The following is a 115,343-nucleotide window of genomic DNA, read 5'->3' on the forward strand; positions in this document are numbered from 1 at the left end:
ATAGAGCGAATTTAAAAATATTTTGGGTCACAACCCATAATTATTCAAATTATAAAAAAAAGAAAAGTATGAGTACAAAATCAGTTCCTTACGTAGCCTACAAAGTTAAAGATATTTCTTTAGCAGCATGGGGAAGAAAAGAGATCGAATTGGCCGAAGCTGAGATGCCAGGATTAATGAGTCTTCGTGAAGAGTATAAAGACGAACAACCATTAAAAGGAGCAAGAATTGCAGGATGTTTACATATGACGATTCAGACTGCTGTTTTGATTGAAACATTAAAAGCGCTTGGAGCAGAAGTTACTTGGAGTTCTTGTAATATTTTCTCAACTCAAGATCAGGCTGCTGCTGCGATTGCTGAAGCTGGATTTCCAGTGTACGCATGGAAAGGAATGAACGAAGAAGAATTTGAATGGTGTATAGAGCAAACATTATTTTTTGGAGAAGATAGAAAGCCATTGAACATGATTTTAGATGATGGTGGCGATTTAACAAATATGGTTTTAGATAATTATCCTGAGTTGGTTGATGGAATCAATGGATTGTCTGAAGAAACTACAACTGGAGTACATAGATTGTACGAAAGAGTAAAGAATGGTACGTTACCAATGCCAGCAATAAACATTAACGATTCTGTTACGAAGTCTAAGTTTGATAATAAATACGGATGTAGAGAAAGTGCTGTTGATGCAGTAAGAAGAGCTACAGATATTATGCTTGCTGGAAAGCGTGTTGTTGTTTGTGGATACGGAGATGTTGGAAAAGGAACTGCTGCTTCTTTTAAAGGTGCAGGAAGTATTGTAACAGTTACTGAGATTGACCCAATTTGTGCTTTACAAGCTGCAATGGACGGTTTTGAAGTAAAGAAATTTAAGAATGTTGTTGCAAATGCAGATATCGTAATTACTACAACTGGAAATAAAGATATCGTTGTTGCTGAGCATTTTGAAGCAATGAAAGATAAAACGATTGTGTGTAATATTGGACACTTTGATAACGAAATTGATGTTACTTGGTTAAACGAGAAGCATGGTGCATCTAAAGTTGAGATTAAGCCACAGGTTGATAAGTATACAATAAACGGAAAAGATATTATCTTATTAGCTGAAGGACGTTTGGTAAACTTAGGTTGCGCAACTGGTCATCCAAGTTTTGTAATGAGTAATTCATTTACAAACCAAACGTTGGCACAAATTGAGCTTTGGAAAAACATTGATCAGTACGAGAATGACGTATATATGTTACCAAAACATTTAGATGAGAAAGTAGCACGTTTACACTTAGCTAAGATTGGTGTTGAATTGGAAGAACTTTCTACAGATCAAGCTGAATATATCGGCGTTACTGTTGAAGGACCATTCAAACCAGAATACTACAGATACTAAGAAATTAAATTTTCTATATATGAAATCCCGAGCAGCAATGTTCGGGATTTTTTTGTTTATGATTTGAGTATTCATACACTATACTTTAACGTGAGTTCGACATGAGTTTACTCAAATAAAATTTTGGACATATTTTTAAAATAAGTACTAAGTATTTGATTTTCATTTTGTTATTTTCGTTTTCTTTGCTCGCACAAAGAATACTGAATCAAGTTCAGCACAGGCGTCAACAAAAGAAAGTGCGCTTTTAGTTCGTATGATTTCTATTTTATATTTTAGAACTCATGAATTTTTCTAAATTTTCTCCAAGGATTCGAAAATTCTTAACGAAAAATCCCTGCTATACTGCGGAAAAGACAAAAAAAAACACTCTGAAATTTTATATCGAACTCACGTTACTTTATACATGTAGAATTCGTTATGTAGTAATTTGCTTTCTTTTTTTGTTATATTAGGGAAATACCAAATAAACTTCAAAATGATTGATATAACAAAAACAACTAATAGCATCCTGTTTATTTATATGTTTGTCTAATTTCCTTCTTTATGAATCCTCGTACTCGTATTATACTCATTAGTTTTTTTATTTATTGTGGAATTGTTTTTTCTCAGGAGAAAGATTCGTTGTTGCTATCTTCTTATCAAAGTTTAAAAGAAAAATATAGCCAATTTCAATATGCAGCTCCAAAAACTGCAAAGGTATATTCGGATGCGTTGGTTGCGAAAGCTATTCAAGAAAACAATACAAAAGAGAAGTTTAGTGCTTATATAAAACAGGCATATATTGAAGGTTATTTTGGTAATTTATCTGAAGCCATTTCACTTTTAGACGAAAGTATTACATATGCTATTGCTGAAAAGAACGAAAAGTTACTTCTGAGTGCTATTAGCAGAAAAGGAACTGTTTATTATGATTTTGGAAAGTACGACAACGCTATTATATATTATTTAAAAATAGATTCGTTAGCGCGTATTAGAAAAAATATAGATTATCAGGTATACTCTAATCAAAATATTGGATCTGTTAAAACTGTTTTGGGAGATCATGAAGAAGCTGCAAAATTATTTTCAGAGAATGAAGCGATATTGCTTCCATTAATTGATCAAAAAAAATATGCTTTTAAATATTTGAATACGCTTATCGGACTTTGTTCAGCATATACTTATTTTGATATGGATGCTGCTGAAAAATACGCTACAAAAATAAAAGAGATTGGTGAAGCTAACAATGACCAAGATGCGTTGAGTTATTATTATGTGCTTAAAGGAATTATATTATATCAACAAAAAGAATATGTGGAAGCATTAGAGGTATTGCAAAAAGCTGAAAATTTTATTATTTCCTTGGGTAAAAAGAGCAGCCTATTCACGGTATATCGATTTCAAGGAAAAACATATTTTGACACAAAAAAATATCAAAAAGCTATTGCTATTTTTGAAAAAATAAAAATCTTACAGCACGAAATTAAACTCGATCTTTTTGAATATCAAGAAGTCATTAATAAACTAGCATTAAGTTATAGTGAAATAGGAAATGAGAAAAAGGCTATTGAAAACTTTACGCTTTCCATACAATTAAACAATACAAATGATACATTAAAACGCACGATTACTACTAAAATTAAAGACTTATACGATACTAAAACAATTCAAGAAAAAATTGAAGCACTCAAAAAGAAAGCCAATAAAAAAGAACAGCAACGCAAAGTATTAGTATATGTAAGTATTGGTTTGTTTCTCATCATTATTATTTTAGGTATTCTTTACAGAAGATATAAAATAAGGAACAAGCAAAAGTTTGATATTATTCTTAATAAGCTCCAACAAGTAGAAACTGAAAAAAATATAAAACCAATTGTAAAAGTAACCGAAGAAAGGCAAATTCCAGATGCTGAAATCACGAAAATTCTAACTGCTTTACAAAAATTTGAAAATAAAAAATTATTCTTAAACAAAACTACAAGCTTAGCTTCCGTAGCAAAAAAATTAAATACTAATACTTCGTATCTATCCAAAATTATAAACACGCACAAAGGACAAACATTTATAAATTACATTACACAACTCCGCATTGAGTATGCATTACACCAATTAAAAAATGATAAAGTATTACGCTCATACAGTATCAAAGCAATCGCTGAAGAAGTAGGTTTTAAAAGCGAAGGCGCATTCTCTAGAGCATTTAAAAAGCAAACTGGAATTTATCCTTCCTTTTTTATCAAAAATTTAACCGCTGGTTTATAAACTGAATGTGCTTTTTTTAGTGTCAATACATTGTGTTTTCTATCTTCAACCTATTATTAATTTTAAAATTGAATTGTATGAAAAACAAAAAATCATTTTCCTTAAGCTTAAAAAAAGTACGTGTTGCCAATTTGAATCTGTTAAAAGCAGGTGCAACAGCATTTACACATAAAGATTGTATGACAGATCCTAAAGTCTGCCCAACTACCTTAACGCCTAGGACAGATAGTTTAGACGACACAGGTGATTAAGCAAGTAGTATAAAGTAAATAGTAAGCCTCTAATTCATAAACTGAAGGCACACACAATTGTTTTAGGGGAAAATCCATTCTAATTTCATGCCAATATTAATTCAAAAATATATATCATGAAATACACAAAATGGATTTTCCCCTTATTTTTTATTGCCCTTTTTATGACTTCTTGTTCGCATGAAGAAAACGAAGGCTTAGATGAATCCAATTCAATCACCGAACAGCTTTTAAAAAATTACCCAAAAGAAATTACAATTGATAATTGGGAACTATTTGTTGAAGCGCCCAAGGAAGTTATTGATCATTTCGTTGCGCAAGAAGCAAAAGAAATGGCACGTAATGAAATTGTAGAAAAAAGGTCTTTGAATACAAGTATAATACCCGGATTGGAGTTTGGACAAATACAAGTTCAAACAAAAGGCGTAGATCCAAATACTGCTTGGTTGGGAAATACTTTTGTTACCATTACTAGATTTGGAGAATCTTTACCAGCTGCGACTGGGACTTCTGTAAATTACAATATTCTAAATAATAATAATTACGTAATTGGTGATGAAGAAGGTACTATGTGCTTTTATTACGAAAGTGTAACTGATGGCGAATTCACAAATACTCATTGGAGAAATGGAATAAGCACGCTTGATATTGTATTTATTTCAAGACACCTTATTGGTCTTGAATGTTTTACAGAAATATGGCAATACTTAGCTGCAGATGTCAATGGAGATGGCACTATTTCTACTTTAGACATGATTGAACTTCAAAATTTAATCTTATACATAACGAACGAACTTCCTTTAATAGCAAACAATACATATAACCAACCTGTGATTTACTTCCCACAAAACGATTATAAAGGAATGCAAGAAATTCGTGATATGGACGGTTGCAATGGTTTTCAAGAATCTACTTTATTTGGCTTTTACAGTGGTATTACTTGTCAAAGTAATGCAAATGGTGAAATAGACCGATTTGCCATTAAAAGAGGTGACGTAAGCGGAAATTGGGTATTCAATTAATATTCAGTCAAGTACTAAAACCATTTCTATTAAAAATAATAACTCATCAAAAAATATACTAATGAAAAAATCAAATGTAAAATTAAGTTTAAACAAAAAACGTATTTCAACTTTGAAAACAACAGAAATTCATGGAGGACTTTCAGGAGTAACATGCTATTTCACAAATCAACATTATAAGACATGTAACGAATGTCGTGATAGCGTACCATCTTTCATAATAAGCTGTCAACTAACAGGATTTGGATGTTAATTTAAAAAACTCAGGTTATTAACTATTTTTAAACCCTTTATCGAGAGCTAAAGGGTTTTCTTTTTTTCAGTATATTTAGATCAATTATTATTCGGTATAATGAAACTCCTAACATCTATTTTTATTTTCTTCTGTGTAAGCGCGATGTATTCTCAAAAGTACGATTCACTCACTCAAAAATCTTATGAATCATTAAAAGATCAATACAAAAATTTAGAATATACAAATCCTAAATCTGCCAAAATTTATGCGGAAGCGTTACTCTTAAAAGCCAAAAAAGAAAGTAATACACTTGAAGAACATGTAGCTTTTTTGTTGAAAGCTTCTTCTGAAAATTACTTTGGAAATATGAATGCTTCCTTAAAATATATTGATTCTAGTATTTCATATGCTACTGCGCAAAAAAATGATTCGTTACTCATTAAAGCATTGAGTCAAAAAGGAAAAACCTATTTTACGTATGGAAAGTATTCTGATGCAATTACATATTATCTTCAATTAGATTCTCTGGCAAAAGTCAAAAAAAATATTCGCTATCAAATTTATTCCAATCATAGCATTGCTTCTATTAAAAACCTTATGGGAAATCATAAAGAAGCAACCGAATTATATCTGAAAAATAAAGACATCATTACTCCTTTAATTCACGAAAAAAAATACCACACTGTGTATCTAAACACCTTGATTGGATTGTGTTCTGCATATACATATTATGACTTAGATACTGCTTCCGACTATTTACCAAAACTTAAAAAATTTAGCATTGAAGCCAATGATACCGATGCTTTGAGTTATTATTTTACATTGAAAGGAATTGTTGATTATAAAAGAAAAAAGTATGATGATGCGTTAGCTGTTTTAAATCAGGCAGACAGTCTTATTACTTTATTGGGAACAAAAAGAAATTTATTTCCTGTGTATCGCTTTCGCGGGAAAGTATATTATGAGAAGAAAATGTACGCTGAAGCAATTGTTGCTTTTGAAGCTATAAAATCATTAAAAAAAGAAATTAAGTTTGACCATTTTGAGTTCAAGGAAATTCTCTCGTTGTTAGCTATTAGTTACGAACAGCTTGAAAATAATGAAAAAGCTTTGGAAAATTATCGTTTAGCGTACAACTTATCATATATAGATACGCTTCAGGAAACGATTAGATATACAATTTTAAAAAAGTATGATAAAAAAACACTTGAAGATAAAATTTCATCATTAACTTCCAAATCCGAGCAAAAAGAAAAGCAAAACTCTTCATTATTATTTTTATGTATTAGTTTATTCATTGCACTTGCCATCATACTTTTACTATATAAAAAGCAACAGCGACATAATAAAAGAACATTTGATCAATTAGTAAAACAACTTGCGGCAAATCAAACCGATGCTACAACGACAGCACTAACAACTAAATTTCAGATTTCAGATGAAAAAATTTCTAAAATTCTTATGAGTCTTGAAAAATTTGAAAAGGCTAATTTATTCTTGAACCAAAGTACAAGTTTAGCTTCCGTAGCAAAAAAACTGAACACAAATACTTCGTATGTATCAGAAATAATTAATACACACAAAGGAGTTACATTCAAAAATTATATCACACAATTAAGAATCAATTACGTATTAAATACATTAAAAAATGATAAAGTTTTACGTTCCTATAGCGTGAAAGCAATTGCAAAAGAAGTAGGTTTTAAAAGTGAAGGTGCATTTTCCAGAGCTTTTAAAAAACAAACAGGCATATATCCTTCGTTTTTCATCAAAAACTTAGCCGCTATTTCATAAAATGAATGCATCTATTTTTCATTTAAACCTACGTATTATCTATTTTAGAGAAAAAATTATCAAAAATATTTTTATTATGAAAAAACAAAAATTAAATTCAATTCCCTTAAAAATTAACAAAACGAATATCGCCAACTTACATTATGTAAAAGGAGGAGCCGAAGATTTGAGTGCTGAATCAAATTGTTGTTCAAAGCCTAATATCTGTCATACAATAACGACGAGACCTGACAGCTTACAAATGTAGATAAGTGACAAATGAATTTACTTGAATAAATTGAACCTCTATTTTATAAAACGAATCCTGCTTTAATTGTGTACGCTTAAAATTGATTCTAATTTCACTTCATTAATTAATTTAAAAACTATTCAATTATGAAAAAAAAGAATCTTAAGTCGTTAAAAATTAGTAAAGTTTTAATTTCTAATTTTACTGAAAACACAAGTACAATTAAAGGTGGCGCTAGTGGAGTTAAACATACTTGCGGAAATGGTCACACTTGTGGTCCTGGTGGCTGTGAACCTCCACTAAGTGCCGTAAATGATTGTGACGACATATAAGGTTTTAGTATTAAAACTTTAGCGTAAAGCAAACTTAAGTTCAGTCATGTTAAAAGATATTATCTTCTACTCATGGCTGAACTTTTTTATTCTTTAAATTTTCTGTGGAATTTTTAGAAGTATGGTGAAGCTACAGAAAGCTAATATCCTGTAACCAACAAACGCCTTGCGCCACGCATGCCACATTTTTGATACTTGTGATACGCTTTTGCAGCGCGTTCTCTGATTTCTGCATCCGATTCGTTCAAAATCCAACCATCTAGTGCCCATTTTAAAGTATACGCTTCTGGTGCCATCAAACCAGTTGTCCAAACCAACGGATTTGCACCAGTTTTCTTTAAATACGGTTTAAAATAATCCTTACTAATACACGCCAATATAATTGCGTCACGTTTCTTAGTGTTTGCTGGTTTTAGTTTGACATTTAAGTTAAATTCCATCAAACCATCATGACCAACATACGCTAGTAAATCTGCATCACCGCCAAAACTAAGTTTCTGATCGCTCACAGTAATTTCTTCTGAATTTGCGCCACTACTCGCTTTTAAGAAGTCAATCGTGGTTTGTTTGATAAATTTTCCATCATACGCATCTGCCAATAAATATGTATTCGTTTTTTTATGTTTGAATAAAACACGCTCCAATATTTTCGAATTGCTTGATGGAATCGTTTTAATAAATGTCCAATCTTTACTTCGTTTAAAATGTGTTTTCACGCCATACAATGCGCCCCAATATAAATTTGTTCGCGGACTTTGTCCATTTCCCAATGATTTTGGCACAGGCACAATTCCTTGATTCACATTATCGCACAACGCTACGAATACGTGAATTTTTTTTTGACTGAAGCCAGAAAAAGTTATACAGAATAGAATAATTGTTAGGAGTTGTTTCATAATGAATCTATTAAACTAAAACGGAAAGAATATACAATTCGTATTTAGCCGTTGAATTTACGGAAAACCGTAAGTTTTATCTTTATTTGGTTAGTAGTAAATTATTTGTTTATATTTGAACAAAGGATAACTAATTATTATATTGTTTTGAGCATTGATCCAAATCGAATTTCAGATTTCTACAATAATATTACTGAAATATGGTCAAAAGAAGACCAATGGCATTACAAAACCTACCTTGAAATTAAGGACTTTATAAATAACAATAAATGTTTCAATAATGATAGTAAAATATTAAACGCTGGATCTGGAGGAACTAACTACGACATAGATGATACTATTATGACTCATTTAGATATTGCTTCTGAGTTGATTAATAATAAAAAAAATAAGATAGTTGGTTCTATAGAATCAATTCCTACAGAAGACAATAGTTTTACAAATATTATATGTGTTGGAAGTGTAATTAATTATTGCGACCCTGTTAAAGTGCTAAAAGAGTTTAGTAGAGTGTTATCTGATAAAGGTAATATGATATTAGAATATGAAAGTAGCAAAACACTAGAATTAATTTTCAAAAAAGATTTAAATAAGAAAGTTGTTTTGAGAGAAACGTTTTATGATGGGCAAAAAATAATCTTATGGTATTTTTCAGAAGCGTATATTAGTAAATTACTAGAAATCAATGGTTTTGAGATTTTAACAATTAAACGATTTCATATTATATCAGCTTTAGTATATAGAATAACAAAAAGCATCAATTTCTCTTCAAAATTTCTTAGGTTAGATTCTTTTTTTAGAAATATTCCCATAATAAATAAATATTCCTCAAATACTATTTTAGACGTTAGGTTAAGAAAAAACTAATCAATATTAAATAACTTACTTAAGAGTTTGGCTATTTTATTATTCTTATTTTCAGAAAAAATAGCCACAATAGTAACGATTAAAATTAAAGGAAATAAAATTATATAATACTGTGCATCAGTTTCTATTTTGAATTTATCTTTAGCAATAATGTGTAGGACTGCAAAAAATAATACTAAAATGATAAATATAATTATCATTGCTAACCACTGTAGAATAGATTTTATATTATGATTTCGGTTAATATTAGGTTTGAAATTTAAAACTTCACTATAACCATTAATGTCAACTTGTTTTTTACTTTTTAAATCTAATTTTGTCTTTTCAAAAATATCGTTTATACCAAGTGTATAGTCAGATAAATCCTTATCTATTAAAAAACGACTATACCATCTTAAATAATGTTTGAAGTATATCACTTCAATAATTTTCAAGTAAGCTTCCTTTGAAATTGATTTCATTGAGGAACCTGTATGAACCATTAAAACAGATTTAAAGCTTTGATTTGATATTTTCGACGCTAAACTTGGATGATAATATTTAGCTTTTATAACTTTAAATCCACTCAATTTTAGTAACCTAACTATATTTCTAGATTTATTAGAAAGCTGCGTTTCATTAAAAAAACTTCCCACTTCAGCAAAGATATAATCATATGTAATTACATATCTGCTAAGAAAATACCTTATTTGTTCTAAAAATTCATAAAACGTATTATTTCTTCTGTAAAGAGGATCTAAAACAATATAATCTACAAAAATAATTTTTTCATCTACGAAATGTGTCAATTGAGAATATCCTATTATTTTATTATTTAAATAAAAGTTTAAAACGTAAAATGAATCATCAAAATTTTTAGAATAATTATCTAGCCAGTACAATATTTGATTGCTGTCAGTCCTTAATTGAGGTTCTATATTATCTGAATAAATAATTAGTGATTCTATAATAGAATCGTCTGAAGATTTTTTTATTCGCTTTAATTGATATGACGATTTCAAAACAATATAATAATTAGTTATCCTCCATTCAGACAACCAATCACCTCAAAAACTCACCAAATTTCTTGGATTCTTAATAGTCAACAATGCTGTTTTCTTCTTCTCATTCACATGTGCATACATTTGCGTTACATTAATAGAACTATGTCCCAAAAAATGCTGAATATATCTAATATCAACATCTTCTTCGAGTAGCAAAGTCGCAAACGAATGACGGAATACATGTGGCGTAATATTTCTGTGAATCTTAGCTTTTAGCGCATATTTCTTTACCAACATACGAACCGATTGTGTAGATAACGTATTCCCAAATCGATTGATAAAAAAAGAAGAAGTCAAATCAATTGGTTTCTGAAAAAAGGCATAATTTTCTTTCAGAGCGGACTTTGTTGCGTCATTCGTAATCGGAATATTTCGCTCCTTATTTCCTTTTCCTAAAATCCGAATGGTTTCAAAATTTGCGCCAATATTTTCTTTCTGTAAACTACACAATTCGGAAACTCTAATTCCGGTAGCCAATAACAATTCTAATACGGCAATATCTCTGATAACTTCTTTATATTGATATGATTTTTTTTGTAGAATGTTTTCTTTTTCTAAATACGCATTCTCTAAAATAGCGTTGATTTCCGCAATCGATAAAATTTTTGGCAACAACTTATCTAGCTTTATCTTAATGCGAACTTTATGAAACGGATTTGCATCAATTGACTCTTCAAACTCTAAAAAAGAGAAAAATGTTTTCAATGTTGCCACTTTCCGTTTCATCGTACGCGACGCAAATTTAGACAACACACTCAAATACAATTTCAAATCTTCTTTTGTAATCTTTGTAATATCATCCGTATTCAAAAACTCATCAAACTGACGTAAATCGGCTTCATACGCTTTCAATGTTTTAGGGCTTAATTTTTTTTCTATTTCACAATGAAACAGGAAAAAGGAAATCTCTTTTTTCATGAACAATTAGGTTTTAGGGGAATTATGTTGACTCTAAAAGCTAAAGATGATATAATTTCGCAAACCATCACGAACTTTCATCCTGTTAAGATTTTCAATAACAGATTTATTTAATTCAAAAAACAGTATCTTGTTATTCTAATTTTTCACATCATGAAATGAGCATATCTAAAAATTTCAACACCAACTGAAATGATTTGTATGCGAATTCCATCTGACCTAATTAATAAAATAAAAAAAACAGATGAAACGTATCTCAATAGCCATTACGTGTAGCATATTACTCTTTGCTTCCTGTAAAGACGCTACACCCGAAAAAAAATCAGAAACATCTATGACCGACAATCCATTATTGACCGAATGGAACACACCTTTTGGAGTACCACCATTTGATAAAATAAAAAGCAACGATTACTTGCCTGCTTTCAAAGTTGCACTTGAAGAAAATCAAAAAGAAATCAAGGAAATTATTAAAAATACGGAAGCGGCAACATTTCAAAATACGATTGAAGCGTTGGAATTTAGCGGAAAAAATCTGAAAAGATTGCAACGTGTTTTTTATGCCGTAAACGGTGCAAATACAGATGACACCTTAAAAGCTTCCGCTAAAGAAATTACGCCTGCGCTTGCTACGCATAGTGACTTTATCAACTTAAACGCAAAATTATATGAACGTATAAAAGCTGTGTACGATCAAAAAGACGAACTCAAGCTGTCTGAAGAAGAAATGCGTTTACTAGAAGAAACTCACAAGCGTTTTGTGCGTTCTGGAATCAATTTAAAAGGTGAAAAACAAGATCGCTTGCGCGAAATCAACACACGATTGGCAAAATTAGGTGGCGATTTTGGTGAAAACTTATTGGATGAAACCAACGCTTTTGAATATCACACGAAAGACAAAAAAGACTTAGGAAACTTACCAGAAAGTTTAGTTTCTTTGGCTGCAGAAGAAGCAAAAAATAGAGGTCACGAAAGTGGCTGGTCGTTTACATTGCAACGTCCAAGTATCAATCCGTTCCTACAATCGTCTCCAAACAGAGAAGCGCGTAAAATATTATTTGACGGGTATGCAATGCGCGCCAACAATGACAATGAAAGCGACAACAAAGCTATTTTAAGTGAAATGGCTGCATTGCGTTTAGAAAAGGCAAATCTCTTAGGATATGATTCGTTTGCAAGTTACATTCTTTCAGATAATATGGCAGAAACACCAGAAGCTGTAATCGGTTTTATGAATAAATTATGGCCTTCTGCATTGGCGATGGCAAAAACAGAACGCGAAGCGTTGGCTAAAAAGATGAAAAGCGAAGGTGTTTCTGGAACATTTGCAGGAAGCGATTGGAGACATTATGTTGAAAAAGTTCGGAAAGAAAGGTACAACTTTGATGAAGATGAAACACGTCCATACTTTGAAGTAAATGCGGTAAGAGATGGCGTTTTTGCGTTGGCGAAAGAATTATTTAGCTTGTCGTTTAAAGAAATGAATAACGTTCCAAAATGGCACAAAGATCAGCAAGTATTTGAAGTTTTAGAAAAAGACGGAACACACTTAGGAATCATTTACATGGATTTCTTTGCGCGCGAAAGCAAACGTGGCGGTGCTTGGATGAATGCTTTGCGTAGCCAAATGAATGTTGACGGAATGGTGACACCAATTGTGACAAATAATTTTAATTATCCTGCTCCTTCCGGAGATTCGCCATCGTTATTATCATTTACGGAAGCAGAAACCTTATTCCATGAATTTGGACATGCGCTACACGGATTATTCTCAAATGTAAAATATGAATCATTATCTGGCACAAATGTTCCGAGAGATTTTGTAGAATTTCCATCGCAAGTCATGGAAAACTGGATGAGCGAACCAAGAGTTTTACGCTTATTCGCGAAACACTATAAAACAGGCGAAGTAATTCCTGATAGCATGATTAAAAAGATGAAAGACGCCAATTCATTTAATGGTGGTTTTTCTACGGTAGAATATATGGCAGCAGCATATTTAGATATGGCTTGGCATACGAAAACAGAAAACATTCCAACAGATGCGAATGCTTTTGAAAAAGAAGCAATGGACAAGTTAGGTTTAATTGACGAAATTATTCCACGGTATAGAAATACATACTTTGGACATATCTTTTCAGATGCCACAGGATATTCTTCTGGATATTACAGTTATTTATGGTCAGAAGTATTAGATGCAGATGCTTTTCAGGCATTTAAAGACACAGGAAATATCTTTGATCCAGAAACGGCAAAACGCTACCGTAAAATGTTAAGTATGGGCGGTTCGCAACCAGGAATGGAATTGTACAAAGGATTTCGCGGTTCGGAACCAGAAATTGGGCCTTTATTAAAGAAAAAAGGATTTGTTGAATAACGTAAGTTTATATAATAAATGGTGTTTTTTACTCAATCTGTTCTTTTTCCGCAGTGTAGCAGGCATTTTTCGTAAAGAATTTTTGAAGCCTTGGAAAAAATTTAGAAAAATGAATGCGATTTTAGTTTTTCAGAGAAAAAACTAAAAACACCTCTGGAAAAACGCACTTTCTTTTGTTTCTTTTCTTTGTGCGAACAAAGAAAAAGAAAATGAAGTAAATATTTAGTTAAAAAAAGTCTCATTGAATTTATAACAAATTCATTCCACAAAAAAAGCCTGAACAACTAAATGTTCAGGCTTTTTTTATACTATTAAATCTTAATTATGCTTCGAAAGGTTCGATTGATATATAAGATCTATTGTTAGCTTTCTTTGTGAATTTCACAAGACCGTCTACTTTTGCATGTAATGTATGGTCTTTTCCCATGTATACATTTTCTCCTGGATTGTGAGTAGTACCTCTTTGTCTAACGATGATATTACCAGCAATTGCTGCTTGTCCACCAAAAATCTTAACACCTAAGCGTTTCGATTCTGATTCTCTACCGTTTTTCGAACTACCAACTCCTTTTTTGTGAGCCATTTTAGTAAGGTTTTATTTTGTTATACTTAAGTAATAATGCAATTATGCTTTACCACCATCTAATTCATCTTGCCATTTCTTTAATTCATCCCACTTACCATCAGCAGCTAATTGCGCTTGTGCTGGCCAAGTATCAGTAACGTGATTTCCACGAACACCTGAAATGATTTCAGAAATTTTTGCTGGTTCCGCTTTTGCTAATTCAGCATACGTTGAAATTCCAGCTTCAGTTAAAGTTGATGCGATTTTAGGACCAATTCCTTCAATCTTTTTTAAATCATCTCCTTTTGCTGTTGATGTTTTTTTAGCTACAGGTTTTGCAACTTCTTTTTTAGCTTCTTCTTTCTTTGGAGCTGCTTTTTTAGCTCCTGAAGCTCCGATGCTTTCAATAACAATTTCTGTTAAAGACTGACGGTGACCGTTTTTAACACGGTATCCTTTACGTCTTTTTTTCTTGAAAACGATTACTTTGTCACCTTTAAGGTGTCTTAAAACTTTGGCTTCTACTGAAGCTCCAGTTATAGCTGGGGCGCCAATCGTAACTTGTCCGTTGTCATCTAAAAGAAGAACGTTGTCAAAAACAACTTTCTCTCCTTCTTCTGAAGCCAAACGATGAACAAATACTTTTTGGTCTTTCGCAACTTTAAATTGCTGCCCTGCCATCTCTACAATTGCATACATAGCGTACTGTTTAATTAATTAATTTTTATCTAAAAAATGGTTGCAAATATACATCTAATTAATTAATCTACAAACACTTCTATTACAGTTTCTCGGTAATATTCCAACTTGGCTTAAATTTCTGCATAAATAGTAGACTCAAAATGACTGTGGAAGAAAATCCTTCAATCAATATAATGAAGAGTAAAAGTCCTGGTTCTGAGGCAACACTACCCAAACTCATTGCCATTATTTTTTCAGCAAATTCTGTATCTATATGGAAGATATAAATACCCATAAAAAAGGTAAAGATTAAAGTTGCAACGAATCCTGAAATAATTCCTGCTTTAAATCCGTCAAAATAATTGAAACTTGCACCACTTTCAGCTTTGATATCTTTGATAACTTTGTAAATACCAAAAGCCACAATAACTCCATTAAGCAAACGCAACCAAGGATTCTCATGTAATCCTAATAATCGTACGAGTAAAAAGTACGCTATTAGCCCTAATGCGATGAAGCCTCCATATTTTATTGATTTCTTTTCCATAATTAATAGCTGCGTTTTTGATTAGTAATCAATTGATTTTCTTTAATATACAAAAAACCAATGAGCTATTAAAATATTCATAAATTTAATAGTTCTCTTGTGAGATGTAACAATTTTATAGAACTTGCGTCATATCAAGATAACTAAAAAGTAAAAAAAGTTTAACGCAATGAGAAAAAGATTATTTTCAATAGCTTCTTTACTGCTTGTCGGATTCGCTTCCCAAGCACAAGAAGTTAAGTTTGAAGAATATGATTTAGACAATGGTCTGCATGTCATTCTTCACCAAGACAATTCTGCTCCTATAATTACTACAGCTGTTATGTACCATGTAGGCGCCAAAGATGAAAACCCAGAACGTACTGGATTTGCACATTTTTTTGAACATCTTCTTTTTGAAGGAACAAAAAATATTGAACGCGGACAATGGTTTAAAATTGTATCTTCTAATGGTGGTAGCAATAACGCAAACACTACCGATGACAGAACGTACTATTATGAAGTTTTCCCTTCAAACAATTTACAATTAGGATTATGGATGGAATCAGAGCGAATGTTACATCCTGTAATCAATCAAATTGGAGTTGATACTCAAAATGAAGTTGTTAAAGAAGAAAAAAGACTCCGTGTAGACAATCAGCCTTATGGACATCTTCTTGAGGAAATCAAGAAAAACATGTTCAAAAAACATCCTTATAAAGGTACTACTATTGGAAAAATGGAACATTTAGATGCTGCTACTTTAGATGAGTTTATGGCATTTAACAAAAAATTCTACGTTCCTAACAATGCTACATTAGTTGTTGCTGGAGATTTCAAAACTGCAGAAACGAAGAAAATGATCAAAGATTATTTTGCAACAATTCCAAGAGGAAAAGAAATTGAAAGAAACTTCCCAAAAGAAGATCCTATTATGGAGCAATTTCGTGCAAAAGCATACGATCAAAATATTCAAATTCCTATGGTAATCGCTTCATACAGAACTCCTTCTTTTAAAACAAGAGATGCTAGAGTTTTAGATATGATTTCTTCCTACTTAAGTAGTGGAAAAAGTTCGAAGCTTTACAAGCGTTTGGTTGATGATAAAAAAATGGCATTGGCTGCACAAGCGGTAAATATTAGCCAAGAAGATTACGGAACGTATGCTGTATTAGCACTTCCATTAGGTGAAGTTACATTGGATGCTTTGATTGCTGAAATGGACGATGAGATCAAAAAAATACAAACAGAATTAATTTCTGAGAAAGATTACCAAAAACTTCAAAACAAATTTGAGAACAACTTTGTAAACTCAAATGCAAGTGTGCAAGGAATTGCAAACTCTTTAGCTAGATACAATGTTTTGTACGGAGATACAAACTTAATCAATAATGAAATTGATATTTACAGATCTATCACAAGAGAAGAAATCAAAAAAGTTGCAAACAAGTATTTACAATCAAACCAACGTTTGATTTTAGAATATTTACCAGCTGAAAAAACACAAGAAAAAAAATAAAGATATCATGAAAACAAGAATATTTTCACTCCTTGTATTGTTTTTAGCTTCGCTAACAATGCAAGCCCAAATAGATAGATCCGTACAACCAAAACCTGGTCCAGCTCCAAAAATTAATATTGGAAAGCCTACTACGTTTACGTTGAAAAACGGATTAACAGTAATGATTGTAGAAAACCACAAATTACCTCGTGTTTCTGCAACATTGACAATTGACAATCCATTAGTTGTAGAAGGAAAAAAAGCAGGTCTTACGAGTTTAGTAAGCACCTTACTAGGAAGTGGTTCTACTTCTATTTCTAAAGACGATTTTAATGAAGAAATTGATTACTTAGGAGCTTCTTTAAATTTTGGTTCGCAAAGTGCTTTTGCAGGTTCACTTTCAAAATATTTTCCAAGAATTATGGAATTAATGGCAGATGCTGCTTTAAATCCTAATTTTACACAAGAAGATTTAGACGCTGAAAGAGCTAAAGTTTTAGAAAGCTTAAAATCTGAAAAGAAAAGTGTTACTGCTATTGCAGGAAGAGTTCAATCTGTATTAGCATATGGCATAGATCATCCTTACGGAGAATTTATCACGGAAAAAACCATCAATACTGTTACGCTTGATGATGTAAAAGCTTTTCACAAAACATACTTCAAACCAAACAATGCATATTTAATTATCATTGGAGACGTAAAAACGAAAGACGTTAAGAAATTAGCGAAGAAGCTTTTCAAAAATTGGGAAGCAGGAAACATTGTTGCTGATACTTTTAGTACTGCTAACAATCCTATGAATACAGAAGTAAACTTCATTGATATGGAAAATGCTGTGCAATCTGAATTAAGCGTTCAGAACACAGTAACTTTAACGATGAAAGATGATGATTACTTCCCTGTTTTAGTCGCTAACAACATCTTAGGTGGCGGTGGAGAAGCGCGTTTATTCAACAACTTACGTGAAGATAAAAAATACACGTATGGTTCATACTCTAACATTGGAAACAGCAAAAGAACAATTTCTACATTCAAAGCTACGGCAAGTGTTCGAAACGCGGTGACTGATAGTGCTGTTGTTGAAATATTAAAAGAAATCAAGAACATTTCTACGGAATTGGTTTCTGCTGAAGAATTAAAAAATGTAAAAGCTAAATATGTTGGAAGATTCGTAACAGGAATTGAGCGTCCTTCTACGATTGCAAATTATGCATTACGTATTAAAACTGAAGATTTACCAAGCAATTTCTACGAGACATATCTTGAAAGAATTGAAGCTGTTTCAAGAGAAGACGTATTAAGAGCTGCAAAAAAATATTTTCAAGGAGCTAACTTACGAATTGTAGTTACTGGAAAAGGTAGTGAAGTAATTGATGCTTTGGAAAACTTAACATTTGACGGAAAAAAGATTCCTGTAAAATACTTTGACCAATCTGGAGAAGTAACGAAAAAGCCTGTATTCAAAAAGGAAATTCCTGCTGGAGTTACTGCACAAACCGTAGTTGACAACTACATCAAAGTTGTTGGAGGAAAAGATAAACTAATGAATGTATCAACACTTGTTCAAGAAATGGGAGCATCTTTCCAAGGAATGGATATGACAATGGTGATGAAACAGAAAAATCCAAATTTATTATTTGTCGATGTAAGCATGGCTGGAATGGGAAGTGTAAACAAACAAGTTTTTAATGGCGAAAAAGGATATGTGTCGCAGATGGGTAATAAGCAAGACATGCCTGCTGAAACGCTTGCTGAAATGAAATCTAGAAAAGCTATTTTTGAAGAACTTATGTATGGTTCTGATAGTAAAATGCTATTGAAAGGTATTGAAGTAGTAGATGGAAAAGATGCATATGCCGTTGTTATTGAAAAAGCAGATGGTAAAAAAAGTACTAATTTCTACGATGTTAAAACTGGATTCAAAGTAAAAGAAAGTACAACTCAAAAAGGTCCTGGAGGACAAGAAACTACTCAAAATAGAGTATTAGGAGACTACAAAGAAGTAAGTGGTATTATGATGCCCCATTTAATGATTATTGATGCTGGTCCTCAAAAAATTGAAATGATAGCGATTTCTATAAAAATAAATACACCTTTAACAAATAAAGATTTCGAATAAATTCTTATTAGTTATAAAATTACAAAAGCCGAAAGTCAGTATTGATTTTCGGCTTTTACTTTTCAAGAAACTAAACTTTACGCTTCTGATTTCTTACTTCGCTTATTCACCAAATAAACTCCTGCTAAAATAATTATACCGCCAAGCAGTTGATAAACGCTCAATTGTTCTCCAAAAAATACTCCCCAAAAAATTGCCACTACAGGCATTGTATACGTTACAGAAGAAGCAAAAATTGGACTTGAAATTTGCACCAATCTGCTATAAATGACTTTCGCAATGGCAGTTCCAAATAATGACAAAACTGCTACGTAACACATAGCTGTTTGCATAGCTTCGTTCTGTAATATATCACTAAAAAAACCTGTAAAAGCCAATATGGTTAGTGCGGGAATTACAATAATCACAAAGTTCCCTGTCACAATAGCAAGCGCGTTTAAATCGTTCAAATATTTTTTGATGATATTTACATTCAAACCATATCCAATGGTTGCAAACAAAACGAAAGCGCCAAACCAATAGTTATGACTCGGATTAAATTCTGCGCCAGCAAAAACCAATACCAATGCGCCAATTAACCCAATTACCACACCTAAAACTTGTCGTTTTGTAACCATAACTCCAAAAAACAACATCCCAAAAACAAGTGTGTTTAAAGGCGTGAGCGAATTTAACATGCTTGCTACCGAACTATCCAATTGTTCTTGTGCAATAGCGAATAAAAATACAGGAAACAATGATCCGGCCATTGCTGTCCAAAAAATCCATTTCCATTGTGAACGTTTAATCAATTTGACCTTTTTCAAACCTACCGAAAATAAAAATATAGCTGTAATTACAATTCGCAAAGCACCTACTTGTGTTGCTGTTAATCCTACAAGAGCATGTTTAATCAGAATAAAGGAACTTCCCCAAATCACTGATAAAATAACGAGATAAACCCACTTTAATTTTGCATTGTCCATAACCGTATTTCGTAAGATCACGCAAAAGTCTAACAAATATTTCTAATTGTTCACGCATATTTCCTTAATTTTGTGATATTGGTATAAACCAAAATTATATCAGCGTTTTAATAAATTGATACCTAAAAAAGATGAAAAAAATACTATTCGTTTGTGCATTAGCGATCGCTATTGTAAGTTGTAAAAACAACACAACACCAGAAACTGTAATTGTTGATACAAAAACAGAAACCGTAAATAAAGAAACTAGCAAAGACGATGTTGCGGCAAACTACAACAAAGCGGAATTCAAAATTGACGGAATGACGTGTGCTATTGGTTGTGCAAAACGCATTGAAAGCAAATTAGCGTCTATGGAAGGTGTAAAATCTGCAAAGGTAGACTTCGATCAAAAATTAGCAATGGTAGAATATAACGAAGAAAAAGTTGATTTTGATGCGTTAACAAGTACTGTTGCAACAGTTCCTGGCGATTACATAATATCTGACATGAAAAATGTGGAAGCTTTTGCAAAAACATGTGCAGCTGATTGTAAAATGGAATGCTGTGCTAAGAAAAGTGAAACTAAAAAAGCATGTGCAGCCGATTGTAAAATGGCGTGTTGTGCTAAAAAAGAAGACAAGAAAACCGCTTGCGCTGAAGATTGCAAAAAAGAATGTTGTGCTAAAAAAGTATAATTACTATTCTTAGTAAAAAAATAGAAACTTATTATTTTGTCAGTCATCATCAGAAGAAATTCTGACCATGACTGACATTTATTAATTTAAAAGATTAATAACAGTAAATTCCAGGAGGACAAATTGAATGAGACGGACAGTAACAACTATGGTCTGGATCGCCACCTCCCGTTGTTCTCAAAGAATTAAAATCTGAAATAGTTTTTTTAGTAAAAGCAAGATTTTTGATTCGTGATTTTTTCATCATCATATAGTTTTGGTTAATAATGATTAGAAGTTATGGAAACAAATTATGAACTCGCTACGGGAACACCGTAATTAACATTTTTAAAATTTAAATAAAGTGATCGGAAAACACTGGAATACAACTAAGTAAAAGTTTATTTTGATGTACTAACAAGCACTTCTCGATACAAAATTCTTCCAGAATTTTACTCGAAGTGACGAATTAGTAATTAATACCAAAAGCGCCTGCACTGAGCGGAGTCGATGTGAAGCGATCTACTCTTTATACTTAGCTTCAGGAAGCGTCATAGCTTGCGGATACTCTTTAGCTCTACTCTTGCGGTAATCCTCTTTTGCTTTTTCTAATTGTCCAAGTTGTTCGTGGCAATATCCGCGACTGTACTCAGCTTTTCCATCTCCAAAAGCATTTGCGTTAATAACTTTGGTTAGGTTTAGAATGGAAGCTTCATAGTTTTTTTGTATCAAATCAATAATTCCAATATTTTGGATTGATAAATAATCTACTGGATTCGTCTTTAAAATTTCTTCAAAAACCGTCCGCGCTTGTTCGTATTGTCCTTTTACAAAGAAATCATACGCGACTTGGTGTTTTGCTTTCACTTCATCATTACTGAGATACGATTTGAATTTTAACTTTCCTAATACTTCTTGTTTCGCACTGATGAGTTTTTTACTGTATGAATTAAACGCAAGTCCAGTGTCTAACACTTTCAGCATTCGATCGCTGTCTTTTGTCAAGTCATAAATCATATTCGCTTTACTTACCCATTCGCCAACATCTCTATAATTATATTTTGTATACCGATTCATCACACGAAACAAATTCACAGTATCATTTTTTGCGCGATATACTCTCTTAAGAATATTATAATTTGTTTTAAATGCAGGGTAACCGTCAAAAATATTTTCAGAATAATACTTTACACTATCTAAATTATCGTACACATTCAAATAGATTTCTGACTTAAACGCTTTTACCAAATATGCATCTTTCGTATAATTTTTAGCATTGTTTAATAGTGCCAGAGCTTCTTCATATTTTTTTGATTTAATGGCATAATTCGCCAAATACACATCATTTACCGTTCCTACATAACTCAACTGCGGATAACTGACCCATTGTTGTTTGATGCTTTCATAATTGTTACGCAATTTATCGTCGCCAAACAATGTTTTTCCCATCAAATCAGTTCGCATGGTACGTTGTAATTGATACGATTGCAATACCACATAGTTTGAAGCAATACTGGCAAAACTAAAAAAGACGAATATTCCAAATACCGCTAAATGCCACTTTTTTCTACCTGAAACGGTTTCGTCTGCCGTTTGCTTTCTGGCGAAAGCCAATATAAAAACAACCGCAATCATAAAGTATAAATGTATCGGCGCGCGTTCTAACGGAAAGTTCAACAACGCATCCAATGTATACGCAACTGCTACCGAGAAAACGGTAATATACAGAAATTGCTTTTCAAATGCTGTTTCACGTTTCAGCAAGCCTAAAAACCATATAAACGGCATCGCAAACAGCGAAACATAGAATAGAAAACCTACCAAACCTGTTTCAGCTAGTTTCTCCAAAAAGTCACTGTGCGCACGTCTCGGATTGGCAAAAGAACCTTCACTATTCGTATATCCTAAGTAATGTTCTTTTTTAGCAATGGCTTTAAAATTTCCGTAGCCAACGCCAAGTACAGGATTTTCTTTAAATGTATTAAATGCTAAATTCCACAAAGATAAACGTCCCGAACTTTCTCGCACAGGAATTTTAATGCTTGTGTCAGTTGGCATCACATCTTTGGCATTGGAAATATTTCTAATGATCGTATTTTGACCATCATAAAAATCCGCATTTTTAGTTTGCAATACATTGCTAATAGTGTTCATAGCGTTTCTATCAACTCTATTCACATTCAATACTAAAATTCCTATTAAAATAGGCGCTACAAACAACAATGCAACTTCTTTTTTAAAAGCTACTTTATGTCTTACAACACCATATACCAAAGAAACAATTGTGATAAACAATAATACAATTAAAGACAACAAAGCAGTTCGAGAACCTGCAAATAACAACGCTAACATTGCCATTACAATCGCTAAACCTGCAACATATTTCCAAATCTTTTTAAAATATAAAAAACCATAAATTAATAATGGTACTTGTATTACAATGTATGCTGTGTAAATGTTAACGTTAGAAAAACCATGTTGAAATGCTAACATAAATTCATATGTTCTTGGCGCGCTTGAGTTGCCTAAGAAATAAGTAATCGCTTTCCACGAATAATACGCAACAATAACGATAGAAGCTTTACAAATAAAGTGAAAGAAGGCTTTTGGATCTTTTCGAATAAAAATATACAGACAATAAAAACCGACAATAATATTGACAAATCGTGCTAAATGCACCAAACTTTCGCTGACGTTAATTGCCGTAATCATTGACAAACAACCAATTGCAAAAAAGCCAATTAAAAGACTCATGTAAATTTTAGCTTTTTTCTGAAGTGCGAATACCTGGAAAAAGTCTTTATGTTTATATAAAAAAACTAACGAAGCCACGTTTAACAACGAAATATACAACCATTCAGGCGCGTCATAATCCATAGCATTAAACAATGGAACAAAACTCACTAGCAGATATAACAAACAAAAAACTTGTGCAATTATAAGCTGATTGGCTACTTGAGGCTTTGTTGAAGCAGCTTTCTTTTCGGGTTTATTTTTTGGCATTTATTTAATTTTATATAAAGAAAAATAACAGTTTTAAAATTGTAGTCAAGTAAATACGAATGACTATTTTTAGCTGTATTAGCTGAACAAATTACGAGAAAAATATGGAATTTCATTGCATTGTTTTTTGAAAGAATTTTACAATCTCGATCAAACGCAAAAAAACAGCGTTCATTTATGTTACAATTACAACGTATTAACCTCAAAAAGTGACAACCGATTCTAAGAATAGTTAGTACCTTTGTTAGACAGAAAAAGAGACCATGTTAGACATCCAAAAGATCCGAAAAGACTTTCCAATTCTCAGCCGAGAAGTAAACGGAAAACCCTTAATATATTTCGATAATGCGGCAACTTCGCAAACACCTCAACAAGTAATTGACTGTATTGTAGACTATTATTCGCGCTACAATGCAAACATTCATCGCGGTGTGCATACGCTGAGTCAGGAAGCCACAGATGCGTATGAAGAAGCACGTATAAAAATTCAGCAGCATTTTAACGCTGCAAAACCGTATGAAATTATCCTAACTTCAGGAACTACGGAAAGTATCAATTTGGTGGCAAATGGTTTTGCTTCACTATTAAAAAAAGGCGACGAAATTATTGTTTCTGCGTTAGAACATCATTCAAATATTGTTCCTTGGCAAATGTTGTGCGAGCATGTTGGAGCTACCATGAAAGTAATTCCGATGTTTGAAAATGGGCAACTAGACATGGAAACGTATGTTTCCTTATTGAATAAAAACACAAAATTGGTCTTCTGTAATCATGTTTCCAATGCCTTGGGAATTATCAATCCGGTAAAATTCATCATTGACAAAGCACATGAAGTTGGTGCCGCCGTTTTGATTGATGGCGCACAATCGTCACCACATATCAAAGCAGATGTACAAGCGTTAGATGTTGATTTCTATGTAGCTTCGGCACATAAAATTTGTGGACCAACTGGTGTTGGATTGTTATACGGAAAAGAAGATTGGCTCAATAAATTACCTCCATACAAAGGCGGCGGCGAAATGATAGACCAAGTTACGTTTGAAAAAACTACGTTTGCAGGTTTGCCACACAAGTTTGAAGCTGGAACACCAAATATATGTGGTGTTATTGCTTTTGGAGTTGCGCTCGATTATATGAATGACATTGGCTTTGAAGAAATTGGAGCATATGAACATGAATTATTAGTCCATGCTACTGAAAAATTACTCGCTATTGGCGATGTTACTATTTACGGAACTGGCGATAAAACAGCCGTAATTTCGTTTAATATTGAAAACATTCATCCGTACGATATCGGAACTATTATAGATAAACTCGGAATTGCCGTTCGTACAGGACATCATTGTGCGCAACCAATCATGGATTTCTATAAAATTCCTGGAACGGTTCGCGCTTCGTTTTCTTTTTACAATACAAAAGAAGAAATTGACACATTTATTGAAGCTATTAAGAGAGCAAAAAAGATGCTTTCGTAACTTCTACATAAAAACACTTTATCTAAAGAATCGATCCATTGGTCGATTCTTTTTTTTGTGCGAAACTGAAAAAAATGATGCATTTTATCGATATTCGTACTAATCTCCACTTGTAAGCGCAATCTATAAAACTGTTTTATTTATAACAAAATTGTTAAATAAATGTATTTCATCTAAAAAACTAACAAAAATGTTAAATTATTCACAAAATCACATACATTTGATGCATTAACCCGAAAACTTAAAATAAGAAAATTATGAGAAAAATTTTTCTAAGTCTGATTGCTGTTGCAGCAATTACTGTATCCTGTAGTGATGACCAAACTGCTGATACAAACAATGACGAACAAGTGGCAGTTGACATGAGCGACTTCTACTTACACACAGACAATAGTGAAAAAGCAGCTGGCGGTTGTTTTACAATGCAAAAGTTGAATGCCCAACTTGAAAAAGATCCAAAATTATACGATAGAATGTATGATTTAGAGAAAAAATACAGACAAACTACACTTGCTAAAAAGAAACCAGCGAAGCCAGGCGGCGGAAACGGCGGCGGCGGCGGAACTCCACCTCCAACTGATGATTTAGGTGTTGTAACAATTCCTGTATATGTACACGTTGTATATAGTAATAGCAATGAAAATATTAGCAGTACACAAGTAAACTCTCAAATCTCAGTTTTAAACGACGATTTTAGAAGAGCTAACAATGATGCAAATCAAACACCTTCTTTGTTTTCTGGAGTAGCGGCTGATACTGAAATTCAATTCAGTTTAGCAGGAACATTCAGGCATTCAAACTCAAGAACTTCTTGGGGAACGAATAACTTAGTAAAATCAACATATCCACCAGTAACACCTTCAACTCACATGAATATTTGGGTTTGTAATATTGGTGGCGGAATCTTAGGATATGCACAATTTCCAGGAGGAAGTCCTTCAACTGACGGTATTGTAGTTGGACCACAATATTTTGGGACATCAGGTTATGTTGCTTCTCCTTTTGATGGTGGAAGAACAACAACGCACGAAGTAGGTCACTACTTAAACTTACGCCATATTTGGGGAGACGGAAGATGTAACAGAGATGATTTTGTTGCTGATACACCAACTTCTGATGCGCCAAACTACGGTTGTCCTTCATTCCCAACAACGAACTGTCGTTCAACGGATATGACAATGAACTATATGGATTACACGGATGATGCGTGTATGAATATGTTTAGTGCTGGACAAAAAACTAGAATGAGAGGTATTTTACTTGCAGGTGGATCTAGAGAAAGTCTAGTAAACTAATTCTAAAATACAATGCTAAATTAATATAAAAAAGACGCCAATATTGGCGTCTTTTTTGTATTATTATAGGATTAAACTTATAAAAAACTTACCATGAAATATTTACTGTATTTATTTTCTATTGTTTTATTTGCAAAAGGTTGCGGCGAAACTTCTGCTGAAACTGAAACTACTAAAAGTGCGCAAGACGATATCTCTATTATATATGAAGCGTCTTCGCGCGGATTTTACCAAAAGATACAGCTTTCAAAAGAAGAAATTAGTATTCCTAAAGATAGAAACGCAAATCTTGTGCTTAGAAAAACATGTAGTAAAGCCGATTGGAACGAAGTTGTGCAATTACTAGACAAAATTGATGGTGAAAAACTTGGTGAAACAAGTGCAAATGAAGAAGATTTTGCCCGCGATGCTGCAATTCCAGCGACACTTACTATAAAATATAAAGATAAAACGGTGACTTCCAAAACGTTTTCGCACGAAAATCCGCCAACAACGTTAGCGCCATTAGTTGCAAAATTACAAGCAATGGCAAAAGCAGTTGAAAATCAGTAATAGTTGTTGTATTTTTGCGTCTAAGATTTTAATCGTGTAAACGAATAAAAAAATGACAATACAGGAAATACAAGCTGAAATAGTAGACGAGTTTGCCATGTTTGACGATTGGATGCAACGCTACGAATATATGATTGACCTTGGAAAATCGCTTCCGCTGATTGATAAAAGCTTAAAAAAAGACGAAAACCTCATCAAAGGTTGTCAAAGTAAAGTTTGGGTTCACGGCGAAATGAATGCTGATACATTGGTGTTTACCGCAGATAGTGACGCTATTATTACCAAAGGAATCATTGCAATTTTAATTCGTGCTTTTTCAAACCAAAGTCCAGCAGCAATTATTGAAGCAAATACTGATTTTATTGACGAAATTGGCCTGAAAGAACATTTATCGCCAACTCGTGCCAACGGATTGGTCAGTATGATTAAGCGACTAAAGTTATACGCAGTAGCGTATCAATCACAATTAAATTAAATTAAATTAAAAAAATGTCAGAAATCACCATAGATACAAACGCTTTAGGCGAGAAAATCGTAAAAGTATTAAAGACTATTTACGATCCAGAAATTCCAGTAGATATTTACGAATTGGGTTTAATTTATGATGTTTTTGTAAATGAAAGCTCCGATGTGAAAATTTTAATGACATTAACGTCTCCAAATTGTCCTGTGGCAGAAACGCTTCCGCTGGAAATTGAAGAAAAAGTAAAATCGTTAAAAGAAGTCAACAGCGCTATTGTTGAAATTACCTTTGAGCCGCCTTGGGACAAAGATTTAATGAGCGAAGAAGCAAAGTTAGAATTAGGCTTACTATAAAAAACTACATGGCAGACGAAATTATCAACAGAATTGCGCAAAGCAAATTGGTCACTATTAACTTAGAGGATTATTATCCTGTGGGCGAACGTGTGCTTTTTGACATCTCCGATTGGTTGTTAGAAGGATTGATATTGCGTGAAAAAGATTTTCGAAAATATGTTGCCGAGTATGATTGGTCAAAACATCAAGGACACTATGTTTCCTTAGTTTGTGCTACGGACGCTATTATTCCTGCTTGGGCATATATGTTGGTAAGCGTACATTTAACACCTTTTGTCGAAAAAGTAATTATTGGTACGTTGGAGAATTTAGAAACGTCCATTTACCAAGATATTATTTCAAAATTAGACGTTTCAAGCTATCAAGATACGCCAATTATTATAAAAGGCTGTGCAAACAAACCTATACCAGACAACGCGTACACGATGATAATTTCAAAATTACATGGAGTTGCTAAAAGTATCATGTATGGCGAGGCTTGTTCTTCCGTCCCACTTTACAAAAGAAAATAATTCTTCCAAAAAACACTTAATCTACTGATTTTTAAAATATTAAATGTTTTAAAATATTTTTGTGAAATGATTTTCAACTATTATATTTGCCGTCGCAAAAACTTAAAATTAATAGACATGAAAAAAATCATATTTGCAATTGCGTTATGTATCGGAATTACTTCCGTGAATGCGCAATCAGTAGAAGAATTAAAAGCTCAAAAATCTGAAAAGCAAGCTGCGGCTGATGCTTTACAAGGAGAAGCAAATGCTATACAAGCACAAATTGATGCTTTGCCAGGATGGAAAAAAGGAGCTTTTGGAACTATTGGAGGAAGCCTTTCTCAATTTAATGATTGGTATTCACAAGGAACACCAAACATTTCATCTGGAAATATCGGATTTACAGTAAATGCTTTTGCTAACTTGAATCAAGAAAAGTTTTTCTGGAATAATAGTGCAAATGTAAACTTATCATGGGTTAAGATTGATGACAAAGACGATCCTACGGATAATGACAAATTTAGAGAAGCTACGGATGTATTCAATGTAAGTTCTTTGTACGGTTATAAATTATCTGAAAAATTTGCGATCTCAGCTTTGGGAGAATATAGGACGACAATTTTGGACAATTTTAATGATCCTGGCTATTTAGATCTTGGTGTCGGTGGAACTTGGACGCCAATAAAAAATTTAATTGTTGTTGTTCATCCATTAAACTACAACTTTGTATTTAGTGACAATGATTCTGTTTTTGAATCTTCATTAGGTGCAAAAATCGTAGCAGATTATACAAGACGTATTGGTGCAATAAACTTTAAGACAAACTTATCCATGTTTCAAAGCTATAAAAACAGTGATTATTCAAACTGGACATGGTCAAACTCATTTAGTTATACATTATGGAAAAAGATTGGTGTAGGTTTCGATTTTGCTTTAAGACAAAATAAACAAGAAGCGGTAAGTTTCAATCTTGCAAATGGAAATTTAGGAACTACGTTTGATAATGTAGATAACAAATTACAATCATACTGGACAGTTGGTTTAAGTTATAACTTATAGAAAGCCAATTATAGAATATTTTAAAAAAGCGTTCCTATTGGAGCGCTTTTTTTATGCGTATTGTTTAACTTTAAGATGTTTTATTTGTCAAGTTGAACTTGATTCAGCTTCACATAACAGTTAGTACACAGGCTAGAATATTCGTGAATTCGAGGCGAAAGACAGTTATAAAATCTGTTTTCAAAGTACTTCTCGATACAAATTTGTTTTGAGTTCACCACAAGAAACTCATTTTCAAATTAATACACTTTAAAATTGACGCATTAATTTTTTATTATCTTCTTTAAAATAGATTGATTATCTGATAATTGAATGTTTACATAGTACATTCCTTCTGCTAAAGAAGACACATCAATATGTGTGAAGTTAGTGTTGTAGTTTTTAATAATACGACCAGAAACATCCGCAATAGAAAGCGAAATAGGCATCCTGTTTTTTGTGATAAGTATTAAAAAGTTTCGTGTCGGATTGGGAATTAATTGAATTTCATCAATAGTATTTGTAGCAATACCAAGCGCACAATTAGTCGTAGGCGTTGTTCCTGCTTCCATATGATATTCTATGGCGGCATATTCTTCTGGAGTATCATCAATACAGGCAAAATCTATATTTTCGGTGTAGAATAGTGAAAAAGTTCCGCTAGGAAAATTATTGTTCTGCATATTCAGATATTCAAGTGTGGTAATATCTTCTATACTTTGATTTACAAGGTTGGGCAAATCAGAAATATCTATTCTTTTTAATGTTGCACATGTTCCGATATACAAATCTGTTAAATTGGTTAGTCCGAGTAATTCAAAATTTTCCATGTTTCCAAAATAGAGAATTCTCAGTTTTTCCAAATTGCTAAAATGATGCAAATCCTCCACAGATGCAACAAAATACGTATCTGGAAAGTTTCCCAAAAACAAACTCGTTATATTTAATGCTTCAGTCAGTTGTATTTCAGTATCATTATTTACGTCTGCATCACTATCTGGAACTCCATCATTATTTGTGTCCACACAATTTTCAGTTAGTAAATAAGACTTTAAGTTAGCATCTTCAAAATTGATAGTTTGTCCAAAACTTGCGGTTCCAACTGCTAAAGTTATAATTAGCGAGATTGCTGTTTTCATACTGCATCATTTCAAAACAAGTTACGACAAAAAATGTACTTGCAGTTTTCTGAGTTTATTAAAGTAAACCTATCTCTTTACTTTTTTGTGTATTTGTAAACTAATTTGTTTACTTTTTTACATCTAACACAAACAGAATATTTAACGATTAAAACGCGCTGAAGTATTCCCATCTAATAGTCCTGTTACTTCGCCAAAAGTGATAATCTGATTCATACTGAAACTCTAAATTATAAACGTAAACTTAAGGGTAAATAACAGATAATGTGTAAATTTTACTAGTAAATTTTTATTTGACTTCTTCAATTAAAAAGTCGAACTTCGGTATCAACCGAAAAAATTAATACTAAAACAGTAAAAGATTGACATGAAACTTTCATCAAAAGCAAAAAATATATATTCCCAAATTACCCAAAAAAAATACTAAACTTGGCGATTTTCGAAAAATTGCAAAAGAGATTAAAAAAGATCATGAATTGGCAATGGAATTATGGTCTACCAATGAATTTATTCCGCGTCAATTGGCAATTCTAATCATGGACAAAAAGTGTATCACTGAAGAGTTCATTAACCAAATTGATACAGATATTCAAAAACATGAGTTGGAGGAAAGAAATCAATTAACGGATTGGTTTATGGCAAATCAACTCACAAAAGACAAACGTATCATTGCTTTTATTGAATCTTGGAGAAAAAGCACTTCTGTCATAAAAAGACGAGTTTTTTGGTATTATCAGGCAAGATTAAGATGGATGGGAAATACCAATCACGCAAACACAGAAGATTTATTAACTATGATAGAAACAGACATCATGACTGAACAACCTGAAGTTCAATGGGCAAATGGGAAGAAAAATATAGAGCTAGCTGCATTTCCATTGGAGAAAAAACTGGACTTTATAAAGATGAAATAGTTCCAAGAGGATGCACACCAAGTTATCTTCCGCAATTTATTTCGATTGAAGTTTCCAAATTGAAAAAGTAGCGAGGTTTTCCTCATTCGTTAATACAAATTTAGTAAAATTAATGGGCATAAATATACAAGGAATAGCAGTTGATCTAAAAGACATTAATGAGATTTCTAAAAGACTATTATTTAATCCACTATCAGAATTTGGAAAGTCTACATTTGGAGAAATATCAGTGAACAGAATTGAAAATGATGAGCTTTATAGTATTAAAACTGAAAAAGGCTACATACTACTTGTTGGTGACAATATTCCTTTATGGGAAATAGAAAAGAGAGAAAAAAGCAACTCTCATTATTGGAAAATTTCTTTAAAACTACTTTCCAAAAAAGGTAAAGCACTAAAATTTATGATTGGAGAAACCTCAGGGATTTTTGCATATAAATATTATGTACACGGAAACCAAATAAGATACTTTAGCTTTAGTGAAGGAGAAATCATCGTTGATAATGGAAACAAAATGAATGTAGAGTTTCAAGGTTTATTCCCGGATCAGGTTATATATCAATTAATTTCTGAAATAACAGGAGACGATATTTCTACAATATCTCCCATGAAAGAAGTTTATATTTATAAATATGCTGGAATGAATTTGATGAGTGAAATTATTGCTAACCCAGATACTCAATATCGTAAATGGTACATTTATTATAGAAAGTTGAAAAAAATTATCAAATCACTTTACACCAAAACCTAACAAAGAATTACTCTAAAAACATTCAGAGATTAGTGTTGAAAATAAAATACCGGATTTTTAGACTTTTCCTCATTCGCTAGCGTCAAATTCCTGCCTACGCAGGAATCAAACCTACAACTTCCTTATCGTATTATAATCCAAAAAATACGTCATTTTCAAAGAAACAGTATTGCTATTATCTTGTTTTACAGTGTTTTTTAAATTAGTTCCGTAACCCGAATTAATTTGATTATTGAATAAGTTTGCGCCCAATTTATAGTTAAAACTTAATTCGCTCGCTGGCGCGAATTGCCATCTTGCAGTATAATCAACAGTAAAAGAATTGAAATTATCATCAAAATCATTTGGATCAATAGTGTAATTATTTCGGTCTAAATTTCCTTGCGCATTCAATGTAAATTGATCTTTATAATCCACCTGAATCCAGTAATGACGTACGCGTAAATTCATACTCAGTTTTGAAAATACTGCATAACTCGCTTCAAATGTATTGGTCAATTCTTGTACGCTTCGTCTTCCAAAAATTAGGTCCTCATTTTCATGTGTTACAAAACCTGCATTGCTTGGAATGTTTGTTATATCTTGACTGAAATTTAACGAAACATGTTGTCCCAATTGCGCTTTAACTCCGTAACCTGCAATAAATTCATCCGAAAAAACCTCCGAATTCAACGTTTTTACATGCACCAAATATCCTGCAAACCATACATTTTTATTGCGATTGGTTTGGTATTCCAAAAACGATTCTAACTGTGCAGGTTTATTAAAATTTCGATCTTTTGTACGTGGTTCAAAAAAATCTTGGCGTTTTTCTATAAATGCAAACGAACCGAAAAATTGACTATTATTCTTAAAAGTTGCGCTCCCTAAAAGTTTGTAATACGCCAATTCTTTTTCAAACAAACTATAATAATAGCGTTGCGAATGATCAATTCCAACGGAATATTGATTGAACCATTTTTTAGGGTTATTATTCTGATAATTTACAGTAGCACGAACGGAAAATTCATTATTTCGTGGCAAAAATCCAAAGTCATTAGTATCAAATGTTTCATCCAATAGCTTTGCCGAAATTCCGCCTGTCCAATTTCCACTTACTTTAGATAAATACGCATAATATTCATGTCCAAATTCAGCTTTTTTATCTGAAAAATATTTCTGTGAAATTGCTTTTTTTACATACAAAGAATAGGTTCTGTTTTTAGTATAACCACGAAATAAAAGTGCTGATAAATTACTGTCATAATCGTTTCCGCTTCGCCAAACTGAATTGTTTAAAAACGTGATAGAAGAATTGTTTTTTAAAGTTTGATCGAACACTAAAGCATTATAATTTGTAAACGGATTTGTCTGTTCGTTTCGAAATTCGTTAGTTGCTGTATTTTGAATGGAAGCTTCACTTTTAGCCGTAATTCCGTTTAAAACTCCGATTGAAAAACCTTTGGATGATTTCCCTGTAATTTTCACCAAATTCAAAATATTAGACGCAATCGGATTTTTGGTGATTTCTTCGTTTTCAGCCAATGAAATACGATTTTTATTAATCGGAACGCCACCAATTCTACGTGTATACAAATAACCGCCTTTGTCAAAAATCTCGGTTCCTTCCACAAAAAATTGTCTATTTTCATTGAAACGAACTTCAAACGGTGACAAATTAAATATTTGCTTGTCAGATAATGCCTGGCTAAAATCTGGAATTAGCGAAACGTCTAATGTATACGAATTGTCGTGTACATATTTTACGTCCAAACCGCCATTTAATGTGGTTTTGCTGCTTCCGTCAGGACTTTTTTCATTGACAACCGACACAAAAGGATAAAATGATAAATTTAATGGCGGCGTAATTTTTGGCAAACCTTCAAGCTTTCCAAATTGATTCAAAAAACCATCAACATTTGGTTTTATCGGACTCCAATACGATTCTTCATTTAACTTTGTAGAAACGCGTTGAAAGTTTACCTTAAAATTGTCCATTGCATCTTTTGGAAACCGAATGCTATTGAACGGAATTTTAAATTCTACAATCCATTTATCATCATACAATTTTACGGCACTTTCCCAAACAACATTGAAGTTTGCGTAACTGTTATTTTGACTCAATTTTATATCCGATTGCACATTCGCAGCAGTCACCGTAAAATCATAACCTTCACGTGTTTCGCCAAAAGGATCAATTTGTATGGCAAAAAAATCGGCGTTTCCAGTATCATCTCGTGCGGTTAATTGTTTGCTTATTTCTTCTTTAGTTGCTACATGTAAAATTCCCAAAACATATATATAACTTTCATCATATAAGACTGCAATTTCGGTATTTCTGATAGATTTTTCTCCGTTATTTGGGCGTGTTTGTGTAAAGTTTCCAGCTTGTGCAAATTGTTTCCAATCGGCTTCATCTGCAATTCCGTCAATAGAAATTGGAGCTGTTATTTTGTGAATTTGAATCGAATTTTGTGCTAATAAAGACATGCTAAAAAGTATACATGTGTAAAAAATTATAAAATGTTTCATGATATTGGCTCGTTATTTAATTGATGTGCAAATGTGAAGAAGTCGCACCGATAAACAGGTTAAGCAAGAGTTAATGAGGAGTTAACGTGTGTTTTGAATATCCGAGAGCTTCATTAACCTAAATCCAAAAACACCGAAAACAAAGACGTTTCAAGCGTTTTTTAGGTTAATGATGGGTTAACGATCTATTTTTTTATGGCTACATGTACGCTTATTGCTACTTTTGAATCGTTGAAACTGCAAAACAGTACAGCAACCAAAAAGAACAACCATTAATGAAAAACAAAATCACCATATTAATTATTGCATCGATTGCTACGCTAATTGCCTTATCGGGAATTCAGGCATATTTAATTGAAAACGCCTATCAATTAAAAAAGAAGTCCTTTATACAGGAAACGGATAATGCGATTTCTGATATTGATAATCATCCTGAATTGGATTCGTTAGTGGATATTTTGGGCGATGATTTACGCACCAATTTAGGCGATTACGAAAATAAACGTATTACGAAAGCGGAAGTAATTGGCAGGCTTAAAATGAAAGGCGACAGTATTAATGCTGCGTATATGGAACGCTATAACAAAGAATTAAGGGCGATTGATTTAGGTTATAAAATTCGATATAAGCGCCAATTGACAAGTATTATTGTGTTTAATAGAAAGGAAAACGACACTATTTTTTCTTCCTCAAAACGGAAAGGTTTGGTTATTTTGGGGGAAGATTTTCAGAATGAAGATTCGCATGTAATTAAAAGTGCGCGCACGTTTACAGAGTTTGATTTTATAATTCAAGAAAACGACAGCGTGTTTACAAATACGTTTGATGTGGAACTGAAAACGAAAGATGTAATTTTAATTACTGACTGGAAAAGTATTGTTTTTCGCCGAATGGCAAGCTTGATGATTTTTTCTGTATTGCTGTTTCTGTTTGTGGTTGGATTGTTTTATTATTCGATTAAAACGCTAATCAATCAGAAGAAAATTACGGAGATTAAAACCGATTTCATTAATAATATTACGCACGAATTAAAAACGCCACTTGCCACATTAAGCGTAGCTTCAAAAAGCTTGAAGAATGCCGAAATTAGAAATTCTGCGGAAGCATTTGACAATACTTTAAATATTGTAGACAGACAGAATACACGTTTGCAGAAGTTGATAGATCAAGTATTGACCAATAGTTTAAGTGCGAAAGAGATTGTATTGTCCAAAGATGTTGTTACTGACAATGAATACTTTAATGATTTAATTTCCGATTTTAAACTCTCCACACAACAACCAGCATTGAGCATTATAAATAAAGTGTGTTCACAAGAAGTGTTGCTTCGCATAGATACGTTTCATTTTACAACCGCATTGTTTAATATTTTGGAAAATGCTGTAAAATACGGAACTGATGAAACAGAAATTACGATTGAAACTTCGCTGAAAAGCAACGAATATTGCATTAAAATTAGTGACAATGGAGAAGGAATTTCTATAAAAGATCAGTCACAAATATTTGATAAATTTTATAGAGTAAGTCACGGAAATGTACACAATGTAAAAGGACTTGGTTTAGGATTGTATTATACAAGTCAGATTGTAAATGCGCATCAAGGAAAAATTACGGTGCAAAGCGAATTACAACAAGGAACGACGTTTACTATAACAATACCAATTAACTAATGAAAAAAACCAAAGTTTTACTCGCAGAAGACGATTATGATTTCGGAAGTATTTTGAAACAATACTTACTAATTCACAATTTTGAAGTCACTTGGGCAAAAGACGGAAAGGAAGCGTTGGATTTTTTTACAGCAGACGAACATCAGCATGAAAACGCATTTGCTATTTGTGTGTTTGATGTAATGATGCCAAAATTGGATGGTTTTTCGTTAGCCGAAAAAGTGATTCAACACAACCCAGAAATTCCGTTTATCTTTTTGACAGCCAAGAAGATGAAAGAAGATAAAATTCGAGGATTAAAACTCGGAGCCGACGATTATATTGTCAAACCATTTGAAGCCGATATTTTAGTTTTACGCTTACAAAACATACTGAAACGAACGCAAAAAACAATCATTTCATCAAAAAACGAACACGAATACGCGATTGGACAGTATGTTTTTGACACCGTAAATTATCAATTGAAATTCAATGGAGAAACTCAGCGAATTACTGAAAAAGAAGCGCAACTGATTCAGTTTTTCTATGACAATAAAAACCAACTAATAAAACGAGAAGACGTTCTCGAAAATGTTTGGGGAACTGACGATTTCTTTTCTGGAAGAAGCATGGATGTTTTTATCAGCCGACTTCGGAAATATTTTAAGAAAGATGCTAACATTGCCATAGAAAGCACTCGTGGTGTTGGACTGACTTTTAAGATCATCAACAATTAATATTTAAAAAACGAACAAATGAAAAATATATTTATAACAACCGCACTTATACTCGCATTTTTCCAAGTGAGCAATGCGCAGACAAATACAACATCATCTTCTTCAACCTCATCTACAACAACTGTAAATGATGATAATGAAAGTACGTCCGTTTCGGTAAGTCACACTGATGACGATTACAAATTGCGAGCGCGTTTTCCAAAAAATAGAGAAGCAAAATTGAAGCAATTGATTCAGAATACACTTGGCGATAAGAATTTAGATATCCAAAAAGGCTATTCTAAATGGAGCAATGGTGAGAAAGTATACGAGATAAAATTAACGGAAAAAACCTTGCGAATTTGGTTAGATTTGAATGTTGCGTCTCCTGATTTGATTGAGAAGTTTGAAACGCTAGGAAGTGATGCAAAAACGATTATTTCTGGAAGTTCAGCTTCTGCTGAAAAAGATCGTATGCAACGTGAAGCAGACAGAATGCGACGAGAAGCTGATAGAATGCAGCAAGAAGCAAAACGTTTGGAACAACAAGTTGAACGCGAAGTAAAGCGTGAAACCGCTCGTATTGAACGTGACGCAAAACGCATTGAAAGAGAAGCGAAACGATTGGATATAGAGGCGAAAATAATTGAAGAAAAAGCGCGTCACAAAGGTGGAATAAGTTCCCATATTAAGCGATTGCTAGACGATTCTAAAACAACATACACAGAACCTTCTGGTTCAGATTTGAACTGGATTTGGCCAGAAGTTCAAGAAAATTTATTGAAATTTCTTTTGAGAGATAAATTGATTGAATCTACAAAAGAAGTAACGTTTACCACAGAAAAAGATCGCATGTATGTCAACGGGAAAGAATTGTCGGCAACACAATATAGTACATATAATAAAATGTTACGTACTGCTGGAATTCAGAGAAATGCAGATTTTTCATTTTACAAAAAAGATGATCATATTGTGGTGATTGGCTTAAACGCCAGAATTAAGAAAGTGTTTGCTGATTTGCACAAAAAAGGATTTATTGCATCAACCGATGAACCTGTAAAGTTATTGATTGATGGAAACTCAATCACGCAAAACGGAACACGTTTGTCTTCTGTTAAAGTAGCCGCTTATAATGCTATTCTTCGTGACAACGGAGTTATTCCAGCACCTGGAAAGTATATTGAAATGAAAAAAGCAGGAAGTTACCGATTGGGTTATAGCTTTGGAAAAAAAGGAATTATTGGTACTTGGATTGAGGAAGATTGATTGTTTTATAAATTGAACACTTATTGTTTTTGCGCCTACAAAACAGTATTTATTTTAACTGAAGTTACTGATATGATCAGATTTGAACGCGATTTGCATTGTTTCTGTTTTATAAATTGGCAATTGCTTTCCTTGTAACACACCTGATATTGATTTTGTTTTGTATGATATAATTAACAATCAAAATTTTATATTATGAAAAAACAGCACCTTAAAAACTTATCTTTAAGAAAAAGAGAAATTTCCAACTTAAATTTTACAACGATACAAGGAGGAAAAAGAAGCGTTAAAAGTCCTTGCGCTACACAAACTGAATATCCAACATGTAATGGTGTAAGCATTAAGATTGCTTGTGTTACACAAACAGAATTTCCAACGTGTAGAGATTGTGTATAATTGTAAGGTTATTACATTCATTGTAAATAGGCTGTCTGAAAAGTATACTTTTCGGACAGCCTATTTTTTTGTTTGTTTTTATTATTCTATTTCTTCGTAATCAGGATACAAGAAATTGTTATATGGAAAGCGTGTGATGTGAATTTCACGCACTACATTATATACTTTACGCTTAAAATCGTTTAGGTTTTCTTTGTTAATGGCTGAAATGAATAATACATCTTCTGCGGAAGAATTCATCCATGTTCGTTTCCAGTCATCCAAGGTATTATGTGCGTTTGTTCTTTCCGTAACTAAATCGTCCGAATCAATCGTTTCATGTGTAAACGCATCAATTTTATTGAAAACCATAATCGTTGGTTTGTCAGCACTTTTAATTTCGCCTAAAATCTGATTGACAGATTCAATATGATCTTCAAAATTAGGATGAGAAATATCTACAACGTGTAATAATAAATCTGCTTCGCGCACTTCATCCAAGGTGCTTTTGAAAGAATCTACTAATTGTGTTGGCAATTTTCTGATGAATCCTACCGTATCACTTAACAAAAACGGAAGATTTCCAATCACCACTTTACGAACTGTTGTATCTAACGTTGCAAATAGTTTATTTTCGGCAAATACATCACTTTTACTAACCACATTCATTAAGGTAGATTTTCCAACATTGGTATATCCAACCAAAGCAACCCGAATTAATGCGCCTCTGTTTCCACGTTGTACCGCCATTTGCTTGTCAATAGTTTTCATTTTATTTTTCAATAAAACAATCTTATCGCGTACAATACGTCTATCTGTCTCAATTTCTGTTTCTCCAGGTCCACGCATTCCAATTCCACCTCGTTGACGTTCCAAGTGTGTCCATAAACCTGTTAATCGTGGTAATAAGTATTGATATTGTGCCAATTCTACTTGCGTGCGTGCATAACTTGTTTGCGCGCGTTGTGCAAAAATGTCTAGAATCAATCCAGTTCTATCTATAATTTTACATTTTAGTAAACGTTCAATATTTCGCTGTTGTCCTGGTGATAATTCATCATCAAAAATAACAGAACCAATATCATTTGCATTTACAAATTGCTGTACTTCTTCTATTTTTCCTGTTCCAATAAATGTTTTTGGATTCGGAACTTCCATTTTTTGCGTAAATCGCTTTATAACTTCCCCACCAGCAGTATATGTCAAAAACTCAAGTTCGTCCAAATACTCTTCAGACTTGGTTTCATCTTGCTCTTTTGTAATCACTCCTATTAATATAGTACGCTCGTATGCAATGGTTTTCTTTTCTATCATAAATCAAATTAAAAAGCAAAGTTACACAATTCCTTTTTTGATTTTAGTACTTTTATCTTTTATAAACAGACTTTTATAGCGTTCATGGAGAAAAAAGACACCCTAAATAAGTATCACACAATTGCATTTTACAATCTTGAAAACTTGTTTGATACTATTGATGATAAGCATAAACTTGACGATGATTTTCTGCCAGAAGCAGCTCGTAATTGGACTCCAAAACGCTACGACAAGAAAATTTACAAACTAGGTTCTGCCATTACAAGTTTTGGTTCAGAAGACACAACTAATGTACCTGTATTAATAGGTGTTGCTGAGGTTGAAAATAAAAAAGTGATGAACGATCTTGTGAGTTCAAAGCCACTTGCTGAATTTAAGTATGATTTTGTGCATTACAATTCGCCTGACGAACGTGGAATTGATGTTGGATTACTATATCAAAAAGAACACTTTGAGGTAATTTATTCAGAATCGATCCCTATCCTATTATATACTGAAGATGGCGTACGCGATTTTACACGAGATACATTATATGTAAAAGGGTTATTAAATGGGGAAGCTATTCACGTTTTTGTCAATCATTGGTCTTCCAGAAGACAAGGTGCTAATGAAACTTCACACAAACGTATCAAAGCGGCACAAACCGTTAAAAGTAAAATCAATGAAATAAAGGCAGCAGAAAATGATCCTCATATAATTATCATGGGCGATTTTAATGACGATCCGACAAGTGAAAGTATTCAAAACCACTTAATGGACACGGAGTTGTACAATCCGATGCTAAAACTATTGACTATATATAAAGGTAGCGCAAGTTATAGAGGCGAATGGAATTTATTTGATCAAATCATATTCTCTACAAATTTCTTCGATTATAAAAAAGGGACACATAGTTTTGCTTCCGCAGACATTTTTGATGAAGATTTCTTAACAATATGGAAAGGAAAATACAAAGGCAATCCTTTCCGAACGTATGCAGGTAAAAAATACCTTGGAGGTTACAGTGACCACTTTCCTGTCTATATAAAGTTAAAATTTAACGTGTAACCCTTATTTTTAGCAAGTAAAGTGTTAAAGTAAAGTTAAGCTTGCTTTTTTTTACTATTTTTATGGCTACTAACTATTAACCAACTTTTTTTATGAAAAAAATTACCTTGCTATGTATGGCAGCGTTATTTTATACGTTTTCATATGCACAAGTATTAAATCAACCAGCAGCCTGGCCAAATACAAATTGGTCTGTTACTGGAACATATAATACAGATCCGACCGCTTTCGAAGCCGATCCGACACTAACAGCAAATTTTGCTTTTGATGATGATGATGCAGGTTCTACAAGTGACGATACTATCGCAGCAGAATCTCCAATCATTGATGTTTCCGCTGCATTTGCAGCCTCAGAAACTTGGCTAACTGCCACTGTTGACTACACCTACAATGATTTAGGTGACACACTAACATTAGAATATTGGGATGCCGATGCTAGCGCATGGGTAGCTTGGCAACAATTTGTTGCTAGTGGAGATCAGCCTACTGCCGATTTTTGTAGTGGAACCAGAGATTCTTTTACAAGTGATCCGTTAAATATTGGTGGATTCACGGCAACTCAACAAGCAGGATTCCGCTACCGATTATCATTTGATGATAATGCAGGTTGGCAATGGGGATTTTGCTTTGACTCACCAACAATAACCTCTGCAGCACCTCCAACATGCCCAGACATATCCAATTTAGCTTCCGCAAATATAACAGCTACTACAGCTGATATTAGCTGGTTGCCTGGAAATACTGAAACTACATGGGAAATTGCAATACAAACTGCAGGAACAGGAATACCAGCAGGCTCAGGAACTTCTACTACAACAAATGCACCTTATGCTGCTACTGGACTAAGCGCTAGTACAGATTACGAAGTATACGTAAGAGCTGATTGTGGAGTTGATGGTTTTAGCAACTGGATTGGTCCTATTACTTTTAGAACTTTAAACTTACCACCTCCACCACCAGTTGGTGTAACATGTGCAAGTGGAACTTCCTCTTTTATATTTTCGGAAGACTTTGAAACTGATCCTCCTTCAGGATGGACAGGTACAGGTTTTGATGGAAGTAATGGAAATTGGGATATTACTGCAGGTGGAGCTAATTCAGGTGGAACAGGTCCTTCTGCTTCCTTTAGTGGAGGAATGCACTTAGAATACGAAGCTTCTGGAAATTCAAGTACAATAGCTTCTGCAATTAGTCCTGCCGTTGATTTAACTTCAGCCGTAGACGGTGCAGAATTGTCATTCAATATGCATGCATTTGGTGACGATATAGGAACATTGAATGTAAACGTTGGAACCTCAGCAACAGGTCCTTTTACGAATGTATTTACTTGGACTGGAGACTTACAACTTACTGATGCTGAAGCTTGGGTTCCAGTAGGAGCCAACTTAGATGCTTACTTAGGTCAGGTTATATTTATCGAATTCAGTTACGGCGGTACCGGAGCAGGATTTGAAGGAGATATATCAATAGATTTAGTGCGTGTTGAAGCGTGTGGTACTTTTTGTATAGCTCCAAGTGCATTAACAGCATCGAATATTGATGCTACAACGGCAGATATATCGTGGACACCAAATAGTGGTGAAACTGCTTGGGAAATTGTAATCCAACCTGCAGGAACAGGAGTACCAGCAGGTTCAGGAACTGCTACAACAACAAACGCACCTTATGATGCTACTGGACTAAATCCTACTACACAATATGAAGTATATGTACGATCAGATTGTGGTGTTAATGGATTCAGTACTTGGACAGGCCCTATTAATTTTACTACATTAAATTCACCACCTCCACCACCAGTTGGTGTAACATGTACAAGTGGAACTTCATCTTTTTTATTTTCGGAAGACTTTGAAACTGATCCTCCTTCTGGATGGACAGGTACTGGTTTTGCTGGAAGTAATGGAAACTGGGATATTACCGCAGGTGGAGCTAACTCTGGTGGAACAGGTCCTTCTGCTTCTTTTAGTGGAGGAATGCACTTAGAATACGAAGCTTCTGGAAATTCAAGCACAATAGCTTCTGCAATCAGTCCCGCAGTTGATTTAACTTCAGCAGTAGATGGTGCAGAATTGTCATTCAATATGCATGCATTTGGTGACGACATAGGAACCTTGAATGTAAACGTGGGAACCTCAGCAACAGGTCCTTTTACGAATGTATTTACTTGGATTGGAGACTTACAACTTACCGATACTGAAGCTTGGGTTCCAATAGGAATCAACTTAGACGCTTACTTAGGTCAGGTTATATTTATTGAATTTAGTTACGGCGGTGCCGGAACAGGATTTGAAGGAGATATGTCAATAGATTTAGTGCGTGTTGAAGCGTGTGGTTCTTTTTGTATAGCTCCAAGTGCATTAACGGTTTCTAATGTTGGTGGTACAACTGCTGATATAACATGGACTGCTAACAACGGAGAAACACAGTGGGAATATGTAATAATTCCAGCAGGAACTGGCCCTCCATCAGGTGCAGGAACTTCTGTAACTACAACTACAGTAAACGCTACAGGATTAACCACAGAAACAGCTTATGACATATATGTTAGAGCAATTTGTGGTCCAGGCGACGAAAGTGTTTGGTCAGGACCTGTGAGCTTTACGACTACAATTCAAACAGATTTCACAGTAGATTGTGCTGTTGGTCCAACCAACACTACGTACTGCTATGGTAATTTTGACAATACCGCATTTACTTATACAAGTTCTGATGGTGTTTCTACACTAGCTGTAATATTCAACGCAGGACAAGTAGAAAACAATTGGGATCTACTTACCATTTTTGATTCTGACGGTGTAACCGTATTATATAGTGGATATGGTAATGCTGGAGACTTAGCTGGAATACTTTTTGAATCTTCAGGACCTAGTATTACAGTTCAAATAACTTCTGACAATATTATAAACTGTCAAGGTAACGGATATACTCCGTGGGATTTTGATGTTGCTTGTGTTGATCCAACTGCGCCACCAACTTGTGTGTCGTTACTATCTCCAATGGATGGCGCTACCGATATTGAAATTAACCAAGATATTACTTGGAGTCCTGCAATTGGTTCTCCAGCTGGTTATATTTTAACTGTTGGAACTACGCCAGGCGGTAATGATGTTGTAAATGGTGTAGATGTTGGAAACGTAACTACATATGCATTAGCTACTAATTATGCTACTACTTATTATATTACAATTTTAGGATATAACGGAAACGGATTAGCATCAGGCTGTACCGAAGAAAGCTTTACCACACGACCTGATCCAAACCAAGTATTCAACTTAGTTTGTGCTAACGGAGCTATCAACGTGAATCACTGTTATACAAATAACGACGATAACACGTTCTTATTTACATCCGATTCAGGATTTCCAATAATACTAACGTTTACTTCAGGAACGATTGTAGATGATGATGATATTATCAATTTCTATAGTGGTTCTGATAATACAGGCGACTTACTATTTACAGGTAACAATGCAGGAGACTTAAGTGGTTTAACCATTACATCTTCTGGTGGAAACCTATTTATGGAAATTATCACTGATGGATTCCAAAGTTGTGCCAATGGAAACGGAACACAATGGGAATGGACAGCAGAATGTTCAACATGTTTTAAACCAACGGCTTCTTATACCGTAGTTGAAGATTGTGCAACAGGAGATCAATTCTTAGTAGATGTAGAAATTTTAACTACAGGTGATGCCGTGACAATCACAATTTCAGATGATTTCGGAAGTGCTGCACAAGTAGTAACCGCAGCAGGTGTGTATACATTTGGACCGTATCCAAATGCAACACCAGTAATATTTACAGTAGCTGATACTGATGATACAAACTGTGTACTCACAAGTGATTCGCAAACTCAGGCATTCTGTCCAGATCAAGCTTGTTCAATTATTAATGCTGGATATGATCAATTACAAACATGTGATGTTACATCAACAGATTTATCGGCTACCTTTATGGCTAGTTCAATTACATCTAATACAAGTACATACACAATTAGTGATTTACAATGTCCACCAGATAACTTAACTGGTTTACCAACTTCTATTACATTAGATGATAGATGGTCTTCTGTAATTCCATTAGACTTTAACTTTCAATACTTTGGAAATGACTATACAGACGTAGTCATTGGTGCAAATGGATTGATTGGATTTAATACAGGTTTAGCTGGAACTTTCAATGCTTGGAATATAAACGCGGTAGATTTAATACCATCGCCAAACCTTCCTTTGAATGCAATTCATGGTGCATACCACGATATTGACCCAAGTGTCGCTGGAAATCATTATATTGAATATACAACCGTTGGAACTGCACCATCAAGACAATTTAAAGTGACTTTCTTTGAAGTCCCTCAATTCTCTGGAGCTTGTAACAATTTATTAACCACACAGCAGATGATTTTATATGAATCTTCTAACGTTATTGATGTTATAATTTTAGAAAAGCCTGTTTGTCCAACATGGAATGGAGGTTTAGCTACTTTAGGTATTCAGAATGAGTTTGGAACAGTAGGATATGCTCCTCCTGGAAGAAACACTGGTGTTTGGGCAGTTACGCAACAAGAATTATGGAGATTTGTACCAGACGGTAATCCAAACTATACATTTGAGTGGTTTGATGAAAATGGAACTTCTTTAGGGAATAATACAGACATTACAGTATCTCCAACAGAAGATACCACATATACAGCCTCTATTTCATATGCTTTGGCAAATGGTACATTGGTAACCTTAACGGATGATGTAACAGTTACCGTACAAAGAAATCCTGAAGTTGTAGCAACGGAAACACTAGAAGCTTGTGATGAAGATTTTACCAACGTTGGCGATTTCGACCTTACAGTGCAAGATGTAAATGTTATTGGTACACAAACCGATGTTACAGTTTCGTACTATGAAACAATGGCAGATGCAGAAGCTGGTACAAACATGCTTGCGGATCCTACATCATATGTTAGTGGAGACACTACGGTGTATGTTCGTATTCAGGATAACATTACAGGATGTTATGCAACAGGAGATTTCTTAATTGAAGTGCTTGCGCAGGTTGATCCTGCCAATATTGGTTTAGAAGGTGAATGTATTGCTGATCAGTATACAATTACTGTAACTCCATTGAATAATGGATACGATCCTGCAACTGTTACCTACGAATGGTCAGGTGGTGCATCAACAAACACAACTGGAAATCAGTTTATTGCAACAGAAGACGGAGAATATACCGTAACAATTACAACTGCTGATGGTTGTGCTAGTATGCAAACATTTACTGTAATCAACGCTATGTGTTCATTCCCGCAAGGAATTTCGCCAAACGGAGATGGATTGAATGATTCATGGGATTTACGAGCATTCAGAGTAGATGAGTTGGAAATATTTAATTCTCACGGTCGCTCTATATACAAGAAATTTAAGTATACGAACGAATGGATAGGACAAACAAATGATAATGATAATTTACCAGTAGGAACTTATTTTTATGTACTAAGACTCGAAAATGGAGAAGCTAAAAACGGATGGATTTATTTAAATAAATAATATTCGTTGCATAAAAATTAAAAAACCATATTATTAAAATAATATCACATCATATCATGAAGAACATATATATCGCACTCTTTATATTACTTTTTACGCTACCATCTTTTGCACAGCAAGATCCGCAGTACACTCAGTACATGTACAATATGGCAGTTATTAATCCTGCATACGCTGGATCTACAGAAGGAATATCTATAGGAGCATTATACAGAAATCAATGGACCGGATTTGACGGTGCCCCAAGAACGTTTACGTTCTTTGGGCATTCGCCTGTCGGTAAAAATGTAGGGCTTGGATTATCATTTATCACAGATCAAATTGGACCTGTGAAAGAAACCAATGTCTACACTGACTTTTCATATACATTACAATTAGGAGGCGCTCACAAATTAGCGTTTGGTGTAAAAGGAGGATTAACATTTCATGACATCGGATTGTTTTCTCAAGTAAACCCAACATTAATAGATCAAGGTGATGAAGCATTCTCAAGTGACGTAAATGAAACAACTTTTAACTTAGGAGCCGGACTTTTTTACTACACAGACAATTACTACTTAGCATTATCTGTCCCTAACTTTTTAAAAGGAAAACATTTAGATGTAAATGGTAGAACTTATGGTTCGGAAATATCGCATTACTTCCTTACAGGTGGTTATGTGTTTCAAGCAACTCCAAACACTAAAATTAAGCCTTCATTCTTAGTAAAATCTGCATTTGATGCACCAACATCTTTTGACTTGAACTTGAATGCTCTATTTTATGAAAAATTTGAAATTGGAGCTTCTTACCGTTTAGATGATTCTTTTAGTGGAATGGTCAACTTTGCGATCAACCCGAGATTACGTATAGGCTATGCCTATGATGCTGTAACTTCTGAAATTTCATCAGTAGCAAGCTCATCTCACGAAGTATTCATATTATTTGATTTATACTTCCCACGTAAAGTTTCTCGTTCGCCAAGATATTTCTAAAACCTAATACGCCAAAAACAATGAAAAAACTATATATATTATTTCTAGTTCTAGCAACTACAAACGTTTTTGCTCAGAATGATAAAACAAAGAAAGCTGACAAGCTTTACGACAGGCTTGAATATGTAAAAGCGGCTAAGGAATATGAAGAAATAGCTCTTGAAAATGCTGACGCTTATGTATATGAACGCTTAGCAAACTGCTATTACAATGTATTTCAAACAGAAGATGCTGAACGTTGGTACAGACAAAGTATTGCGGAAGGTAATACCAAAGCAGATACGTACTTCAAGTTTTCTCAAATGCTAAAAGCAAATGGGAAATACGAAGAACACAACCAATGGATGGCAAAATTTGCCGCAGCAAAACCAGGTGATCAAAGAGCAATTGCTTTTAAGAAAAATCCAAACTACATTCCGCAAATTCTTGCAAAAGTGACAAAATTTAAAGTGAAGAATTCTGAAATTAATACACAGAATTCTGACTTTGGAGCAATCTCATCTGGAAACATTGTATACTTCACGTCTACGCGTGACGGTGGAAGAAAATACGGATGGAACGGACAACCATACTTAGACATTTACATGGCTTCGTATGATGGAGACGGAAAATTATCTAGCGCGCAAGCACTATCAAATGATATCAATACAAAATATCATGAAGGAACGGTAAGTTTCTCTCCTGATAAGAAAACCATGTACTTTACACGTGAAAGCTATTTTGATGGTAAATTCAAAAAAGATGAAGAAGGTAAAGGAACATTAAACTTGTACAAAGCAACAATGTCAAGCGGAGAATGGTCAAATGTAGAGCCACTTCCATTTAACAATGACGAGTATTCTGTTGGACATCCATCAGTAAGTGCAGACGGGAAAATGTTATACTTTGCTTCTGACATGCCTGGAGGTTTTGGACAATCTGATTTATACAAAGTTGCCATTAATGACGACGGTTCTTTTGGAGTACCAAAAAACTTAGGCGCTGACATAAACACAGAAGGAAGAGAATTTTTCCCTTTCATCAGTAGTAACAACACACTTTATTTCTCGTCTGATGGAAACTTAGGAATTGGAGGATTAGACGTATTTGCTTCTAAAGTAAATGGAAGTTCGTACGGAGCAGTTCGTAACTTAGGAACGCCTTTAAACAGTAACTCTGATGATTTTTCTTTTACATTTGATGAAGAAACTAAAAAAGGATTTGTTGCTTCTAACCGTGAAGGTGGAAAAGGAAGTGACGACATTTACGAAACAACATTATTAAATCCTATTTGTGATGTAGATTATGTAATTACAGTTACTGATAAAGAAACTGGTGCTGCATTAAGCGGAGCAAAAGTTGTCTTAGCGGACGATCAAGGAAACAGTGTTGGATCAAAAATGACAGATTCAGACGGAAAAGTAGCATTCAAAGTTGAATGTGACAAATCTTCCATTTTAGAAGCGTCTATTCAAGGATATGTTCCTCAAAAAGTAAATGTAAATAGTGGAGATGATACTGAAAAAATTATAGACATCTCATTAGCTCCAATTGAAGAAATAATTGAAGATGTAATTGTGTTAGATCCTATCTATTTTGATTTTGACAAACACAACATCCGACAAGATGCTGCTTTTGAATTAGACAAAGTAGTCAATGTGATGACTAAATATCCTAATATGGTTATCAAAGTTGAAACGCATACCGACATTAGAGGTTCAGCTCCATACAATCAGAAATTATCTGAAAGAAGAGCAAAATCTACAGTACAATACATCATTTCTAAAGGAATTGATGCTTCACGTTTAAACAGTGAAGGAAAAGGAGAAAGCTCTCCATTAATTGACTGTGGTAATAAGTGTACTGATGAAGAACACCAACAAAATCGTCGTTCAGACTTTATCATTGTAAGTAAAGAATAATTACAATCATAACACCTATCAAAAACCTGTAACTCCTGTAGTTGCAGGTTTTTTTATGCGATAAATTTTCTTGCTAAACTCAAAATTCTTAAATTCAAGAAAAAATCATTGTTATGACAATTACCATTACAGATGAATCTCTTACAGGAGACATTCTCAATCAAATACAAATTGCAGTAGCAAACGAAATTAGTACCGTAAAAGACATTATTACTGCACGAGTTTCTGCCGAAGTTGAATTATACAACAACAAACTTCCAGAATATTTCAAAGGATTAATTCGTCCGACTGCATCGGAAAAAACACTGAATGGTTTCAAACTAAAAAATAGAAAGAAAAAAATAGATATTGAACAGCAAACATTCATCGCTTTTGATGCTTTTCAGAAAAATGGATACTTACTTCTCATTGACGATCAGCAAGCAGAAACCTTAGAACAAGAAGTATTAATAACTAATACAACTAAGATAAGCTTTGTAAAACTTACGCCATTAGTTGGTGGATAATTGAGAACTATGGGATTTAAAGAAAGTCTAAAAAATTTATTTGGCGTAAAAAAAGAAGCAGTTTTAGAACATCCAGTATTTGATGAACAATTGAATAAAATTGTACATGAAATCATTTCAGTAGGACACACCTATTCAATACCATTTTCAAAATTGGAGTCGTACAAAGCACTCAAAGTAAAAGATGCAACCACTAAAAAAGAATTTGCACACTATCTAGCTGAGAAAAAAATAGAATTACTTAAAAAAAGTGAAAGGAAAACGCTATCAAATATTGAGAATCGCAAACTACATATCAGCGGTGAATTATTAACCGCATTACTGCGTAGTAATCTGGAATATGAACCTGTTGAGTTTGCTAACTTGATGAGTTTCTTTGCAAGTGCGTCTGCTACTAAACAAAATCTGATACATTTTTCACATTGGCCAATTGGTTATGCAATACAACAAATAGAAAAAAGTGTTAAGAAAAATGGATTGTCGCCTGAATGGAAAATCTATATAGAAAAATTTCTAGCATCTCCAGAAATGGAATCCAAAAATGATTATTACGGATCTGACTTAGATAAAATAGAAACTAAACTAAAAAAAATACTATTTAACGATCAAAATACGGAAGGAAAAACTCCTCCATACTCACATACTGACGATCGGTTTGGAACTATGCTAAATGCCGAAGTGGCTACTTTTGATGAAGCTTTACGCGATCATTTTTATCAACTATTTCATCTATTTACAAAAGCATCAAGCGGAAAACCATCACAGCGTTTTCTAAAAACTACCAGTGAAATTATTGATGCGATCGGAATTTCAAAATACAAAACCAGTATTCATCCGTGGTTAGAATTTGTCACAAAACTCAAAGAAATAGAGACTAAAAAGCAACATGACTTCGGTGGTGGTGAAGTATATGATTATAGTAATTATGACTTTTTACACGAAAAAAGCACCACTTTCATCAAAGGATTGGTATGGAGTTTGGCAAAATTTCACGATTCTACCACATTAAATCTAGTCGCAAAACTAGCGGAACGTTGTTATAAAAAAATTCCTGGTGTTGGCCCAGCTTCCGCTGGAATTGGAAATGCATGTATGTATGTTTTAGGAAATACCAAAGGACTTGAAGGAATAAGCCACTTATCACGATTAAAATTAAAAATCAAGCAAAATAATACTCGAAAACTCATTGAAAAATACTTGGATGAAGCTTCTACCAAACTAGGAATTTCTTCGTCTGAAATAGAAGAACTATCCATTCCGCACTTCGGATTGGAAAACGGTGCCAAAACATACACTTTTGATGATTATGTATTAGAATTAAAAATACAGGAATTAGGAAAAGTAAACTTAAGTTGGCTAAAACCCGATGGAAAATTGCAAAAAACAACGCCTGCTTTTGTCAAAAATTCTACTAAACATACGCAAACGCTTAAAAAAGCAAAAAGTGATGTCGCGCAAATAAAAAAATACCTCACCGCACAACGCGACAGAATTGATCGTTTATATTTAGAAGATCGCGTGTGGACATATGAAGATTTCTCAAAGCATTATGTACATCACGGATTGGTAAATTTTGTCACAAAACGATTGTTATGGCAATTTAAAAAAGAAGACACATTTGTCACAGCAATCTATCAAAATGAACAATGGACAACACAAAATAATACAACACTAGACTGGATTTCGGAAGAAACAGAAGTTCGTTTGTGGCATCCAATTTATGAAAAAGTAGATAACGTATTATTTTGGCGAAAAAAGTTAGAAGAACTCGAAATAAAACAACCATTAAAGCAAGCATATCGCGAAGTATATATTTTAACGGATGCAGAAGTCAACACGAAAACGTATAGTAATCGAATGGCGGCGCACATTTTGAAGCAACATCAATTTAATGCGTTGACAAGCGTTCGCGGCTGGAAATACACATTAATGGGTTCTTTTGATAACGGCGTCGATGACGAAATTGCTTCTATACACATGAAAGCGCATGGAATAGAAGCGCAATTTTGGATCAATGAATTGAATGCGGAAGATGAATTTAACGACTCAGGAATTTGGAATTATATTGCTACGGATCAAGTCCGATTTGTCAAAAATAATGAAATCATGGATTTGATTGACGTTCCTAAATTAGTGCTTTCGGAAGTACTTCGTGATGTCGATTTATTTGTGGGAGTTTGTAGTGTTGGAAACGATCCTGAATGGAGAGATAATGGCGGTTTGCCACAATACCGCGATTATTGGACAAATTATTCTTTTGGAGATTTAACCGAAGTTGCAAAAACTCGAAAACAAATCTTAGAAAAACTCTTACCACGATTAAAGATCAACAAAGTTTCCACGATTGATGGTAAATTTTTAAAAGTAAAAGGCACGAAACGCACGTACAAAATTCACATTGGAAGCACGAATATTTTAATGGAACCCAACGATCAATATTTATGTATTGTTCCCGCAAGAGGAAAAGATAAAAACACAGACAGTATCTTTTTACCGTTTGAAGGCGATCGTGGATTATCGTTGGTATTAAGCAAAGCTTTTTTATTAGCCGCTGATGATAAAATTACGGATACAACTATTCTTAGTCAAATAAACTAATGTCGGAAGCGAAATCACATATTTCTTTTGAGCAAACGCTAAAAAACACACACGTTATTGCGGTTGGTTGCGGCGGTTTGGGTTGTGCTACACTACTTTCGCTCGCGTTATTAGGTATTGGAAAACTAACTATTATTGATGATGATATTATAGAAATTGACAATCTACAACGTCAAATTTTATTTGATTTGAATGCTGTTGGAAAGTATAAATGTGATGTTGCAAAAACACAATTAGAAGCTCGCACAACTACTGTTGAAATTACCGTTTTTAAAGAACGTTTGACTTCCAAAAACAGTGAACAATTACTCCAACAAGCCACCATTATTGTTGATTGTACAGATAACTACGCAACTCGCTTGGTGATTGATGCTTTTTGCGCAAAACACAACATTCCGATGATATATACTGGCGTAAAAGGTGCGGAAGGGCACATTTCGGTATTCAATTACAAAGGCGGAAAATCATTGGCGGAAACCTTTGAGAACGATCAGGCGATATTTCAAAATGAAGATTGTAATGATTCTCATGTAATGCCACAAATTGTAACGATGGCTTCAAGTTTTCAAGTAAACGAAGTCGTCAAAATTCTGCAAGATACTTCAAACGTATTACAAGGAAAATTACAAGTGTTTAATTTGTTGAAAAATGTGTTTCGAGCGTTTACCCTAAAATAACAACCTCCAAAAAAAAATAGTAGTTAAAAGCTACACATAAAATTTGATTCTTTTCTACTATATTTGTTTTTAACATATAAAGAAAACAACTTTTTAATCCAGACTTTAAAAAACCAATCACACTATGAAAATCAACCTTGTTCAGAAAGTATTCATCCTATCGCTAACACTTTTTAGCTTTTTATATTCAACTCAGTCAAATGCGCAATGTACATTACAAGTATTTGCCAACGTAATTAATAATGATTGTCAAGGCGGAAGTAATGGTGCTGTAAGTGCCGTTGGTATTTTTGGTACGCCACCTTACACAGCGGTTTGGAGAAATTCTATGGGAACTATAGTAGAAACTGATACGAATTTGCTCCAAGGACAAGCTTCGAATGCTTCAGGCTTACCTGCGGAGGCATATACTGTAACTTTTACAGATGCTACAGTAACTTGTCAAAGAGCTGCGAATATAAGTGTTGCAAATACAACAATTGACACTTCTACGACAACAAACAGCGGTACTATCACTTCCAATGCTACTGGAGTAACTTACCAATGGGTAGATTGCAATAATGGTATGAGTGCTATTTCTGGTGAGACGAATAGCAGTTATACACCAACTTCCGTTGGAGATTACGCAGTACGATTAGATAAAAATGGCTGTATTGACACTTCTGCCTGTGTTGCCATAACAACTTTAGGAATCAGTGAAAATTCTTTTTCAAATACATTTAAAGTATATCCAAATCCAACCAGCGGAGATTTTTCAATTGATTTTGAGAATACACATAAAAACCTAACTGTAGTTTTATACTCTTTAACTGGTCAAATAGTACAAAAACAGCATGCAGAAAACACTTCGCTAATTCAATTAAACATAGACAAACCCGCAGGAATATACATTCTTAAAATTATCGGAGCTAACGGAGAAAACTCATATCTAAAAGTAATTAAACAGTAAAATTTAGTCAATAAAAAACTGTATTTCCAATGCCAAATATTGACTTCACAACAACACTATTTGGCAATTGGAAGACAAGAACTTACAAAAAAACAAAAACTAATGATGCGTTAATTGCGTATTCCCGTACTTTCCGCAAACACAAATCACGTAGTAACACGCTATTATAAAACAACTTAACGTTCTATCTTTGGAGTAACCAACCATTCCATAGTATGAAAGTCAAAGATATTTATCCAATAACGCAAGTTGGCGTTAACGCAAACGAAAATTTTATAGATGGTCGTCCATGTTTCAGTCGTGACGGCAATACCGTTCTTTTTGAACGTTCCGGAAACGGAATTTCAAAAGCACAATTCTGGACTGTAGAACTCCCTACAAAAATAGCAAGCCTATATTATAAAAGTGACGGTTATGACTGCTTAAGAGCTTCTTGGTCGTGGAATCTCGCGCAAAAGTCAAAGCAAATAGCCTTTACGGGAATGTTTCCTGTTCCTGGTAAAGTTGAACTAGTTTCAAAAATTATGCTTTTAGATGAAAACGGTGCAAATAATAGTGCTACGCATCTATCAGTTTCTGGGTATGAACAATCGCAATTGTCATATCCTGCTTGGTATCCTAATGAACTTTCACTGTTAATGACAAATTACTCACAATTACAACTTTTAAAAGTAGATATCACTACGTTAGAATCAAGCGTATTAACCAGTAGTGAATATTGGTCAGGCATGGGAACTGTAAATCAAAACGATTCTAGTATGATCGCTTTCGCGGGACAACCCAAAGGTTCAGGAAAATACAATCAACAAATAAACAGAGTATTACTTCAAGTTGGTAATAATACACCTGTTGTATTTTCAGATCCAGCACAAGGGAAAATTGGGCGTGCGCCGTGGTTTAGTAATGACGGAAACATTATGGCTTTTGAGGCAATTTCACCGAAAGGAAAATTGCAAATTTTTATACGAAAAGTTGATCAAGAAAATCCACAATCAACACCTATAATTTCTGTGAGTAATTCTAATTTTGCTGCGCAACATGCCAAGTTCTCCCGTGATGGTTCTCAAATAGTTTGGGCGCAAAATAATGAAAAAGGAGGAGCACAAATCTATATGGGAACTGTTGTAAGTTAACATATTCTAATTCAGCAATTATAACATTAAAACGTCAAAAAACAGGTAGTTCTACCGTACGCTGTTAAAACTTTTAGCACTAATTTTGAAACATTCCGCTGATATGATTCCCCAAAAACACACTATAACATTTTTTTAAGTAAATATAGTACAGTGATGACTACACATGAAAATATACTTATCGGAAGTGATACTTCTGCGTCACTTGCAGCTATTATAAAGAGCTTGCAAGACGTGAATCAGTATAGTTTTATCACAGCAACACGTGTGTCAGATATTGTTCAAATTGCAAAATCAATTCAGCCAATTTTAATCATTCTTAGCTTTCGAGACAATCAACATATTATAAAATCACTGTTGACATATAACAAAGATTTTTCGATTCCTATTTTGTGTTTGCTCCAAAAAAATGAACGTCATCATTTACAAATGTGTGATACTATTGTAGTTTTTACGCAAATGTTTGAGTATGGAATTCAGTATAATAATTTAAGCACCAATGTTCAAGGAATTTTAAAATTAGTTCAAAAAACTAAGCCATCGCAAGCACCAAAAACATTTGTGCAAAGTGCAATGCAAACGAAAAACTTAACTCGTTTTACCTTAGAACTCGATCAAAAAAAAGCCGTTTTAGATAAAATAAAAGAACGCATCAAGCAATTATATGACGGCGTAGATGCTGCTACCAAAACAAAATTGATGTCTATTGTAAATACGATCAAAATGACGCGAAATGATCGAAAACATTGGGACGATTTCAAACATTACTTCGAAAATGTAAATCCGAGTTTCTTAAAAGAATTAAGCACAAAATTTCCATGTCTTACAGCAAAGGACTTAAAATATTGCTGTTACTTAAAAATGAATATGTCTAATGAAGACATTCGTTTAATCTTAGGAATCAATCAAGAAAGTGTCCGCACACACAAATACCGTCTAAAGAAAAAAATGGTGCTACAAAAACATCAAGATCTTCGCAATTATCTTCAAACCTTTGCGAATTAATTCACATCAAACATTAAAATAAAAAACAATCAAAACTTCCGTATCTTCAACTCGAAGTATTGCTGTCTTCAAAAACCCAAAAAATTAGTAGTGTAATTGTATCCATAAAAAAGTGTGTATTGTTATTTATATACACATTTCACTCTTGTCTACGTTTTGTCTACGGAAAACTTCATACAACTCAAAAATGTACATAAATGGTATACGCTTACAATGCTTTATTCTGTAATTGTATCATTAATTTTAACATCCAATAAAGTTAACTAACCAAAACCATTTGCCTATCATGATTGAAAAAGCACTTCAATTTACAGGAAAAGCACTTAACCAATTTGTCAAAAAGAAATTTGGCTTAGATGAAGATGTGGTCACAATCAATCCTATTATTGATCAAAATGGTGTTGTCCCGAAGGAAAATCAAAACAAAATTGTCATTTCGTTAATTCACATAGAACAAGATACAACGAAACAATTCTACAATAGAAATCAACAACTACAAAACGGAAATTATATAAAAGCGCCGCTCTCCTATCGCTACAATCTATTTGTATTAATCACGCCAAACTTTACCAATTATAGTGAAGCGTTAAAATTTTTAGATGCGTCCATTCAGTTTTTTCAAATCAATGCAATGATTGATGCGACACGAAATGCAGAAATTCCTGCCGATTTAGGAAAACTTGAATACGAATTTCAAAAAGGTGAAAACTATATGCAAATGCAAAACTTGTGGACAGCACTTGGCGCAAAATACCAACCATCTGTTATATACAAAATACGTCTAGTAACAATCGCTTCTGACGAAATTGAAGGATTTGATACTGGAATAATAGAAATAAACACAAACGCCAACGAAAAATAATGACTACATCGTATACATCTTTATTTCGAGTAACTGTCGCGCATTCATACTATGCGTCAGGCAATTGCGAATGCTTACACTACAAAGCAAGTTCAGAAACGCAACTATTAATAGACAAATACGGATTCATTATGAAAGCAACCGCAACGGGTTTTGAAATGTATGCAACGAGCAATCAATCTATTGAAAACTACGTAAACTATATCTCGCAAGTATCTGGAAATACGGCTTTCGCTTTCGCTGGAATTACCTCAGATCAAAACTTTTACAACTTTACTGATGTGCCAATAAACGAACTTGGCGTGCTTTCATTTGCGAGCAATAACACAGAAAATGTAGTAACGAATGAAACGATTCAACTGGCAGAAACTTTTAGTACAGATACTACTTCGCAAGAAGCAATTTCAATAACGATACAATTTGAAGATATCATTCGCTTCCGCAGAATGAACTCAGAAGTACTATTTGACATTCAATTAAAAGCACGAGAAACTCAATGGAAGTATTATGTAATCAACAATTCCAATCAAGAATACAATCAACTAAACATACAAAGTGAAAATAATATTCAATTTTCAGCACCAACGGAAGTCACACTTCAAAATGGTCAAAATGCAGTATTATTTTCATCTGAAACTACCAAAATTCCATTAAAAAATGTGGTAGTATATAACTTCAATCTAACCAATACAAAATCAACAATAGCTGGTGAACGAACAGAAACTATCATCAAAGGATTGCCCATTCCAAATCCTCAAAATTTACAAGTAAATAACGACCATACAATAGCATCTTTAGTATATCTATATATCTAAAAATGCCTTATTAAGTAAACTAAAAATTAACAAGAACTAATAACTATGTTTTATGAATTTATCAACCATTAAATCTCCAGGTGTTTACATCAATGAAATAAATGGATTCGGAAATTCAGTTGTCCCAGTGCCGACTGCTGTTCCCGCATTTATTGGATACACACCACAAGCTATGTACGAAGGGAAATCGTATGCAAATGTACCAACGAAGATTACTTCCTTTACAGATTTTCAGGCAATATTTATGCTACCAAGTCCAGCTGCGCCTGCCGATCCTGCAAAGCAATATAGTCCACAGTACTATTTAGTAGCAGAAAAAAGTCAACCCGAAAAAGGTGACTATGTACAAATTGACGGAACCTTCTACTCTATTGTTCCCGATGCAAACACCATTTACTATTTATACAATAGCATTCGCTTATTCTACGAAAATGGTGGCGGAGACGCATACATTGTATCTGTTGGAAGTTATGGATCAGCTTCTGGAAAACCAATGACGCCAGGCGATCAAATTGTGAATCCAAATGTACAACTCAACGATCTTACTGGCGGACTTGCTTTACTAAAAAATGAACAAGAACCAACCATGTATATCTGTCCAGAAGCTACCTTACTTTCTGTAGCAAATAACGGAACCTTAATGGCTTCTATGTTATTACAAGCGGAAGAAATGCAAACTGCGGTTTCTATTTTAGATATCATTGGTGGTAGAAATCCTGATCCAGTTATGTGGATGGACGATATTACAGCATTTCGTGACAGTACAGGAGCCAATGGACTCAGCTACGGAGCGGCATATTATCCGTTTGTAGGAACCACTATTATGCAAACATCTGACTTAGACTATACCAACTTATTTGGAGGCGATTTAAAACAATTAAAACCACTTTTAAGTCCGGCAGACAATCCAAATGCTACCGTAGAAACGATTATAGGAAACATTGAAAATCCGCCAGGAACGCCATTAACGGTAAGTCAATATAACAATTCACTAATTGCAGCAAGTAAAACGTATAACAACATCATCAATCATGTATTAGCGGATGCAAACATGTTGCCTCCAAGTGGCGGAATGGCTGGTGTTATTACGGTAACTGATAACGAAGTTGGTCCGTGGCAAGCGCCTGCAAATACCTCCATGGTAGGTGCGTCTTCGCTTCCTATAAAACTATCAGAAACACAACAAGCAGACTTAAATGTAGATGCGGTTTCAGGAAAATCGATCAATGCAATTCGTTTTTTCAAAGGACTTGGAATCCTAATTTGGGGCGCAAGAACGCTTGATGGAAACAGTCAAGATTGGCGTTACCTTTCGGTTAGAAGAACTATGAACTTCTTAGAACAATCGTCTAAACTCGCAGCACAAGCGTATGTATTTGCACCAAATGACAAAAACACATGGGAAGCTGTGAAAACTATGATTGGAAGTTTCCTATCAGGTATATGGAAACAAGGAGGATTACAAGGAGCTACGGCTGCGGCAGCTTTTTCTGTAGAATGCGGATTAGGAGCAACAATGACGTCAGACGATATCTTAAACGGATTTATGAATGTAACTATTAAAGTTGCTGTAGTACGTCCTGCAGAATTTATTGTACTGACTTTCCAACAACAACAAGCAACTTCTAGTTAAACTTTAACGAAAAGTAAAATCATTTAAAAACAAAATAAAAATTAACATTTAAAAAATATAAAATTATGGCAGATGATGGAAGTGTAGAAGGCGCAACATGGCCCATGCCAAAGTTCCGATTTGAAGTAGATTTAGGAACTGAGCTTAAAGGAGTCGCATTTCAGGAAGTTTCTGGAATGGATGTAGAAAATCAAATTATAGAATACCGCAAAAGTAACAGTCCGTTATTCTCTACTGAAAAAATGCCTGGCATTGTAAAGTATGGAAATATAACGATGAAACGTGGTGTATTTGTCAATGACAATACGTTTTGGGATTGGCATGCAGAAATTTCTATGAACACCATAAAACGTAGAACTGTAATCATAAAACTGTTAGATGAAAAAGGAAAAGTAACCATGCAATGGACACTAAATAATGCGTGGCCAACAAAAATTACGAGTACCGACTTAAAATCTGATGGAAACGAAGTTGCAGTAGATACCTTAGAAATTGCACACGAACAACTAATTATTGCAAATGGATAATAGTGAATATCCTGTTGGATTCTATTTTTCACTTTCGTTTGAAGGTGAAGATGCGGCTTTTAAGGAAGTCTCAGGAATCAGCAAAGAACTTGGCGTGGAAGAAGTAGCTGGCGGCGGCGAAAATCGATTCAAATATCGATTGCCAACCGTAAGTACCAGCAAAAACTTAGTCCTCAAAAGAGCCATTATTCCAACAGGATCGAAACTAATTACTTGGTGCGCTGATACGCTAGACAACGGATTGGCCACAGCAATACAAACACAAGATGTATCTGTTGATTTGCTTGATAATAAAGGAAAAATATTGATGAAATGGACATTTTACAATGCGTACCCTTTAAGCTATGCGGTTTCAGATTTGAAATCGCAAGAAAGCGAAATCTTAATTGAAACTATTGAATTAGCTTATAACTATTTCAATATCAAGTAATGTAAGTTCGATATAAAACATTAGAGTGCTTTTCTTCTTTTCCGTATTATAACAGAGATTTTTCGTTAAAAATTTTTGAAGCCTTGGAAAAAATTTAGAAAAATCACTGTGATTTTAATTTTTTCCTTAAAGAAAAATTAAAAATACCTCTGGAAAAGTGCACTTTCTTTTGTTTCTTTTCTTTGTGCGAACAAAGAAAACGAAAATAAAAAACTGCTTTTCAGTATTTTCAAAATACAACAGTAGGTGTTTTCAAAATTTCATTTGAATGAATTTTAAGTCGAACTCAGGTTAAGTAAATAACAAAACAAAGTACACAACTCGAATTATGCCAATAGAAATCAGAGAATTAGTCATAAAGACAGAAATAAAAACAGTTCACGAAAACGGGAACTCAAAACGTACTGCGTATGATACTTCTAAATTAAAAAATGAAGTATTAGAAGCGTGTCAACGTATGATTTCTGAAGCACAAAAACGAGAAAAGTATAACAGGTAAATTAACTCAGAATAAAATCTCGATGATCGAGTAAATTACGATTATGGCATTAGAATATATGAAAATTACAGGATACAAAGATGAAGCTTTTACACAAGCTGTATCTGGCGACCCGTATAATCTAATGATGAATCCAGAGTCTATAAAATGGAGTCGAACCATTGAATACAATGAACAACAACCGATAGATACGAGTTCAACATCTCAAAAATACAAAAGTACGCCAAGCGACAATCTCAGTTTTGACATTGTTATTGATTGTACTGGAGTTGTAGATAATAAACGAACCGATCTCACCAAGGAAATTCAAACCTTAGAAGACATTGTATATACCTATAACGGCGACATTCACAGACCCAATTTCGTAAAAATTCAATGGGGAAGTGATTTGGTGTTTTACAGCGTATTAAAATCATTTGATACCACGTACACGCTTTTCAAACCAGATGGAAGTCCATTAAGAGCTAAAATTTCATTAAGCTTCGGAAAATATATTTCGCCTGACAAACGCGCAAAAGAAGACAATGAAAGTTCTCCCGACATTTCACACATGGTGGAAGTTGTACAAGGAGAAAGTTTGCCGCAATTATCCAATAAAATTTGGAATTCACCCTACTATTATGTGCAAGTTGCTAAGTATAACGATCTAAACAAATTCAGACAACTAAAAGGAGGACAACAATTAATATTTCCTCCAATTATAAAGCCAACATAACGAACTATATGAGTGCATCAACAACAATAACAAGTGGCGGTTTAGTAACCTTCGATATTAAAACCAATGGAAGTACAATTCCGGATACAATGGACGTACAATCTGTTGAAATAGAAAAAGGTGTCAACCGAATTCCGATAGCGAAAATTGTCGTTATTGATGGAACGCCTTCGACGGAAACTTTTGAAGCAAGCTCGTCGAGTACGTTTGTTCCAGGAAATACCATTACGATTGAAGCTGGGTACGATTCTAAAAATCAAGTAATTTTCAAAGGAATCATTACCAAACAAAGCATTCGTATTCATGGAAATGAAGGTTCTGTATTAATTGTTGAATGTCGTGATGAAGCTGTAAAAATGATTGTCGGACGTAAAAGTTTGACCTATTCAAAGAAAAAAGACAGCGACATTATGAGTTCTATTATTGGTACGTATTCTGGATTAAGCGCAGACGTTTCTGCAACAACCACAGAATGGCCAGAACAAGTACAATACTATGCAACCGACTGGGATTTTTTACTCGCAAGAGCAGAAACAAACGGAATGATTGTAACCGCTTTAAACGGAAAAGTGTCTGTATTTGATCCAAGTAGTGATACTTCTTCTGTGTTAGAAATTGCTTATGGAGACAATCTATTAGAATTTAATGCAAGCTTAGATGCTGTTACACAATTAGGCGCGGCAAAAGCAACTTCTTGGGATTTTGCCACACAAAAAACGGTTTCAGGAGAAGCGTCAAGTAGTTATGCCGGTCCAGGAAATTTATCGTCCAAAAAACTATCGGAAGTTGTGGGACTTTCTAATTACGAATTGCAAAGTACTGCACCAATTGAAACTGGCGACTTAACAACTTGGTCAAAAGCTGCGTTGGTAAAAAGTGCATATTCCAAAATTCGAGGCGATGTAAAATTTCAGGGAAGCAACCTAGTTGATCCAGCAAAATACATCACACTTGCAGGATTGGGCGATCGTTTCAATGGCGATCATATCATTTCGAATGTACATCATTTCATTGGACACGGAAATTGGACAACAGAAGTTTCGGTTGGTTTATCGCCTGTTTGGTTCACAGAAGATCCAGATGTTATGGCGCCGCCAGCTTCAGGATTATTGCCTGGCGCACAAGGATTATTCAATGCAACGGTAAAAAAAATGTATGAAGATCCAGACAGTCAATATCGTGTGTTGGTAGACATTCCATTGTTTGATCCAAATGGTGAAGGATTGTGGGCGCGATTAACAAATTTCTATTCCACAGCTGGCGCAGGCGCATTTTTTATGCCTGAAGTTGGTGATGAAGTGGTTGTTGGTTTCTTGAATGAAGATCCACGGTATCCAATTATTTTGGGAAGTATGTATAGCTCATCAAACAATAAACCATTTGACGGTTTAGATCCTGATGAAAAAAATACAATAAAAGCTTTTGTGTCTAAATCTGGAATTAATATAAAATTTGATGATGAAAATAAAGTGCTCACGCTAGAAACGCCAAGTAAAAACACGGCAATTTTTAGTGATAAAGACAAGGAAATTACTATTAAGGATCAAAACAATAATAGTATTGTCATGTCTGATAGCGGAATTACCATTAAAAGTGATAAAAACATCACAGTTCAGGCAACGCAAAACCTAACGCTCAAAGGCGACCAAGGAGTTTCTATTGAATCTTCTGGCGGCGATGTTCAAATAAAAGGATTGAATATCAAAGAAACTGCTCAAATGCAATATTCAGCAGAAGGAAGCATGACAGCATCTTTACAAGGTGGAACGCAAACTACTATTAAAGGTGCGATGGTTATGATTAATTAATGTTAGATGTTAGATGTTAGATGTTAGATGTTAGATGTTAGATGTTAGATGTTAGATGTTAGATGTTAGATGTTAGATGTTAGATGTTAGATGTTAGATGTTAGATGTTAGATGTTAGATGTTAGATGTTAGATGTTAGATGTTAGATGTTAGATGTTAGATGAAAATTAAAAAAACCAAACGTCACTTCGAGTGAAATTTCAGAGAAATTTTGTATCGAGAAGTGCTTTAAAATAACAAATGCTTAAAATCAGCACGAGACATTATTTCTCAATACTAAATACTAACAACTCAATACTAAAACAGACTGTATCGAGAAGTGCTTTAAAAACAATAAATATTAACTAAAAGAACGAAGAAAGAGTCCATGATTTTTTAATCATTCAATCTTTGAATCATTCAATTTTTAAACTAAAAAAAATGCCACCAGCAGCAAGATTAACCGATTTTCATGAATGTCCAATGCAAACACCAGCAGTTCCTGCTCCAATTCCGCATGTTGGCGGACCAATAGTAGGACCTGGCGAACCAACGGTTTTAATTGGAAAATTACCAGCCGCACGCGTTGGCGATATGCTCGTTTGTGTAGGACCACCAGATTCTATCGTAAAAGGTTCTGCAACCGTGATGATTGGCGGAATGCCAGCCGCACGTTTAGGCGATTCAACCGCGCATGGCGGATCAATAGTATTAGGATGTTTTACAGTGATGATCGGTGGATAGACAAACAAACATATCAAAAGAGTTTCTAGGCTCAGGTTGGTCGTTTCCTGTTACATTTTCAGCAGGAAATAGTCAATTGCAGCTTACAAAATATGAAACAAATATTAATGAAATGATCAATTTGATTATGCAAACAACGTACGGAGAACGTCCATTTGCACCACAATTTGGTTCAGGTTTACAAACATTTTTCTTCAAAGAAATGCGTCCAACATTGCAAGGAGAAATTAGAGAAACGATCAAAACTGCATTACTAAATAATGAACCTAGAATAAAAGTAATATCCGTAACGGTAGCGTTTACCGATTTACAAACTGGTTTGGTAGAAGTTACTATCAATTACATGTATAATCAAACCAATACAAGACACAATTATGTGTATCCTTTTTACATAAAAGAAGGTACAAATTTACAACGATAAGCAATGAATCAACTCGATCAACATAACGCAATACTGTCATTAGAGCAAGCTTTAGTGCCTACTGCTGGCTTGGTTGATAGTAGAACCGAAGCGGATAATTTACGCTTGCTTGTTGATTTTTCTTCATTATTTAATTTTTACGATCAAACCAATAAAATTAATGGAAGTTGGTCACCTTTTTTACTAAAAGATCCTGTATTCTTAATCGCTTCAATTGCGAAAACAGCGTTTCAAAAAATATATTCCTTGTTTATTAATACGTGTTCTCAATTGGGAAATGCGGTTACGAATGAATTACATATTGATTACATCACAAATGGTTTTAATCAACTATTTGATCAAATTATTTATGTGTTTAAAAATATAGAACGTTGGACACATTACACGCAAGAATCAAGTTTAGAATACAATCTTAAAACATACATCGTCAATAATGTAACAAATACGTATGGACTTATTCTTTGGTCATTGTTAGACTTGAGAGAACAATTATTTACCTATGGAAATTCACCAAATATAACCTTTGACATTCCTGGAATTCAGAAAGTAAACAGACTCGCTTTTACTAAATACGATAAAAAAATCTGGAAGAATAATAAAGGAGAATTACCCTATTGGACCGTTTTAGGATTGCCAACTTCTCCATGTTTTGACGATCAAAATGATGTTGATGATGAACAACAATGTTTCTACATTGAAAAACTGACACAAAAACAACTTTTTACAGCATTATATAATACAGGAAAAAAAGTATTTGCCTTTTATAGCAATTGTATTTCATCTGCAGAAACGGAATTGAAAACAGTACAAACGGTTCCTGGGCATTTTCCAGATACTATTTTACTAAGAACCTTCACGAGTTTGCTAAAAATTTATCAAGGTCAGCTAAATTCTTTATCAGAAAAGCATTTAAAGTTTTATTATGATGATATATTAAAACAAGCTCCAAAAAGTGTTTCACCAGATACGGTTTTTGCAGCGAGCAATTTGGCAAAGAAGACAGCCAATTTTCAATTACTAAAAAACACAGTATTTACCGCAGGTTTAGATGCTGAAAAACAAGCAATTCTATTTGAAACCACAAAAAATGTTTGGTTAAATCCTGCGAAAATTGCAAACACCTATACGCTTTTTCAACAAAATGTACATACGTATCATTCAGAATTGTATTTGCAAAAATTACCACCTGTAAATGTAATTGCTAAAGATGAAGCTGGCGCGATTAAAACGTGGAAAACCTTTGGTTCACAACCAGATTCTACAATAAAACCTAACAAAATGGCAATCGCTTTTGGTTCGCCATTATTATATTTGACAGAAGCTGCATCGCGTGTAATTACATTTAATTTTACACTAACAAGTTCAACTTTTACAGAAATCATCAAACAGGGAACCAGCTTTTATTTAAGTACTGAAAAAGCTTGGTTTGAAATTCCTGCGAGTCAAGTGGTTCGCAATTTTACAACACCAGATTATAAATTACCATTAACAATTGATCGTACATTGACAATGACAATTACGTTGCAACCAACAGATCCTGTAATTGCCGCATTTACAAAAAATCCTGATGGCTATACAAGCGATTGGCCATTATTTAAAATGCAATTTTCTGAATTTGAAAACTTAGCAAATCCGCCAAAAATAAAAACCTTAACGATTGATGTTTCGGTAAACGGATTGCAAAATTTTGCGTTGTATACTGATTTGGGAATGTTGAATGCCAAAAAACCGTTTCAGCCATTGGGTCCTACGCCAGCAGTGAATCAAAACTTTATGGTTGGAAGCGCGGAAATTTTTAGCAAACCTACCAATAGCTTCACCTTAACGATTGATTGGAACGCATTTCCTGCCAAGTTTGATTTTGCAGTTTACTATACTGAGTACAACAATTACTTAAATAATATCTATTCAAAAGAACCGAAAGACGTTGCTGCTGCAAAAAAAATAATTCAAGAAATCATCAGTTCAGAAGAAGTCTTGTTTCAAAATATATTGAGTTCGCAAACGACACTTTTCAAATCATTAATTGGCACGAAGCAAGCGGCGGCGAAGAAATTAATTGACAAAGGAAATAGCAATCTTACGAATTTAATTCAAACACAAAACAAAACATTACAAAAATTAGTTGATCCTAAAAATGCTACGATTAAGGATGTAATTACGCAGCACAGTATTTTACTTTCCAATATAGTTTCAGAAGAAACCGCACTTTTAAAAGCGATTGATACCGATGGAATTATTGATGCACAAAAAACGATTGAAACAGAAGGCACGGTTTTCTCAGAAATTTCTACTACTGAAAATACCGTGATTCAAAAATTAATTAATGCAGAAAGTACTATTTTAGAAACGCCTCTTCCAAAAAAGAAATCATCATTTAAAAACATTTTTGGCTCTTTAGGGAATATTTTTCATCGTCAGGATAATACTAAAATGCTATTAGAAGATCCTACTTTAACTGAAGACACAACACCTTTTCAATTTTCCAATACTTCTTTTATGGTTAATTTTGAATGGTTACAAAACGGATTGTGGCAATATTTTAACATGTATCAGTCAGAAGTTATCATTTCGTCTGCATCTAATTTGAATTTATTTTTTCCTTTAGAAACGACAAATACAGTCATTCCAAATACGCGTACATTTACGTTTGCTGGACTTGAAATGAATCCGTCTGAAATTGATCCAACACTGCAAAAAACACCTTTACTACTTTCAGAAAAAAGCACGACTGGATTTATAAAAATGCAGTTGGTTACTCCCGATGACGGTTTTGGCTTAGACCTATATCCGAAAGTAATTGGCGCAATTGCATTATATAATGGGCGATTGATTGCAAATAAAAGTAGTGATCCATTAATAAATCCGCCAAGCTTGCCTTTTGCGCCAACAATTAGTTTATTTTCAGGTAATTATACTGCTTCTGCGAGTTATGATTTTTCAACTAATGAAGCAATATATCCGCTAGAATGTTTTTATAATACGCCATTTCAGAATTACAAAGTGTATGATACTACAAATACGAAGGAAAAAATTACCACAAAATATACAACGCTTGGAAATTCTCCAGAGAGAGATGAAACTGGAACTATTATTCCGTTAACTGCGTTGCCATTAGTTCCCGAATTTTCTTCGAGAGGACAATTATTTTTAGAATTAGAAGATGTAATTGCGCCTGCTAACGTAAGTTTCTATTTTGAATTGGCGCGTACGTATACTGAAAAAGCAGTAACAACTGAAAAAGTAACGTATTCTTATTTGAGTAAAGACGGCTGGAAAACAATTACGTCAGTCGTAGATGGAACAAATAATTTTACCTGTTCAGGAATTATCACTTTATATATTCCCGCAGATATTACCACCGAACATGAAACAATTGCAGGAACTAACTTTTGGATTGCTATTGGAACGACAGATAATCCAGCTAATTTTCCGCAAACTTCCTTTTTAAAAACGAACGGAATTACGTTGCAACGGATTGTAGCTTCCAATGATTTTTCAACCGTGACGCCACAAATTAAAGCAAATGTAATTACAACTCCACAAACAGCGATTCCAGAAATTTCGGCAACGATTCAGCCGTTTGCTTCGTTTGGTGGAAAAGCCGCTGAAACGAATCCGCAAATGAATTCGCGCGTAAGTACACGTTTAAAAACGAAAGACAGATTACTGACTTCGGAAGATTATTTTAATGTAATTCGGTTGCAGTTTTTAGAAGTTTACTATTCGAAAAGTATCTATAATAAAAAGACAAAAAAAGTAACTACATACGTACTAAAAAGAGTTTCAGATGTAACAGATACCAACGCGTTTGTTCCGCTATTAAGCGAATGCAACGAGTTAGAAATTCAAAATTATATTAAAGAACGAGTTTCTCCATTTACAACGGTTTCTGTAGAAAATTTTGAATTGAATTATGTTAAAATTACAGCAACTATTATCATAAATACGGGTGAAGATGTAACCACAGTTTCCAAAGAAATTAATAATGATATCAACGTTTATATGTCGCCTTGGATTACAAGTGCGCAATCGCAAATTACGATTGACACAGGACTGAACACAGCGCAACTTGCTTCATTCATTACAAGTTATGACAGCATTATAGAAGTGAAAAGTATTTCGCTTCAAATTGGCACTAAAGATTTTACTACGGGAGAAATAACGTTTACAACTAGCACGCAAGAACTAAAACAAACTGATGGAATTATCCTAGTTCCTTCATTGAACAATATAACAGCTAACAGTCTCATTACGTATCAATTATGACACAAGAAAACCACATAATAGATACGCAACTTCCATTGGAACTTGATTTTAAATCGCTCAAAGCGGAAGGACTTGCCTATATCCAAAAACACAGTAGTACGGAATGGTCTAACTTAAATCCGAGTGATCCTGGTGTGACTATTTTGGAGCAATTGTGTTATGCGTTTACCGAACTTGGCTATTGTGCAAACTTCTCGATGAAAGATATTTTGACGCAAAAAAATGGCGATTTAACAGTTGAAAATCAATTTTATGTTCCACAAGATATTTTAACAACGTCACCAATTACAATTGAAGATTATACAAAGTATATTATTGATCAAATTCCGAGTGTAAAAAATGTCATTATCAAGCCAATTCCTGTGAATTTTTCCTTTGTAAATGGTTTGTATGAAGTGTATTTAGTTCGCGACTCGAAGTACAATGATCCAACTGTTATTGATTCATCTGAAACAGAAACATTTTACTTGTTGAATAGCTGTCGAAATTTGGGCGAATTATTTTTAACGCCACAAATATTAGCACCAAAAACATATACAATTACAGGAAAATTACAGCTAGAATCTGGATACGATATCAATACGATTCTGCCAGAAATGATTCAAACAATCAACAATTATATTTTCCCTGAGGTTACACAAACTGGATACGATAAGTTAAAAATTGAAGGCGAAACTACGAACGAAATTTTTAATGGTCCAACATTGAAAAACGGCTGGATTTCTTCTGAAAGTATTCAACCAAAAAAAGATACGATTCAATCTTTTGAAATCACAAAACTGATTCAAGATATTGAAGGTGTGCAATCTATTTCAGGAATTTCTTTTACGTACAAAAACAAACCATGTGATATTGCAACTTGTGATGAAGATCAAATTTTAACTTTTGATTTTGCAGCGTCTTTTTCAACAAATACAAACGTTTCTAATCTTCAGATAAGTACGCAAGGAAAACAGTTAAATGCTTCGCTGAATACGTCTTTAATTGACGAATTGGCAAACTTGCAACAATCAGATTCACAATTAAATGAAGTTGCAGCAGTACAATTAGCGCCAATTCTTCCAGAAGGAAAATTTAGAGATATTACTAGTTATTATTCAATTCAACAGACATTTCCAGAAGCATATGCCGTTGGACCGAATGCTGTGAATGAAAACACACCAGATTTTCAAGTTGCACAATCTCGCCAATTGAAAGGTTATTTGAGTTTATTTGATCAAATGTTGAGCAATCAGTTTGCACAATTGGCAAATATTGACAAGTTATTTTCTTTCAAAAATTCTAGCACAGGAACTCCTGCAGATCTTGAAAATTATAACAATTTAAAAACGGCTCAAGAAAAAACAACACCTAAATATACGGCACCATTTGAAGTGTTTTCTCCAACGTATTTTTACCAATCGTTGTATAAAAGTGTGCCAAATGTGGAACCGCTTTTGCGGAATAATGACATCTTTAATTTTGGTCCTGTATCACAATCGGAAACAGCGTTAGCGCATCAAAATTGGTTGCAATATCAAGATGATCCATACAATTCATATATGTACGGATTGTTGGTTTTTACAGAAAAAGATACTGTAAACCTGCAACGCAGAAACGACTTGCTCGATCATTTATTGGCACGTCACGGAGAATCGCCTTTGGTAATTGATACGCTTATTTATGGAACTATATATTCTGGCGATGTTTTGAAAGATGCGGTAATTATTAAGAGTCTGTATTTGCAAAATTTACGAGTTTTATCATACAATAAAACAAAAGCATATAATGAAATTGGTGCAAAAAAACTATACACAGGTATTGTAGAAATTACACCAGAAATTATTGAGGAATTGTCTAAAAGAGAAATTCCAAAAACTCAAACCGAAAAAGAAATAGATTTAACAAATATCGCAACGCTTAAAGCTGATGAAGTTATAGAATATTTAGCCATAAAAAGCACAAAAAAAGAATTGCAAAACATTATAACAAAAACTTATAAAACAAAAGGTGTTTTTGATACAGCGTATGTAAACGAGGTTCAAAAAGTGTCTGCACAAGATTGTTTGGATTATGCAATGATTTCGATAAAACTAAGCATGCTACTCACGTTACGCCCTTTTTATATCAACTTCATAGAAGTAAGTGTTGATCCTGAAAATACGCCTGAAACACACTCGGAAGTCATCACTCAATTTCCATCCGCGTTGGTTTGTCAACAAATTGAAGTTGCTTTATGGATGATTACGCAACGAAAAGGTGTCATTGCTATTGAAACAAATTTGTTATTACAATCGGGAAGTTTTACTGTTTTTATACAAGAAGATACTTTATCAAAAACATATTATCGTATTGATACGATACTAAATTACTTAGATTTCATGTCATTGTCCACACAATTAGCAATCATGACTTCGGATGATAACATTGCAGACTATTTAAAAAATATTGAACCAACATATACACTTGTAAAAATTGAAAGTAACACAATAACAGACGCCGTTTTTACACCAATTGAAAATACAGCGTACGCGTGGACAGCAAACATAAGTTGGAACAATGAAAATACCGTATACATTACAGATGCACTTTTTGAAAATACATTGCTTTGGGTTTTTCCAAACTTCATAAAAGAAATTAGTGCGCCCGAATGGCAACAACGTCTCTCCTATTTTACAGAAAGTCAATTGTCTATTCAATTAGAAGCAACCGCTTTGTATGGAAATGCAACACAACTTACTACATTAATTCCGTTGTATGCAGCTTGGTATAACGCCAATATTTACAATGCCGAAACAGAAAGTATTGACTCTAGTACAATTATCTCAAACGCAGGAAATATCATTGCGCAATTAAAAAAACTAAAAACAACGCCAACAGATGTATAACCAAGAAGCACATATCGTCACGCGTTGTCAATGGAACACAGGATTCGATTCCAAGCATCTTGCGCACGAATTGCAAACTGCGATTAGTACGTGGAGCGCGTATAAAATGAAGCGTATTATTACGAATGTGTTTGATAGTATTTGTCCAAAAGGACAGGTTTTGAAGATTAATAAATTGGTTATTGATTTAGGATCAATTACCTATGAAAATATGCTAAGTGAACTTCCATTACGTTTGGAAGAAGCTTTACGCAACGCATTGTACGACTTGATTATGTATCCAAAAAGTGGCGACAAAACGTTGGAAATTGTTAATCAAAAAATGGCGCAAATTAGTGTGTTGCGTACTTTTCTTTTGCAAGGAATGATGCCTTGGAATTATCAAGAAACCTATGGTTCGGCAGCTCAGATTATGCGTTCGCAATTGCTAAACAATCGGTTGGATGCAATTCAAATGATTCAAGAAATTGGATTGCAAGAAAATGTTCGGAAACGAATTTCTTGGCAGTTTACAGATGATACTATTAAAAAGATTATTGCAGGATTAGAACCTAATAATCATCAACAAATTATTAGTTTTTCTGAAGAGTTTGTAAAAGTTCAGGAAAGAGAAACTATTGTTCAGACAAGTACAAGTGATCTTAAAAAGAATATTTGGCTGTGGATTTTGAATTATTTATTTACAGATAGAGGAACCATTTTCAACAAAGTTGCTTTTGTTCGAAATACCGTGGAACAAATGGCAAATCATTTCAATTTATCGTATGAAGCGATGCTAGAATTGATTGAAAATGCAGTGGAACGCACATGTGAGTATTCACATATAAATAAAGGTTTTATCGCTATTTTAAGATTATTATCAGAGGAATTACATCATACAGCATTCACGAAAGTGAAAACGAAAAAGCAGAAAGAGAATTTCTGGGTAAAAATTGCGGATTATTTTAATGAATCTTCTAAAAGAAGTACACCAACGCAGAAGAATGAGTTTAACGAATTGGTGATTAATTTATCAAAGTTAGATGCAACACGTTTTCAAAAAATTGTGTTGAATGTGGAACAAAAACCAGCTACTTGGAAAACAATTCTGAACGATTTGATTCCTGCTTCTATTGAAAATTTATTTGTCGCTTTATCGCCTTCGCAATCGAAAAGTGTGTTGACGCAGATTTCGTTTTTATCAAAATTAAATACAGAAACTGCTGTAAAAATTGATAAACTAGATTTGTATACTTTCGGAATTGAATTTTGCATTGCAAACCAAAATGCTTCCGTTTCTAAAGATGCATTTTTAGCATTTATTGTGCAGAAATTAGCAACAAAACAGCAGCAAACAAAACTTGTTATATTAGATCGATTTGTAGCTTCAAACGTAACAAACACACATAAGAAAACTACTTTTATTTCCTTATTCAAATCGCTACATACATTGTATCAACAAGAAGTTTCTAGCTCAAAAATGGTTGCTTCTGAAGAAACATTGCATCGAATTATTACAACATATAGTTCTGAAATTCAAAACAATAAAGGTCATTCAAAACAAGCTCAAGAACTTGAAAAAACAATTTTGATGTGGATTTCGACTTCGCCAGTACAATTTTGGAATGTTGTGACTAAAGTTCAAAAAACACATTCAGTTACTGTTCATATATTAACGTTGATTTCAACCTACGGAACACAGCGATTTTTGAAACAAGTACACCCTGAAACTTTCAAGATTGTAGAAAAAGTTCATCAATTTATGGACGAACTTATTTCTAAGAATCCTAGAAAAGCAACTGCATTACGTGCAATTAAACATGTTTTAGTAGACACAGCTTTTGAAGTTATATGGAAGCACGAAAAATTGAGTTCGGCAAAATTATTTTCAGAATTATTATACGTATTGAAGCAAAGTTCGGCGGTTTCAAAAGTTTCCACGAATGCAATTGAAGAAGCAATTCAGTTGTTATTAAAGTATCCAAAAACTAAAACATTGGCTTGGTCTTCGCAAGAATTTGAAGCGATTAAAAAACAGCATACAACGAATGTATCAAAAACAGTTTTAGAGGAAATTTTGGAGTTTGTAGCACAACCAAATCAAGAAGTTATTGTTGCAACATTTGTTTCAAAACTAGTGCGTGCAAAAAAGATAACTACCAACGAATTTAAAGCACAAGAAAATACCTTTATTTCGTATTTACTTTCCAATGGAATACAGATTCGGGAGCGTTTAGTTTCTAGGTTTTTACAACAAATTTCAGCTACAAAAACGACGTTTACGGCAACAGAGATTAAAACGCTATTACAGGATTGTTTCTGGCAATCATTAGTTACATATGATTTATATCGTGGCAATGAACGTAAGTTTATCGTGCTTTTTGAAGAGACGGTTTTTGAGACATTTCCAGTATTGAAAAAAGAGGAAAGAAAGCAGAAAATAGAATATAGAGAACAGAACATAGAAAAGAGAAATGAGAAGATAGAAGTGCGCGTTGCTTTAAAAAATGAAGTTCTAATGACACCTTATAAAATAGCTGTTTCCGTATTGTTTGAAGCATTAAAAGAAAACTTAAAAACAACGAATGCTAGCTTTGAAATTTCAAAAAATACGTATTCATACAAACAGTTATTTGTGGTTGGTTTGGAAACATCGCCAACAGAAATTAGAAACATTATTAAAGAAACGATTCAGACAGAAAAACAACTATTATTAGTACGAAACGCAATTACTTTTGAAGAATTTATTGTACTGATTGCAAGCGATTTATCAAGTTCGCAACAAGCTATTTTTAAAGCAATTCATGTAGTATTTGCACTTGCAAAACAACTTGGAAATTCGCAACTGATTGCTTCTTTAGAAACCATTTTTTGGAAACAAACAATTGCGTTGATTCAAACTAAAAATACAGCAAAAAAAGTACTGGAAATACTCGTAAAAACTACGTTTGAAAAGCTTTCCGAAATTGCAACTTTAGATCAAATTACCATTGTAAAACATATTCAAAATAGCGGATTGAAAGTTCCTGAAATTTTGAAAACCGTATTGCTAGAGAGACATCAAATTTTTGAATTGGTTTCAGAAGAAATACACGAAAACACACTTTCGGAAGCGATTAAAACTTGTATTGAACAACAGAAAATTGAGTTGTTGAGCGAATACCTCATCACGCAATTTGCAATTCCAGCGTGGTTTCAACATAAAGAAACGCGCAATTATCGCAGTATTGTGAACGAATTGATACTGCATCAACCAAGTATTATTTTGAAAACGATTCGGAGTCAACAAATTTCGGAAGTGCAATTGACAAAGTTTTCACAAACGATTCATTTTGCAACGTTGATAAAATCGTTGCTAAAGTTATATCCAACGCAACAAAAACAACTTACCGATATACAGAAATTGTATGAACATATTGCGCTGATTTCCATGAATGGAATTTCCACGAAAGTGTTACAAGAAATTTTAGTCAAAAAAGTACTCACCGCTTGGCGAAATTCCAATTGGTCATTAATTGCCAGCACAAACATTTGGAACGAGTTTTTATGGGAAACTTGCGGAAAAAAAGGCGTAAAAGAACGTGACTTTTTTAAAGCAATGAACACGATAAAAACAGCATTGCCAGCTTCGTTGCTAATACCTTATAAAAACGTATTACCAGTTGTAAAACCGACTTTACAAACGCAGAAAACAATTGAATATAAAAACACTAAAAAACCGTCTATGAATACAAAATCAATAGCATTACCTGACGAAGGTGTTCCAATTCCGAATGCTGGATTGGTATTACTAAATTCTTATTTTTTAATGCTTTTTGAACGTTTGGGAATTACTGCTGACAAGGTTTTTAAAACACCCGAAAATCAGTTAGATGCTGTGCATTATTTACAATATATCGTCACAGGATTGACACAAACGGACGAATCTTTGTTGACGTTAAATAAAGTTCTTTGTGGGCTTTCGCCAGATACGCCAGTGAGAGATTCCATAGAAATGACACAAGACCAAAAACAACTGATTGATGGATTGATTCAGGCAGCAATTGGCTATTGGAGTGCTATTGGAGATACATCTATCAATGGATTTCGAGGAAATTGGTTGGTACGAGACGGAATTTTGAGAGAAACCGATGAACGTTGGGAATTAACCGTAGAAAAAAGAGCCTATGATATTTTAATGTTGAAATCGCCATTTTCGTTTTCAATCATAAAACTACCATGGATGCGAAAACCATTACATGTGACTTGGGCATATTAACCATAAACTATAACACAATGAAATTATATAAATCAACATCAAAAATAGATAGCAGCTAGCGCTGAAGAATTAAATTATTACTATAAAAATAACCTATACCAAGGTTTAAAATTAATTAACAAACTAAAAAATTAAATTTATGAGTTCTTACAACGAAAATCTACATTCGAGTGTCGTGTCCTCATTGAACACACAAGAATTAGAATTACAAAGTGTAGAAGCAAAACTGGAAGCATCCATGTTTTCGCTCTACTACGCACAAGGTGCGCGAATTACAACGGCAGAAGAGTTAGAAATAACCACTGCAAAATATGCTTTTGAGAAAAATGTGCATGAACAAGCTATTATTGACAGTGATCTTTCCACTAATGTGTTGGAATCTGCTAATAATGCTAAAAGCTACACCTCAAGATCTGTAACTAATACAGCCGTTGCAGCAGCAAATGTTCAAATTGCGGCAAATGCAATTCTGAAACTAGCAAGTACTACGGGAAGCATTTTTAGCATTATCAATGCGGCAGATTTTGACACTGATATTTATACGCAAAGTAACAAAGCAAATGTGTTGATGAATGATACTGCATACGCAGCTGAACAAGCTTCACAACACAGTATGGAAGCTTCGGCTTCTGTTGCGGAAGTGACAACAACAACGTTGGCAGCCAAAGCTACGGTAACAGATACTTCTATAAAAGATTTACTGAGTGTTGTGACAAAACAGTTTGATGATACGACGACATTATTATCTACACAAAGTGCCGAACTAGCAACTGCGAATACTAAAGAAAAGCAAGCAGAAGGCGTTTTAGAAGATTATAGTGTTGCGTATGAGTCTACTGATATTGCCTTTGAATTAAGCAATTCAGAGTTAAACTTAGACCTTACGGTTACAACTCCTATAACTATTGGAAATCATGATAGTTATGTGGTTTCATTTAGTCCATATCTAAGTGCTTTTAGTGAGCAAAAGTCATCAACTGATACTGATCCAAAAGATACCAATCAGCCAGTTCAGGATTACTACATTATGCTTGTAGAAAATAGTAAAAGTGCTACGTTTAGTATGAATGATGCAGAAGGAATTATAACGGGAGCGTATGCAAATCGGTACGCACAAATAGTGGAGGCAGATAAAATTAAAAATTCCGCTGGTGTTATAACTGGACTTAAGAAAAAGATTTACATAGCTGGCACTAATTCTGCTACACATCCTGTTTTACAAGATTCTGAAGGAAAAGCTTTAGTATTAGGAAAAGAGTATGTAGTTGTTGTGTTTGCTACATTTAAAACAGCTTACAAAAAAATCATCAACACTTTTGACGATTATTTATCTGCGCCATCTAAAATGTTTATGCTTGAAAATCAGTTGAACGCTGTATTTTCAAATGCAATTCAACCGCCAACAGATGCACAAGTTATTAATTTTGGTGTGTTTGAAAATCCTGCATATTTAGTAGATTCTGAAGGAGAAGAAGCGTTAGATTATATACAGTATCGTTGTGTATTCTTACCAAATAATCCAAATTTAGTTCGAGGTTTATTAACCGATGAAGAATTAAAATACATTGACGCACAGGTAAGCGATAAAATGAAGCTTGACAACATGTATACTGAAAAGATTGCCACTATTCAAAGTCAACTTGATGCGTTAAAGAGTGACTCAAAAGAAGCAAAAACTGACACGAAAAGTGCAAAAGGTGCTGGTGCTAAGAAAGTTTCAAAAACTAGTGCTACTACTATTTCAACTACGGAAAGAACGAATTTATTAAGTCTTCAATTAAAGATTCTTACCAAGCAAAAATCAGACGCTTTAAAAGATCAAGAACATTTACAACCTGGATTCTTCTTTAACTTAACGACTGCAGAGCAAATTCCTGCAGGAAGTTATACACCTGCAGTTCCAGGAACAGATACACTACTAGCATATTTACTAAGAAGTATTACAAATATTGGTGACCTTCTAGACAAACTTGGAGAAGAAAAAGTAACGGAGTTAAATGCGAAAGTAGAAAGCACTATTCCTAAAAAAACATCTGCAGCAGATAAGGAACAGTTTATAAATGACATTATCACACTTATTGAAGGTGCTATAGAAAGCGTAATTGATGGTAAGGAGAAAACACTAGAAAAACTTCTAGTCGATTTTGCACAATTCATCATAGAGTTAATGCTACTAGCAGAAGGTTACAAATTTTATAGCAAGCAAGTAACCTTAGCAGCTGAAACTACGGATAATTTCGGAAATCGTTTAATTGGAAACAATGCGTACATTCCTACTGTAATTTCTATTTCGAAAAATGCTGATGAAACTGTAAATACGCAGTTTACCAATGCACTTTCAGATTTCCAACATACGGATGCGTTCACATATAAAGATCCGTTTGCAGATGCTACCAAAATAATAGCGTATCCAAAACAAACCACAGTATAATAATCTTAAAAACTATACATCATGAGTAGAGAAACCATATTAATAGCAGCAGATCCTGCACCTCAAAAGTACGGGATCACCGAAAAAAAGAAACAAGAAATTGATTTCTTAACGCAAGAAGTGCTAAACGCGCAAAATGAAGTACAACAATACCAGGCTATTGTAACTTCATTAACGGAGAAATCAACAAAGCTTGAAACGGAATTATCAACTGCAGAAGCGAACAAAACGCAAGCATTAAATAATAAAAATTCCGTAGATACCGTAGTAAACAATGCAAAAGATTTATACGCAAGTTCTGGGAAAACACTCAAGGAATCTTCTGGTGCTGAAACCGACATAAAAGGTGTTGCAACAGAAATAAATACGGTGATTAACAAACTTATTTATTCGGCGGAAGTCATCAATAAATTATCAAACCTAGTCATTCGTAAAAAAGCAATCAATCCGCTAATTTCTGACGAATTGATTACGATGGTTACGCAAGCAAGTTCGGATGCAAATAATGCCGTTGCATTAACGTTAATTGCCTTAGAATCGGTGTTTTCTTCACAAGCAACCACCATAGAATCTAAAGCAGCTATGGAGTTAGAAGAATCGCAATCAAAAAAACTGTATGAGTTTATTGTTGGTGCTGGAGGTAATGAAAAAACATCACTTGAAGGGTACTTATCTCAAGCATACGACATTACAAGCAACATGTACGAAGAATCATTAGCGGCTTCAAATGACACAGTTGGTCAGTTAGACGATGCGCAAGTATCATTGAGCAAAGCACAAGTGAAGCTAAGTTCATTACAAGCTGGACTCGCTGCAGCAAACGCAGCGGCGTTGGCGTCATAAATTTGAGTATATTACAAACACTAATTGCCTTAAAACAAAGTACTTATGGATGCCGTATTTAAAAAATTTTACAGAAGTTTTTATAATAGAACGAATGGTTTTATGCCTACAAAACCATTGAATCAAAATATATATCCAGGAGATTTTTTCCAAATTAAAAACGGAGAACTTATTGTTTTAGGGAATATTTTTAGAAAGAATATAGTGGATGCTGATGATGTAGTTTTTGAGAATGGAATTAAACTCAATCCTGCTAATTGGAATTTTAGTGAAGGTGTCACAAAACCGTATTCGGGAAGAGACACTGGACACAACCCAATTGAGGGCGATTTTGAGTTTAGTAAACAAGTATTAGCTTTTGACGGATTTGGAAGTTTCTTCTTTAAAAGTTGCGGTTCCGAATCTGTTAAATTTGCTAATTGGAGTGATTTTAAACAACAACTCATCATCAAAATGACGCAAACATTATATTCCTTTAGAGAAGTATATATTGTGACCGAATGTGCCACAGCCGACAATTGGACATTGGCAATTGCAGGTTCTGACAAGGCCGAATTGGAAATTGCTACAGAATCTGAAAATTTTGGATTGGTCGATATTTTTGGAGATGCTACCGCGAAAACAATTCAGGCAAGAGAAATAGAGTTTTATCATCGGGAAGATAAAAAGAAACCTTCCTTTTTTAAAGCAAAGAAATTAATTGTTCAGCAAGAAAAATTAGAAGTATTTATCAGTCAATTAATTAGTGATCGATCAAAAGTTCCTTCTTGGGCAAATAATTTTTATGAATACGATTTTTATCATGACGAGCTGTCGTTTAGTCCGCCAATTACAACAAATGCACAAGCATGCGTGTTAGATATGTTACAAGCCAATCAGCTGAATCCGAATACCGCATTGCAGTATTTTTCATGGACAAATACAACCCTGGATGATGTAGAAAAACTATTCGCAACGCATGGAAACTAACGAATATATAAGTTCGCTTTATGAAGAAATTGATTGGTTGCAAAATGTCATCAATCAAGTAATCAGTAGCTATTTGCAACATGAAGGCGCAGAAACACATTGGACAGAACTTCCAATGCCTGATTTGTCAGAAGTAGATTCGCCTTTTGCAACTACCGTAACCGAATGGAATTTGACCAATGTGGAACGCTTGGCTTTAGCACTTGCCATTGTGCCGCACATTCGTCCTGAAGTATTGGATATTTTCTTTGGTCAGAATAAAATTTATAACAGAGGTTTTACAGAATTTGGTGGTGTTATTGATAAAGGACATAGTGGATTTTTGCCGACAGGACAAACCTTATTTTTTCTAATTACAGCGTTGAATCCTGAATGGCGATTGCAAGTACTTTCGCTTTTTGAAAACGATCATATTTTTCAAAAAGAACAAGTAGTTGATATTGAAGCAACCGAAAATTACATTCCAAAATACAATGGTGTTTTGAGTATAAATCATCGGTGGTTGCAGTTTTTTATTACAGGCGAAAAGCCAAAATTAGAACACAGCAGTACATTTCCAGCGCAAAAAATAACGACCAATTTAGATTGGGAAGATATGGTGTTGAGTCCTGCAATTGAAGATCAGGTTGCAGAATTAAAAACATGGCTGCATCATAAAGATACATTGTTGGACGATTGGGGATTATCCAAACATTTAAAACCTGGTTACAGAGCTTTATTTTATGGTCCACCAGGCACAGGAAAAACCTTAACGGTTTCGTTATTGGGTAAAAACTTAGGGTTAGATGTGTATCGGGTAGATTTATCAATGATTGTTTCCAAATATATTGGAGAAACTGAAAAAAACCTGTCGCGAATATTTGATACAGCGGCGCATCAAAATTGGATTCTGTTTTTTGATGAAGCAGATGCTTTATTTGGCAAACGTACACAAGCAAATTCGTCTAACGATAGACATGCCAATCAGCAAACGGCATATTTATTACAACGTATTGAAGATTTCCCAGGATTCATCATTCTGGCGTCAAATCTAAAAGATAATATGGATAGTGCATTTTCAAGACGATTTCAATCGATCATCAACTTCAAAATGCCAACAAAAGAAGAACGTGTAAAACTTTGGCAAAAAGCATTTTCGGGCATGTGTACATTATCTCCTGAAATTGATTTAAATACAATTGCTGAAAACTATGAACTCGCAGGTGGCGCAATTATCAATGTGCTTCGTTATTGCGCATTGGCAGCGATACAACGTGGCGATACTGTGGTAAACAAACAAGAATTACTCACAGGAATTAGAAGAGAATTGAAAAAGGAGAATAAAACCATCACAAAAATTTAAAACGCTTGTGTCTATGGATATTGAAGAATTAATATTACTAAAAGAACATTCTCAATTATTGGTGATGAATGATTGGCGCTATGAAATTCCGCAAGAACAACGGAATATTATTATTGCCAACGCGCTCAATCAATGTACGAATGATAAAAATTTCAATCTCATTGGATATCTCATTACAAATAGGCGTGTTTTCATGATTGGCGGAAGCGAAACAACACCTTTTCTAGAAATATTATATCATTTCTATTATCTAGTTGAAACAGGAATTGCAGAATACAAAAAGGCACATAACGAATATGATGACGAACACCATTTAGAACATCATACAAAACATAAATTATTTGTACGATATCCTTTTTACAATGAACATATCAGAAGTTTGATAACAGGTAAAGAAGTAGAACTCGTTTATTATGATCCAGATTTAGCGCGATTGAAAGGGTATATTCACAATCATAAATATTGTTCTGCACTCGATTATGCTGGCGGAGAAGGCCCTGTCATTGTTGACACTACTTAAATAATACTTTAATTACTTTAGAAAAAACATTGCATCATGAAAACACATCTTTCCAAAAAATCCGCAGAAAAAACGCATCAAATGGCTGCGGCACATACAAATAATACCAAAGGAATTACACTTGAAGATAATCGTTCTAAAACCATCATTCAGCAAAAAAAGAATACAGCATTGCCCACTAATTTGAAATCTAGTATTGAAAATTCTCCTATTCAGCTTCAAGAAATCGCTCAATTGGCAAAAGGAAAAAATAGTAAACATAATAGGAAGAAATTAGCATTAGACAAACGAATGGGAGTAGGTGCACGACCTGCAATATGGAAAAACACACCAAAATCTTTATCTGGCGGTGATGCAAAAAAAGCTTTAGGAAATACCAATCGAAATAATCATGCTTCAAGGCATTTAACAGACGCTGGAAAATTAGGTGCTTGGAGTGCTGAAACAGAAGAAAATTTTAAACAAATTATTGAACCAATTCTGAAATCTCCTTTTAGAAGTTTTTTTTACAATCTACGAGGCGAAGAATGTAAAGGATATATATCGAGTAGTAAAATTACGGCGTTGGTATACAATGGTAGCGGACTTATTGCAACCACCTATGTTGCTAGTGCGGAACAACTAAAGCAATGGGGATTAGAGAATGATTTTTAAATTACAAACTATTCTTTTTTTTAAGAAAATTAATTGACCATGAAAACACATCTTTCAAAAAAATCAACAGAAAAAACGCATCAAACGGCTGTAGCACATAGCGTTGATCGTACCTCAAAAAATAAGGGTGTTTCATTGGAAGATAATCGTGCGTCTGCAATTGTTCAACAAAAACAAATAGATGCAATACAGTCTGAAATTCCTCTTCAAAAAAAGAAAAATAATACAGGTTTGCCTGATAAATTAAAATCAGGAATGGAAAATCTATCAGGTCATTCTTTAGATGATGTAAAGGTGCATTACAACTCATCAAAACCTGCACAATTAAACGCACATGCATATGCGCAAGGAAAAAACATTCACTTAGCTTCTGGTCAAGAAAAACACTTGCCGCATGAAGCTTGGCACGTTGTTCAGCAAAAACAAGGACGCGTACAACCTACGATACAATCAAAAGGTGTGGCTATCAATGATGATAAAGGCTTGGAAAAAGAAGCTGATGTTATGGGCGCGAAAGCGTTGCAACGGAAGGAGAATAAAAATGATAAAACTTTTAGGAACAATAGCAATTCACAAATAAGTATTACAGCAAAAAATATAGTTTCGCATTCTGGAGATACGGTTCAGAGAAATTTTGCACCCTCTTTTGAAGGAAATGTGAAAGCTACTAAAATTACGAAAGATGTATTTGACGTATTTACGGATGGTCAAAATATTATTATCAAATTCAATGGCGAATTGGATAAAGATTCCTTAGCAGATAATACATTACGTGCCGCAGGTGCAAAAGCTCCTGAAAGTTCTACTATGGATGCTAACTACTTGCTAACCAAAATCCCTGATGATAAGAATGGAGGCAATTCATTACTTATAGAAAAGCTTAAAGCTTTTAAAGGTAAAAAAGTTCTTGTTGCTGAGAAAATAGAAGGAGAAGCTCTAGGTCCTAATCCAACTGATCCTTCTGAGTCAACGAAGGAATGTTTGAAAGACCCACAATTTGCTTATGATTTAGGAAGAGTAGCTGCTTATGATGTACTTATTGGTAATCAAGACCGCATATTGATAGGCCTTAATTTAGGGAATATGATGACGCAAACTAAAGATGGAATTCCTCAAATTGACAATCAAATGAGCGACAATAAAATTTACTTAGAAAAGGTTGTGAAAATGAGAAACATATTCTCTAGCTTTATGAAGAATGAAGAATCTGAATTTGCTGCAAAAACGAAAAAAAGAATAAAAGAAATTTCTGGAATTGATATTGATACTTCAAGTTTTCAACGTGGGTTTGTTACCGTCATAAACTCTATAGTATTAAAACAGTTTAGAATTAGTCATTTTTTATACTCACAAGCAAAAGATGAAAAAAATAAAACAATGCGGAAGAATTTAAATCAATTATCAGATGCTGTACAAGTGATTCCTGAGCATTACCTTTCTGCAAAAAAATTGGAAAAGGAAAAGTTATTAGGTGGAATAAAAAAAGAAAAGAGCCAAATAGTGCAAAAAGAAAAACCTAAAACAGGATTTTTTCCTAATCTTTTCAAAAAATAGAAACTGTAAATCAATACGTTAAGAATTAACGTATTGATGAAAAATTTTAAACTTGATATGATTTGAGAACTATCATCCCACCAAAAACCTAAAACACTCACGAATACTCGCAAGTCTTTTTGAATCTCAGCCATAAGTCAAAATTTAGTATATTTAGCTAATTAACCTTCCAAAAAACCAACCAATGCAAGCTACAAGTATCTCTAGTCACGAAAGTAACTTTTTTAAAACAGGAGAAGATTCTGCTGGAAAAAAATTCGACTTAACAGAAATGTCCGTTCCAATCAAAGGCACCGATGAAGTCATGGAGTATACAAACTGTAGAACAAAAAACGGAGATAAATCATTTTATTACGAAGAAAGAAATACCAAAACTCAAATTGTATTACACTTTACTGCAGGCTACTTAAAAGGTGATGTAGCAGCCTTAACACAGCCTAATAATCATGTATCTACACCTTTCATTATAGCAAGAAACGGAACTATTTTAAGTATGTGGTCGTCTGGTTTTTGGTCGTATCATTTAGGAAAAGGCGCTATTGGAGGAAATAAAAACGGATGTAAAAGAACCATTGGTATAGAAATTTCTAATATTGGCTATTTAAAAAAAATTGGAGATACATTAATGACGGTTTACAGTGATAAAGATGATTATTGTGAGCTTGAAGAAGAGTATTATCATACAAAATTAGATACGCCATTTAGAGGACAAGAATATTATGCAACATTTTCAGAAAAACAGTATGATAGCTTGATAGTTTTGCTTCGTTATTTAACGGCTGAGTATAATATTCCAAGAGCATTTTTACCTGAAGAAAAAAGATATGAAGTCGGCTCGGTAAATGAGTTACCTAATTTTAAAGGAATTACTTCACACATAAATTATAGAACTTCTGGCAAATGGGATATTGGACCTGCATTTGATTGGGAAAGAGTTATTCAAGGAGTTAATTCTTAATTATTTTTAATACCTCAGATTTCTTTTCACAACGATTTAGCATACTTTTGCATTTCTTATTAAACCAACTAATACATGCTCAAGAAAGCCATTCAATTTATGATTATAAGCGCAATAGCGTTTGCTTTTCTGAATGCAATTGTGAAGTATTTGGGTGATTTTAATGCATATGAAATTGTATTTTTCAGATCGATTGGGACGTTGGTTTTTACTATTCCATTTTTATTAAAACATAAGATTTCTATCTATGGAAATAAAAGAACATTATTAATTATTCGCGGAATTGTTGGCGTAATATCGATGGCATTATTTTTTATGTCGCTAAAGTATTTATCTATGGGTTCGGCGGTTTCCTTACGCTATATCTCTCCTATTTTTGCAGCTGTTTTCGCGTTAGTTTTACTCAAAGAAAAAATCAAACATATACAATGGTTATTTTTCCTGATTGCCTTTTGTGGCGTGTTGGTTTTAAAAGGATTTGATACACAAATTGGCACCACAGGATTGTTACTTGCACTCGCGTCTGCCTTTTTTAGTGGATTGGTTTTTATTGTGATTCGAAAAATTGGAAACAGGGATCATCCTGTCGTAATTGTCAATTATTTTATGATGGTTGCCGTATTGGTTGGTGGAGTTTTGTGTATTCCGTATTGGAAAACACCCATTGGTTGGGAATGGGTTTTGTTGTTGAGTTTAGGGATTTTTGGCTACATCGGACAATTGTACATGACAAAAGCGTTGCAACTAGCAGAAACTAACAAAGCTGCGCCATTAAAGTACATTGAAGTTATTTTTACAATGCTGATTGGGCTGAGTTGGTTTCACGAATCGTACACACTTTGGAGTTTGCTCGGAATTATTTTAATTGTCATTGGATTGACGTTGAATACGTATACGAAGTCTGCTAAATAGTTAAAAACCAAGGAAATTTTTCTTATTACCCATTGCTTCAATCTTCTCTAAGAAATCGCTTAATAAGGTATTTATTTCTGCTGATTTTTTTAATACTTCTTTAAAATTATTCTGTACATCTGTTTCCATAAATTCAACTTTTGTTGTCAATTGTTGAACGTGATTCTCGGAAAGTATTGTGTTTAAATTAGCTTGAGTTAAATTGAATACTTCATTTAAAGTTTCCTTATTCGTTTCAGAAACTTCTTTTAAACTTTTTTCGCCCAAAGACTGCAACTGTTTCACTTTACTTTCTGTATCAATTTTTATATCTGTAAGCGAAATTTCTAATTCTTCTTTGATGTCTTTCACTCCTTTTTCACAACCTGCAACTAATTGTTTTATTTTAGAATATACTTTTTGAAGTTCATCATTGCCATTTATTAAAGCGGGCTTTAGCTCTTCATTTTGCGTGATACTTTCCTTTGTTCTTTCCAACAATGTGTCTAACAAATTATTATTTTTATTCAATAATTTCGTCAAAGAAGTGTAATCTGATTTTATGAAATTTGTTAAATTGTCTATTTTATTTTTCTGGTTTTCAGTAAATTCATGTGTATCATTCTCCAACTCCTTAAATACCTGATTGGCATTCGATTGGAAAGTTTTAACCTTAGTATTGACTGCACGAACTCCATTTTCAAAGGAAGTATTTAATTTTTGTAATTCGTTTGTGATATAGTTTTGATTATTGATTTTGTAGACATCAATGTATTGTTTTAATTTAAACAATACAACTCCATGAGAAATCAATAATAAAACGATAAGAATAGTCGTAACAATCATAATTAGGTGATTTTAATATTTAATTTCTCTTCTACTTGCCAAAGATCATCAACTAATTGTAAGGTTCCGTTTTCTCCAATTTGTTCTACAACTGTTCCTTGCCTGTTAAAATTTTCACTCTTTAAAATACAAATAGGCATTAATAAAACATCATAACTTAGAATTGCATTTTTCATCGTATTTTTTTCTTCATACATGAATTGAAACGTTGCTTTTGTTTGATTATCTGGATCAATATGCATTTTTATAATACTATCAGGTTTTTTCTTTTTAGATTTCTTATTGTCTTTAAAATAACCATTAGCATCTGAAAATGGCAGATAATAAATAAGTGATTCTTCAATAAGTTTACTTAAATCAGCTTTTATGGTATGAATCAGCTTTTTTATTTTTTGTGTGAGTTCTTCTGTGGTAATCGTTGGAGGAAGTTCACCAATTAGATTATTTTTTCGCAGCTCAATTTTTAAGTCAATTTCCTGCTTTGGAACTAGGTGAAGTTTTGCAAGTCCAAAGTTTTCTTGGTTTGCTAAATCGACAGCCTTATTTATTTTTTGCGTAGCTAGATTTTTGTTGTTGCAGTTTTGTAACAACGCTACCACATTTTTCTCATAAGCATCTAGAGTCGCTGCAGCTGTTCTTTTTACATGATCTATTTCTAATAGTTCCCTTTTTAGAATTATTTCAATTACATCACTTTTTGTGCTTTCTAAATTATCAACAGTTTCTAAACAAGCCTTTGAATATTTGCTAAGATTATTGAGCATTTTCTTGTGTTCAGTTGCTACGATATTTTGGATTTCAAGTCTTGAGATTGGCTTTTGCTCTTCTTCTTTTTCCTCTTCTTCATCAAATTTACCCAAACTATTTTCAGAACTTTCTTCATCTTTTGGAGCTTCCACAGGCAAAACCTCTGTTTTTTTAGTCTTTCGCTTGGAAAGTTTCCATCCTAAAAATATATTTAAGAGTACACTTAAGCCTAAAATTCCTGATATAATATATAATAACATAGATTCGTTTTTGGTTCCATCATCAGTCTCTGCTTCATCTTCTACAATTTTAGTTACATTTGTATTCTTGATATCTTCTACATTCACTATTGATGATGCCTGAGTTTCGTTTTCTTTCGTTTTTGATTGAAATTCTGAAACTGCTTTACTGATAATCAGTTTTATTTCTCCTTTGAGAATTTCACCTAAACTGTCTCTTTTAGTATCTTCTCCAAGTTTCTTATTTCCGTAGATATTATCTGCTATTAGTTTTGAATTTACTATGTCGCCACTGTTATCTTCAAAAAACCTTTTGTCTGAAAGGAAAGGTCGATTTTCTAAAAGGCTATCTCTTTTTGCCTTAAATGAATCTATATAAGTTCTAATGATACTATCTACCTCACCTTCACCATTTATCTTGGATTTCAAACTATCCAGAGTTATTCCTAAAATATTTGGCTTTTTTAAACTATCGTAATTTCTAACTAAGACTAAATCAATACTCTTAAAAGCGATAGTATCATAAACATCTAAAAAAAGTTTCCTGTTTTTTTCTACTCTTATATTTTCTTGTTTTACATCTTTCCCTTCACTTTTTCCACAAGAATGAAAACTCACAACACAAAGGAATACTATTAAATATGTATAGATTTTTTTCATTAGGATGCGCCTTTAAAGTCGTTCAATTTATCTGATACAATAATTTTAGAAAATCCGTAGATATATGCTTTTATCGCGTAGAAAAACATAGTTTCGCTCAGTTCCGGATCTGTATCTTTTCGTTTGTTTACTTCTTGTCTAATGACATCTTCTATTCTATTTTTGTCTGCAAAGTAATTTTTCAACTTTTCAGCATTATAGCTTTTATCTAAGGCAAAATTTCGAACAAATTTTACTTCATTCCACAGTTCGTCAAAGAAGTATTCAAAAAAGGTAATGACATTCTCTGCTACTTTTTCAATGGTCGTATCACCTTCTTTTAAGTAATTGCCGTATTTAGTATTTGCCGTAGCATTATTTGTGTTTACATTAAAGAATTGTTCTTTATCGCCTAGTGAGATACAATATTTAAGTGTATCTGCATCTTTAAATTTTTTGAATTGTTCTATTCCTTTAATTCCACCTTTTGCTGTGGCTTCTTTTGGATTTTTAATCACCTGTAATTCCAGTTTGTGCGGTTCTTCCAAGTTGAAAATCTTCTTTAAGATAGCAGAAACTAAGCGCGACATTCCGTTGGTACGGTTCAAATCACTAGCGCCATTCGTAATTTCTAATAGTTTTGCCCCATTTCCGCTGACACCAATATAAGTTGGCAACTTGTTTAAGTCTGCCATTTGTAAAACTTGTAGTGCATGATAAAATATAGCTGAATTATGCAATAAAAAGAGAAGTTTAAAGTCGCTATCTAACTTTAGTTTTTTACTAAATATGTTGTAATTAAAGAAGTAACTAATTAAATCTGTAGAGTTTAATCCGTCAGACCTTTTTATGTAATTGATGATATCTACTTTTGCAAAATCATCACCGAAACTTTTTTCCATTACACCTTCGTATTTGCTTACGAATCCGTTATCAAAACGATTGTTTCCACTTAGCGATTCAAACAGACTGTTTCCTGCAAATCGGAATGATGTGGTCATTTCTGGAATATCATCATCAAATATGATGACGTCAGAAGTTCCTCCACCAATATCTATGTTCATAAACACCTTTCCAAGCCCAAATGTTTCATCATAGCTTCCTTTTGGCGCCCATGATTCTGTAATCTGTAATAGTTGTTCTTTGCTATCCGTTTTTGAGAAATAGGTTTTATATACTTCATTCCAAATTTCTGAAAATACCGTCATTTGATTCGCGCCCATACTCAATGGCTTGAACCATAATACATCCGTTTTATCAGGAGATTTTTGCGAGCGTAATAGTTGATTTCTTCCCATCCATACCAACTGTTCTATGAAAACATGCAGTCGGTTTCTAGCAAAATCATTTTCGCTATCCGTTACGCCCCATTTTATATTGGAAAACGTATAGTCAAAGTTGTTTCTTAATTTTTTTTGTCCGAACGCAAACGGAATATTTACGTTTGAGAGTACATTTAATTCTTCTAGTTTTTCACTATTCGTATCATTATCTACATTAATAATCGAACGAATTGGAAATGAATATTCTGATTTTTCTCCAATCATGGATGGTAAAAATTCTGCTGATTGTGAGATTCCGTAGAAAGCATTTATCGGATCTAAATCATAGATGCTTTTTTGTGTTTTTGAATCTTGTCCAATAGCATTTAGCATCACTAAGTTGGATTGTATGCTCGTTGAAGTATCTAAATAACTTGACAGACTCTCAATAGAATTTCCCGATTTTAGTGCTACATAACTATTACTTGTTCCTATATCAAAAGCGATGGAAGCTTTTTCGTTAGATAAAGCGATTGGTTCTCCAAATAGCGGAACTAACATACCTTCTAATGAAGTAGCTGAATCTTTATTTTTTACAGCAACTGAAATAAGGTCAAAAGTGATGTCTTTATCCAAGTCAATTTCTATGTCTCCATTGGCGTTTCTTGTAAAAGTTGTCAATTCTGCATAATCTGTAATACAGTCATAATTTTCTTCTGCGCGTGTTCTTGAATGTGTCGTTGAAGGAATGTTTTCACTACTATTACTTGTTTTATTTTCTCTGTGGAATTGATATGAAACTGTTTCTTGATTTTGGTAATACGAAAGAATTTTATAGCGATCATTAAATTTTTTATCGGCAACTTTGAAAAAAGGATAAATTCCAAACCCTAAAGATGAGTCAATAATAGCTCCATAATCTTCATTATCAATTGTGCTTGGAGCAACTTCATCATACGTACGTTCAAATGAGATATTTCCTCTTTTGTTATCCGCCATTATTGGAATGTCTAAACTCACGACAATCGCGCCACTATTGAGTTTTTCTACTGAGAGTTGTTTTTTTAAATCAGCAATAGTAAAGTAATCAAAATATGCTGCCTTAATTGGCAAAATGATATTATTTACTTCGCCATCAGGCATCCAGAATTTAGACGTATTTACATCATATCCCAATTGAATTAAGTGTGGCGATAAAAAGTCGTTTCTACCAATCCACGGATATTCTATAATCGTATCTGGTAATACTCGTTTTGAAATAGGAGTTGTAAATTTCAGTTTCGTTTCTTTAGGAAAAGGACTGTTGATATATTTCCAACGAGTTTTGTTTAAACCTTCATGCAGTGCTAATGGTGGATTTTCCAGCGTTTTGGTTGTAACGATGACATAATCACTTTCCTTCACTTCACTCATGGCGTCTTTAACGTCATATTTTTTACATAGAAAAGGAACACTTCCGCCTAAAAGCGTAATCTCTTTGTTGTCTATTTCTAAAATTTCATATCCTCTAGTATGGTCGTCTGTAAAATTCCTTTCTAATGAATCTATGTTACTTTTTAACTCACTATCTAAAATATGATTTCTATTTATTTTTATGTATTCAGATACTACTTTACATGTACTTGTTACAATTCCGTACTTTCTAAAGAAAACATTGATGAACTCTTGAAATTCATGGCTTCTAGTGTATAATGGCTCATACGTTGTAAAAAAAGAACGATTATTGTAATTACTTTTTATAGATGTTGGAAGCTCGTCGCCAATGGTGAAAAATCCTGTGTGCGGCGAGGTTGCCGCTATTATTTTGTTTTCATAATAGATCAAGGTAAAATTATCAAACGGATTTTGTACACCGCTATTTTTAAACTTTGTATCATTATTATAATTACTAATGTATATTTTGAGTGTTTCGGCAAACGTTCGTACACCAACATTATGATCTTTACTCAATGTATTTAATTCGGAGATATTCCAAATTTCTATATCTATGGCTTCTTTGGCTTCCAATGTTTGATATGAATATAGAATTTCAAAGATATCTAAACAATGTGAAATGTATTTATGAAAAGTTGTTTTGCCTGATAGTTCTTCTATACTTTTAGTATTGTTATAACTTTTATTTACAAAGTCGAATGCTGTATCAAAAAGATGCAATTGTGCAAAAGGTGACGGAATGGAAGTGACAGGGATTTCAGCATTTCCAATATTGTCGGTTATTTCAGGTATCTTTTGATTGTCATACGGATTGTTTTCGTATTTATTCCAACCACTTTGAGGCGCGGTTTGTTCCTTTATAAGACTTAATTTATGTGCCATGAGTGTATTTTTTTAGTGGTTAAATCGAAAAACGTTCGTCAATAATTTCATCTATTCCTTGATTCAACATCGTTGTTAACATACGTTCTTTACTATTCAATTGCATATCAACAATATCTTTAGAAAGTTCAGAGAAAACTTTATCGAATTTTATTTTATCTTTTGAGAAAAAACTGCTATCATCATTTGCAGGCATTCCTGTTACGAGCGTGAAGAGTTTTTTATCGTCAACATTCACTTTTGCAGGAATGTTTCCACTAATGTCTTTATTCAGTTCTCCTTGATTTAGAATGATTGATAAATCAAACGGTAAAAATTTTCTGTTGTGTCGGTCTGAAGCTAATTCTACTAACCATCTGTAATAATAAACCGTTGTAAACTTGTAGATATTTTTAAAGAAATTTTGCTTTTCATAGTTGGTTGGTAACTCAAGTTGGTTGCGCCAAGTTAGTTTTGAATTTTCCAATGCTTCACTCATAAAATTAGACACATATACATTGTAATAGTGATTTTTGATAAACTGTTTTATGTATACATCTTTTTTCAAATTTGTAAGTGTCACGATGTTTGAATCACTTTCTAAGCCATATTCAAAAAAAGCAGCTGGTTTTGCCAAATCATCAACTGTGCTTGCGTTAGGTTCGTAATCTAAAAATTCTAAAACAGAAGTTGCCGCGGTAAGTTCAATAAAGTTTGAAGGGTTTTTTTGCTCAATTCCGCCATCAAAATTTTCATAATTACTTGATTTTGTATCACCAACATAAAACATCGCATTGATCAGCTGTTTTAAGTTTTTATTGTAATAGGAAAGAGCTGCTTTTGTCTTCGTTATGAAAGTACTGGAGTTTATGGCACTTTCTCCTGTGTTAAATTTATCTACATCTACTTGAAAGTATGGCAATACAGAAACTCCACCAATAATTGCATTGTTAATATAGTTTCTATTGTTCATAGAACTCTCTTCGTTTCTAAATACATTGAGTAATAAAGGAAAACCTGCGGCTCCAGTTCCTCCAAATATGGAGCTCACTACAAAAATTCGATCTTCTTCGTTAAAATCTTGTGTAAACTCTTTGAATTGTTTCGATTCTACCACATTTTTTAAGACAATACTTCCAACATTCGGGTTCCCAAGAAATCCTTTTTCCAGCAGCATATCTTTATTCTCATTATTATACAACAAATCAAAAAAGCTTTTCGTTTTTTCAAACCCTTTGGCATTTAAAGAATCATAATCGACCATTTCTTTTAACGTTCCGTAATCGGTTCCGCTAATATTTAATTCTTTTGGTGGATTTATTTTTGTTCTAAAAAAACATCCTTTATCTTCTTCATTGCCAACTCCATTATAGATGCTTTCATGAATATTATTGTAGGTTTTGATGATGTTTCTGCATTTTTCAACATCGCCGTTATTGATATCGGTATCAATAATCATTGGAATTATTTTTTCAACATTAGCGCGTACGCCTGTTGATAATAACATTGCTAATGAAGATAGAACTCTAGAACCTGTTCCACCAATAGCGAATAAGTATAGTTTAGACATGATACGATTTTTAGAATTTTACGGGATAGTATTTTGAGTGAATTGAAAAACGCTTGAAGGCGAGCGAGAATATAAAATAAAGTAAGAATGCGTAGATGGTATTTATGATGGTAAATGACCAAATTTCATATTCAAAATCACCGATACTTTCGTGTTCAAAAACAATGAATCCTTCCACAAGTAATGTTACTAGGAAAACCATTAACGAATTTATGATTCCAAAAAGAAACCATTTACCTAAATTTGAAAAGCGATCTGTTTTTCTTCCAAGTAGTATATAATATAGAATTTGAAAAAAAATGGTAGAAACAAAAAGAATTAGCATTCCCAAAGAGAATCCTTTTTCATCCCAGGTATCCCAATTTTCAATACTTTCAAATAAGAAGTAAAAATTTTCCATAATAGTTATTTGTTAATTTTAGTTAGTTGTACGTTTAGCAATTCTTTTTTGTCTTTACTGTATCTTTCAAAAGCGTCAGTAATACATTTAAAAGCGAATGTTTTTCCTTCTAGTTCTTGCGCTGTGATTTTAAAATCTTCATCGAGATGAACAGTATCAAACCATTTTGCAGCATCCTGCGTGAGTTGAATATTTATTTGATTTATATCTTTATCAACATTGGAAAATTGAACTTGAATAAAGTGAGAAAGCTTATGTTTAGAAATCGTGCTGTTGTCTACTTTTTTTTCATTAGACAAATCGGTTATTATCTTTAAACTCGCAATACCTTTTATGTATTTTGGCGTAATTTGAAAGTTGTTCAAATCTTCGAATTGCTCATGATAGTATTTTGGAACTTCATTCAAATTAAATCCTAACGTAAATATTGCGGGCCGCTTTTCTGAGGCTTCTCTAATTAAAACTGTTTCTTTTTCTTGATTAATTGCGACTTTACCTTGCTTAGGATTTTCTAAAATTTTAAAAGAAACTTCATGAATAGGTAAATTGAAAAAATATGAATTTGTATATGTTCCGAATATATTGTTTGATAATACTTCTTTTACAGCTTCTTTTTCACCAAATACCCAAACATAAAAAGGTCGTTTATGTAAAACTGTATTATAATAAGGATGTTTTTTAATATTTTTTCCACCTGTGTTTTTCATATCATAATAGTGATCACCATTGAAATCACTTTCATATTGAAATACAGCAGCTCCAAAATTTTTCTTCCTTGTTAAATGCTTGTATATTTTTTGAGTAACTAAAGAACTTTCTGTGCGTGTGTTAATTTTGCCCAAGTCAACAATACAATCTGTAACTAAAATACTAACCGAATTTGGCTGTACGGAATCAATAATACTTCCAAATACATGTTGAAGTTGTGATGATTTTCCACCTAAAATTTGACCCGATCGTAAATCTTGAACAAATTCATCATTACTTTTAGGATATTTTTCAGGACTGTCTGTTATGGTGTAAATTTGTACAGAGTTATTATATTTTGTGTTTAAATCTGTAATCAGAAACGGTGTTACTTCTTTGAGACTATAATTCCCACTCTCATTTGCATTTACGTATCCTTTCATACTTACTGAAGTCTCTATGAAGAAATCAATATTTGTAATCCTTGCTTTTCCTTCCTCAGAATTTGGAGGCATCACTACTTTATATCGTATATCATTATTTTTACACGATACCAATGATAAACAACTTAACAAAAGGAAATATTTACATAATAATGAAAAATTGATGCATTTCATAGATTGGTTATTTTGTAATATTTCAAAACTAACCAATGTAAAATTCAATATTTTACGGGATTCCGTAAAACGGCAATAATTATCATATATTTTTTAAATTATTAGATTCTAAAATAGAAACTAAAGACCACTTATTCAAATTACCCGAAGAACTATTCAACTCCTTTTATCATCTTAATTGTCATTGGATTGACGTTGAATACGTATACGAAAACGGCGAAATAGTCTAGAATTCTATTATAATTACTTCTTTAAATTAAGTACGTTTTCTGTTTCTATTTTTGATAATTCTTTCAATTTTCCTTTTTCATACAATGCTGGCAACTCTTTTAATGGCGTTCCAACTTCCGCTTTGTAATTGATATAATCCTGAAACGTAATTCCATAAACAACACGTGTATTGTAAGCACTTCTGAAACGAACGCCACCACCATTTACTTGATAATTATACGCTAAATAGTCTATCTTTTTTGTCTTTTGATTGATCCAATAATAGTATTCATCATCAAAATCTTCGCCGCCACTTTCTTCAGAAAACGTGATTTCCAATACATCATATTTTTGATTCTTGATGATTGTTTCTTCTACGAATTTTTTATGAACTGCTGCATCGTTTAATTTATGCGGCAAAGTTGCAAAGTAAATTACGGAGTTTATCGCTCCAGTAGCACTTGTAATTTTCTTTTCAGATAGTTCTATTTTTTTAGTATTGATGAAACGTGAAAATTTTCCATTAGCTAAAATGTCACGTGTAGTTTCATCATCTTTTGTGCTTTCTACTTCGTAAGTATATGAATTTCCGTCATTTCTGAAACGATATTTTTTTCCACGAAATACAAACGAATAATTCGCCTGATCGTACAAGTTTCCGCCATGCGCTTTAATGGTTTCTTGTATAATTTGCGTTGCTTTGTCTACAGTTTTCGGAGTTTCTTTTTGTGTAGTTTCTGAAACAGTTGTAGTTGTTTTTGGAGTTGATTTCTCCTTAGTTTCACACGCCATCAAACCGATAAACAATGTAATAATCAAAAATAGTTGAGTTGTTTTCATTAGTAAAATATTAGTTTTTTTTAGTCGTATTAATTGTGAGATCTTTCATTAATTGATAAATTTCCTTAAAAATAAAAATAGCAAATGATATAAACATTATTATTTTATTATTTTCATTTTCTTTGCTCGCACAAAGAAAACAGAAACAAAAGAAAATGCGCTTTCTCTGGCAGGTATTTTTAGTTTTCTCAACCGAAAACTAAAACCGAAAACTTTTGCTGAATTTTAGTTCACTAAGCTCTATTTTCTGCAATGGAGTACATGAATTAACATTTCTTCAAAACTAGAACAATTTTAACGCAAAACTCTTTCTATACTTCAGAAAAAGGAGAAACTCTGACATATTATTTATGATTTCACAAAAATTCCAAACAATTCATTTCCAGCTCGTGGAGAAATGGAATTGTGTGCTTTTTGAAATGTTTTTATGTTGAAAAAAGGTTCAAAATAACTTAGATATTCATCTTTGCTTCCACCAAATGGGCGTTTTTCTAAATCGCCAGTTAAGGGAAAATCAAACCACAATCCGACTAATTTTCCGTTCGCATGAAGCAACGCTGACATGTGTTTTGCATACTGTTTTCTAGTTGCTGGCAAAGGCGGAAACGAACAGAAAAAGGTTTGTTCAATGATTAAATCGTAGGTTTCGTTGTGTTTGAAGAAATCGTCGCAAAGTAAATTTTCAGCAGGGAATTTAGGATTTCGTTGTTGAAATTCTTTCAGAGGAATTTCAGAAATATCTAAAATAAAAACATTTGTAAATCCTTGTTGAAAAAGGTATTCGGCTTCGTAAGCATTTCCCGCACCTGGAATTAAAATCTTAAGATTCTTATCAGATAATTGATCTATATATTCTTTTATCGGAGTTGATGGCAAACCAATGTCCCAACCTGTACTTTCGTCTTTATACCGTTGTGACCAATATTCTTTTGTTGCAACAGAATTCATCGTGTAGATTTTGAATGTAAAATAATCTTTTTTAACTAATGAATTATTATTTCACAATAGAATGATTAATTAAGAGTCAACTATTGGCTTCTTATTTTCATTTTCTTTGCTCGCACAAAGAAAACAGAAACAAAAGAAAATGCGCTTTTTCCAGAGGTATTTTTGACAGAAAATGTCAAAACCGCATGTGTTTTTCTAAATTTTCTCCAAGGCTTCGAAAATTTTTAACGAAAAACACCTACTATACTGCGGAAAAAGAATCAACACCAAAGTACATTTAGTAAATCTTTATTTGAAAATGAATTCAAGAATATTTTAATCCTCATTCAAAATTTCTTCTTTCGTCCTGAATGTAGTTTTGTAATGAATCCTTTGTTTCAAAGCAGGTAATAGTGGCGTATTATCGTCCATTTTAATTCCATTCACATACGTTCCGTAGTCTTCTCCAAAACATAAAGTATCTGTCTTTTTATCTTTTTGATGAACAAATGCGGTGATTCTGAAATCTGTTGAATGATTTTCAGTACTTAACTCAAATGCTTGATATGTATTTACGAATTGTTGTATAAACTTGCCGTCTGTAATTTTCTTGAAAAAGATTTCATTTTTAGATTCTTCAATATCAGAAACAATACAATTCATTCGTATAGGATACGTTGTCCCAGATTGTATAAATCGTACATTTATATAATTTTCAGAAGTTAATTTTTGTGCATGAAAATGATCTGTTTCTTGACTTTCCGCTAATTTTCCGCAACTATTCAACAAACAAAATAGTAACAATAAAGCTATAAATTTTGAACGTTTATACATCTGTTTTAATCTTTAAATTTTTGAATCTTCAATCATTTAATTCACTTTCTGCTTCAAACCCAAAATACTAAAAAAGAAACTAAACAGTATAATTTGAAGTCCTAACATAATCGTAAAAACCGCAGGAACAATAATTCGAAGTGTTTCTGCAGGTTTTAAATCGCTAAAACTTGTAGCTTTCCAAGCGAATAATCCGTGAACACTTAAATAAATTCCAACGGCTAACGCTAGAAAACCAACTAGCAAACCTTTTTCCAAATTGAAGTATTTGAATAATTTGTTGTACCGATCACTTTTGGGCAACAATCCATTTTCGACAGCAAAAATTTTGGTCAGTGCATAGAAAGCTAAAAATTGAAATCCGACAACTACCGAACTTGCCGTGTATAATAATGTATGTACGTCAAAAACAATTCCGCCGAAAGTTATTGGTTTTATAATTAGTATTGTAGAAAGTATCAATCCTACGATAATGAGTAAAAATGCAGGATATAAAAATAACCATCTTGGACTGTATAATAATAGAAAACGTAAGTGTCGCCAACCATCGCGCCACGTGTTTAAATGTGGCGGACGCGTACGTCCATCAGGATGTAATATGGTAGGAACTTCCACAATGGAAAGTCCGTTGAGTTTCGATTTTACAATCATTTCGGAAGCAAATTCCATTCCCGTTGTGTTGAGATTCATCTTAGCGAAAGCCTCTTTAGAGAAACCACGCAAACCGCAATGAAAATCACCAATTTTTATGTTGAAAAATAAGCGTCCAATGAAAGATAACACAGGATTACCAAGATATTTATGTAGAAACGGCATCGCACCCTTTTTTACACCGCCTTTAAAGCGATTTCCTATGACTAAATCGTTGCCTTCTCGGAGTTTTTCAATGAATAATTCCAACGATGAAAAGTCATAACTATCATCCGCATCGCCCATAATAATGTATGTTCCATTTGCAGCTTTAATTCCGCCTTTTAGTGCATTTCCATATCCTTTTTCGGGAACAGGAACAACACGCGCATTTAGTCTTTCTGCAATTGCTTGCGAACCATCTGTACTTCCATTATCTGCAATTACAACTTCTCCGTGTACGTTATGTTTTTCAAAAAAAGATTGTGCTTTTTTGATACATATTTCGAGTGTCTCAGCTTCATTTAGACACGGCATCACTATTGATAATTCAAGATTCATACAGTTTTTTGTTAAGCGAATTTAGTAAAATAAAAATAGTGAGAAATAGTACCCAATCATTGTAAAATGTGAAACGTACAACGGCATGCATTCCAATGGAAACTAATATGATGTTTCCAATTAAAAAGAGTGAAATTAGCAGCAATACTTTGTATTCTTTTTGAGCGCGTTTTAGCAATGCGAAGAAACTAAAAAATGCTATGAAAACGTATAACATCAAATACTTTATTCCTCCAAAACCAAAAATCATGTTTCTGATAAAAATTCGCTTCCATTTTGAGAAATTATCCCAAATCAATGGCTTGGAAACATTTGAAATTAGTGTATTTAATGCGATAAATTTTTCAGATTTGGAGAGTGAATCATTCAAAACAGCATTTCCGTTTTTAAAAATCGGTCCCATCTGAATGTTGGCGTAGTTATGAATATAATACAACGTTGGAGTTTCACTTGAAGTCAATTTCAAATTATTAATATTCATGTTTTTTTCAAGCAGTTCAGAATATGTCGCTGAGAAAAATTCATTTTCAATAGCAGTATCAAAAAGTTTCACATCTTCCGCATCAGCGACAAATAATGCAGGCGTAATGATGCTCATTCCTGTCCACGGCGTACTGACAAAATGATTGTGAACTATTTTATGATAGGTTTTATCTACCAAAGAAGTAATCAACGGAAGTGATAGAAATAATACGATTAAAAGTGTGTATTGTTTGAATTCTCTTTTTTTGAAACTTACCCAGAAAATCATCAATAACGCCAATGGAATTAAATACACAAATTGATACCTGGTAATGAGCAATAACGCTAGTAACGGAAGCGCGTATAAAAGTTCTTTTTTGTTTTTTGAGATGAAAAACGAAATGTAATATCCTGTAATTAGTAAGTATAATCCGTAAGAGATTGCTTCCGAAAGTATGTTGTTGGCAATTTTTCCGCCAGAAACAAACGGAAGTAGTAATACAAATGCAAAACAAACACTAAAAAAGTCATTTATAAGTTGGCTTGATCGTAATTTATGAATGAAAAAATAAATACTAAAACACCCAAAAATTGCTTGAAATACGACAGTTGCTGTATCAAATCCAGTTCCAAATAGAAGCTTCATGAATTGTAAAAATAGTGGATATCCAGGCGTACGAATAATGTGCATATCCAAATATCCCGCAGAATCGGGAAAGTACTCAATAGGATTGCGAAGTACAATGACAAACGTTATCAGAAATAATATTCCGATAGCACTATTCCATTTTTGTTTGAACCACTTCACATTTTTAGTTTTGGTAAAAGTATCTATATTTTCTTAGACTTCTATTTTTAAACGTATTTGATCTTATTTGACAAATTCAATTTGATGAAGTTTTTCGTAGATTTTGTTTCCCAATTTTTCAGCGCCAACTTCCGACATGTGGTAATAATCGTAAAAATCTTCTGCTTTCCAGTCTTCATCATTTGTGATATCGATGACTAATACTGGCTCTGAAACTTCTCTAATTACTTCGTTCAATTTGTTGAGTAATTTGTAATAACCAACGCCATTATACGCGTATTTTTCTTCAAGATATTTCACTTCTTCTATTCCAAAGACTTCGCCATTTCGGATTTTGTATGTAAATGCTGGTTGCGTGATAAAAATAGGAATTGCGCCCATTTTTTCTGAGTAGGCAATTAATTTATTGAGTCGTGATTTGAAAGCTTCTAAATTTTTTATGCTATATAAATCGATTAGTTTTTCGTCTATAACTGATTCTTTTGTGTAGTTTATAGTTGAAAAATCTATTTTATGATGTCCAACTTCGTGTTTTTTTGCTTTTTGAATTCCTTTGAGTTTTCGATACACATTGTATATAACCGATTTGTCTTTGATGTGACTTTTAAGTCCGCGATTTTCTAATTGTTGAATATTATCGTATTCCGAATCACTACTTATTCTATAAAAATCATTGATTCCGACATAAAAAATGATAATTTCAGGTTGCAATTTTTCAATTTTAGAAAACCAAAGTTCAAAACTTTTCAAATGTCCATATGTAGATTGTCCGTCTACGCCAGCATTGGAAATATAGACTTCTTCATTGTTAGTTTTGTATGCTTTTTCCAAGACTTCTTGCCACGTTTTGGAATCGTCAATGTAGCGTTGATCGGTTGTGCTTCCGCCAACGGTGAGGATATTTATTTTTTCTGGCTGATTGAAAGAAGAAATTCCACGCAATCCAAATTTGTCTCTTGAATACGTTATTGTCGGATTTTTGGTATCGTATAAATGACTTACGTCAAATTGAAATTTTGCATCTCTGATGATTCCCAAATTGCTCAATTGATTGCTATTGTTGAACCAACCGCCAAAAATAAGTTCAATCAAAAGTATTCCAATCAGAAGAAAGGAAATATTGATGAGTATAATTTTTAGTTTTTTGGGCATCTATTTATAAATATCATTTCTTTTATGATGTAAAACTAGAATATTAAAAATTAAAAGAGAAAACTAAAAGAATATATTATTGCTCATTGTTATTTCGTTTACACTCTTTTCTGAAGTATAGAAAAATTTTCACGTTAAAAATTTTCGAAGCCTTGGAGAAAATTTAGTGAAAGCTTTTCGGTTTTAGTTTTCCATAGAGAAAACTAAAAATACCTGTCAGAAAAGTGCCATTTCTTTTGTTTCTTTTCTTTGGGCAAACAAAGAAAACGAAAAAAGATATAAATTGTATAGTAATTCGAATCAACGTAACATGTTTAAAATCAACGATTCATCCAAGATTTAAAATCACTCGTTTTTTGTCTGCTGACGATGAATTCCTGATCGCGTCCTTGCGAAACAGACAGTTTTACACGATGATTAAAATACGGATGTATTTTTTCAATAGCACGTTTTGCGACAATTTGCCCACGATTTATTTTGTAAAATTCTTCTTGATGTAATGAATTGAATAATTGATCAATAGTTTCATCAATAATATATCTTTTTGAAGTCGTCACGCCAAACGTAATGCTTTCTTCAGAATAGACATATAATAAATCGGAAGTTTTAATTTGCACAAATCCGTTGCCTTCTTTTACTAATAAACCACTTCGGTTGCTCGTATTTTTAGTTTCAGTTTGTGTTTGAATACTTGCCAAGAGTTGTTTTAAAATTGCAGGTTCAACCGTTGATTTTTGATTGGATTTCTCAAATTTTTGCAACGCAACTTCCAAATCAGCTTCTTGAATTGGTTTTAGTAAATAATCAACGCTGTTTACTTTGAAAGCCTGAATTGCATATTGATCAAAAGCGGTTGTGAAAATGATTGGCGCTTCGACCTCAACTTTCTGGAAAATTTCAAAGCTTAAACCATCTGCTAATTGAATGTCCATAAATACCAAATCGGGCATTTTGTTCGTTTGAAACCAACTGACAGCATCTTCAATCGAATCAATAACAGCTACTAATTCATACGAAAAACCACAAGTTGCAAGCATGTTTTGCAATTGGTTTGCGGCGCGCGGTTCATCTTCAATGATTAATATTTTCATAGTTTATATTAGTTCGATTTGAGTTCTACAAAGAGAATTATTAGTTAAAAACATTATTATTAGTTTATTATTTTCTTTCTCTTTGCTCGCACAAAGAAAAGAAACAAAAGAAAGTGCGTTTTTCCAGAGGTATTTTTAGTTTTTTCTCTGAAAAACTAAAACCGCATACATTTTTCTAAATTTTTTCCAAGGCTTCAAAAATTCTTAACGAAAAATGAATGCTACACTGCGGAAAAAACCATTACGCATTGCTTTTATTTTAATCTTCATGTAAAATTCATATTTACTACGTTAGTATATCCGACGGTTGTAATAACGGAATTGAAACTGTAAATTCGTTTCCGTCGTTTTCTATTTTTGGTAATTTATCAGAGATTAACGCGTGTCGTTTTTCAATGTTTTTTAAGCCCACTTTTGTGGATGGTAATTGCGTTGATTTCAACTGAATTTTATTATTAACAACTAAGTAATCATCTTTAATAGCAACTGTAATTGTTAATGGTTTTGATCGAGAAACTACATTGTGTTTGATGGCATTTTCTAGTAATAATTGTAAACTCATCGGAACAATCATACTATCTAAAGCGGTTTCAGGCAACTTCCAATTCAGCTTCAAGTTATCGCCAAAACGTTCTGATTGAATGTGAATGTAAGCGCGCGCAAACTTTACTTCATTCCGTAAGGGAATTAAATTTGCATTTCCAGCATCTAAAATAAACCGATATACATCTGATAATTTATCTACAAATTGTTTTGCATCTTCTTTCGAATTTTGATCAATAATATCACGAAGTGTATTTAAACTATTAAAGAAAAAATGCGGTTGCGCCTGATTTCGTAACGCATCTAATTGTGCCAAAACTACCACTCGTTTTGCTTGTTCTTCTTCTCGAATGGATCTTTGCAATCTCACATAATAATAAATTGCTTCATACATTGCCATCACCATTGTACTTATGATAATAATTGGTAGCAGTATATCATATCGTTCATTAAAGTAATAGGTTTGATTAAAAAGCTTCCCAACAATGATTCCGCCTAAAGTATCAACTGAAATAACAGTGATTACAATTGTTAGAAAAAGTAAAAAAATTCGCTTTGGATTGTCTTTAAACGCAGGAAACTTTTTTCGCATGTATATGATGTTGACACGCATAATAAGCCAATTACAGATGGAAAACACCAAGGAAATGCTCCAATTGATAACTGCCCATTTTAATTCATGCTTTGCAAACGAATTGTTAAAGAGATAATCCGTAATAAAACTAAGAATGATAACACCGATGATGACAAACCAAGTATCATCAAATCCCATGTATTTTAAGCGTTTCTCTTTGTTGATAAACATTCTTTGTAATTTAATTACTTTTAGTTAAACAATCATTTTTTATTTTCTTTCTCTTTGCTCGCACAAAGAAAAGAAACAAAAGAAAGTGCGTTTTTCCAGAGGTGTTTTTAACTTTCTCTTCGGAAAGCTAAAACCGCATTCATTTTTCTAAATTTTTTCCAAGGCTTCAAAAATTCTTAACGAAAAATGATTGCTAAACTGCGGAAAAAGAAACCGTTATGCACTATTATTAATCATTACTGTTTGATCAAAGTTATTCAAAAATCGTCAGCGCAAAGTTTATATTCTTGACTCTAAAAGCGGCTTGTGCTGAGCGAAGCCGGAGTAAGCGGTCTAAAAATCTAATTTTCTAACTATCCAATCAACGGCATTCCAAGTTTTGCTTGATAAAATAGATATGCAATTCCTGCAGCATATAACAATCCGAAAATGACAACTGCAATGACTTGATTTTTAGTTGAAGTCTTCCACTTTTTAGAAAGTACTAATGCGAATAACGGAATTATTTGAATGCCATGCAATCCGAAGAAGTGTGCAATTCGTAAATCGCCCGCAACTGTACTCCAATTTACGAGTGGCAAACCTTCGCCGCCGTCTGCAATTCCAACATTGTGTGACATTTGACTAATCATTTGTCCGCCAATCCAACTTCCGACAATGATAACAATCCAACCTAGAAAGATGGCAACTTGAATTGATTTTGTTGTTTTTAGCTTTAATCGAACGGAATCAAAAGCTAATAAAATCATGATTAAAACATTGATTCCGATTAAAATTCCCATTGTAGCAAAAAGCAATCCGTCAAATAACGATTCTTGATTGTAATGCGATCGTACACCGCGCGCCGCTTGATAAAAAATGATTCCTATTTCGAACATAAGTGTCCAAGAAACAATGTTATTTAAGATATTTTTCTTTTTTATTGAATACGGATATTTTGTCATCAAAAAACCAACCGTCATAATGTAAATTGCACCTGAAATACAAAATTTTAAAGGTTTTATCCAAACGTTTATACCGAATAATGTTCTATCATCAACGAATAATCCGCCAATACAAACTAGTGCGCCAAGTAGATGAATTAGTACGATTGTAAACAGAATTGGACTTTTCTTTTTTACCGTACGAAATACTTCTTTTATATATTTCATGATTGTGCTTTTTTAAGTTTGATAGTTCTCATGATCATAAAAAGTAAAAATCCAACAGGACCTAACATGAATGTTCCAAAAAGGCAAGGTGCAATGATAATTGGATGAATTTTTAATTCTTTATTTTGATTGATGATCCACATTCCGACTAATAAATCGAACGCGAGATAATGAACCCAACCTGCCAAGACTGCGTTTTCTTCTGTAAATAATGCCATTACCGATTTTAGGCTTCCAAAGTCCATCATACCACCAATTAGTAAGGCTTTAATGATATAAATCGCATATATAAATGACAATGTTATTGGAATTATTTTGTAATCGATAAAGAATCGTGTGACTTTCCATTTGGGAAGAAAAATGAGTAAAATCCACATTGGCATCGCAAGCATACCAACGATTGAGAAAACTTCTGAAGGTGTCATAATTCTTGTTTTTAAAAGTTCGTTTTTTTTGATTGATGATTCAAATATGAAACGATTCCTTTAAAAATAATATCACTTTCTGTTGAAGTGTCGTAAAACGAGATTGAGTTGTTTATATCCTTAGAAACTTGTAGAAAAATATCATTAATTATGCGGTTGTCCTAAATTTTATTGTAGTGTAATTTAGCAGAGTAAAATTAAAGTCAAAAAAACATTCTCAATTGTGGAAACCCATAAGGTGAGCTGAATTCAATTTCATTATTTAGCAATTATAATCGAAATTATTATTTAATTAACTTATTTCTCACATTATAAAAAGATATTAAGTACTTATAATATGTTAAAATTTTAATACTTTTACTCTTTAAGAAAACACAATTTATTAAACATCAGATAGTTATTCATATGTTCAAAAAACACATACTCGCATTAATTTTAGTTTGTTTTTCGCTACAGCTAGATAGTGCTTCAATGCTTGTTTCAGAAAGCGCTTACTCATCGGTTATGCCAAATGCAACTATTAGCGGAAATGCAACTGTTTGTCAATTTGGAACTTCACCTGTAATCACATTTACAGGTTCGGCAGGAACAGCTCCATATACATTTACATATACTGTGAATGCAGGAACTCCACAAACCGTTACCTCTACAGGAAACACAGCTATGTTGCCAGTTTCTACCAATTCTAACGGAACTTTTACGTATACCTTGACATCTGTACAAGATGCAACAGCAACTGATAATGCAGTATCAGGAAATGTTACAATTACTATAACAGAAAGTCCTAATGCAAACTTAGGAGGAACAGGCGCTGTTGGCGGTGAGCCTTTATTTAGAGTGTGTGATAATATGGCATCAACATTTACGTTTACCAATACATCTTCTACTGCGTCGACATTAAATACGAATTATACTATAAATTGGGGAGATGGTAGTCCTGATTTTACAGCGGCAACTTGGACATCAACAATGCATGATTATGCTGTTGGGATTTATACATTAACCTATACAATACAAGGAAATAATGGTTGTGACACGATACTAGCGTATACTGTTTTTGTAGGATCGAATCCTGCGGTTTCTTTGGGAAACCCTGGGAACACAGATATTTGTAATACGGATGCGCTCACATTTCCAATTACAGGAACAGCTAATAATCCGTCAGGAACTACGTATACAATTACATTTAATGACGGTTCGGCGCCACAAATTTATAATCATCCGCCGCCATCAAGTATTACACACATGTTTACAATGTCATCTTGTAATACGACAAGTTCTGATGGAAGTAATACATATGCAAATTCGTTTTCGGCAAATATTGTAGCATCTAATCCTTGTAGTTCTTCTTCTGTTGGAGTTGTGCCGATTTATGTTTCATCCGAACCCGAAGCAGATTTTACATATCCTACTGAACCATCTTGTACTAATACGCTGGTATGTTTTGAAGATTTATCCACAGGAAATTCAACCAATGGAAGTGACAATAATTGCACAACGAATCCAAATGTTGTTTGGGAGATTTCACCAAATACATTCACCGTAAGCAGTGGAAGTTTAGGAGATGATTTCGGTTCTACAGATCCTGCATTATGGCTTTCTGGTTCAGATATTTTATGTGTAAATTTCACACAAGCAGGAACGTATACAATCACGCAAACAGTTGGAAACAGATGTGGCACAGACGTACTTTCGCAAACTATTTGTGTAGAAGAACCTTTGGTTCCGCAATTTAATTTAAGTGCAACTTCAGGTTGTACGCCTTTAGATATTACAACCACAAATACAACGGATGAATCTACCAGTTGTGAACCACCAACATATCAATGGCAAGTTACGTATGCTTCAGATTTTTGCGGTACAACGCCTGAACAATGGAGTTTTACCAATGGAACTTCAGCAACCTCAACAAGCCCTTCATTTAATTTTGTAACGCCTGGAACATATACTATTCAACTTACAGGTTCAAATTTTTGTGGAAGTGTGACCAATTCGCAACAAGTAATTGTAAAACAACCACCAACAGTAAGTATAAACCCGATTGCTGATGTTTGTAACTCAACGTCTGTTACACCAACAGCAACCATAAACAATTGTACAGATGATACGAGTTCTGTAACCTATAGTTGGTTATTTCCGGGAGCAACACCAGCTTCATCAAATATGGAATCGCCAGGAACTATTGATTACGGAATGCCCGGAACTTATACCATTTCGCTTCAAGTTACCAATGATTGTGGTGATTCAGCAGTTGTCTCCGAAACATTTACTATTCAGGAAGTACCTGTGATTACAAATACAGATTTAACACAAGATATTTGCTCAGGAACAGCTACAACAGCTATCAACTTAACAGCAACCGCAGCAAGTACAACATTTTCATGGACAGCAAACGCAACCGCAGGGATTAGCGGTTTTACACCTTCGGGAACATCTAACACAATTCCTGCGCAAGTTATTTCAACAACAAATACTTCATCTGGTACAGTAACATATACGGTAACGCCATCTATTGGAACATGTGATGGAACGCCTGTATCATTTACCATTACGGTAAATCCTGCGCCAGAAATTACAACACAACCACAATCGAGTACGGTGTGTCTAAACGGAACACCAAATACGCTAAGCGTTGCTGCTTCTGGCGGTTCGCCACAATATCAATGGTTTAGTAATACAACAAATAGTAATATTGGTGGAACTCCAATCGCAGGAGCAACAAATGCTGATTATGTTCCGCCAACCGATACCGTAGGAACTGTATATTATTATTGTGAAATCACATTTGCTTCAGGCGGTTGTTCTGTGATAAATTCGCAAGTTGCCGAAGTTACCGTAACGCCAAATGCAACTATTACTTCGCAACCAACTCCAACACAAAGTTTATGTATAAATAGTACGATTGTAAGTCCGCTATCCGTAGCTTTTACTGACGGAACAGGAACCGTTTCGTACCAGTGGTTTAGCAATACAACAAATAGTAACACAGGCGGAACTTCAATTGCAGGAGCAACAAATGCTGATTATACACCACCAATATTTACAACACTAGGAAATTTTTATTATTATGTAGAATTATCGTTTGCAGGAAGTGGTTGTAGTGATGTTGTAAGTGCTGTTGCAGAAATTATAGTTGTTGAATCTCCAGTAGTAGATGTACAACCAATAACTACGCAAACGCTTTGTCAAAATAGTACACCACAACCATTGGAAGTGCAAGCTTCTGGAGGTTTAGGAGCATTTTCATACCAATGGTTTAGCAATACAACAAATAGCACTACGGGCGGAACTTCAATTGCAGGAGCAACCAACGCTTCCTATATTCCACCAACAAATACTGTAGGAACCTTGTATTATTATTGTGTCGTTTCACAACCTGCAAACCCAAATTGTTCAGCAATAAGTGATACTTCAGAAGTGAACGTAAATCCTGCGCCGCTTATCAATTCGCAACCGCAATCGCAAGAATTGTGTTTTGGCGAAACTGTAACTAATTTAACTGTAAGTTATACAAACGGCGTTGGAACACCAACCTATCAATGGTATTCTAATACTGTTGACGATACTACTTCCGGAACTATAATTGCAAGCGCAACAACTGATACGTATACACCAAGTGTAACTTCGGTTGGAACGACTTATTATTATTGCATCATCACATTTTCTTCTGGCGGATGCCTTGAAATTATTTCAAATACTGCTGAAATTATTGTAAATGAAACACCAAGTATTAGTGATTTTACACTAACTATTTGTAGCGGAAACAGCTTTACTAGTACGCCAGATACTACGAATGGAGATATCGTTCCAACTAATACAACATATACATGGACTGCGCCAACTATTTCGCCTGCGGGAAGTATTACAGGAGCAAGCGCCGAAACAACACCGCAAAACAATATCAGTCAGGTTTTAACAAATACAACCACAATGCCAGCCATTGTAACGTATATCGTAACACCAACTGCTGGAATTTGTAATGGAATTCCGTTTACAGTAGAAGTTACCGTAAATCCAGCTATTTCGGCAAACGTAACAATTACAAATATTGAATGTTTTGGTGCGAATACTGGTGCAATTACAACAAACATTACTGGCGGCGTACCATTTACAACAGGAACACCTTATATTATTTCCTGGACAGGACCAATGGGATTTACTTCGAGTGCTGCTTCTATTTCAAATCTTGTGCCTGGCGATTATACATTAACGGTTCAAGATGAAGGCGGTTGCCCTTTTTCAGAAATCTATACAATTACAGAGCCTTTAGAACTATTATTGACTATTGATACTGAAAATTCTATTAGTTGTTTTGGTCAAAATGATGGTGAATTAGCCATTACAGTTTCTGGTGGAACGCCAAATTATAGTTATAGTTGGACAAGAAATGCAGCTCCTTTTTCTACCGATGAAGATATTTCAAACTTAACAGCAGCAACGTACGAACTTACAGTCACAGATGACAATAATTGTGGACCAATTACACAATCGTTTGTAATTTCGGAACCAAATGAATTGATGGTTTCTTTAGTGAGTCAAACAAATGTTGCCTGTTTTGGAGAAACTTCAGGAGCAATAGAAGTTGCTTCTTCAGGAGGAACACCAACAGAAACATCGCCTGGCGTGTTTGAATATAATTATGCTTGGACAGGACCAAACAGTTTTACAAGTACAGATCAAAATTTAACAAGTTTAGAAGGCGGAACGTACAATCTTACCGTAACAGATGCGAATGGTTGTGACGATACACTTAGTGTTATTTTAACGCAACCTGATGAAATTGTCATTACTTTTGAATCGACTGAAATTTTATGTTTTGGCGACGATAATGCTTCTATTACGATTACTAATATTTCTGGCGGATCTGGTTCTTACACCATTGAATGGAGCAATTTTGGCGCAGGAATGAGTCAAACAAATTTATCTGCTGGCAATTATACTATTACCATAACCGACTCAAATAATTGTACAGCTTCTGTGACAGTTACCATTGCGCAACCGCCTATATTCACGATTAATCCTGTGGTTGAACAAATTTCTTGCTTTGGCGCGAATGATGGAAGCATCATGCTAAACTTTCAAGGCGGACAAAATCCGATAGATTTTGCTTGGACAGACGATCCAAATGCTGGTGTAGAACGAAATAATCTTGGGCCAGGAACTTATACCATCAATATTGTAGATGCAACTCCGTGTACCATCACGGAAACGTTTACAATTTTAGAACCTTCTGAATTGACGTTAGCAGCAAATATTACCAATGCACTTGATTGTGACGATCCAAATTCTGGAGGAATTAATTTATTAATTACAGGAGGAACAGCACCTTTTACTATAAGTTGGTCTAATGGAGCAATTACAGAAGATTTAGATGCTATTCCGCCTGGAACTTACGTAGTAACTGTTATTGACGCAAATGGTTGTGAAGCTTCGGAAAGTTATGATGTTATAAGACCTTCGCCGATTATTGTTGATGTTGAAACAGAAACCGTTGTTAATTGTAATGCGTTTTTAGCAAGTCAAAAATTTACAGCACAAGTTTCTGGTGGCGTTCCGCCATATGATTTAAACTGGTCTAGCGGAACTGTTTCTGGAGTCAACGATGAAGTCATGACAACTACACAAAACGGTTTGGTTATTTTAGAAGCTACGGACGCACTTGGTTGTGTAAACAGTTATACGTTTGAAGTTGATATTCCTGAGTTTAGCGATGCTGATTTTAGTACTACTTCGAGCGCGTTTCAAACTTTCGGGATTTATTCACAAATAGATCCAATTCAATTTACCAATACAACCACGGGCGATTATCTGAATGTTTCATGGGATTTTGGTGATGGAAATTTTTCTAATGAAGAAAATCCGATACATTCCTATGCAAATCCTGGAGTTTATACAGTAATACAAACCGTAACTTTTCCAGAAGGTTGCGTGTATACTAGAGTTATTAGTTTGGCTATTGAAAAAGGATATAAATTGATTATGCCAACAGGTTTTACACCAAATGAAGATGGATTGAATGATTTTTTTAGACCTGTTTTTATTGGTTTAGACAACATGGAATTAAACGTTTATAACACTTGGGGAAGTTTAATTTATTCTGAAACTGGCGATGATATTCAAGGTTGGGACGGAAAAATTAAAGGAGAATTTGCAGAAAACGGAAATTACTATTACACATTTACAGCTAAAACATTTTTTGGGTCTATTATTCAAGAAAAAGGACCACTTACGTTAATATTATAATCGCACTATGAAATTAAAATTATGCATCTTTATTATTGGTTTATGCTTTGTGCCTAGAATGCAAGCACAAGATCCAATATTTTCACAATACTTTTTGGTGCCACAAACCTTAAACCCTGGATTTGCAGGATTTATGGAAACAACACATGTCGGAATTGTTCACAGAACGCAATGGCCTGCATTAGGCTTCAGAATTGATACAAATTATGCTTTTCTAAGCACTTGGTTTCCAGAAGCAAATAGTGGTCTTGGTGTTAGCTTTTTAAGTCAGCGCGAAAATCAAAGCAGTTATTCGTTTTCACAATTTAATATCAATTATGCGTATCAAATTCAGTTAGGTGAAGATTGGTATTTTAGACCAGGCTTAGAAGTTGGTCGCGGACGGAAAAACTTTGGCTTTCAAGGATTGGTGCTGGAAGATCAAATTAATATTCAGACTGGGTTTATTAATACTTCATCAATTGATTTGTTATTGTTAGAAGAAAACGTCAATTTTTGGGATATTTCTGCGGGACTTTTGTTTAATACCGAAAAAGCGTGGATTGGAATTTCTGCAAAGCACTTAAATAGGCCAAATATTGCATTAGCTGCGAATGGAAATGCTCCGTTAGAAACATTTTTTTCTATTAGTGCTGGATATGAATTTTTGGTAACCGATTTTATCGATGTACGTTTCTTACCTTTTGAAACACGATTGCTAGTTACAGGAAATTATATGAGTCAAGGCCGTTTTAATAGATTCGATTTAGGAACTTCACTTTCTGTTGGACGATTCTTTTTAGGAGCGACCTTAGTGACAAATCCTTCTAAAAATAGTGGAAACAGTCATGTATTAACGTCTGTGAACGCATTTACAGGTATGCAATACACCAACTTCAGATTTGGAATTTCGTATGATTTTAATACGTCTCAAATTGGACGTACTGGTGGCGTGTATGAACTTTCATTAACATATCAATTTGATTCGGAAGCCAAAAGATGTTATGGTTGTCCTGATTATCAGAAATAATCAACGCTGTTAATTCACAAAAAATTTAATATTACATTTCAATTTACTCCATAAAAAAAGCCACTATTTCTAGTGGCTTTTAAAAGCTTTGCTCCTCCTCAAAGACTCGAACTTTGGACCCTCTGATTAACAGTCAGATGCTCTAACCAACTGAGCTAAGGAGGAGTGTTATTGCTTTTTGCGGTTGCAAATATATGCTATTTTTTATTTCGAACAAATATTTCTTTTAAATTTTTAGAAAGTTTTTTGTTCTGTTCTGTTTCTTATTAAGAACCACCTTTGAATAAGTTCCAAATATCGTTTCCGAAGATGACTACCATTAAACTCATAATGATTACAAAACCTACTATTTGACCAACTTCCATCACTTTTTGCGATGGTGCTTTTCCAACAATCATTTCATATAGTAAAAACATTACGTGTCCGCCATCTAAGGCAGGAATTGGTAATATATTTAAAAATGCGAGCCATACAGAAAACATTGCCATGAATCCCCAAAAGAACTGCCAATCCCAAGTAGTTGGCATCATTTCCACAATTCCAATAGGTCCTTTTACTTTCGTATATCCTTTAATAATAGGATTGAAAATTAGTTTGAATTGCTTTACTTGGCGTACTAATATATTTATTGTTTCATCAAAACCTCTAGGAATTGCTTCAAAAAAACCGTATTCTTTTGTGACTACCAAACGACCTATTGCTTCGTCATTATTTAATGTAATTCCTATTACAGATTTATCTGAAACTAGTACAGGTAACGTAAGTTCTCTACCTTCTCTGTTTACTGTTATTTGTAATTCTTTATTTTTACTAGCGCCAACTTTAGTGCTAAATTCATCCCAAAATTGAATTCTATCACCATTTACAGCAACAATTTCATCCTTTTCTAAAAGTCCCGCTTTTTTTGCATTGGTACTGTCTTTCACAGTTCCTATGATTGCTGCATATCTTGGGGTTACAAAGTTTCTTCCTTGACTGTCTAACGCTGCTTTTTTACCTTCATCACTTAATGGAAATGTAACCTGTTTTCCGTTACGCATTACCGTTACTTCATCGCCGAGTAAAAGATCTATATTTAAATATCTATCTAATTTTTCGACTTTATTACCATCGATCATCAGGATTTTGTCTCCTGTTTTTAAACCAATTTTCTCACTGATTGCATCTACATATAAACCATCTTTAATTTGATCTACTGGAATATACGTTTCTCCATAATATGTAAATAAGGATATGTAAATAACCCAAGCTAATAAGAAATTTACAATAACGCCACCTAACATAATAATGAGACGTTGCCAAGCTGGTTTTGAACGGAATTCCCACGGCTCTGGCGGTTTATCCATTTGCTCTTTATCCATGCTTTCATCAATCATTCCAGCAATTTTCACATAACCACCTAATGGAAGCCATCCAATTCCATATTCAGTATCTCCAACTTTCTTTTTAACTAAAGAAAACCACGGATCAAAGAATAAGTAAAATTTCTCAACTTTTGTTTTGAAAAGCTTGGCTGGTATGAAGTGTCCCAATTCGTGAAGAATCACTAGAATTGATATGATAAGGACAAACATTATAATCTGAATAAATAATCCCATTTGTATGTAAAATGTTTATAGAACGCACAAAAGTAAGCTTTTAAGATTACTTAAAAAAGGGTTGCACACCGAAGTTGTGTTTTTAGTCTATTTACTTGGATACGTTGCTAAATATGAATTATTTTCCGGCGGTAACTGAAGTGGTTTTGTTCAATGAATTTTGGATAGAAGGCTTGATTTCTAATTCTGCAACTGCCTCAATGTCAATTCCAATGGTGTTGTTTTTGGAGATTAAATCAAATTTTGAATCCATGATAATTTCTGCAATTTCAAAATCAACTACTATCGTAAATTCTTGACCGTTGAATGTATTATCTAACGTGATAATTTTTTCTTCTCCTTGTTGTCCGATTACTAAAAATGGCACATTCATTTCAAAGTAATCAACTTTTCTGTTTGATTGTTCTTGATTCACTTTAATACTAACTTCACTTTCTTCAGACTGATACCAAGCAACATCATACGAAGGATATCCTTCACCGTAAATCCAATCGTTAAAAAATTCATTCAAATCTTCTCCGCTTTCGTTTTCTA

At 33.6% G+C, this 115,343-nt stretch carries 87 protein-coding genes and 1 tRNA gene (1 of these 88 cut by a window edge); 58 read left to right on the plus strand and 30 right to left on the minus strand.

What is annotated here, in order from left to right:
* The first annotated feature begins 68 nt into the window (after positions 1 to 68).
* The 6 genes from ahcY (at position 69) to IMCC3317_RS12430 (ending at position 7,492) form a co-directional block, all read left to right on the plus strand.
* A complete protein-coding gene (ahcY, locus tag IMCC3317_RS12405) occupies positions 69 to 1,385 on the plus strand; it encodes an adenosylhomocysteinase (protein WP_160129814.1) in 1,317 nt (438 codons plus the stop codon).
* Positions 1,386 to 1,931: 546 nt separating this feature from the next.
* A complete protein-coding gene (locus IMCC3317_RS12410) occupies positions 1,932 to 3,629 on the plus strand; it encodes a helix-turn-helix domain-containing protein (protein WP_160129815.1) in 1,698 nt (565 codons plus the stop codon).
* A gap of 77 nt (positions 3,630 to 3,706) precedes the next feature.
* Positions 3,707 to 3,880, plus strand: a complete 174-nt coding sequence (locus IMCC3317_RS12415; RefSeq protein WP_160129816.1) for a hypothetical protein — start codon at positions 3,707 to 3,709, stop codon at positions 3,878 to 3,880.
* A gap of 116 nt (positions 3,881 to 3,996) precedes the next feature.
* Positions 3,997 to 4,902, plus strand: coding sequence for a hypothetical protein (locus tag IMCC3317_RS12420; protein WP_160129817.1), 906 nt, complete (start codon positions 3,997 to 3,999; stop codon positions 4,900 to 4,902).
* 352 nt (positions 4,903 to 5,254) lie between these two features.
* Positions 5,255 to 6,931, plus strand: a complete 1,677-nt coding sequence (locus IMCC3317_RS12425) for a helix-turn-helix domain-containing protein (RefSeq protein ID WP_160129818.1) — start codon at positions 5,255 to 5,257, stop codon at positions 6,929 to 6,931.
* 375 nt (positions 6,932 to 7,306) lie between these two features.
* On the plus strand, positions 7,307 to 7,492 hold the full coding sequence (locus tag IMCC3317_RS12430) for a hypothetical protein (protein WP_160129819.1): 186 nt from the start codon (positions 7,307 to 7,309) through the stop codon (positions 7,490 to 7,492).
* A gap of 140 nt (positions 7,493 to 7,632) precedes the next feature.
* Here the strand turns inward: IMCC3317_RS12430 and IMCC3317_RS12435 are convergent, their stop codons facing one another.
* The gene (locus tag IMCC3317_RS12435) at positions 7,633 to 8,388 is read right to left on the minus strand and encodes a hypothetical protein (RefSeq protein WP_160129820.1); all 756 of its coding nucleotides are present in this window, start codon (positions 8,386 to 8,388) and stop codon (positions 7,633 to 7,635) included.
* A 147-nt stretch (positions 8,389 to 8,535) separates the two neighbouring features.
* Here IMCC3317_RS12435 and IMCC3317_RS12440 point away from each other — a divergent pair, with 147 nt between their 5' ends.
* Positions 8,536 to 9,255, plus strand: coding sequence for a methyltransferase domain-containing protein (locus IMCC3317_RS12440; RefSeq protein WP_160129821.1), 720 nt, complete (start codon positions 8,536 to 8,538; stop codon positions 9,253 to 9,255).
* Here the strand turns inward: IMCC3317_RS12440 and IMCC3317_RS12445 are convergent.
* The gene (locus IMCC3317_RS12445) at positions 9,252 to 10,256 is read right to left on the minus strand and encodes a hypothetical protein (RefSeq protein ID WP_160129822.1); all 1,005 of its coding nucleotides are present in this window, start codon (positions 10,254 to 10,256) and stop codon (positions 9,252 to 9,254) included. The two genes, IMCC3317_RS12440 and IMCC3317_RS12445, sit on opposite strands and share 4 nt — an antisense overlap.
* A 45-nt stretch (positions 10,257 to 10,301) precedes the next feature.
* Positions 10,302 to 11,216: a tyrosine-type recombinase/integrase gene (locus IMCC3317_RS12450; protein ID WP_160129823.1), complete on the minus strand. Its 915-nt coding sequence runs from the start codon at positions 11,214 to 11,216 to the stop codon at positions 10,302 to 10,304.
* 244 nt (positions 11,217 to 11,460) lie between these two features.
* Between IMCC3317_RS12450 and IMCC3317_RS12455 the strand changes: the two genes are divergently transcribed.
* Positions 11,461 to 13,593, plus strand: a complete 2,133-nt coding sequence (locus IMCC3317_RS12455) for a M3 family metallopeptidase (RefSeq protein WP_160129824.1) — start codon at positions 11,461 to 11,463, stop codon at positions 13,591 to 13,593.
* 322 nt (positions 13,594 to 13,915) lie between these two features.
* Here IMCC3317_RS12455 and rpmA read toward each other — a convergent pair whose 3' ends face one another.
* The 3 genes from rpmA to IMCC3317_RS12470 all read right to left on the minus strand — a co-directional run bounded on the left by rpmA (position 13,916) and on the right by IMCC3317_RS12470 (position 15,386).
* Complete coding sequence (rpmA, locus tag IMCC3317_RS12460) at positions 13,916 to 14,176, minus strand: 50S ribosomal protein L27 (RefSeq protein ID WP_160129825.1); 261 nt, start codon at positions 14,174 to 14,176, stop codon at positions 13,916 to 13,918.
* Between the two features lie 42 nt (positions 14,177 to 14,218).
* Positions 14,219 to 14,857: a 50S ribosomal protein L21 gene (gene rplU / locus IMCC3317_RS12465; RefSeq protein ID WP_160129826.1), complete on the minus strand. Its 639-nt coding sequence runs from the start codon at positions 14,855 to 14,857 to the stop codon at positions 14,219 to 14,221.
* An 82-nt stretch (positions 14,858 to 14,939) separates the two neighbouring features.
* Positions 14,940 to 15,386 (minus strand): DUF4199 domain-containing protein, encoded by a 447-nt coding sequence (locus IMCC3317_RS12470; RefSeq protein ID WP_160129827.1) that lies wholly within the window; start codon positions 15,384 to 15,386, stop codon positions 14,940 to 14,942.
* Positions 15,387 to 15,555: 169 nt separating this feature from the next.
* Here IMCC3317_RS12470 and IMCC3317_RS12475 point away from each other — a divergent pair, with 169 nt between their 5' ends.
* Together IMCC3317_RS12475 and IMCC3317_RS12480 are read left to right on the plus strand one after the other, a co-directional pair.
* On the plus strand, positions 15,556 to 16,884 hold the full coding sequence (locus IMCC3317_RS12475; RefSeq protein WP_160129828.1) for a M16 family metallopeptidase: 1,329 nt from the start codon (positions 15,556 to 15,558) through the stop codon (positions 16,882 to 16,884).
* A 7-nt stretch (positions 16,885 to 16,891) separates the two neighbouring features.
* Positions 16,892 to 18,985, plus strand: a complete 2,094-nt coding sequence (locus IMCC3317_RS12480; protein WP_160129829.1) for a M16 family metallopeptidase — start codon at positions 16,892 to 16,894, stop codon at positions 18,983 to 18,985.
* A gap of 77 nt (positions 18,986 to 19,062) precedes the next feature.
* On the opposite strand, the gene IMCC3317_RS12485 is transcribed toward IMCC3317_RS12480, so the two are convergent.
* Positions 19,063 to 19,950, minus strand: a complete 888-nt coding sequence (locus tag IMCC3317_RS12485) for a DMT family transporter (RefSeq protein ID WP_160129830.1) — start codon at positions 19,948 to 19,950, stop codon at positions 19,063 to 19,065.
* A 131-nt stretch (positions 19,951 to 20,081) separates the two neighbouring features.
* Between IMCC3317_RS12485 and IMCC3317_RS12490 the strand changes: the two genes are divergently transcribed.
* Complete coding sequence (locus IMCC3317_RS12490; RefSeq protein ID WP_160129831.1) at positions 20,082 to 20,627, plus strand: heavy-metal-associated domain-containing protein; 546 nt, start codon at positions 20,082 to 20,084, stop codon at positions 20,625 to 20,627.
* A gap of 501 nt (positions 20,628 to 21,128) precedes the next feature.
* On the opposite strand, the gene IMCC3317_RS12495 is transcribed toward IMCC3317_RS12490, so the two are convergent.
* The gene (locus IMCC3317_RS12495; protein ID WP_160129832.1) at positions 21,129 to 23,609 is read right to left on the minus strand and encodes an O-antigen ligase family protein; all 2,481 of its coding nucleotides are present in this window, start codon (positions 23,607 to 23,609) and stop codon (positions 21,129 to 21,131) included.
* Between the two features lie 263 nt (positions 23,610 to 23,872).
* Between IMCC3317_RS12495 and IMCC3317_RS12500 the strand changes: the two genes are divergently transcribed.
* The 7 genes from IMCC3317_RS12500 (at position 23,873) to IMCC3317_RS12530 (ending at position 29,303) form a co-directional block, all read left to right on the plus strand.
* Positions 23,873 to 25,084 carry an aminotransferase class V-fold PLP-dependent enzyme gene (locus IMCC3317_RS12500; RefSeq protein WP_160129833.1) on the plus strand — a complete coding sequence of 404 codons (1,212 nt, stop codon included), beginning with the start codon at positions 23,873 to 23,875 and terminating at the stop codon, positions 25,082 to 25,084.
* Positions 25,085 to 25,341: 257 nt separating this feature from the next.
* On the plus strand, positions 25,342 to 26,379 hold the full coding sequence (locus IMCC3317_RS12505; protein WP_160129834.1) for a zinc metalloprotease: 1,038 nt from the start codon (positions 25,342 to 25,344) through the stop codon (positions 26,377 to 26,379).
* A gap of 93 nt (positions 26,380 to 26,472) precedes the next feature.
* A complete protein-coding gene (locus IMCC3317_RS12510) occupies positions 26,473 to 26,931 on the plus strand; it encodes a hypothetical protein (RefSeq protein ID WP_160129835.1) in 459 nt (152 codons plus the stop codon).
* Positions 26,932 to 26,983: 52 nt separating this feature from the next.
* Positions 26,984 to 27,406, plus strand: a complete 423-nt coding sequence (locus IMCC3317_RS12515; RefSeq protein ID WP_160129836.1) for a SufE family protein — start codon at positions 26,984 to 26,986, stop codon at positions 27,404 to 27,406.
* Positions 27,407 to 27,420: 14 nt separating this feature from the next.
* Positions 27,421 to 27,747, plus strand: coding sequence for an iron-sulfur cluster assembly protein (locus IMCC3317_RS12520; RefSeq protein WP_160129837.1), 327 nt, complete (start codon positions 27,421 to 27,423; stop codon positions 27,745 to 27,747).
* A gap of 8 nt (positions 27,748 to 27,755) precedes the next feature.
* Complete coding sequence (locus IMCC3317_RS12525; RefSeq protein ID WP_160129838.1) at positions 27,756 to 28,262, plus strand: DUF2480 family protein; 507 nt, start codon at positions 27,756 to 27,758, stop codon at positions 28,260 to 28,262.
* 117 nt (positions 28,263 to 28,379) lie between these two features.
* Complete coding sequence (locus IMCC3317_RS12530) at positions 28,380 to 29,303, plus strand: DUF3078 domain-containing protein (RefSeq protein WP_160129839.1); 924 nt, start codon at positions 28,380 to 28,382, stop codon at positions 29,301 to 29,303.
* Between the two features lie 263 nt (positions 29,304 to 29,566).
* Here the strand turns inward: IMCC3317_RS12530 and IMCC3317_RS12535 are convergent, their stop codons facing one another.
* Positions 29,567 to 30,421, minus strand: coding sequence for a T9SS type A sorting domain-containing protein (locus IMCC3317_RS12535; RefSeq protein WP_160129840.1), 855 nt, complete (start codon positions 30,419 to 30,421; stop codon positions 29,567 to 29,569).
* A gap of 398 nt (positions 30,422 to 30,819) precedes the next feature.
* Here IMCC3317_RS12535 and IMCC3317_RS12540 point away from each other — a divergent pair, with 398 nt between their 5' ends.
* Together IMCC3317_RS12540 and IMCC3317_RS12545 are read left to right on the plus strand one after the other, a co-directional pair.
* Positions 30,820 to 31,335, plus strand: a complete 516-nt coding sequence (locus IMCC3317_RS12540) for a DNA alkylation repair protein (RefSeq protein ID WP_228055052.1) — start codon at positions 30,820 to 30,822, stop codon at positions 31,333 to 31,335.
* A 112-nt stretch (positions 31,336 to 31,447) separates the two neighbouring features.
* Entirely contained in the window at positions 31,448 to 32,086 is a 639-nt protein-coding gene (locus IMCC3317_RS12545; RefSeq protein ID WP_160129841.1) for a hypothetical protein, read from the plus strand.
* Between the two features lie 111 nt (positions 32,087 to 32,197).
* On the opposite strand, the gene IMCC3317_RS12550 is transcribed toward IMCC3317_RS12545, so the two are convergent.
* On the minus strand, positions 32,198 to 34,597 hold the full coding sequence (locus tag IMCC3317_RS12550) for a DUF5916 domain-containing protein (RefSeq protein WP_160129842.1): 2,400 nt from the start codon (positions 34,595 to 34,597) through the stop codon (positions 32,198 to 32,200).
* Positions 34,598 to 34,872: 275 nt separating this feature from the next.
* On the opposite strand from IMCC3317_RS12550, the gene IMCC3317_RS12555 reads away from it, so the two are divergent.
* From IMCC3317_RS12555 to IMCC3317_RS12570, 4 genes are all read left to right on the plus strand, one after another.
* A complete protein-coding gene (locus IMCC3317_RS12555; protein ID WP_160129843.1) occupies positions 34,873 to 36,267 on the plus strand; it encodes a sensor histidine kinase in 1,395 nt (464 codons plus the stop codon).
* Positions 36,267 to 36,983 carry a response regulator transcription factor gene (locus tag IMCC3317_RS12560; protein WP_160129844.1) on the plus strand — a complete coding sequence of 239 codons (717 nt, stop codon included), beginning with the start codon at positions 36,267 to 36,269 and terminating at the stop codon, positions 36,981 to 36,983. The genes IMCC3317_RS12555 and IMCC3317_RS12560 overlap by 1 nt, the downstream gene beginning before the upstream one ends.
* 18 nt (positions 36,984 to 37,001) lie before the next feature.
* Entirely contained in the window at positions 37,002 to 38,228 is a 1,227-nt protein-coding gene (locus tag IMCC3317_RS12565) for a hypothetical protein (RefSeq protein ID WP_160129845.1), read from the plus strand.
* Positions 38,229 to 38,423: 195 nt separating this feature from the next.
* A complete protein-coding gene (locus IMCC3317_RS12570; protein ID WP_160129846.1) occupies positions 38,424 to 38,624 on the plus strand; it encodes a hypothetical protein in 201 nt (66 codons plus the stop codon).
* An 81-nt stretch (positions 38,625 to 38,705) separates the two neighbouring features.
* Here IMCC3317_RS12570 and hflX read toward each other — a convergent pair whose 3' ends face one another.
* Positions 38,706 to 39,917, minus strand: a complete 1,212-nt coding sequence (hflX, locus tag IMCC3317_RS12575) for a GTPase HflX (protein ID WP_160129847.1) — start codon at positions 39,915 to 39,917, stop codon at positions 38,706 to 38,708.
* Between the two features lie 84 nt (positions 39,918 to 40,001).
* On the opposite strand from hflX, the gene IMCC3317_RS12580 reads away from it, so the two are divergent.
* From IMCC3317_RS12580 to IMCC3317_RS12735, 32 genes are all read left to right on the plus strand, one after another.
* The gene (locus IMCC3317_RS12580) at positions 40,002 to 40,964 is read left to right on the plus strand and encodes an endonuclease/exonuclease/phosphatase family protein (RefSeq protein ID WP_160129848.1); all 963 of its coding nucleotides are present in this window, start codon (positions 40,002 to 40,004) and stop codon (positions 40,962 to 40,964) included.
* 92 nt (positions 40,965 to 41,056) lie between these two features.
* The gene (locus IMCC3317_RS12585; RefSeq protein ID WP_160129849.1) at positions 41,057 to 46,507 is read left to right on the plus strand and encodes a fibronectin type III domain-containing protein; all 5,451 of its coding nucleotides are present in this window, start codon (positions 41,057 to 41,059) and stop codon (positions 46,505 to 46,507) included.
* Positions 46,508 to 46,563: 56 nt separating this feature from the next.
* Positions 46,564 to 47,481 carry a PorP/SprF family type IX secretion system membrane protein gene (locus IMCC3317_RS12590; protein ID WP_160129850.1) on the plus strand — a complete coding sequence of 306 codons (918 nt, stop codon included), beginning with the start codon at positions 46,564 to 46,566 and terminating at the stop codon, positions 47,479 to 47,481.
* Between the two features lie 20 nt (positions 47,482 to 47,501).
* Complete coding sequence (locus tag IMCC3317_RS12595) at positions 47,502 to 49,382, plus strand: OmpA family protein (RefSeq protein ID WP_160129851.1); 1,881 nt, start codon at positions 47,502 to 47,504, stop codon at positions 49,380 to 49,382.
* 113 nt (positions 49,383 to 49,495) lie between these two features.
* On the plus strand, positions 49,496 to 49,888 hold the full coding sequence (locus IMCC3317_RS12600) for a hypothetical protein (RefSeq protein WP_160129852.1): 393 nt from the start codon (positions 49,496 to 49,498) through the stop codon (positions 49,886 to 49,888).
* Positions 49,889 to 49,897: 9 nt separating this feature from the next.
* On the plus strand, positions 49,898 to 52,486 hold the full coding sequence (locus tag IMCC3317_RS12605; RefSeq protein ID WP_160129853.1) for a DUF4132 domain-containing protein: 2,589 nt from the start codon (positions 49,898 to 49,900) through the stop codon (positions 52,484 to 52,486).
* Positions 52,486 to 53,163 carry a HesA/MoeB/ThiF family protein gene (locus tag IMCC3317_RS12610; protein ID WP_160129854.1) on the plus strand — a complete coding sequence of 226 codons (678 nt, stop codon included), beginning with the start codon at positions 52,486 to 52,488 and terminating at the stop codon, positions 53,161 to 53,163. The genes IMCC3317_RS12605 and IMCC3317_RS12610 overlap by 1 nt, the downstream gene beginning before the upstream one ends.
* Before the next feature lie 124 nt (positions 53,164 to 53,287).
* Entirely contained in the window at positions 53,288 to 54,112 is an 825-nt protein-coding gene (locus IMCC3317_RS12615) for a T9SS type A sorting domain-containing protein (protein ID WP_160129855.1), read from the plus strand.
* A gap of 215 nt (positions 54,113 to 54,327) precedes the next feature.
* On the plus strand, positions 54,328 to 55,245 hold the full coding sequence (locus IMCC3317_RS12620) for a TolB-like translocation protein (protein WP_160129856.1): 918 nt from the start codon (positions 54,328 to 54,330) through the stop codon (positions 55,243 to 55,245).
* 153 nt (positions 55,246 to 55,398) lie between these two features.
* Positions 55,399 to 56,250, plus strand: a complete 852-nt coding sequence (locus IMCC3317_RS12625) for a helix-turn-helix transcriptional regulator (RefSeq protein WP_160129857.1) — start codon at positions 55,399 to 55,401, stop codon at positions 56,248 to 56,250.
* A 286-nt stretch (positions 56,251 to 56,536) separates the two neighbouring features.
* A complete protein-coding gene (locus IMCC3317_RS12630; RefSeq protein WP_160129858.1) occupies positions 56,537 to 57,112 on the plus strand; it encodes a DUF4255 domain-containing protein in 576 nt (191 codons plus the stop codon).
* Positions 57,112 to 57,927 (plus strand): hypothetical protein, encoded by an 816-nt coding sequence (locus tag IMCC3317_RS12635; protein ID WP_160129859.1) that lies wholly within the window; start codon positions 57,112 to 57,114, stop codon positions 57,925 to 57,927. Before IMCC3317_RS12630 ends, IMCC3317_RS12635 begins: the two co-directional genes overlap by 1 nt.
* Before the next feature lie 52 nt (positions 57,928 to 57,979).
* Positions 57,980 to 59,560: a phage tail sheath family protein gene (locus tag IMCC3317_RS12640; protein WP_160129860.1), complete on the plus strand. Its 1,581-nt coding sequence runs from the start codon at positions 57,980 to 57,982 to the stop codon at positions 59,558 to 59,560.
* 65 nt (positions 59,561 to 59,625) lie between these two features.
* The gene (locus IMCC3317_RS12645; RefSeq protein WP_160129861.1) at positions 59,626 to 60,087 is read left to right on the plus strand and encodes a phage tail protein; all 462 of its coding nucleotides are present in this window, start codon (positions 59,626 to 59,628) and stop codon (positions 60,085 to 60,087) included.
* A complete protein-coding gene (locus IMCC3317_RS12650) occupies positions 60,080 to 60,517 on the plus strand; it encodes a phage tail protein (protein WP_160129862.1) in 438 nt (145 codons plus the stop codon). Before IMCC3317_RS12645 ends, IMCC3317_RS12650 begins: the two co-directional genes overlap by 8 nt.
* 328 nt (positions 60,518 to 60,845) lie before the next feature.
* Complete coding sequence (locus IMCC3317_RS12655; RefSeq protein ID WP_160129863.1) at positions 60,846 to 61,016, plus strand: DUF5908 family protein; 171 nt, start codon at positions 60,846 to 60,848, stop codon at positions 61,014 to 61,016.
* A gap of 43 nt (positions 61,017 to 61,059) precedes the next feature.
* Entirely contained in the window at positions 61,060 to 61,731 is a 672-nt protein-coding gene (locus IMCC3317_RS12660) for a CIS tube protein (RefSeq protein WP_160129864.1), read from the plus strand.
* 8 nt (positions 61,732 to 61,739) lie between these two features.
* Positions 61,740 to 63,539 carry a type VI secretion system tip protein VgrG gene (gene vgrG, locus IMCC3317_RS12665; protein WP_160129865.1) on the plus strand — a complete coding sequence of 600 codons (1,800 nt, stop codon included), beginning with the start codon at positions 61,740 to 61,742 and terminating at the stop codon, positions 63,537 to 63,539.
* Between the two features lie 420 nt (positions 63,540 to 63,959).
* Positions 63,960 to 64,262 carry a PAAR domain-containing protein gene (locus IMCC3317_RS12670; RefSeq protein ID WP_160129866.1) on the plus strand — a complete coding sequence of 101 codons (303 nt, stop codon included), beginning with the start codon at positions 63,960 to 63,962 and terminating at the stop codon, positions 64,260 to 64,262.
* Complete coding sequence (locus IMCC3317_RS12675) at positions 64,255 to 64,683, plus strand: GPW/gp25 family protein (RefSeq protein WP_160129867.1); 429 nt, start codon at positions 64,255 to 64,257, stop codon at positions 64,681 to 64,683. The genes IMCC3317_RS12670 and IMCC3317_RS12675 overlap by 8 nt, the downstream gene beginning before the upstream one ends.
* Before the next feature lie 3 nt (positions 64,684 to 64,686).
* Entirely contained in the window at positions 64,687 to 68,952 is a 4,266-nt protein-coding gene (locus IMCC3317_RS12680; RefSeq protein ID WP_160129868.1) for a hypothetical protein, read from the plus strand.
* A complete protein-coding gene (locus tag IMCC3317_RS12685) occupies positions 68,949 to 71,819 on the plus strand; it encodes a hypothetical protein (RefSeq protein ID WP_160129869.1) in 2,871 nt (956 codons plus the stop codon). The genes IMCC3317_RS12680 and IMCC3317_RS12685 overlap by 4 nt, the downstream gene beginning before the upstream one ends.
* The gene (locus IMCC3317_RS12690) at positions 71,812 to 76,056 is read left to right on the plus strand and encodes a contractile injection system tape measure protein (RefSeq protein WP_160129870.1); all 4,245 of its coding nucleotides are present in this window, start codon (positions 71,812 to 71,814) and stop codon (positions 76,054 to 76,056) included. Before IMCC3317_RS12685 ends, IMCC3317_RS12690 begins: the two co-directional genes overlap by 8 nt.
* 139 nt (positions 76,057 to 76,195) lie before the next feature.
* Entirely contained in the window at positions 76,196 to 78,487 is a 2,292-nt protein-coding gene (locus IMCC3317_RS12695; protein ID WP_160129871.1) for a hypothetical protein, read from the plus strand.
* Positions 78,488 to 78,508: 21 nt separating this feature from the next.
* Positions 78,509 to 79,330, plus strand: coding sequence for a hypothetical protein (locus IMCC3317_RS12700; protein ID WP_160129872.1), 822 nt, complete (start codon positions 78,509 to 78,511; stop codon positions 79,328 to 79,330).
* A gap of 45 nt (positions 79,331 to 79,375) precedes the next feature.
* Positions 79,376 to 80,299: a hypothetical protein gene (locus tag IMCC3317_RS12705; RefSeq protein ID WP_160129873.1), complete on the plus strand. Its 924-nt coding sequence runs from the start codon at positions 79,376 to 79,378 to the stop codon at positions 80,297 to 80,299.
* Positions 80,289 to 81,641, plus strand: coding sequence for an ATP-binding protein (locus IMCC3317_RS12710; protein WP_160129874.1), 1,353 nt, complete (start codon positions 80,289 to 80,291; stop codon positions 81,639 to 81,641). Before IMCC3317_RS12705 ends, IMCC3317_RS12710 begins: the two co-directional genes overlap by 11 nt.
* 13 nt (positions 81,642 to 81,654) lie before the next feature.
* A complete protein-coding gene (locus tag IMCC3317_RS12715; protein ID WP_160129875.1) occupies positions 81,655 to 82,161 on the plus strand; it encodes a hypothetical protein in 507 nt (168 codons plus the stop codon).
* A 36-nt stretch (positions 82,162 to 82,197) separates the two neighbouring features.
* Positions 82,198 to 82,815: a hypothetical protein gene (locus IMCC3317_RS12720; protein ID WP_160129876.1), complete on the plus strand. Its 618-nt coding sequence runs from the start codon at positions 82,198 to 82,200 to the stop codon at positions 82,813 to 82,815.
* Between the two features lie 39 nt (positions 82,816 to 82,854).
* The gene (locus tag IMCC3317_RS12725; protein ID WP_160129877.1) at positions 82,855 to 84,369 is read left to right on the plus strand and encodes an eCIS core domain-containing protein; all 1,515 of its coding nucleotides are present in this window, start codon (positions 82,855 to 82,857) and stop codon (positions 84,367 to 84,369) included.
* Positions 84,370 to 84,553: 184 nt separating this feature from the next.
* Positions 84,554 to 85,327 (plus strand): N-acetylmuramoyl-L-alanine amidase, encoded by a 774-nt coding sequence (locus IMCC3317_RS12730; protein ID WP_160129878.1) that lies wholly within the window; start codon positions 84,554 to 84,556, stop codon positions 85,325 to 85,327.
* A gap of 75 nt (positions 85,328 to 85,402) precedes the next feature.
* Positions 85,403 to 86,239 (plus strand): DMT family transporter, encoded by an 837-nt coding sequence (locus tag IMCC3317_RS12735; RefSeq protein ID WP_160129879.1) that lies wholly within the window; start codon positions 85,403 to 85,405, stop codon positions 86,237 to 86,239.
* Here the strand turns inward: IMCC3317_RS12735 and IMCC3317_RS12740 are convergent, their stop codons facing one another.
* The 16 genes from IMCC3317_RS12740 to IMCC3317_RS12815 form a co-directional block, all read right to left on the minus strand.
* The gene (locus IMCC3317_RS12740) at positions 86,240 to 87,064 is read right to left on the minus strand and encodes a hypothetical protein (protein WP_160129880.1); all 825 of its coding nucleotides are present in this window, start codon (positions 87,062 to 87,064) and stop codon (positions 86,240 to 86,242) included.
* Between the two features lie 2 nt (positions 87,065 to 87,066).
* Positions 87,067 to 88,710, minus strand: coding sequence for a hypothetical protein (locus IMCC3317_RS12745; protein WP_160129881.1), 1,644 nt, complete (start codon positions 88,708 to 88,710; stop codon positions 87,067 to 87,069).
* The gene (locus IMCC3317_RS12750; RefSeq protein WP_160129882.1) at positions 88,710 to 92,267 is read right to left on the minus strand and encodes a hypothetical protein; all 3,558 of its coding nucleotides are present in this window, start codon (positions 92,265 to 92,267) and stop codon (positions 88,710 to 88,712) included. Before IMCC3317_RS12750 ends, IMCC3317_RS12745 begins: the two co-directional genes overlap by 1 nt.
* Before the next feature lie 19 nt (positions 92,268 to 92,286).
* On the minus strand, positions 92,287 to 93,816 hold the full coding sequence (locus IMCC3317_RS12755; RefSeq protein ID WP_160129883.1) for a hypothetical protein: 1,530 nt from the start codon (positions 93,814 to 93,816) through the stop codon (positions 92,287 to 92,289).
* A 10-nt stretch (positions 93,817 to 93,826) separates the two neighbouring features.
* A complete protein-coding gene (locus IMCC3317_RS12760) occupies positions 93,827 to 94,216 on the minus strand; it encodes a hypothetical protein (protein WP_160129884.1) in 390 nt (129 codons plus the stop codon).
* Positions 94,217 to 94,221: 5 nt separating this feature from the next.
* On the minus strand, positions 94,222 to 95,520 hold the full coding sequence (locus IMCC3317_RS12765) for a hypothetical protein (protein ID WP_160129885.1): 1,299 nt from the start codon (positions 95,518 to 95,520) through the stop codon (positions 94,222 to 94,224).
* A 243-nt stretch (positions 95,521 to 95,763) separates the two neighbouring features.
* Positions 95,764 to 96,570, minus strand: coding sequence for a DUF6503 family protein (locus IMCC3317_RS12770; protein ID WP_160129887.1), 807 nt, complete (start codon positions 96,568 to 96,570; stop codon positions 95,764 to 95,766).
* Positions 96,571 to 96,918: 348 nt separating this feature from the next.
* A complete protein-coding gene (locus tag IMCC3317_RS12775; RefSeq protein WP_160129888.1) occupies positions 96,919 to 97,518 on the minus strand; it encodes a methyltransferase domain-containing protein in 600 nt (199 codons plus the stop codon).
* A gap of 315 nt (positions 97,519 to 97,833) precedes the next feature.
* Positions 97,834 to 98,331, minus strand: a complete 498-nt coding sequence (locus tag IMCC3317_RS12780) for a hypothetical protein (RefSeq protein WP_160129889.1) — start codon at positions 98,329 to 98,331, stop codon at positions 97,834 to 97,836.
* A gap of 36 nt (positions 98,332 to 98,367) precedes the next feature.
* The gene (locus IMCC3317_RS12785) at positions 98,368 to 99,522 is read right to left on the minus strand and encodes a glycosyltransferase family 2 protein (RefSeq protein WP_160129890.1); all 1,155 of its coding nucleotides are present in this window, start codon (positions 99,520 to 99,522) and stop codon (positions 98,368 to 98,370) included.
* Positions 99,512 to 100,792 (minus strand): hypothetical protein, encoded by a 1,281-nt coding sequence (locus IMCC3317_RS12790; protein WP_160129891.1) that lies wholly within the window; start codon positions 100,790 to 100,792, stop codon positions 99,512 to 99,514. Before IMCC3317_RS12790 ends, IMCC3317_RS12785 begins: the two co-directional genes overlap by 11 nt.
* 63 nt (positions 100,793 to 100,855) lie before the next feature.
* Positions 100,856 to 101,944, minus strand: a complete 1,089-nt coding sequence (locus IMCC3317_RS12795; RefSeq protein WP_160129892.1) for an SGNH/GDSL hydrolase family protein — start codon at positions 101,942 to 101,944, stop codon at positions 100,856 to 100,858.
* A 320-nt stretch (positions 101,945 to 102,264) separates the two neighbouring features.
* Positions 102,265 to 103,035, minus strand: coding sequence for a LytR/AlgR family response regulator transcription factor (locus IMCC3317_RS12800; RefSeq protein ID WP_160129893.1), 771 nt, complete (start codon positions 103,033 to 103,035; stop codon positions 102,265 to 102,267).
* Positions 103,036 to 103,321: 286 nt separating this feature from the next.
* A complete protein-coding gene (locus IMCC3317_RS12805) occupies positions 103,322 to 104,383 on the minus strand; it encodes a sensor histidine kinase (RefSeq protein ID WP_160129894.1) in 1,062 nt (353 codons plus the stop codon).
* Between the two features lie 353 nt (positions 104,384 to 104,736).
* Positions 104,737 to 105,534 carry a hypothetical protein gene (locus IMCC3317_RS12810; RefSeq protein ID WP_160129895.1) on the minus strand — a complete coding sequence of 266 codons (798 nt, stop codon included), beginning with the start codon at positions 105,532 to 105,534 and terminating at the stop codon, positions 104,737 to 104,739.
* Positions 105,531 to 105,959: an ABA4-like family protein gene (locus tag IMCC3317_RS12815; RefSeq protein WP_160129896.1), complete on the minus strand. Its 429-nt coding sequence runs from the start codon at positions 105,957 to 105,959 to the stop codon at positions 105,531 to 105,533. The genes IMCC3317_RS12810 and IMCC3317_RS12815 overlap by 4 nt, the downstream gene beginning before the upstream one ends.
* A gap of 471 nt (positions 105,960 to 106,430) precedes the next feature.
* Between IMCC3317_RS12815 and IMCC3317_RS12820 the strand changes: the two genes are divergently transcribed.
* Positions 106,431 to 112,202 carry a PKD domain-containing protein gene (locus tag IMCC3317_RS12820; RefSeq protein ID WP_160129897.1) on the plus strand — a complete coding sequence of 1,924 codons (5,772 nt, stop codon included), beginning with the start codon at positions 106,431 to 106,433 and terminating at the stop codon, positions 112,200 to 112,202.
* 7 nt (positions 112,203 to 112,209) lie between these two features.
* Positions 112,210 to 113,211 carry a PorP/SprF family type IX secretion system membrane protein gene (locus tag IMCC3317_RS12825; RefSeq protein ID WP_160129898.1) on the plus strand — a complete coding sequence of 334 codons (1,002 nt, stop codon included), beginning with the start codon at positions 112,210 to 112,212 and terminating at the stop codon, positions 113,209 to 113,211.
* Positions 113,212 to 113,302: 91 nt separating this feature from the next.
* Here IMCC3317_RS12825 and IMCC3317_RS12830 read toward each other — a convergent pair.
* The 3 genes from IMCC3317_RS12830 to IMCC3317_RS12840 all read right to left on the minus strand — a co-directional run.
* Positions 113,303 to 113,376: transfer RNA gene (locus IMCC3317_RS12830), tRNA-Asn, on the minus strand.
* Positions 113,377 to 113,477: 101 nt separating this feature from the next.
* On the minus strand, positions 113,478 to 114,809 hold the full coding sequence (gene rseP / locus IMCC3317_RS12835) for an RIP metalloprotease RseP (RefSeq protein WP_160129899.1): 1,332 nt from the start codon (positions 114,807 to 114,809) through the stop codon (positions 113,478 to 113,480).
* A gap of 118 nt (positions 114,810 to 114,927) precedes the next feature.
* On the minus strand, positions 114,928 to 115,343 hold the 3' portion of the coding sequence (locus tag IMCC3317_RS12840) for a M1 family metallopeptidase (protein WP_160129900.1). 1,339 nt of this gene lie beyond the right edge of the window; the window shows 416 of its 1,755 coding nt (coding positions 1,340-1,755); the start codon falls outside the window, past its right edge — the gene reads right to left on this strand; its stop codon occupies positions 114,928 to 114,930.

The organism is Kordia antarctica, assembly GCF_009901525.1.
Classification (GTDB): Bacteria; Bacteroidota; Bacteroidia; order Flavobacteriales; family Flavobacteriaceae; genus Kordia; species Kordia antarctica.

Coding starts and splice junctions, on each gene's coding strand:
- IMCC3317_RS12650 (WP_160129862.1), top strand. CDS start 60,080: ATGGATAATAGTGAATATCCTGTTGGATTCTATTTTTCACTTTCGTTT.
- IMCC3317_RS12430 (WP_160129819.1), top strand. CDS start 7,307: ATGAAAAAAAAGAATCTTAAGTCGTTAAAAATTAGTAAAGTTTTAATT.
- IMCC3317_RS12560 (WP_160129844.1), top strand. CDS start 36,267: ATGAAAAAAACCAAAGTTTTACTCGCAGAAGACGATTATGATTTCGGA.
- IMCC3317_RS12685 (WP_160129869.1), top strand. CDS start 68,949: ATGACACAAGAAAACCACATAATAGATACGCAACTTCCATTGGAACTT.
- IMCC3317_RS12825 (WP_160129898.1), top strand. CDS start 112,210: ATGAAATTAAAATTATGCATCTTTATTATTGGTTTATGCTTTGTGCCT.
- IMCC3317_RS12705 (WP_160129873.1), top strand. CDS start 79,376: ATGGATGCCGTATTTAAAAAATTTTACAGAAGTTTTTATAATAGAACG.
- IMCC3317_RS12480 (WP_160129829.1), top strand. CDS start 16,892: ATGAAAACAAGAATATTTTCACTCCTTGTATTGTTTTTAGCTTCGCTA.
- IMCC3317_RS12780 (WP_160129889.1), bottom strand. CDS start 98,331: ATGTATAAACGTTCAAAATTTATAGCTTTATTGTTACTATTTTGTTTG.
- IMCC3317_RS12620 (WP_160129856.1), top strand. CDS start 54,328: ATGAAAGTCAAAGATATTTATCCAATAACGCAAGTTGGCGTTAACGCA.
- IMCC3317_RS12580 (WP_160129848.1), top strand. CDS start 40,002: ATGGAGAAAAAAGACACCCTAAATAAGTATCACACAATTGCATTTTAC.
- IMCC3317_RS12545 (WP_160129841.1), top strand. CDS start 31,448: ATGGGCATAAATATACAAGGAATAGCAGTTGATCTAAAAGACATTAAT.
- IMCC3317_RS12595 (WP_160129851.1), top strand. CDS start 47,502: ATGAAAAAACTATATATATTATTTCTAGTTCTAGCAACTACAAACGTT.
- IMCC3317_RS12745 (WP_160129881.1), bottom strand. CDS start 88,710: ATGAAAAAAATCTATACATATTTAATAGTATTCCTTTGTGTTGTGAGT.
- IMCC3317_RS12535 (WP_160129840.1), bottom strand. CDS start 30,421: ATGAAAACAGCAATCTCGCTAATTATAACTTTAGCAGTTGGAACCGCA.
- IMCC3317_RS12515 (WP_160129836.1), top strand. CDS start 26,984: ATGACAATACAGGAAATACAAGCTGAAATAGTAGACGAGTTTGCCATG.
- IMCC3317_RS12520 (WP_160129837.1), top strand. CDS start 27,421: ATGTCAGAAATCACCATAGATACAAACGCTTTAGGCGAGAAAATCGTA.
- IMCC3317_RS12555 (WP_160129843.1), top strand. CDS start 34,873: ATGAAAAACAAAATCACCATATTAATTATTGCATCGATTGCTACGCTA.
- IMCC3317_RS12485 (WP_160129830.1), bottom strand. CDS start 19,950: ATGGACAATGCAAAATTAAAGTGGGTTTATCTCGTTATTTTATCAGTG.
- IMCC3317_RS12570 (WP_160129846.1), top strand. CDS start 38,424: ATGAAAAAACAGCACCTTAAAAACTTATCTTTAAGAAAAAGAGAAATT.
- IMCC3317_RS12645 (WP_160129861.1), top strand. CDS start 59,626: ATGGCAGATGATGGAAGTGTAGAAGGCGCAACATGGCCCATGCCAAAG.
- IMCC3317_RS12670 (WP_160129866.1), top strand. CDS start 63,960: ATGCCACCAGCAGCAAGATTAACCGATTTTCATGAATGTCCAATGCAA.
- vgrG (WP_160129865.1), top strand. CDS start 61,740: ATGAGTGCATCAACAACAATAACAAGTGGCGGTTTAGTAACCTTCGAT.
- IMCC3317_RS12720 (WP_160129876.1), top strand. CDS start 82,198: ATGAAAACACATCTTTCCAAAAAATCCGCAGAAAAAACGCATCAAATG.
- IMCC3317_RS12765 (WP_160129885.1), bottom strand. CDS start 95,520: ATGAAATGCATCAATTTTTCATTATTATGTAAATATTTCCTTTTGTTA.
- IMCC3317_RS12435 (WP_160129820.1), bottom strand. CDS start 8,388: ATGAAACAACTCCTAACAATTATTCTATTCTGTATAACTTTTTCTGGC.
- IMCC3317_RS12600 (WP_160129852.1), top strand. CDS start 49,496: ATGACAATTACCATTACAGATGAATCTCTTACAGGAGACATTCTCAAT.
- IMCC3317_RS12450 (WP_160129823.1), bottom strand. CDS start 11,216: ATGAAAAAAGAGATTTCCTTTTTCCTGTTTCATTGTGAAATAGAAAAA.
- IMCC3317_RS12805 (WP_160129894.1), bottom strand. CDS start 104,383: ATGTTTATCAACAAAGAGAAACGCTTAAAATACATGGGATTTGATGAT.
- IMCC3317_RS12760 (WP_160129884.1), bottom strand. CDS start 94,216: ATGGAAAATTTTTACTTCTTATTTGAAAGTATTGAAAATTGGGATACC.
- IMCC3317_RS12795 (WP_160129892.1), bottom strand. CDS start 101,944: ATGCCCAAAAAACTAAAAATTATACTCATCAATATTTCCTTTCTTCTG.
- IMCC3317_RS12770 (WP_160129887.1), bottom strand. CDS start 96,570: ATGAAAACAACTCAACTATTTTTGATTATTACATTGTTTATCGGTTTG.
- IMCC3317_RS12525 (WP_160129838.1), top strand. CDS start 27,756: ATGGCAGACGAAATTATCAACAGAATTGCGCAAAGCAAATTGGTCACT.
- IMCC3317_RS12630 (WP_160129858.1), top strand. CDS start 56,537: ATGATTGAAAAAGCACTTCAATTTACAGGAAAAGCACTTAACCAATTT.
- IMCC3317_RS12810 (WP_160129895.1), bottom strand. CDS start 105,534: ATGAAATATATAAAAGAAGTATTTCGTACGGTAAAAAAGAAAAGTCCA.
- IMCC3317_RS12735 (WP_160129879.1), top strand. CDS start 85,403: ATGCTCAAGAAAGCCATTCAATTTATGATTATAAGCGCAATAGCGTTT.
- IMCC3317_RS12660 (WP_160129864.1), top strand. CDS start 61,060: ATGGCATTAGAATATATGAAAATTACAGGATACAAAGATGAAGCTTTT.
- IMCC3317_RS12635 (WP_160129859.1), top strand. CDS start 57,112: ATGACTACATCGTATACATCTTTATTTCGAGTAACTGTCGCGCATTCA.
- IMCC3317_RS12415 (WP_160129816.1), top strand. CDS start 3,707: ATGAAAAACAAAAAATCATTTTCCTTAAGCTTAAAAAAAGTACGTGTT.
- ahcY (WP_160129814.1), top strand. CDS start 69: ATGAGTACAAAATCAGTTCCTTACGTAGCCTACAAAGTTAAAGATATT.
- IMCC3317_RS12640 (WP_160129860.1), top strand. CDS start 57,980: ATGAATTTATCAACCATTAAATCTCCAGGTGTTTACATCAATGAAATA.
- hflX (WP_160129847.1), bottom strand. CDS start 39,917: ATGATAGAAAAGAAAACCATTGCATACGAGCGTACTATATTAATAGGA.
- IMCC3317_RS12590 (WP_160129850.1), top strand. CDS start 46,564: ATGAAGAACATATATATCGCACTCTTTATATTACTTTTTACGCTACCA.
- IMCC3317_RS12610 (WP_160129854.1), top strand. CDS start 52,486: ATGTCGGAAGCGAAATCACATATTTCTTTTGAGCAAACGCTAAAAAAC.
- IMCC3317_RS12500 (WP_160129833.1), top strand. CDS start 23,873: ATGTTAGACATCCAAAAGATCCGAAAAGACTTTCCAATTCTCAGCCGA.
- IMCC3317_RS12800 (WP_160129893.1), bottom strand. CDS start 103,035: ATGAAAATATTAATCATTGAAGATGAACCGCGCGCCGCAAACCAATTG.
- IMCC3317_RS12815 (WP_160129896.1), bottom strand. CDS start 105,959: ATGACACCTTCAGAAGTTTTCTCAATCGTTGGTATGCTTGCGATGCCA.
- IMCC3317_RS12615 (WP_160129855.1), top strand. CDS start 53,288: ATGAAAATCAACCTTGTTCAGAAAGTATTCATCCTATCGCTAACACTT.
- IMCC3317_RS12715 (WP_160129875.1), top strand. CDS start 81,655: ATGGATATTGAAGAATTAATATTACTAAAAGAACATTCTCAATTATTG.
- IMCC3317_RS12775 (WP_160129888.1), bottom strand. CDS start 97,518: ATGAATTCTGTTGCAACAAAAGAATATTGGTCACAACGGTATAAAGAC.
- rpmA (WP_160129825.1), bottom strand. CDS start 14,176: ATGGCTCACAAAAAAGGAGTTGGTAGTTCGAAAAACGGTAGAGAATCA.
- IMCC3317_RS12725 (WP_160129877.1), top strand. CDS start 82,855: ATGAAAACACATCTTTCAAAAAAATCAACAGAAAAAACGCATCAAACG.
- rplU (WP_160129826.1), bottom strand. CDS start 14,857: ATGTATGCAATTGTAGAGATGGCAGGGCAGCAATTTAAAGTTGCGAAA.
- IMCC3317_RS12510 (WP_160129835.1), top strand. CDS start 26,473: ATGAAATATTTACTGTATTTATTTTCTATTGTTTTATTTGCAAAAGGT.
- IMCC3317_RS12425 (WP_160129818.1), top strand. CDS start 5,255: ATGAAACTCCTAACATCTATTTTTATTTTCTTCTGTGTAAGCGCGATG.
- IMCC3317_RS12680 (WP_160129868.1), top strand. CDS start 64,687: ATGAATCAACTCGATCAACATAACGCAATACTGTCATTAGAGCAAGCT.
- IMCC3317_RS12655 (WP_160129863.1), top strand. CDS start 60,846: ATGCCAATAGAAATCAGAGAATTAGTCATAAAGACAGAAATAAAAACA.
- IMCC3317_RS12820 (WP_160129897.1), top strand. CDS start 106,431: ATGCTTGTTTCAGAAAGCGCTTACTCATCGGTTATGCCAAATGCAACT.
- IMCC3317_RS12710 (WP_160129874.1), top strand. CDS start 80,289: ATGGAAACTAACGAATATATAAGTTCGCTTTATGAAGAAATTGATTGG.
- IMCC3317_RS12785 (WP_160129890.1), bottom strand. CDS start 99,522: ATGAATCTTGAATTATCAATAGTGATGCCGTGTCTAAATGAAGCTGAG.
- IMCC3317_RS12690 (WP_160129870.1), top strand. CDS start 71,812: ATGTATAACCAAGAAGCACATATCGTCACGCGTTGTCAATGGAACACA.
- IMCC3317_RS12495 (WP_160129832.1), bottom strand. CDS start 23,609: ATGCCAAAAAATAAACCCGAAAAGAAAGCTGCTTCAACAAAGCCTCAA.
- IMCC3317_RS12740 (WP_160129880.1), bottom strand. CDS start 87,064: ATGATTGTTACGACTATTCTTATCGTTTTATTATTGATTTCTCATGGA.
- IMCC3317_RS12475 (WP_160129828.1), top strand. CDS start 15,556: ATGAGAAAAAGATTATTTTCAATAGCTTCTTTACTGCTTGTCGGATTC.
- IMCC3317_RS12730 (WP_160129878.1), top strand. CDS start 84,554: ATGCAAGCTACAAGTATCTCTAGTCACGAAAGTAACTTTTTTAAAACA.
- IMCC3317_RS12695 (WP_160129871.1), top strand. CDS start 76,196: ATGAGTTCTTACAACGAAAATCTACATTCGAGTGTCGTGTCCTCATTG.
- IMCC3317_RS12420 (WP_160129817.1), top strand. CDS start 3,997: ATGAAATACACAAAATGGATTTTCCCCTTATTTTTTATTGCCCTTTTT.
- IMCC3317_RS12755 (WP_160129883.1), bottom strand. CDS start 93,816: ATGTCTAAACTATACTTATTCGCTATTGGTGGAACAGGTTCTAGAGTT.
- IMCC3317_RS12585 (WP_160129849.1), top strand. CDS start 41,057: ATGAAAAAAATTACCTTGCTATGTATGGCAGCGTTATTTTATACGTTT.
- IMCC3317_RS12455 (WP_160129824.1), top strand. CDS start 11,461: ATGAAACGTATCTCAATAGCCATTACGTGTAGCATATTACTCTTTGCT.
- IMCC3317_RS12530 (WP_160129839.1), top strand. CDS start 28,380: ATGAAAAAAATCATATTTGCAATTGCGTTATGTATCGGAATTACTTCC.
- IMCC3317_RS12505 (WP_160129834.1), top strand. CDS start 25,342: ATGAGAAAAATTTTTCTAAGTCTGATTGCTGTTGCAGCAATTACTGTA.
- rseP (WP_160129899.1), bottom strand. CDS start 114,809: ATGGGATTATTTATTCAGATTATAATGTTTGTCCTTATCATATCAATT.
- IMCC3317_RS12565 (WP_160129845.1), top strand. CDS start 37,002: ATGAAAAATATATTTATAACAACCGCACTTATACTCGCATTTTTCCAA.
- IMCC3317_RS12550 (WP_160129842.1), bottom strand. CDS start 34,597: ATGAAACATTTTATAATTTTTTACACATGTATACTTTTTAGCATGTCT.
- IMCC3317_RS12605 (WP_160129853.1), top strand. CDS start 49,898: ATGGGATTTAAAGAAAGTCTAAAAAATTTATTTGGCGTAAAAAAAGAA.
- IMCC3317_RS12470 (WP_160129827.1), bottom strand. CDS start 15,386: ATGGAAAAGAAATCAATAAAATATGGAGGCTTCATCGCATTAGGGCTA.
- IMCC3317_RS12410 (WP_160129815.1), top strand. CDS start 1,932: ATGAATCCTCGTACTCGTATTATACTCATTAGTTTTTTTATTTATTGT.
- IMCC3317_RS12750 (WP_160129882.1), bottom strand. CDS start 92,267: ATGGCACATAAATTAAGTCTTATAAAGGAACAAACCGCGCCTCAAAGT.
- IMCC3317_RS12490 (WP_160129831.1), top strand. CDS start 20,082: ATGAAAAAAATACTATTCGTTTGTGCATTAGCGATCGCTATTGTAAGT.
- IMCC3317_RS12700 (WP_160129872.1), top strand. CDS start 78,509: ATGAGTAGAGAAACCATATTAATAGCAGCAGATCCTGCACCTCAAAAG.